The organism is Vibrio sp. 779(2023), from assembly GCF_033344285.1.
In the GTDB taxonomy this organism is placed as follows: domain Bacteria; phylum Pseudomonadota; class Gammaproteobacteria; order Enterobacterales; family Vibrionaceae; genus Vibrio; species Vibrio alginolyticus.
Genome location: NZ_JAWPOM010000008.1, coordinates 1 through 115,343, shown reverse-complemented (window position 1 = coordinate 115,343; position 115,343 = coordinate 1). Strand labels below are relative to the sequence as shown.

Sequence of the window (115,343 nt, the reverse complement as noted above, 5' to 3'; positions counted from 1 at the left end):
ATTTTGTGCTGCAATCAGTGCAGTATTGGCAATGAATTCGCTAGAGATTTCTCCAATTATTAGGAACTGCATACCTGAAGAAGCGTACTGTGAGAGTAAACTATTGATATCACCTGAAAGGTTTGTGTGAACAAGATCTGTTAAGTAGATAGGAAATGAATCTTCATACGCTAGAAATGTATCTCCATTTTCTTCATTCAAATGCTCTCGTACGCTATTGATCATTCCACCAAGTGGATCTTGTTTAATACTCCCGAAGCTTAACTGAACAATTCCCTCTTGAATTTCAGGAGTGCTTGTCTGATTTGTCTCTATCTCAAACTCAGATGTGTACATCATGTCCAAAATTAGGGTATAGCCGCCAGGGATAGGGATTGAGTTTATTTTAATGCCGCATTCAAAGCTTTCATCAGTATGTTCTGATGTAAGCATTTCTATAACCGTGAAACCTGAATACGGGGTTTCATTTAAAGCTTTGGTAGGTATGCCGGATTCTTGCAAAAATAGCTTTAACCCCTGATACATACCTAGAGAAGTCCAATCAAAAGATTCAGTAACCATTTGATTTAGACAGACGACTCTATTGATAGAGTTATCTATAATATTGAAGTGGATCTTGTGTATCAGGTGCTTTTCCGCAAAAGAAAGAAATTCAATACACCCTTCGGCCTGATGTGGTAATTGGTCTTCATATAGCTTTTCATTAACTTTCGAGAATACACTGGAGTCTATCCTAGAAAGGTTACGAACAATCTCACTTTCAGGTGCTATGGCTATATAGTAGTTATTTGCCATGACTTGTTCTTGTATGGCGATCCCTGTACCGGGAGCCGATGATTCGGTGTCTGTTGTAGGTAATAAGCCAGCGCAATCAAGCCAAAAAACGATTTCGTTAGAGTGGTTTTTGCTACTAATATCGAGCTGTAGTTGATAGTAATCATTTTCGCTAGGCAAAAATATTATGGGTTTATTGTTTAGGTTTAGAACAATTGATTTACCATCAGTGCAATAGTCATAGAGGTCCTTATACTTGTAGGCTTCTTTGTTTATTTCTAGTTGATACAAGCCATTGAAGTAAGGTACTCCTGATTTCAAGATAGATAACTTTTCTTTACTCATATTTAGGTGAGGAAACTGAATGCATAGTTCTTCAAGCGTCATATTGTTAAGCAAACCTAAGTCAACGCTATCTTCAATGTATTGATCTAGTAAACCAATGTGCTTTGCGATTCCGAAGTGCGAAAGCTTGCTGGTCTCTTGATGGAATCCTAGAAGAAATTTAAAGTTTGTTGGTACGTTTTCACTTTCCATTAACTCAATAAAATTGCTCATCGTTAACCTCTTCCTAACCCAAGCATGTTGATGGTTGTGTTAATTGTATTTGTAATGTTTTCAACAGTTTTGTGCATGTTTTCCGCAGCTTTCTGGACAATCTTGCTAGTCTGCATACCTACTTCCTGAACGTTTTCTCCAGAAAGTAATTTAGTTGCAGTTTCAAGTGATTTTTTACATTGGGATAGCTTGTCTTGGCCTACGGCTTTGCCTAGTTGGTCAATCGCATTAGGACCAAGGTTGTCCAATCCCTTTTGAACTTTTGAAACACTTTTATTTAGGTCACTAGCTATCTTCTCGAAGTTTTTCTCAGCTTTTTTAAGTGTTGAAGCTGGTGCTCCTTCTGCAATCAGTCCTTTTAGGTCCAGGTAGGACTGTTGAAGATCTCTTGACCTATCAATGACACTGTTGATTTGTTTCAACCCTGGCTGTTCTCCTTTTAATTTGTTGTAGGAGTTTGTTAAGAAAGAAGGCCCACCTTGAGCTTTGGAGCCGTTATGGTTGAGGTTAAATAGGCCATAAGAGTTCCTATTTGTATTTATGTTTTGGTTGTACTGGTCGACCTTCTTGTTTTCTTTATTTTGTACACTATCCTGCTCCCTTCCGTTTTCCTTACTTGGTGGGGTAGTTTTTTTTCTATTATTTGGTTTCTCTTCATCCTGTTTAGGAACGTTTTCATTCTCAACATTACGTTCAATAGTTGCTGGTTGGTCTGGGGATGCAGTTTTTTGTTCTGGGGGTTCTTCTTTTGTTTTTATATGCTTTTCCTCAGCAGGTTCAGTATGCTTCAATACATGCTCTTCAGTTGAAGGTGATCCTTTTCCTACGGAGTGCTCAATAGCTGAATTTTTTAAGCTCGCAGCTACATTTGTAATACCACCAGCATCGATACCAGTACTTTCAATGTTAACGGTAGGTGAAAATGAATACCGTTTTATTGGTGTGTCAGGTGTTATTTCTGATATTGGAGTGAAGTTGATAGTTTCTGGTAAATTGGGAGCTACAGAAGAAGTGCTTAAGCTCTGTCCTTGGCTTGCGAATTCAAAGTCAGGTGTTTCAAGCCTAATAGACTCTAGCGGGATGCTGTTAATAAGGTCTGTTATTGAGTGTTTGTTATAGTCCATTTTCTGCTAACTCCGCTAAAATTTGAGTCTTAAGAGCAAGGTTGGCTTCTCTTGTAAGTAGTGATTCGTAGTAGGCCAAAAGGTATCTTGCTAATCGTGCTGATTGAATTGCATTCATCCGAGCAACACTTTCGCTGGTCGGCCTAGGAGACAGCCCATTAACTGTCTCTACAGGCATTCCTAAGGATTTCATATCGCTAAGCTCTTCCGTTCTGCCTTGCCATATATCTGACTGAATAGAGTTCATATCGCTCAATTGGGAGCGTTTTATATAACTCGATTTCATAGTGGCAATCGCTAAGTCACTTCGAAGGTATCTATTCAGTTTTCTAGTTAATCTGAGTTCATCGTCAGAACCTTTCATGTCTTTTGGGTGAGGGATCGTAGATTGATTTTGAGTTGTTAACAGACCAACTAACTGATCCATAGCTAAACGGTCTTCGTGCGATAACTCACTCAATACTGCTTGCCCAAAGGTGTCATTTAGAAGGATTGTGTATTCTTCGTGAAGGTTAGGTGCGCCAATAGGAGTTCTATGAGATATGCTGGACTTAAGTTTATCAAAAGTTTCTTCAGCTAGTTTTCCAGGAAGTACCTTCTCCCCCTCAATTACTAGTGAACTAGTTAGGCCATCATCATCAAAGAATAGACAGCCTTGTTCATCAAAATTAGCTACATACGCCCTCTCAACAAATTCACAAAGGCCTGGTGTAACTTCCATCTTTGATTGCATTAGCAAATTGTGTGTTTCAGAGTGACTACCTGATACAGTAGCTGTATGGAAAGCTTTGAGGTTGTCGTCGTTTTGGAATGATTTAATCGCGTTATTGATCTCGTTTGCCATTTCTTGAGACTTAGTCAGCGCTCTTTCAGCTGCTGTCATACCATCAGTGGCTGTTTGACTAGCTTTTTGACCTGTTTTGGCTGGATCTACAATCGTCCAAGCTAAGAATGCATGGCTTGTGTACGGAATGAATGCAACAATAGCCACCCCAATTGTAAAGAATTTCTTCATCTTTCCACCCCAATAGCATTGTCTAACGCTGGGTTAACCACTATTTCGTTATCTGGAATTAGATTGTGCTTGTAGGTTGTCTGGTTGATTATCTGGTTTTCAACACGATTACTTAGCATTGATTGCGTGTTAGGTACGGCCAATCCTGACGAAGGTTCGAAGAGATAGTCTGTTCTATCTAATAACAACGGAATCTGATGGGCATTCGGTGCATTGCTACTACGATGGTGTTCAACGGATCGCTTAATAACACTATGTAGTTCATTCAGCTGTGCAACTCTTAGCCATGTTTTAAAGTTTTCACTAGGTTCACTTTTATCAAGACGAATACCGTGCATCTCTATTATGGATAGAAGGGACTGTTGCTTTGGCTTGCTCCAATCAATTTCATGGGGGAGTTCGAGCGATGTTATATCCCCATCTTCATCAATAGAAACAATAGGAAGCTGGCAGTTAAACGTAGATGTTCCGTTAAGAGCATTAGCAGCCATGTAAGACGAAAGCATCAACTCATTCGTGTTCCAGTTAACTGCAAATTGAAGGTGTTGCTTTTCATTGATAGTTAGACCTAATGACCTACTAATTGAATCAAAAACATGGTCTTGTAGGCTATCTTCGAACCTCATGTTTGCCTCGTTGCGCGGGGGGTAATAGTTGTATAATATAGGACATTCATCAATTAAAAACAATGGTGTAAAATGGGTGACTATGAGGGAAATGCAGCCTGGATTGCTGCAGTTAGTGGGCGAGCAGACATAGAGCTATACTCTATCTTCAGCCTAGAAATTAAAGAAGTGTCGGAAGGTAGAATAGGACTTTCAAGGAGTATGTCTTCTATGATTGCTTATTCTATTGATTCAAAACACAACCACTATTTAGGTTGGCCACTAGGTGAAGTTTGGGATGCTGTAAAGAAAATTGAGTTTACCGGGTTCAAAGTAGAACCAACACCACTCTCTTTATCAAGTAGTCACGAATTGCAATTGCATTATGAAGTCGAAACGGAGGTGATTGTTTCTGAACGATCTCGCAGAGGGGTTCATAACATGACAAAGAGTGAGAATCGTCAACTTCATATGTGCCTACCTGTTACAGCAAGCGTTGGTAACAAGTTAGAATCTGCCTCTCTAATTACTCTAGTGCCATATGACGGTAATCATGAATCTGATGATGCGGATGCAATAGTAGTAACTCCCATAGATTAGACTTTTATTATATTGAATAAAAATTTGGCCCAAGATGGGCCAAATAAAGTTTCAGGGTTTGGGATGATATCTAAAGTTATTATCTAGTTACTAACTTTCCTTTCGTTTTAGTAGATCGAAAATTGTTCTATCACTTCTCATAACTCCGCGAATATAACCCCTTTCACTTGCTGGAGTGTCTTCGTCTCCCCAAACTAGGTAGGGAGTTCCACCTGCGAACATTAAATCGCCCAAAATCTTGAATTCCCTCATTTTAGTTTCACAACTCTTCGAAATGTTACTTGGAAAGTCTCTTAAGCTCTTAGTTGAAAAGAGTTCATTGTAAGCGGCTTTATTATCATCAGAGCAGTATCCATTAAGCACTAACTCACCAAAGCTATTAAGGGGCTCTTGGTGAGTACGATATATATACTGATCGACTGTAAAGTTATTCTCGAATGGGTAATCAATAATCCGTTTTCTAGGATAAGGCATGTAACGTACCTTTACACCCTCAGCATTTAAAGAAGGAATTAGAGTATGTAGCTGTTTACATACTGGACAACTAAAATCGGTAGCAACTGTCAAAGTTCCCTTATAAGGGACATCTGCATCATTTTCATAAACAATAAAGCTATCATCATCTATTGCTGGAAGAAGCATCGGAGCGTATGTAGGTCCTAACTTTTGACGCATATGAGGCTCGATGTTCTTTAATTCATCCATGATTGTGTTAGATGTTTTTTCGGAGCTTACGCTTGGAATAGATGACTGGGTTACGGGTTGTTGTTTGCTAGAATCAGAACTTTCTTGATGCTCAAGCTGTTCTTGTTTCGCCTCCATGGCCAACTTTCTTTTGATTAACGCCTGAACTCCTGGAGATTTACGTAAAATCTCGTTAATCTTTTCTTCATGAGAGCTGTTTAAGTTGGTGTTATGTTCAGAAGGTTCAGCTGGAATTGGTTGAGGCTTGGGCTTGGTGTCGCTCAATTTGACTGAAGCTTTATGACTGCTATCGGTGAAAGCAACTATTGCCTTCTCTTTGGTGATTATTGACTGTATCTCATCCTTATGTGCGCCGAATATACGACCAAGGATGTTATCGCCATTGGACAGATCAATCATTTTCCCCTTAATTGCAAAGTTAACATCGCTATCAACAATGAATGTCCCTTTATTTGTGAAGGCGGCATAAAGGTTAGTGTCTTCCATGATTTTAATTATTTTGTATGTGGTTACACTCATTTTTTCTTCAACGAGGTGTTCAATTGGCAAAGTACTCGATCCACTAACATAAACCTCACTTGTCGGATTACTTTTTATAGGTGCTTTATCAGTTTTATACTCAGCAAAAGCGTAGAAACTGGCTAAGGCCATTAATGATAGTGCTAAACCTTTCTTTTTATGGAATTTGATCATGATTACCTACTCATCGTTAAATTATCAAACAAGGTGTTGGCCATGTTGTTAGTGATAGTTAGTTCCGTCCCATCTACTTTATGGTTTACTTGTTGGGTGATTGGATTTTGACGCATCTCTATATGTTCTAAGAGAGAAGGGAAAAGACGCTTAGTGATAGAAAACTGAAACTTTAGAGCTTCTTTGTTCAGTTGTGAGTTAATGTAAAAAGCTGAGCTAAGGGAACTACAAAGAGTTGGGCTGGTAGAAGGCTTATATAGGCCAAGTTCATTTAAGCTTTGTAAGATCTGGATATCTGGGGAGCTGCGTTTTAAACCAGGCTGAACTAGTTCTTCAGTTGACAAAATAGGTCCACCAGCATCAGCTAGATACGTCTTTTTATCGCTCAAGCCCAAAGCACTTTTTGTAAATTCAGTTACCATTTCTACTTCTGAATGTTTGCTGTACACGGAACGATGATCAACGACATAAATAGCTGAGTGGGCTTGGTTTCTTTCTGTTAATGCCGCAAATCTTTCCATGTCTATAGCTACACAAAGCTCGCTTAGGGTATCTTCTACGGAGTTCTCTGCACTTGGATACCAATAATTCTCGGTCACACGCCCGTATGAAAGCTTTCCAGATTGATATAAGTCTTGAAGATTATTTGCGATATCACAGACAGGCGTATCGTAGTGTATTGCTACGTTCTGGTAGATGTTTAAGGTTGATGGCGGTTTCGTTGGAACTTCAACTAATTCAGACTCGGCTGACTTTAGAGAAGTGTTGTAAGTTAGGGCTTTAACGGAACTTTCATCATCTAAGAATGTAGCTACATTAAGAGTAGGTGTATCCATTAAATGGCTTGCAACCATTAACTTATGAATACTCGTTGGTCCAATACCCTGATTGATACCATAATTGGCTACTTTAAGATTTAATAGTCGTTCTGTATGTGCTTGTGCTACAACGTCTAGGTTTATTGGCCTAACCTTACTCAGTGCTGTTTTTATGCCTAAAGGTGATAACTCACTCAGATCGGCTTTCACAAGTGAACGACCATATTGATTTGCTATGGTTTGCAATTGGTAGGCGATGTACTCTCCTTGTTCGTCAGCATCTGTCATAGCGATAACATTGTCTGAGCGTTGAATTTGAGTAGACATATACTGGTATACGTCAGAGTTCCTTGGGGACCACTTTAGAGAAGGGTCTCCGACCTTAAAATCGAAAACTCTCCCCATAGTAAATCCGCAAGTAAACTCTTCTTGAATACCTAGTGCACCTAGAGCCAAGTTAACTTGCTTCGATTTAAGGCTGCTTTCAACAAGTATTAAATTCACATTACCACCCTTTTTTCACATCCCATTTTGGTTTGGTAGATTGGTTGGTATCTCTTGATGAACTAGGAAGGTTTTGTTCAGATTGAGGGTAAACGGCTTGTCTGCTTGTACCGTTTCTACAAGGTATTAAGTTACCTTCAGAGTCAAAGAAACTGTCTAACTCTGAGCATATTGGCAAAGTTGGGTCTTTCTCAGGGTCATAAGGTTCTGGGTCTGGTTCAGTTACCTCTCCTTCATCATCCTTACAGTATGTAATTCCATTTTGTGTATAACATTCTCTGTCTCCATGATCAGGGTCTTCTATGTCTATAATGTCACCGCCACCATTCCCATCAGACGCACATTCGTACGAAACCAGTTTTCCCTTGTCGTCATAGACAGGGCAAAACTTACTTTGCATCTCAATTTGATCATCGAAGATGCCTTCCATCAAATTATCTAGGTCGAGGTCTACACTATCTGGAATCGCATCAAGTACAGGGCCAAGTGCGTCGTCAATGCCTTGCTGCCCAATATCCTGAATGGTATCGCATAGAGCTCCTTGTAAACCATCGAGGCTAAACGAAGGTAGACCTGGCAAACTAAAAGAGAAATCACACCCTTGTGTCGGGTCTATATAAGCAAATGGGTTTCCCATCTTAGGATTGCTAGTATCTACGTCACATATACCAGCTGAAGGTGCTGGCAATGAGACTTTTTGTCGACATACCCTTGCTGCTTCACTCTTAAAGGGAGTGACAGTTGCAATGACTGAAGCTAGAAGTGCAAAACGAATAATTTTATTATTATCCATCCTTAGTATTCTCCTGAATTAATCTTTTGTGAGTTGCCAGTGCCAATCGAGTTGCATCGTCACTCAAATATTGCTTGTCGAATTCGATTAGAAAATTGAAGAGGTTTAATCTTGTGTGAAGAATTTTGGCAAACTTATACCGGTTTCGGTTTTCTATCCTTTGACTCGATAGAGTTTGGTTCGCGTGGATAGAGACGATGTAATTCCATTTGTGATCGTTTTGACTGAAAGCCCCCAGCCAACCAAAAGCAGCTAAAGACGTTTTTAGCGGTAAGCACCCCAAGATTACGAGTAATCGATCGGCTTGCTCTTGCACATCCTGATTCAATGGGAAATTTGCTAATTGAGGTAGGTTTTCAGCAATGCGATTAAGTTCTCTTAATGATGGAGACTGATCCTCAACAACCCAGCTTTCTCTGGCCTCAAAGGATGAAATGCTGCTCATTACTTTTGGCTCAACCTCTTGCCAGTATTCATCTATCCATTTTTTATCGAACGTTAGTCTAATCATAGGTGACTTTTGGGTTTTGCTGATGTTGTTTTTTATTGTAATATGACATTAGTTTCGAGTCTATTAGAGGTTGAAATGAAATTCAATAACTCAATTATCGGCCCATTGGTCGACCCACAAATGCATATCTTAAGAAACCACCCTGCCTCGAATCGCGAGGTTGGACTAAACGATGCAAAGTTTGAACATATGTGTCTGCAAATTGGTGTTTCAGAATACGCATTGAATACGGATAGGGCGTTGAAGACTGGTCATTCTATTGAACATACACAAGTGCCTGAACTCGACTTCTCCGAACTATTCAACGAAGCAACTCCATCTAAACCATCAAATGATGGAAACTCACCGTCTCAACCAACTCAAGACCTATCATTTGATATTGGTGGGTTTGATTTATAGAGAGCACGCTAATGTTTAAGAAAACGTTATTAAGTTTATCCCTCGCGGTCTTATTGCCAGGGAAAGCAAACGCCGTAATCTGTACAGACCCAACAGGCTTAGGTCAGATAATCAGCCAAAGTGCTCAAGATGCGATGTTATGGGCTGAAGAAAAGGGGTTAAAGATTTCTGAAATGACAATGACAGAACTAATGGAGGAATGGAAAGCATCTCAAGATACGATGCGCGAACTCGCATCAACACAGGCCATTTCTAACAGTGTTTCGGAAACTTCTAACCTTGAGCTTCAAGCAAAGATGGAACCCTCACCATTGATGTGTGATGGCATAGCAGCGGTGTCTGCACTTTATGAAGCTACAGATGACTTTTATTGCGAAGCCCAGACAAATAGCCTTGATTTTGCTGTGCAGCTTTCAGATGAAATTGAATGTGAAGGAGATAGATGTGAAACAGGGCTGCAATCATTAGCAGATGAGTCTGTATCACTTTTAGAGGGCGTTACGCATGGAGATACTGTTGAACTCGATTTATTAAATATAAAAGGTGTTTTACCCGGCATGGGTGAAGGTGGCTACTCCAAATCGACTGATGAGAAAGAGCGCACTGACACTATGCTTAAAGTACTTTTTAGCTCCGGTGAAATAAATAAAATGCCCCGCGGTGAGAATAACCAAGTTATCAATGAAAGCTCGGGTGCAGATGCAAAGATGGCTTACAACCGATGGCTTAAACGTCATCTAAGAACAACAGCTGGATTTAATACAGCTCTTAGAGTTAACGGGCTCACCAACCCTCGTGATGAAAATGGGCGCCCTATTCAATCTATTCTTGAGCAAATAAAGGCTGATATTGATTTCTATAACTCTCCTGAGCAAATAAAGCTCTACGGAAATGGTGGTGACAAGTCTTGTTATTCACGTAAAGCCGCAATGGTAAATACCCAGCGTGAAATGGATGATTGGTTAAACACGCCAGCTGGTCAAGCTTGCAAGGCTAATTTTACCACTGTGGAACAAGTCCAAAGAATGAACGCTCAAATTGATGCAAGGGTCCTTGCTCTGCTGGGTCATATACTGGATTCCCAGCTATCAAGCGAATTCAATTTAGGCTTACAAACTCAACTGCTAAATGAAATAGCTGGAAATGCAAGGAAATACTAATTATGGCTGTAGAGGTCACTGACGTTCTAGAGCGGTTTCTGACGCATGAATTTGTCATTTTAGTTGATGGAATAATCTTAGTAGCTCAGGGGCTGGGTTTATATCTATTTGTCCATGGTGTCTTTTTATGGCTTTCCCTCATGAGGATAAGAACGTCGTCCCCCATGGTGAGTCAAATGTATGGAAGCCCTCCCTCACCTAAATTGATAATGGCAGTTTTTATCGCTTCAGCATTTATGTGGAAATTTGGAGAAGGAATAGCTGCTTGGGGGAGTCTATTTTGGCATGGTTCAGGATTAGACTTTAGCACTCCCTATTCAGCGGCAATGTTTGATGACATAAGTCAGCGAGCTACTAACCTAGTCAATGTTTCTACCGTAGGAACGGGGATGCAAACTCGTTCTATTGCTATACGAGCTTGTTTTGCGGTCATGTCTATTTACGGAGTTATATCTTACTTCAGAGGTGTGATGGGAATAACTCTCTTAGCCAATCCACAGATGTCAGGACAAATTAAGTTTAGTCATATTGTTGTTCATATGGGGTTCGGAATTTTCCTTGTGTACATCGATTTCTTCTATCAATCACTGAGCAACACTATCACAGCTGCAACCATGAACTGAGGTCCCCTATGGCAACTTGTGCAGATTTTACTCTTACTTGTATAGAGGCTCATGTTCAGACAGGGTCGACAACAAACTTTTTAGCAATTTTATTCGGTGGTTGGGTACATCACCTTTTTGGTAATCAGAGTGTAGAAGCGACATTGACGCCTTTAATGGTCATGTTGGGGGGGCTCAATTTCTTAGCCCTACTCTATGGATCAATAAATGTCATATATAACTCTGGTCACATCATGATGAATGCTGCTGCTACAGGTCATGTCTTTGGGAAAATGTCACCATACGTTCCATTAAGAATTGCAATAGCGTTGGGGTCATTGGCACCTATGATTCATGCTGCTGGTTCTTTTGTATCGGTAGGACAAGCTTCTGGGATGTATGTAATCGTCCATGGTGCGGGAGCAGCTGATGTATCCTGGAAAGCTGGAGTAAATGATTATGTGAATCATACTGGAGCGCAAATAGCGTCTACGAATGTAGGAGAAGTGTTCTCAGTTGGAGAAACTATGGTTTCTATGCTTTCTTGTGCTGAGTTGTTTGAAAGCTCAAATGATAGAAAATTCACTTTAAAATCGATTAATTCAAATGGGACATCTAGCATATTCCCAACCGACTCATTTCCATCATTTTCACGAATCAGCTCAATGTACCCTAATTCAAGCGGGTCTTCTTCTCTTAATTATGTCGATGAGCCTATAGGAAAGAATGGGGCTGAAAATACTGGCGCTATTTTAGAATTTCGTGGAGGAGCCTGTGGTTCAATCAGGTTTGATTTCGCCCGTAAACCTACTGCTAGCTCATCAGTGGAGCAAAAGCTTGCATATTACTCGAACTACTATGGTACAGAGGCTACGTTCACTTTCATGTCAGAATTACACACGCTTGTATCGAGTATGTTATCGCGGCTGAAGAACGCAGATTTATCAAAATATGTAACGGCAATGCGAAGAAGTGATGACTCTTATTATCGTGAATATTTACTCAATGAATTAGGCTCTAAAGAGTTAGCTGAAAACCTATTCAAAGCGCACGTTGATTTAGCAATGTGTAAGTCTAAAGTTGTAGAGCGCGGTTATATGGGGGAGTTATCTCAGTCTTGGCAGGGTCAATATGAAGCAAGTCGCTGCGGTAGTTCTAAAGCGAATATCAGCATATCAGGCTCATCCTCGCTGGTCGAAGAGTTAACAGAAGGGGGCTGGATGATGGCTCCTCTAGCGTTTAGCCGTATGAATGGAATGATGCAATTAGCTTCATCTGGAGTAGGTTTTTCATTAGACAATGTAATGAGTACAAATATACCTGAAAGAACTAGTTTCTGCCGTTCTGTATTCTCATGGATTCCAAGTATAAACCTTTTCGATTCCTCTCTTGATGATGAAATAGATGAAGCAAACGAATGTAAGACGTATTGGCTGGCAAGCAATTTTCCAAAGTTCACTTGGAACTTAACTGAACAACTTGCAATGAGTGGAGACATAAAATCAGATTGGCCTGAGGCGCAGAAGTTGAATAACTGGTCCGCACTAATGGCCGTTCACTCGACAAATGAAAACGCAAAAGCAGCGGCGACTGGCAACGAGTCTGCAATAGTATCTGTTGCTTCCGGAATATTAAGCTCAGCTCTAAGCCTTGGTAATTATAATGGTAATCTGGCATCTGCAATAGAAACGCCAGGGATGAGCGGCATTGACTATGATGGAGCTCTATTCGACGTTACAGGGTCTACAAATGCTTTGGCGTTATTATCTACGTTAGGTGAAGCGCTTAAGAACATTTGGTACATCGTTGTATTGGCAACTGAAGGCGCAGATGTAATCAAAGGTGCCCTCGAGAGTTCTGCTTTGTCAGCTCCATTCGCTATACCTTTGGCCTTCTTCGTTAAAACAGTAGCCCCATTGGTTGTATCAAGCCTTCTAGGTGCTTTTATATTAGGAAATGTATTGCCCATGGTGCCAATAATTACATTCCTATTTGTTGTTACCGCTTTTTTCATCATTTGTGCCGAAGCTCTGGCAGGCATTGCCCTGGGCAGTGCTTTATTAGCTTCTGCTGCAGGTGAAGGGCTAATGGCTGTTCATGGTCTAAGAATGGCCGCTCTCTACGGAGCAATATTCCTGAGGCCGACTCTTCATGTAATTGGACTAATGCTGGGGTTTGCAATGTGTAACCTCAGCTTAGCTTTCCTTAATAGCGTTTGGTGGAAGTCAATTGGAGTTAATCTACCTTCCTCTTGGGACCTTTTTGATTTAGTTATGCTTACAGGAGGATATCCTATCGTTCTATTTGGTTTACTTACTTATTGTCTGAAAGCTCCGAACTTATTAGCCAACAATTTAATGTCTTGGGTTGCTACGGATGCTATTGGTCAATTTGGTGATTCTGAACAGTACCTATCAGCAACCAATGGTACCTTCAACAAAATGTCTGATGCTTTTAATGGTTCACTTCAGAAACAACAACCTCAACAGGATCAGCAAGGCAATGAAAATAATGGCAGTGGTAATAACGGAAATGGCACCAAAGGAAATGGTGAAAAGTCTGAACGACCACCAAGTGCAAGCAAATAGGACTATGTAATCTATGATACTTTCAACTGTTTTTAAAAGCGCTACAAGCAAAAAACCTAATGATTGGACATGGAATATGTTTAGACTGAGGTTTTGGACTGAGTGGGTTCATATAACCCCTATAGATAGAGCACTGGAGAGTATTCATAATGAATACAGGCTCCCTGGAGGCCTACTTAATGAAATAAAGTCTGCAAGAGATTATCAGCAATCTTTTGACCCTTTAACGTCCCTGCCTTATCTAGACTCATACACCGAAGTCAATAGAGAGTATCTACTGAAACATGGTTATAGCTTGGTTGAATCGAGTGTGCTTTCAGAGGCTAATGGAGGTATTCCTGATTTGCAGAAAGACAGAAATCGTTTGTTGGTTCTAAAACACGAGGAGCGTCCCAGTGATTCCAATGAGCAGCTAGCAAACGATATGCTTGAAATTAACCCTCATCTACCTCAGTTGACTGCCTCTGAATCAGCGAACCGTTTGATTTTAAAAAAAGGGGAAGATGGACGGTATGATTTAACCATTCAGCGTACCGAAGAGAAGCCAACTACGTACATGGAACTTGTTAGAGCTGTCCCGGCCCATATGAAAATGGTTCCGTTCATGGAGACCCCCGTACACTTCAATCTTGTACCTTTTGATGAGGTTGTTAAAGCTGGTTTCGACATGAATGATGAACAGGTTGAAGGCAAAGCCAGAAACCTACAGCTGTCTATTTGGCTAACGCTATTTTTTGTATTGGCTTTTTGCTTCTTTGCTGTAAACAGTGTTGCCAAATTCATTATTGTAACGATAGTAACCTCGGAGGTTCAATTTAGTTACCTAATGACATCCATGTATTTGACCTTGCTAAGTGCATTTACTTCCTTTATCTATTTTCATTACCTGCATTTATATTGGCAATATGACACCAATCGCTTTGGTTCTGTGTATTCATTTTTAGTTGCCATCAAAAAAGATCCTATGCGGTTACTGCCACTTTCCAATAAAGCCGAGGTAAATAATGTTTAAAACCTTTGTGATTTACAAGTTACCTGAAGACTTCAACTTGGAGCCAAATCTGCACTCTGAAATGTTTGAAAGGTTGAAGGCTAAACCTTTGACTGGTGCGATTAAGACTAAATATGGCTGGGCTGAGTTACTGCAATCAAATAAACCTTACATTAAGCTGGAAAACGATTATATTTTTCGTATAGAAAAGCGCTTTAGGTCTGTTGCATCTAGTACATTGGATGAAGCTGTCAGGCAGAAAATGATTCAGCTTGCACAAGATTCCCCCAGGACATGGGGAGTAAATGCCAAGGTTTCTTCACAAGATGTCAAGAATTTACGTGAAATGTGTGAAAACCTTCTTATACCGAAATCGCTTACACGTTTCAAAGATATCATTGTTTGGTTTAATACTGAGCTAAAGTTTCTTTTTATCGGTTCAAGTGGAAAAAAAGAAGTTGAAGCGATTATTGATTTATTCAGGCTTACATTCAAAACATTTCCTGCGAGCCCGCTAACAGTTAATAATGATGTTTCGAGTGTATTTACTAGTTGGCTTAGCAGCCTGGAGTTACCGCCTACGTTGGCAATTAAAAATGGTGATATTGCATTTGAGAATAGAGCGAACGGTGCGAACAAGGTGAGATACAGTAACCAGGATATTGAGTCAGATGAAATCAATGCTAATTTACTAGCGCAAAAGCGCCCACTTCAACTATCTTGCGAATGGAACGCCACTTTAGGGTTTACTGTTAATAACGAATTAAAGTTTTCTAAGATCAAGCAACTAGGGCTGTTAAAAGAGAAAATAAAAACGGCCAATAAGGAAATGGAGATCAATAATCCCGCCCAGGAGATGGAAGCAAAAAGAGTTAAAGATATGACCTCCTACACTTTAACTCGACTGTCAATATTGAACCTTATAAAAGAAATCTTACCTTCATTAAATAGCTCAACTGGATTCGCTGGTGGTGCGCAATCGAATACATCCGAGCTAATAGAGGGATTTGTTGAAAGCATTGATTGATGTATAAGGGCCATGATCTCGTGTTTATCGTGAAGAACGCCACGTAGATGAGCTGAAAACATTAAAGGGAAATGATGAAATTGAAAAGCATATTAACATTAGCTATCGCACTGCCTCTTTTGAGTGCTTGTGACCTTGTAGATGATTATAACGAAATGGTCAGTGAGCAAATGGCTGATATTACTATCTACATCTCACCTGTAGCTGAGCTACAGATTGATGATAGTGAAATTGGTTATGTTCATGGATTCGAAGAGTGCCCCTACGAGTCCGTAAATTGGTTGTTTGGGTACTCTCAATCAGTGGGAGGCAATAATTGCATCAAAATAGGTCCTGAAACAGAAAACATCCAAGTGCGAGTTATAAACGACCAAGTTAACTTAATTGAAACATGGAATGTATCTAGGGTTGGTGATGCCGTTTCACTAACTAGACCAAACGGCTTCAAAGTCCGTGAACCATCTAACCAGTCGTAGGGGGAGAAGGATGCCTAAGCCTCGCGGTAGGTTTATCGGCCACAAGCAGTTTGCAGTCGATCCCAATTGGGTTAAAAGCCAACAAGAGATTCGAGCTCTCAAAGAGCGAAAGCGTTTTGTTGAGTGGTCGAAAAACTGGATTACGGTAACTCGACTAAAAACAGAACGATTGTGGACTGATTCAGCTATCAAGAAGTGGCTTGGCGAGCCAAAAAAACAAGCAAAATACAAAGTATTTGCTGTGGAAGATGTTAGAAAAGCTGAACGGAAAAAAGCGTTTAAAGAGTGGTTAGCACCTCGACTAGATAAAAAGCTGGCAACTAATCCACACTTTAAAATCAAGAAGATTGGAACTGTATAACAACCAAGGGGAAAATATGGTTATGTATAGCACTCAAGCTATAGAGAACATTAGAAATGCTGTTTGCAGACTAAGTTCGCATAAGCTCAATCAGAGTATCAATGGCCTACGCGAAAAATTGCAGGATAAGTCAGCATAGTTTTGCAAGATAAGTTGACAAAAAAACCATTGAAACACTAGATGTTGTACGCACTGGTAATAGAATTAGCACATATAGGTTTTATGTCGTTAATTCTGCAATTTATGCAAACTATTACTGCAAAAATTAAGAAAGTCATTACTATCGGAGGACAATAGACTTTGATCGGAAATGTGCCTTTTCAAGCGATTCTTAGACTGTAAAAAGCAAAGGTTTGATCATTTTTGAGGCGTATTGGTACCAGAAACACTGTGGAAATGACAATAAAGATTGATCAATCTCTAGCAAACTATTGGAAAGAACTGATTAAGGGCAACCTGTCAGACCTAGTCACATCGAGATAAAGAAACTCACAGATTGCATTCAGACTAATTCAGATAATGGCTCTTTTTTCATTGTCTTAATCGAGGTTCATTGTCTTCAAAAGCCTGTTTACTGCATAGTAGATGTAAAGCCCTAGTTGACTCCCTAAAAAGAACCACCACCAGACCAAGTACAAATCAATTACATCGAATTTACCAAACAATACCTGCTCGAAATCTAACATTGATTCTGTAAGTGGTCTTTGTGCACCCGGCAAGCCTAGCCTATCAAATGGTACATCACTAAACTCAAGATAACTTAGTAACCAAACGGGCATATATAGAAACACTTCTGTATCAGCAATTGAAACTGCTATAGCACGTAGATACTCATATCCTTTGTATAGTATTAGAAGGCCACCAAGGCCGATTAGATAGTGATTGGGTTTAAGGAGTTTCTCTGTTACGTATGATAAAGGGATTAGGACCGTCCTTACGAGCTTGCCCATTACGTAGTGAACGACTCCTGTAGTTACATAAAAAAGTAGAGCCGGAGTACGAAGAATTCCAAAGAAGATAGCAAGAAGTAGGTTCATAGGGCATACCTTAAGCTTAGTCTATAATATATTATAGTTTGGTATGCCCTGGAAGGGAAGATATTTAAGGGTAATAGCAATAGATAGTTGCTAGTGCTCGGTTTTCTCTAGGTGTTTCCCAAAGTTTAGTTTTGAAATTATACGAGTAAAGGCGGACAAGAAATTGTGAGCCAGATGCATTTTTTGTAACACCGATTCGGTTTAATGAATAGTCAGATACGACTACACCGTTCGCTGAGTGGTAACGCTTACTATCTTGCCAGTCTACAACAATTCTATTTGCCGCATAACCTGCACCATCACCACAATTTACACCTTTAATTGCACCAACTCCGTTTATTGTAGCGGAACCTTGGTGAACATATTTACTTGTTAGGTTTGAGAGAGCTACACCCCCTCTCGATGTCAAACGAATGTCTCTTGTTCGAGAAACGCCATTTGGGTCAAAAAACATTGAGGGGTCATTGAAATCAACAACGGCTCCAGGGACATAAAGAGAGCCATTCTCGAGAGTTGATATGTTTGAACCAGTACCGATTGCCAAGCCCCCTGCGAAATTATTCATTTGCGATGAATTGGTTTGGTTGATTCTATTCCGTACTGTAGCTTGGTCTATTGTTGCTGAGCCTATACTAGCTGTATTTATATCGCCGTTATTGATGTCAGCTCTATTAATATCAGCACGATCAATGTCAGCGTTATCGTAATCAAGGTCAGTGCCGCGAACACTAGTTAAGTTTGCCGAATTGGAGCGTAACGTGTCAATAGTTCCGGAGTTCGCGTCTATGGAATTGACGTTGATGTTGTTGAGGTTGCTGGTTCCATTCAAATCGAGTCTAAATACAGGGTTTTCTCGGTCCACAATGCTAGATACTTCAAGGCGGTCCATATTATCGACATCCTGTCCATTCCAGTCGATTGTAGCTAACGGTGAGTTTGTACCATGGATACTCAGGTCATCAGAGAAGCTTGTGCCCCAAGTGATATCCATAGTAATGATACCTGTATCAAAGTCGCAATCCACTTGCGAGATAGAGGTGCCTGAATTTAGGTTTGCCAAACCTCCACCAGCAATCCGGGCTATAGTACATGAACGTTTGACTCCGTTTTCACCAGAGAAGTCAAATCCCCGAGTTTCAGCAGTATTTGAGACAGTTAATTTGAGTTCGACCTGGGTTCCATCATTTGTAACTTCAGTTTTGTATTGCATGTTATCCCCAATTCTAGGGGAATCTTCGAAGTCACAGAATAGGAACTCAGATGTTTGGGTACCACCACAGGTGTTTGGCTTCAACCACATTGTTCCAATGTGCTCAGCACCGTTTTGGAAGGGTTGGCCCGGCTGATTCCATTGGGCTAATGCGCCACTTTGTCTTGAGGCATTCTTGATAGCATGAAGCAGCGTTGCTATACGCTGCCCTTGAAGTTGGTCTACTTGAGATTCGTATTGATCACTTTTCATCATGAGGTAAGTGGACATGATGATACTTAAAGCGACAGTAGAGGCCAATATGCCAAGTTGAAGGAAAAAGCCTCTTTGTCTTTTGATTGAGGTTCTAGGCAGCATATTGGCCACTCTTAGTAATAATGATTAACGGTTGATGAATGTGATTGCTACTTCATCGCCAGATGCACACTGTGTTTTAAGAGTGTCATTGCCATCAATTCGCGTACCTTCAACCTGGATCTCAACGAAATTTTGGAATACACGGCCAACCAGGAGGTTGCACTGATCTGTTTCTACGTTAGAGAATGTGAAAGTGTAGAACTTCCCTGTACCTGTGGACGTAATGCCATCACGGTTAGTAGCAGTATCAACGCTTCCACAGGTCAAACCGTTGTCAGAGAATGGAGTTGTAAATTCATCTTGAGTTGCACTTAACCAACTGGATGGCCAGATGTTCTTGTCGTAACAATCTGTATTGTCAACAGATGCGTAAGAACCGAAACCACCGACTGTTCGTCTAAGTTCGTCTGAAGCTTGTAGTAAAGCTTTCTCTGCATCATCGACAAGTTTTTCAGCCCCGGAGTCTCCCATGGTAGTTGCATAACCAACAACCATTACCCCCAAGAATGCCAAAACAAGCTGGAGTTCTGTAGATAGAAATACACCACGTCGCTTTGCGTGAATACGGTTAAGTTTATTTGGATTATTACGTTTAGGTTTGAATAACATAGCTATTTTTCCTTGTTAAAAGCTATTGGATTTTATACATGATTGATATATATCAATCAAGTGGAATATCAGTGTTACAACTTGTTAATAGAACTATCAAGGTTAATTAAGGTTTTGGCCAATTGTAGAAATGGAGAGACCTACTATCGCGTTTACACTTAACACAGCCATCATGCAGCCTAGCATGATCCCTGTCGTAAGCTTTTTCACGAGCGTTTCAGTGTTAGCAAATACTTCTTCGGTGATATCGTCTAGTTTATTTGTAAAGTCTGAGGTTGTAGCATATGACTCAATCTCAATTCTTGGTTCTCTACTAAAGAAATCACAAGCGAGAGCTTGCCCCTCACTCTTTCCTCCAATCATGCTTAGACGCATTTTTTGACACCAATGTTTTACATATGGCGTTGAGTGGGAACCTACCAGCTTTAGTGCCTCTGAAGAAGGCATCCCCACTTTCAAAAGGGCGTTGAATGTTTGCAGAGTTATAGCAGAGTTAATCGCGTCAACAACATTCCAAGGTGGTAATTTAGTTAATCTCCGATGTATTTGATTGGGTAAACTCCAAACTACCCATACTCCGTAAATTACAAGAAATGCAGTAACAAATGGGCTTATCTCGTATACAGTTTTTGTAAACTCTCTTGCAAAACTCATCATTGGAGTTGGTTTTATATTTAGTCCTTTGAACAACACTGCATAGATGTATAAATGAGCAAGGCTACAAATAAGCATGATTAAACCAACACCTATGATAGGACCGACTATCCCTAAAAAACCAGCCCCCCTCATCTGTTGTTTACGCTGCAGCTGACTGACACAAATACGTATTACCTTATAGGCAGCTGTTTTTTTCTCAATTGCGTAGGCAACACCAATCGTAGTTTTATCAAAGAATGGAGCGAGCATATAAGAGATAACTGGTTTGTACCTATACCGGTCAGCCAGGTATTTCACAAATTTTGTTTCTGGAGATTTTGGTTGTTGGGATTTATAGGCCTCATAGAGGGAGTCCAATACATTTAAGATGGAATCACCATCTGCTAAACGTGATGCAATTTTCTCTAGAAGTTGAGACTTTCTCTTTGAGCCCACACGATAGTTTGTAGACTTTAGCTTTAAGGTATCAATGAAGTCATCACTAAGGTATTGACTCTTTATTTTGAGCAATTTTTGGTTAATATCGTTTTCCATTAATTAAACCTCTGGGTGGTAGAGAGAAACATTTAGCTCTTCACGAACCAATCGAGAGACCGCAAGTTGATCGATTTCACGTTCTATCATCTCAGGGTCCAATATCCCTTTGCACATTTTATAAATCGCGTGCTCTAACTTAGTAAAACCACCAGTGTTTAGCCAATGAGCTTTAGCCAAATCATCTTCGTTTTTAGCCCATAGGTTTCTGATTGTTTGATCTGGCGCCAAGACTTCAGCTACAGGTGTTCGTCCAACACGGCCATCTACAGAATAATTACACTCTTTACACCCACCTTGCTTTGCGAAACGTATGTTCGGCAGGTACTCAAGTAACTCTAGGGAAGATAAGCTTTGTATTAATGAATAAACTAATGGAGAGTTATTCGGAAGCTCATCATAACTTCGACTACAGGACGGGCACACGGTTCGTACTAAAGACTGAGCAATGATGACAGTTAGGGTGTTTGATGATTGATAGACTGATCTAGCTACACCGAAACCGTCCAAGCGACCTGGTACATCACAAGAAGATGCGGCATGTATTGTTGAGAAACATACATGGCCAGTTCGGGCAGATTCAATTGCAAATTTTGCTGAATTGTAGCAACGTATTTCTCCTGTACCCATGATATCTGGGTCTAGTCGCATGAAGCTTTCGGAAATTCGTTCAAACTGCTTGGTTAATGTGTTCATTTCATTATCAGAAGCGCTAGAGTTATCTTCTAAGTTAACTTGTGAAACGCCCTCTAAGTTCATCTCGATAGGGTTTTCGGCAGTAACAAACTTCCGAGTAGATTTGTACAGGTCTTGTAAGTAATCGATAACTGAATACATGGACTGGGTCTTACCAGAACCTGTAACACCAGCAAACAGTATATTTCCTTGTTTTTTACTGGAGTGTTTTTTAATCAACAGCGTTTGAACTGGGTGATATCCAGCTTTATCTAGCTTTCTTATAGAGGATTTCTCCCCTTTACTGGTAATCCTGCATACTAGATCTCCACCGCCCTCAGTTTCTCTTGGTGCAAATTCAACACGCATTTCAATTTGAGTATCGTTATACGTGTAGATAAATTTACCAGATTGAGGTTCTTTCCAGCTTAGGTTATTACCTTGGATGCTAGAGCCGGATGCTTCATCCCCACCGATGATGTTGTAAGCAACATCAACAGTCTCGTAAAGCCTATCGTATGTATATTCTTTGAAATCAATTAAATCGCCATCTACACGTATACGTACTAACGTGTTGCCAGGTATATTAGATACTTCAAAGTGAATGTCTGACGTTGCAGGGTGTGATTCTAAAACAGACGCAGTGATCGCTTTAAAACTTCTGCCCTCATCATCTTTAGATTGGTTTTCTTCAGAGCCCATGAAGATGACATCAGCAAGTAATAGGATTAGGTCTTCTGAGCACTTAAGATTAATGACTTTTGTATGAGTATGATCGGTATATCCCAAATCATCTCTGATAGTCGCTCGAACTTGTGTGATTGACTTTGAAAAGTCTTCTGTCATTAATACGGTAAGGTAGTTGTATCCTTCTTCCACACCTTGAATATGGCCATCCGAAATAAGGAATTTTTTACCATAAGCTGGATGTAACACTTTGTGCTTGTCAATGATACCACCTAAGGCCCAAGGAAGTTGTTCTCTAGTGTCGTATGTTAAGTCGTTAAAGAAGTGTGAACTAGAGCTACTACGACTACCAAAGTACTTTATTAAATCACCAGAAATTGAATCTGACAAAATGTCGTATTCGTTTGCGCTGGATTCTACAATGCTGGTTGCAGGTCTATACTCTGCTAAGTTAGTACTAGTCATGAAATTCTCACTTGAACATTAAACCTTGAGAGGGAGAGTCATTAATTAATGTAGGCGCCGGGGCTCCAAACATACTTGATTCTGAAAGCTCCCCAATCTTCTGCTCGATAATACGGTCTCGGAATGTTTGCGCTTTCTTAAAGCGGTCAATTGCTTCGTCAGAGGTTTTAACCGTGATATGTCGTGCTCTTGATTTGTCCATTTTGTGAGTTGAATAATCGAAAGGCATGACTACAGCGCCTTGAAATGACAGTGAATCTACATACCAGTCCCCAAAGCTCTCCCCTTCTTTTAAAGTTTGGATAGCCCCCTTATGCCAAAACTCACCTTTCAACTGACCAGCTATCTCATAAATATCTGTAACGAAGATTTGTTTTTCCATTTCGTTTAGCAGAGCATTAACTTCAGCTTCTCGTTGAGCTCTACGTTTTGTCCTAGTCTCCTCCTGGAATTTTGCTAAACGCTCTTCATCCGATGCCTTCTCTTTTTTCGGTTCAGACCCACCGTTTAGTAATTTGTTATTTTCTATCAAAAGCTGCTGATACTGATTGTCAAGCATTAACATCTTATTAGCATGCTCTTTTTGGGCTCGTATCAACTCATTTTGCGAGAGTGATTTGTTTTCCTCTATAGAGAGGCTTCGTTGTTTTTGGATGTCTTGGTAAGTCTGCCCGGATTGATCATTTGCAAAAGTTGTAAAGCTCAACAATTGGGTCGCGATGCATAGGGTAATAGTATTAATTTTCACGTAATGAAACCTCTTTGTCTTGTTGATTAAGAATGCTACTTTCGTGTATGTACTGCATCTTAAGAACGATCTCTTCTGTTTCCAGATTTATCGAAATGCTCTGTATAATCATGCTTTTAAATTTGTCGATATCGTTAGCTAGTTGGTCCAAATAGTTAAATGCCCAACCAAACCCACTTAACGAAAGTTGTACATTCACAACGGTGTAATCTATTTGTGGGTTTCTTACTTCAGTGGAATATGTTTCGTTTTTAAAAGGGATCTCCCTTTCTGTTTTGCGGTTTGCTGAAATCGCTCCGTACAGTCTTCCATGTGTCTTCTCTGCTTGTTGCTGAATGAAGGTTAGTAAGTCTAGGTAGTGGCCGTGAGTTTCCTTTATGAAGATAAAAGCGTCACTTTCATCAAAATAATGGTCTGGTTTAGGAAGCGGTACTATTTGAGACGTAGTAATCTCTTCTCCAGAGAGTGAATAAGTGATAGTTCCATCGAATTCGATGTTGTCTCTAAAATTGGCAACCGTTGTCCCTCCGTTTTTCCACAAAACGGTCGTCTCATGAAAAAACTCTTGGTCTGCTGGTTTGTCTACTGTTGATGAGTCTCTAGTAATGATTCCTTTGGTAACGAGATCGACAGTCATTGGGAACCATCCACCAACATCAACAGGAAGAGAGTTAATATAGGCTTTAAGGTTCAAAATGACCTTTTTAGGATCTGATGCGGTTAAACGTTGAGTAAGCCATTTTGCTTCCTCTTTAGTTGCATTTGCCTTGTCTATTCTCTCGATTTTTTTATGATTCAAATCGTTTTCAGCTTGCTTAGCTAGAGTACTGCTTGATGCTTTCTTCACCATTGAATCTATGTCAGGAATTACATACTCTTGCTTGGAGTTAGATTTAAATATCTGCACACCTATCAAAAATATAATTCCAAGAGCCACAAATACGATGTGGGATGGTTTTATCTTTGATAGAGGGTTTGTGTTGAGTAGCTGCTCAATTGTTTGAATTTGAGCGAACTTTTCATTAGGTACAGCTTCACATATGACGTCATATGAGTGCTGTTGGTACTCTGAACGTGACTCTTCAAATAGTTCTGAGATATTTTCTGTTATCTCATTAGGGACTACATAGCGTAATTTTACGTGATGAAGATCGTACATTTGATAATGGTCGAAGATCTGTTGGATAACTTCTTCCACCGTTTCAAATACCAAATCATTCTCACCACCAGCTGGGCACTTATCAATTACCAAAAGATACCAATATTTACCGGATGGTAGCTTTTGTATGAAGAAAGCATTCGGGTGATCGACACAAATAGCGCGAGCGACGATTGCCGCCGCGCTGTAGTATTTTGTCGTTATGCTTTGAGCGAAACCGATTGTTGATTTTGGTGCATCATCAATTGTTGACCCTTCAACAATTACTGCATTTGTAGCGTCGTATTTGTTAACCAGATTTTTGATATGGATGGTCTTATCGGATTCTGAAACCTCGTACCAATCTAAACCGATGTAGTGCCTATCAAATCCAAGTTCTTCTAGTGACTGCATAAAAGGACCTAATTGGGTTAAACTTTTTCGATATGAGGCGTGATAATTACTAGCATCACTGAGCGTGTTTTAGCATTAGAGTCATTGCCACCAAACATCCATAGCAAATCGCCTAGAACTGACTGGTTTTGGCCATTGTCAATCACTTGCTCGAACCCAGTCATAACCATTGTTTCGCCTGAACGGATATTTCTAGCGCTAACCATGGCAGTAACAGTTCTGTCTGTTAGTTGAAGTTGTGTATTACCAACTTCTAGTGGGTCAATTGCATTTAAGGTACTTACATCAGTTACGATACGGACAGCAATTGTTCCATCTGAGTTAACACGTGGTGAAGCTAAGAAAACAATACCGTTTGTTGTTGTATCTGTGCTTGCAGATTGTGTTACAACATCACCAGATACACTTTGGTCGATTTTATCCGCATATTTCTTTTCATTTACGAACTGGACTGGAATAACATCATTGTTTGGTACAGTTGTCGTAATTGACTTTTTAAGCGAAAGAGATTTAGTCCCCTGAAGAGCCTTCAATGCCATTTCAGTGCCTTTGAAGCTACCATCACCGATACTCAGCCCTAAACCACCTAACTTAGCTGCATCACCAACTGGAACTCCATCGATTTTAAGTTCGAAGTCATTCTTAGCGTATTTAATAGATTGCTCAATGCCGTAATTTGATTCGTCTGTAGTGATCAGTTCCCATAGCTCTATATCGAGCCTGATCATCTTTCCAGCAGTAGAATTTGACTCATCAATAAAGTTCTCAACAATTCGCAGCTTTCGAGGTGTGTCAGTTACAGCAACCATACTTAGTGCAGGTAACACTTCTACTTTTGCATCTTCAGAAGCAATGGATTTAATCCCCTTGAGGAGTTGGTCCATTGGTTTCCCTAGGTCACGGTCAAATGAATATGAGTGAGAACTCGAAGTTTGAGAGCTTGTCCCCTCGCCTTGCTGACCACCGCTAGTAGACGAATTGATACTTGATTTTAAAGTTGTACTACCAGCATATTGGTCGATCCGAAAGTGTCTAGTTTCTTGTCGGTAAAAGGATACACGACCATCAGATTGGTATTTCCACCATAGGTTGGTTTTTGCTGCGATAGCATCCAACACTTGCTTTAAAGCAACGTGCTTTTCAAAGTTCAGGGAAATAGACACTTTTGCGCCATCTAATAGTGACCCTTTGTTCGTATCTGTATAAAGTGCCGAAACGTCTAAATCATCACCAGTAGAATCACTTGTACCACCGCTTGCTTTGGAACTTCCAGAGTCTTGGTTAAGATACTTGATAGCGTCGCTAGTAAAGCTAATGTAAACCCCATACGAGGCATACTTATTGTTCAAATAGTCAATCGTGTCGCTAAGGGGTTTAGAGCGATATGACATGAATTTACTCGGGGTAAGAAAAATCTCTGGAAGGTCTTGCCTTTCTTTTAACTTGAAAGGTTCCCCAAGAATAACGTAATTATTGTCTTCGCTGTAGACGCTCTGATCTATACCGGGTTTAAGTCTGTGTTTTTGAATCGTCTCAGTGGCAGCGTCTGCCTGTGCTGTCGCAACTCTATTGGCATCTTTACCAGGAGTACTACAACCACTGACAAGCGCGATAATGGTTAGTGTGAGAGCTTTAAGTTTCAATGTGTTGTTCATTACTGGTAAGTCCCTTTTTCAGTAGAACCGCCTTTTAGGATATGAGCAGCACCAATTTCAGGGCTGTAACTAATCCACAATGGTTCTTTTGTTTTTAACGTCTCCTTAAGCACTCTATCTAAGACTCCGTCTCTTCCTGTTAGGTCACCAATCAATACCGAACGTGATTTAACAGGGAAGTCGTATTTAGAGCCCCAAATAATGTCGATATTGGACTTTGTATTCCAAACCTCAAAGTTCTCTTTAAGTGACAGTTTAGGGTCTAATGTCCAGAGTTTTGGTGTTCGTGTCTGAAGGTACGTAAGGTGTTCACGATTTTTGGATGCAGCCAACACTCGTTCTTGTTCATTTAGAACAATATAAATACCGGAATTTAGTTCCTGTATCTTAGCAACAGCACTGCGCCAATTAGGTGAAGGTACCCAGGCTAATTGGTGGGAAGAGATGCCTGGTCCAATATTTACCCGCCAACCAGCTGGTGCTAAAGCATTCAGTATTTCGTGAGCAGGTAATTTATTTTGGTAACCGACTTTAGATTGGATGTCGTTTAAACCATAAGCTGTATCTGACTCGTATTCAGTAAATACAACCCCCGCTTGCGCGCTACTCATCACGAGTAAAGGTAAAATTAATCTTAATTTCATCATAGTAACCCCTATTATTTTGATAAATATACGTCATTTTCGGATAACAAACAATAAACGAAGCTGTAAGGTAACCTACGAATAAGAACAATTTCTTATCGGTTATCTGGCTTCCAAATTTCGTTTTTTCGATATGGCAAGTTGTTGCCTTGGTTGTATTTTGACAGGAGGTGTATAAAAAACTCTAATGGTGTCCTTTTGGTAAGAGAGATTAAAGACATTAATACATAGAAAACACACATGGCTTTAAGGTAGTTCCAGCTGAACATTATTGGCAATGTCAAAACCGGGACGATTGTAGACCCGTCCATAAGTAGGAAAAGTGGTCTTTTCATCGCATTTTGTACCGCTTTTCTATCCAGCTTCGGTTTATATTCCATTATTCTGATTCCATAAGGAGATATTCTGGCCCAATTTCACTGTTGTGATATAGGTTTGCGATTTGTTGAGAAAAGGTAAGCTCTTGTTCCTTTAGGTGCCTTCTTACTACTACAGATATCTCTGTGTCAGATTTACACTTCAGCATTTCTTCTCTGATTTCTTCAGTTAGATATAGGGTTTCTCTAACAGCAATCCTTTCACCGTCGAGAGTTCTAACTAGTATCTGAGCGACAATGCCAGAGAGTTGACTAATAAAACCAGCTAATACAGCCAGCTTATTTTCTCCATCTATCATATTGTAGATGCGGCTCATCGCTGTCTCGCAAGAGTTTGCATGTATTGTAGCCATCAAGAAGTTGCCAGTGTTAGAAGCGTTAAATGCGTTTTCGATTGATTCTTTACTTCGTATTTCGCCCTGAACGATGATATCTGGACGAAGACGAAGAGCAGCTTCAAGGCCTTGATTAAAACTTTGAACATCGGAGTCTGTTTCAACTGAACCTACTTCATGAACTGAAATACTGTTACCAGGAGCAATCTTTACTCCCTCATAATTAATTTCAGGTGGGTCCTCAAAAACTAAGATATGCTTACCAAGGCTGGGAGTTTTTAGCACTGAAGTTACAATTCCGGCCATAGTAGTTGTTTTGCCTGTGCCTACCCCTCCCACAAACATAAGAATACCTTTACGGTTATGCTTTACAAGATTGACTAGCTCCGGCTCTATACCCAAAGATTCTGCGTCCTTTGGTGTTTTAGGGTTCAACCTACCAACCATCTTATAGGTCTTTCCATATTCAAGTGACCTTGAGGTAATAGCTGCAATGCGGAAACTCCTAATCTGAGATTGATCATTGGGGTTTTTGGTAACGAATGCAAAAAACGTAGGAGTAGCTGCATTAACATTGTTAATCAGCGATTTTTTGGTGCCGAGCATATATTCAAGAATATTACGGCATGCGTTAGGTTGCATTTGTTTATCAGTGATTTCCCTGATTTGCCCGTTTACATCGATTCTGATTCGATAGTTACAGTCTATTAAAATGTCTGAAGCACCGTACTCAATTGCTTTCCATATGACAGTTTCGATATCTACTTGTGTCATTTCGCTTGAAACAGGTATTAATGGAATATCATTCATGGTAGGTGTCACTCTTCAACGAGAATGGATTTAATTTGGTCGTGAGTAAGGCCTTCAGTTTCTACTTTAGAAACAGCATCCCTACGTACAGAGCCCCTAGGGTCTTTTATTACTGGTGAAGAATAGAGATCAGAGTTTGTCTGCCAAACTGCCTCACCACTCAAAGATATGAACTGAGTGCCTAAACCTAATTGGTCTCCTTGTACCGTAATTCCTACATTTTCAATAATCATATCTGGCTTTTCTATATATCCGGACTCAACTAAATTCACGTAACGGATCATGGCTGTTGCGTCAATAAAAGCATTAATTACACGAGTTCTCATCTCAGCAATTGCTTGTTCTGAGCCCATGGCCCATCCCTCATCAAGAGCTGAGTTGAAGATCTCCAATTCTTCTGAATTTCTAGGTAAAAGTTCGTCAATTAATGTGGTCGGCGTAAGTGAATTTTTGTCGTAGAGATAGTCAGACCAATGCGGTTTCCTCAACACAGGCTTAGGTTGTTCTCTCAATCGATAGACAAGATTATCGGTCCTGATAATCGTAGCTTTTGTGTCTCGCGTTATCGCGGCATGAGCTTCTACTTTGTCTACCATACCTGGACGAAGGTACTTGGCTTCACCTGAACTTAGATTTGCAGAAGCGTTAATGAGATGCTCGAAAGGTAGCAAGCGGTCAAAGAGGTGAGACTTGCTATCCACTACATCTGTTAAGCGCTCCATCGTAGCTATATAACCATTCGCACTGCCAACTTCTTCAGCTCTTTCGCGGATCGACTCAATTCTGAGTGCCTCTTCACCATCGCTTACTAGTTGTTGTCTAACCTTTACATCTTTTAGTTCACTTAAGCTGTAATAGGTGCGCTTAGATTCATCTGCCAAAGTGGTAACACTGAAAAATAGACTAGCAATTAAACAAATAGCAGTATTGGTTCTCACGCTTTTGTCTCCAAGTATTTAACGACAATCGTCTTAAGTCGGTTATCGACCATGATGTCTACCTGGGCACCCTTTTCAGAGTCAATAATCTTTATTGCGTCGTTTATTGGTTGATCCTTCAGTTTAATACTTACAAACACGCCACCAGGTGGTTTTTGGCCATAAGTAAATACTCGATCAGAACCATAACCTACTGTCTCAGCAATACCTTTTACGGCAGTTTCGACTTCACAATCACAATTCCAGTCAACAACCTTTTCAAAACCAGGTAACACCATTGTAGAGAGCATGCGCTCCTGCCTTCTCTGCTCAGGGCCTTTAAGTGCTTGTGCATGTGCACTTCTCGTTTTTGCTAACAATCGGAGCTCGTCAAGCATTTCAACTGCATATGGCTCAAGATCGCCAAAAGCCCTTTCTTCAGGGCTCTTTTCTAAGTGCCTTAAATCTTTGACTTCATTAGTTGCGCACCCAAGAAGTAGAGTAGAAGCGAATGCTATGCTAGAAAGCTTAAAGACGTTCATTTTGTTTCCTCTTCGTTGCATTGATGCAAAGTGTTTTAGCTGTATTCAGATTTGAAACAGTGATGATTGATTCATCCGTACTGATGTTTTGGTTAATGTCTGGGTGGTAATACCTAACTTTTTGATGGAAGGCTTTCTTGATTTCAGAAATATTGAGGGACGTAATAGGTAGCCCTAATAATTTGAAAGCCTGAACTTCTTCTTCAGAGAAGTTAAATGGGTTTTGTTCATTCAGAGTCGGAGAACTGTGAGATCTACTGGCATTAGAGGGTCTTTCTATCTGAGAGGAAATTGAGTTTGTATAACCAAACCCACGTATCTTCGCTTGTGCTTCCTTTCTTCTAACCGATTGTTGTTGTTGCCGTTGCATAAAGTACAAATATGCGATGCCAAATAAGGCACTCGTGAAAACACCGAATGTATAACTCGCGGACAAATAATATGTAGCAGCGAAAGAAGTGATGAGTATGGAAGCCAAACCCAATATTTTTTCTTTAATTAGTTCGAACACAATAAGATGTCTAATAGCAAATAATAGCATAAATCTATGCCATTTTTGTCTAAAATACAATAGCGAAAGCTGCTAGCATAGGCTTATTATTGAGTCAAATGTTAGTTTAAATTTGCTAGTCTCAGAAGTGATATCGGTTCAATAGACTAATTACTCAACAAATTGTAGAAATATTTGCGTAATGCGACCTACAAATAGGGATATAGCTCACACATATGCAACAAATGATGAAAATTTATTTAAGTTTCACTCTTCATGGGTGAAAATTAGACATAACGGCAGTTAATGTTTAGATACAAGTCACATGATTATTTGCGTCTATTCTCAAAAATAAGAAAGTATTAATGGATAAGAATCATTACAGCGAACTGTTCTCCGACATATTCGCTACAAAACAGAATGAAGGTGGTGCGGCATATTTAATCAATCGTGAGGCTAATCTTGAATTAGTTTCACGGTTAGGTATTAATCATCGTGACGTTAGGCTTAATTCAAAAGAAAGCTATGTTTCAGACCCTAGCGCTAGGCTTTTAGAGAAAAAGTTAAAGGTAGCTCGAGGTTGGCTAGACGCAGAACATGAAATTATTAGCCAAACTCAACTTCTAACAATTAGAGCCAACAATGTTTCGGCGCTTATTGTTTCTCCTGGCTTTACTAAACAGTCAAAGCACTTTCTCTCTAAGATAGTTTCATCTACACCTATGAGCGGATATCAATTTTTGTTTGATGAAATCACTTTCGAAGAGCAGTCCTATTACTTACGTAAAATGGAAGAGTTCTTGGAAATTGAAAGAGCATGTCTTGATGATGAGGCATTTATGGAAGGGCTCTACTAGCGAGAAAAGTCGAAGTCATTATCAGGACGCTGTTGTTTGATACCAATGGCGTCCTTTTCATTTACTGGTCCAGTTATACAAGATTCTAGCCTCTGATTTATTGTTTGTTGACTAGGTTCAAGTACATTAGCTTTCTCAACACTCTTCAAGCTAATATGGTCAAATCTCCTGCCAAACTTTGTCTCAAATTCATTCAGAAAGAAATTGATATCTTGTACAGCATTTGGATTAACTTGCCATTTTGTTAGCAAACTTGGCAAATTTGTAAAACTGGTATTATCGAATTCACTTCTTCGAGCTGGTGGTATTGCACTTAGTCTGATTTGTAGAATGGTGCCGATCATTCTATTTTGTAGTTGGAGAATATCTTGTTGTTTTTGAAAGTTCTGACTTGAGAACTTTTCAACTGACACTTTGAGTTTTTCTAAATCCATTTTTTAGCCTAACTCAAGCTGTGCAAAGGCAAGTGGTCTAACAGATGACTGAAGAATAGCCTTCTTGAACCAGGTCATTGTCATATGATAGTCATAGTTACAAGACACGATTTTTTCAGCGTAGTGGTCATGAGGATAATTCATAGCGATTGACTTAAGGATTTCATAGTCAAATATTTCTAACTTTAGATCTTCAAATCGTTGATCTAAAGAGTTTTTAATTTCAGGTAGAGGTAGCTCATCACCGCTTTGAATTTTCTTTATGATTTTCTTGTCATTTTCAAGAACATTTAAGAGCAAGTACTCTGAAATAGAAAGCACATAGCTTGTAAAATTTGGTAATGTCTTTAGAGAGATTGGGTTCATATATTTTTTGTTTTAAGCTTGTGCCCATCGGTTCTATTGATGGCAAAGGTAACTCCTCTTTGCTTCACCAGGAACCAATCCAGTCTTTATAAATCTTGCTTATGTATCAATATAAGATATACATAAACAAGGGTATTTGCCATTTTTTTGACAACTAACGTACTACTTTGGGGGCGATATGAGTGTAAATTCATGGGAATTTCAACCAGACAACGAGTTTTCTGACATAACAGATGATCTGAATCATCAGGATGTAGTATCAGAAAAAACCTCAGATCGAATTGTTAATGTACACGATAAACACCTAAGCCCACAAAGTACAACTTTGCAAAGCAATGATGTCTGTTTGAACGCCTTTAATCAACAAAAGCAGGACGTTCGTCTATCTGAAGTTGGCGGCAAGTCACAATCAGTGCAACCTTCTGCCACAAAATCAAACGCTTACTTCCACCCAAATAGTCAAATTAATCTCTATAACAAGTCATTAAATTGTGCAGCGGTGATTCGATTAGGAAACATAGCTAACAACCTAATTTCAATTGTTGTAGACATTTGCCCAGAACATAACGGTCGCTCAAGTGATTGGAACAACAAAATCTCAGTTGCCTTTTCTCACACTGAACTTATTCAAGCTTATTCCCTATTTCTTCAAAACCTTAAATGCCTTGATTTCAAGTTAAAGTTTCACCAACAACAAACTGGGCCATTGTCTATAGGATTTAAAGAGAGCTCGATTTATGTAAGCACAATCATCTCCGGTAAAACAATAAGCCTTACAGGAAACATCGCCCAAAAGATAAAGTTTATGGCCCAATTAGAAGTGGCTACAAAACACTACTTCGCTACTGCGTTTCCAGATTTGGACCAAGAACGAATTCTGCGTCAGGTAGCTTTGATTTAGTGTTTTTGTAGTTCGATATTAGAAGCTTCTAGGTGACCAGTAGCTCTCAGATATCTTTTAACAGTACCCATATTTGTCCAATCACCAATAGACATAAGGTCGACTGCATTCATCTTATGAACGACATGCCCATCAACTACCGCTCCACAACGTGCCGAATGCCCTGACCAACAACGACCATTAAATACACTTTGTCGTTCATATGCTTTTCGGAACAATCTAAGTACGGATACACCATTCATAGGTTTTAATGGGTCCTTAAGCTGTCCATTCTTCAGAATCCAACCAAAAATATAATATTCCTGATCTTCGACTGGTCTTGAAGGGGTTACATGGTTGTAAAGCTCTACTCCATTTTCTACAAGTTCAATATATTTCTTTACGATCCCTGCATACCTGCCAATGATAGACTTTTTGGGTGGCGCTGCAGATGTCTTAGATTTTGTCCTCACTATAGTGACAGTGTCACTAGAAATGATGACGTTTTTACGTTTTAAAGTAAAGATCTCTTCTTCACGAAGAGCAGTAGAGTATGCAATGGTCATGTATGCTAGGTCTTTGAAAAGCTTTGGCCCAGCTTGTTCAAGTGTCCCAACTATTTCGATCTGCCTGTTCAAATCGCTTGCTCTGAATGGTGAAGCAACTTTTTGCTCTACCTTTGATAAATCAGATTCTGCCATATCCTTTTTTACACCCCTGAAAAAGTCTTTTATAAGCTTGTCTTCAGTAACGTTGGCGAATCCTAGTTGATTCAAAAATATGGCTATGAGGTTCTTTCGGCTCATTAGTGTCGCATAAGACACTTTCTGTTCATTTTTAAGGTGTAGTATCCAGTAGTAAAACATTCTTGGATGTATAGGAAATGCGTAGGCTAATTCAATATACTCAGTAAATCTTATCCAAGAGCGAACAGCGGAAAACATGTTTTTTTGTGTTGCCTTCGAAAAACCACCACGTGTAGCCTCGAATATGGCCATGTTATCTAGAATTGTCTTTAGGTTTGGGTGATCAGGGTCAATTGCACCGTCAAGTTCAGGCAAAGGGATTTTAAATCGTGAAAGATTTTCTTTTTCTTTGTTATTGCCTAGTTCTAATGCCTTAATCTTTTCTAATCCGGATGCAGGAATTGGTAAATTTTGCTTAGTAATCTCCACGTTCACCTCCAAAAATAAAGTGTTACGCTGTCACCTGTAACGCTAACCTTAACGGCCAAAAAGTGTAATATAACTCAAATTATACTACACTTTATAATCATGTCTATTTATACAGTGCTATTTGTTTGTTGAGTTTATATGAATTATTCGAAGATTAGCTTAACGAAAACAAAGCGAGGTACTAAAGTAAAACCCACATAATAACCCATGGTTCTACATAGTCTGCTAGACTGCGTAAGGGAATATTACTTGAATATAGATAAAAAAAAGGCAACATTTAAAGTTGCCTTGTGCTGTTAGGTTTGAAATCAGTTGCTTACTGAAGTCAATTGACCATTGGATAAGTCTTCCAGTGGTGGATAATCAGGAAGTCCATAGTCAGATCGTAACCAAGTTAATTTCTGGTAGGTTTGTTCAATCCACTCTGGCTTTAGCTGTTGAACTTCTATGATCTTCTTCTTGTAACTCGGATCTGTTTTAGCTGGTAGGTATTCTAAATAGAAACTGTCGCATTTTTCCATTAAGCTAGAACGCTCTAAATCTACCACCGTCAGGCAGTCAACAAAGTCTTTGTACGCTTCGTTGTCGGAAATGCCTTGAACAACTGCTGGCCCGGTAGTTTTGAGATATTCTTTGTATAGTTTTGCACCGACGACTCCAGAGCCAGATACAGCAACGATAGCTATAATAGACCAGGGAAAGGTGCTTTTAAGTGAGTCGAACATATTATATCCGTTTTATTGTTAGTATTAGTATTAAGGTGGGGATTGTTTTGGAATATTCAATGCATGAAATACAATAATTGTATTTCATGACTAGTTATATCTAGTTTTAAATATTTATTGTTCATCAAAAAGGCTGGTTATAAAACACCCACCAGCCCTTTCAATTTGATATTTAACCTGGGTATGCTAGAACAATGTCTATGTTAAACTTAATATCTGAAAGATTTAAACGGGTCAAAATATACTCAGTCATACTCGCAAAGTCGGCTTAAAATATTTGATTTACCAAATATACAAGGCTCTTTACGGAGGTGGTAAAATTTGGGTCTCCCAGATATTTCATCATATATTTCTTCTACATTTAAAGTCTCAATTATATCAATAGAGTCTGGATTTAACACTAAATGAGAACGGCCATGATACCCACCGTCTACAAATTGGCCACTCTCAAAATCCTTTAAGATATCGATACCGTTTTCACGCAAAATATGACAACGTTTCCGTTCATTCAAATCAATTAGGTCATTGTGTATTCGATTTTCAGGTGGTTTTGCAAGTTCTGAGTACCATTCTTTACCCCTCTTAGTTGATATCCACACTGGTAATTTATCCCAATGTTGCTGTAGATATTTGGGGTGCATAGAAATGGATTTACCAATAGTTACTACTTTAGCTTGTTCCTTTATTGCGCACACATATACGGTAGGTTTACCTACCTGCCTCGCTTTATAGTCAGCGTGATAGCATGCTCCTTTCAGATTAGAAACGAAGTAAAATCCATTAGCATCATTACAGCCTTCGCCTGTACCTAGCATGCCTAACTCAAATTTATCAAACTCCTTAGCTCGTGTACCATGAAAGATGAGCTCTCTTTCCATTGTTCTTTCTAACATGCCGCTTCTCATCAGGTTATAAGTCTTAAATTGTATTATCTAAAAACTAAACAAAATTGAGCTATTACTTTTGTTGACCTCTAAACAGATCAACTAGTCCTCTCAACACAACGCCACTAATGATCAATCCTAATAGTAAACTAATTACTATTCCGTAGGGGTTTGTTGCGAAAAATGAAAAAAACTCAGGTAGTTGAGGGAAAGGTAATGCTGCAACAGTGGCCATAAATTAATCCTTCTTTAAACAGTTAGGTTATGATTTAAGGAAGCTCGAGATCTTCTTCGGTAACCCAATCCAAGTGAGTATCTTTAGATATCAATAGTGTGCCTTCAAGCCAATTTACACCTAATATCTTTTCATCATGTGAAGCGTAAAACTCCGAAAGTTTATCGACTATGTTTGTAACATTCGATATTTCTACATTTTGTAAAGGTAGCCAAAACCAGCGATTTTTTGACTCAAGTAGTGCTCTTTTCGAGTTCCAATCCAGCCCCCATAATAAATGCTCTTGATTACCATTCACGAGCCGACAGTGCATCGCTGCCTTGATCCCCAATTTTTCAAGAAAGAACAACATACTTCCTACTTTGCGTAAAAAAAAACCATATTGACACATACTAAGATGTTACCAAGTATGTATCAATTATCTTTTGTTTTTATATGGTTATGATCAAGCTTGTATCTATATGTGGCTGGCCAGCCAGGTCTTGGTAGGCACAAATTGGTCTGACACCACATTGCCATTATTTATACAGATGGGCAATACGAAGTCAGTACCACTTCCTTTTGCAAACTCCCGTACTTCTCTTAAGGTATCTTTGCTATTGCTAACTGGTACTAGTAAAGAGTGGCTAAGTTCCCTTGTTCCACGCAACTTAATATTGGGTATTGAAAAACCTCGATGTAACAGCTCCTTTGTTTTAATGATTTGCACAGAACTGAATGACTTTACGTATTGGAGTTGTGCGGTTACTAGTTCGTTATATACTGTTTTTAACTTAAACTTTGCTAGCAAATAGTCGTCTGTCAAGTTACTGAGCTGATACAAAGCCTTTTTAATAATTAATGTAATTTCTGGGTTATTCAACGATGGCATCGCCAACTCTCGGTCATAGGCGTTTATTACAGCGATTTTTGGATAATGGTCCATTTCACCGACATCTGTTTCAAACTTATCCCTATCGCTTAAAATCATGTTTGTGAGTTTATCGTGTCGCTCTGTCATACCTTTAGAGCATAAAATTAAGAATCTGTTTGATGGCTTAGTTTCGCAGCTAACTAATATTGGGAGTTCATTTTTGTGGTTTGGCACAGGGATATACACCTTTCTAATATCAGAATCCTCTAATATTTCATGTGTACCACTGCCTTCCAGAAAGCTGGCTATCTTCTTCAACATCTGGCTCACGATATCATTCCTTTGTTCAATTATTATTCTACGTTTTGACATTCGTTCATCATACTCTTCTTGTTTAGACTCGATATGCCTAGTCAATTGGTCCCTGTTTAAATATGGTAGAAAATCATTGAAAGTACATTTCACGCTCATGGTGCCAGGGCGTAGCCCTAGTTTAGTTTCAATTCTGGTTGCTAACTTTTTTCCTAGCATACGGGATTTATTGGGCCCTAAATGATTGTTCAAATGACAACCTAGCTCTGAGTTCAATTTGCTAATATTGCCATTCCCTATAAGGGTCAATAGGATCTCTAAATTCCTAGATCTGGCAAGCTTGTCAATTGGGAGGTTATCATCAATTGTTGGGTCTACATTTATGGTAGAAATGGCCTCATCAAGTTGTCCAATAGGCATACCGAGCTTTGTTTCTATGTTTCTAGCTAGTCTGTGACTGATGTTCTTCTGAGGCTTGGATCTGTGGCTGAGATAACTGGCCAAGTGAGGCATATCTAAATGTCTACATAAGTTCTGAATCTTACGGTTGTAGTCTTGGTTGACTATACGCATAAGGTTTTGGTGTCGATTCTCGTGATAGATTTCAGTAGTGTCGAATTTGATATCCATTCAATCACCAATCAATAACGTATTGTGGAAATGGTGTCTTCTATCAAATCTCGTTCTATATCGCTTTCAGCTTGATTTAAATACTTCTCGAGAATATCAATATTAAGTGTACTCAAGTGTCTTCTGTAAAGCTTGCGTCTCAATTCTTTGCGTTCAGCATAAATTGGGTATAGCCCCTGGATAAGGATACCAAGAAGAAGAATTACTATATAAAGCAGATTAAAAGACTCTAATTGAGAGAATCGCCATGCAGCTAAACCTACAATTGTTAGAGAAAATGCCAATATAACTATTCTTCTGGTGAACTGCCCCCATTCTGGTGAAAATACAGAGTCTTTGTAATGCATCATATTATTACCTCCTAGATGTATAAGAAATTGTCCATTGTCCATGTGTCTGGATGTGTTGAAGGGAGTGATTGAGATTCGAATATTGCATCAATGGTTGACCAACCTAGCTCAACTCCGTCCTCAAAATGGGTAGAAAATGCAATGTACATCCAACTTGCGACAGTAAATCGTGCTGCTGCTGTAAATTCAATCTTCAACAAATCGAGTTCGCTTGAGGTACTTACCATGTAAGTATTGGTACTTCTAACGCGATAACACCCTGATAACCTGTCAAGTAGTGGTGTTAGGTTAGGTTCTTTCTTGGCGAGCTTAATCATATCTTTCAAAGACAAAATACAATTGAGCTCTTTTAAACCAACCCTAGTCCATTCTTTAACTTTGCAAATTTGTTCAATTCTGTTTCTTTCGAAAGAGATCCAGAGAGGATCATACCTTCCCATACTTTCAATTAATTTATAGGTTGAAAGTAATTCTTCTAAACTAGCAGAGCATGCCCTTTCGATGTTCGTTGATGTATTGCGCTTAGCAGTACATCTTGTTTTAGTTACTGCGCTTTCCAATCTTGAGTCTCCTAGTTCAAATATTCTCAGTTACAACACTTTTATCGCGAGGATTTGTCTTACGCCGTTATCTGATCGCGATGTCAGTTCAATATTTTCGAATGTCGGTACTGGAAGTCTGTGTATAGCCGCCTCTATTAGTTTCAAGCCGAAAAGGTACTTACCACTAGTAATTGAGTTAATATGATGGTTTGTCATTTTTTCTAAATGACTGACTATCAAATGTTCTAGTTGATATAGAGTATCAAGCACCTGCAGATCTAGGTTTATCAGGTCGTCATAGTTCTGGAGTGTCATCAACGTGTGTCGATATGGATCTAGAGCACACCTGTACGCATGCTTTTTAAGTAGATATGGATGTATAGGTTTTGGCCACATGACGACTATCTGTTATATCTGCTTTGTACGTTCTAGCCAGCTAGCTAGTGATAGTAGACCACATACCTTGGCCACCACCTCGAAATTGTCTTTGTATGCTCCGCTATTAAAGAAAATCAGGCAAATCAAAGCAGTACAAGATAGTGCTATCAGTAAATACTTTGTTCTAAACATTAGCTTTTCCTCAACCATTCTTAGGCAGTCTAGACTAAACATTGAATAATAGATGTCATTCGCGTATAAAAAACAATACTAATGTTACCATATATTTTTATACGTATGTTAGGAAAACCTCATGCTGAGCTAGTTGATAATTTGATCAACTTAGTTTCCATATGAGCTTTGGTACAAATATTAACGAAGAGTATGATTGATATGATAAAAATTGATAAAGATGAAGTTTTGACAGTCTCCATTGTCTCGCAAAGGCTTAAAGGCATCATTCCTGAGGATTATAAATGGCCAAATGTACCGGAGGGATATCAATTGGAGTTTATTGTCCATCCCGATGGCACTTTAATCATGGATCTTTTAAATCCTGATAGAGGAATGTTTATTTCAGAAGCCGAAAATGTTCACTTTGAAACACCCCGTACAGTGAAGAACGCCCCCCTTACATGGCAAGACCTAGAAAAGGCTGGTGTTCCTTTTATGTCATGACCTAACTACAACTTGATAGAGCTTTCACAAACAACCTCGTTAAGCACCAAATCAGAATAAATCCCCCTCTATAATAGGAATACTGCATGAAATCTGCGATCCGTCTTAGTCTAAAAGTAATATTGTTTTCGATTACTGTCATAGTGTCGATAATTGGAGGACAAATTAGTCAGCACCTCGCTCATATCAAAGATTCCAGAATGCATACGATCGATACCTGGAACAGGCAACATCCTGAGAACTTACATGTCTCTAGAACATTTATTAATGAATGCCTTAATCGAAAAATGGTAAAGGATACTAGTTCGGACGAACCTTTCTTTGTAAAAGAGGTTTATGGACTGTATGAATGTGGTATTGAAGTCGGAGCGGATGACCTTGTGGAGAAAATCAAAGAGTCAGACAACTCCTTGAGTACATTTGCTTGGCCATTATCAGCTTTGACTTAATACTTCGTTTTCAAATATTGAGGTCTAAATCGGACCTCATTTGAACCACTATCGAACAAAAATTAGTCAACTATACACGGTATCCACCACACTTTAAGGTACTCATTGGTGCCTCTCCCCCACCGCTTCGCTCCATCCGCACGTGCTGTAACTATAAGGTCGGCTTCGCCGCCTCTTGAGCATTCTCCCCCCTGGGAGAACCAGCGGCTTCGCCGCTTCTTAGATTGGTAAATACTATTCATATCGATTTATTTCTATCTTTATCTATCCATATCTATGTTTGGCTACGCCAAACTTTTTTCCAGGGGGTCTTAGCAGTGGCGAAGCCACCAAGGAGTAGAAATATTTAGGGCGAAGCCCTTATTCGTTAGCGTCGAAGACGCGAAAGGGAGCTTGATTCTTTGCGAGCGAAGCTCGCTTCATTCGAGTTAAAGCGAGTGAGGTAGTTAAGGTTATTGGTGTCGTAACAGCGGCTTGTGGTGTAGTTTAGGTGGTGGATACCGTGTATATTTATGGTTTGAAGTCCCCGTAGATTTGGGAGAGAAATAAAGTTTCATACTAAATGTTCAAGTAAGCCTGTCAGTACCGTTCTAAATGTCACGCTGACATAAATAAAGATTCATACCAATTGGTACTACCATGTTTCAATCTCACAACAATTGACTATAAAAGTATCATACTGGTTGTCTGACCATCCGCTGGAACACGTATCTGGACAAAAATGTTTTAGAGCTGTGTATTAAAACGTTTTTGTCAGATTAGAAAAAGCATCTTGAAACCTTAAACGCTTGCTATTATTGCATGTGTTCGCAAGATGGTTGTGATATGCTAAGAGATGCATCATGTAGGATTAGAACATAGCTAAAAATTAGTTATTGACGCCATAGTCGTTTGTTAAAGGTCGGTTTTCGCATCTTCCAGAGCCTGTTTTTGAATATTTGCAATAACTTCCTCGGTTAACCCATACTTTGCTGCGACAGTCATTGTGATTGGGTTTAGGATGTCCTCAACCTCATTGAACAACTCTATTGATTTTTCCAACCCTGTAATCATCTTATTACGCCCAGACGCGTTCATAAAATCCATAGCTTTAGCTTGGAAATAACTATGAGCCAAGAAGTTACGTTCCTTGAGTGCCTTAGCTAGCAACGATTCTGTAGTCGCTTGAAGTACGTTTAAAGATTTTAGATGTCCTATTAGTCTACCCATCGTCTTATCACTAACTTCCTGATCAAAGCTATCAAACTTAGCCTCCCACTCCTCTTGGGTGTGCTTAGACTTTGCCTCTCTTTCGTATAAATCACAAAAGATGAGCAACTGAATAATCGATTGCTCCACACATTGAGCACGATACATCGCTAAACCGTAATATGCGTAAACTTCTTTACAATGTTCTGATTTGTCCATAATAATTTTTTTTCGTTTGGGTCATATTTTCTCCACCTAACAAGGGGTTTTGCGCCCATCCCCCCGAAAATGACCTTAGCCTTTAACTTTGGTTGATGGGGTTCTAGGGATTTTCCGTCCAAAAACGACAAAGTGCTCTGGAGGCCCCGCCGTCTGTGGCCTCCAGAGGGGTATTACTTTTTTCGAGATCCCTATTTGGGCTCTGTTTGAGTAAGATTTAGTCTTTTTGGGCTAAATCCATGGCATTCGAAGAACGTGTCCAAATCTTGTCCGAGGCAGAACAAGATGAGTTATATGGACCCCCCGCTTTCACCTCCGCCGACCAACGCTTCTTTTTCTCGCTGAACGATAAGGAACTGGCGATCGCTAAAAGCCTCCGTCATCGGGGCCAGCGTTACATGCTGGTGGTACTGCTGGGCTATTTCAAAGCCAAGCCGGTGGTGCTGAATCCCGGCTTTCATCAGATCAAGCAGGACCTCAAATACGTTTATCAAACCGTTCTACCAGGCCCAGGCTGTAGACCCTTTAATCTCACGCCAAAAGAGAAAGAACGGATTTACCAACGTGTTTTCCAGCTCTGCAACTACCAGCGCTGGAATGTCAAAGACCATGGAGCGGCGTTGAGAGATTACTTATCCCAGCAAGCCAGAGCCTGGACAGCGCCTAGGCACCTCTTCGATGCGGCCATTGAATATTGTTCGGGGCAGAAGATCGCAATCCCTGCCTACAGCACGCTGCAAAAGATCATCAGTCAGGTGGTGGGAGACGAACAGGAACACATGGCCGCGCACCTTGAGCGTGCAATGTCACGCGGTCTTAAGCAAGCACTGGCGGAGCTCGTGAACGGCACAGGTCCACTGCCGTTCCGACAGTTGCGACAATCGGCTCGTAACTTCACCGGAACCGAGTTGGAGAAAGAACTGATTGTCTATCGCCATATCCAGCATTGGATGCCGGAAGTGGATCTGCTGTTGAGCACGCTATCACTGTCGCAGAAAAATCTGCAACACCTGGCAGAGAAAGTCGACTACTACGGTGCCAAACTGAAACGTCAAACCGTAGGCAGCCAATGGCTGTATTTATTGTGCTATCTTCAAACGCGATGGCAGCAAGCGCTGGAACGTATTGCCGATGGCTTTGTGCATCATGTCAGACAGACCAAACAGAAGGCAAAGGATTATGCGCAGGAAGCGGTGTTTAAGGATTGGCAAAAAGCAGCTAAAAATGTCAGCAAGGCAGCTGAAGTACTGCACCTGTTCATTGATGACAGCATTGATCTGCAACTACCGTTTGCAACAGTAAGACAGCAAGCACTGAGCCTGCTGACCAAAAGGGATCTGGAATCTGTATGTCTCTTCCTGAACGAGCAGCGACGATCGGTCGATGAAGCCATGTGGCAGTACTGCGACGAGAAAGAAAGTCTGCGGAAAGGTTTGCTGCGAGAGTTGTTCCTATGTCTGCGCTTCGAAGGCTGCGACGGCACCCAGCACTTAGCGGCCGCCTTGGCGAAAACACAAAACGAACTCAACGGCCAGGACGCTCAGTTGCAAACTGCCGACACCAGACTCCTTTCCAAAAAATCACGTGAATTCCTGCTGGATGGTGAAGGGAATATCCTGATCGATCGTTATGAGTGGTTCCTCTATCAACAGATTCCTGATCGCCTGAATGGCCAGCTGACGCTGCCTGATATCACTAAATACCGGGCACTCGACGCCGACCTGATCGACGGGGAACATTGGCGAAAAAACAAATATACGCTGCTTCAACAGAGCCATTTTACAAAATTAGCGGAGGAGCCTGAAAAGCTGATCAAACAGATGGCCATGGAATTGGATACCCGTTTGTACGAAGTCGGCGAATATCTTGAACAGGAAGACAACCGGAATATCATCTTGCGTAATCCGCAGGGTAAACGCTTCTGGCGCCTGCCTTCGGCCAGCAAACATCATCTGGTCAACAATCCCTTCTTCCAGCAAATTCCCACAACGGGGATTGCGGATGTACTGCGCATGGTTGATCGTGACACCGGTTTCATTGACTGCTTCGCTCATGTGCTGGGTTCCCAATCCAGAAGCCGTTCCCATGAATATGACCTGTTGGCAATTCTGGTCGGCAATGCAACCAATCAAGGCATTTACGGCATGGCACAGATCTCTGATCGTACCTATGATCAGCTCAGCACTATCCAGGCGAACTATCTTCGCCTGGAAACATTGAATGCTGCTAACGACAACATCAATAACGCGACAGCCAAGCTACCCATCTTCCGGTACTACAACATCCAGGAAGATGTGATCCACGCCAGTGCCGATGGTCAAAAGTTCGAAGCCCGGCGCGAGACCTTCAAAACCCGTTATTCGTCGAAGTACTTTGGCACTCAAAAAGGTGTTTCTGCCATGACCTTGATCGCCAATCACGCTGCGATCAACGCCAGAGTGATCGGCGCCAACGAACATGAATCGCACTACATCTTTGATTTGTTGATGAGCAATACGTCAGACATCATTCCGGATGTGCTCTCAACCGATACCCATGGGGTGAACCATGTGAACTTCGCGTTACTGGATCTGTTCGGATACCAGTTTGCCCCACGCTATGCCCAGGTTGGCAAAGTGATCAATGACATGTTTGATGTCAAGGAAGACAAAGAACACCGAATTCAGCTGTGCTTAAAAAAGCCAATCAATACCCATCGTATTGCGCAGCACTGGGATACCATCCAACGGATTGCAGTATCACTTAAGCAGCGGAAAACAACGCAAGCCACCTTGGTGAGAAAGCTCTCGGAGTACAAGCGCAATCACCCGCTGCTGGAAGCCCTGACGGAATACAATCGCCTGGTGAAAGCGAATTATCTACTGTGCTACATCGATGATGCCAGTTTAAGAAACTATGTTCAGCGCGCGCTGAACCGGGGAGAGGCCTATCACCAACTGCGTCGGGCCGTGAGCAGCGTCAATGGGGATCAGTTCCGGGGCAGTTCAGACGAAGAAATCCAGCTATGGAATGAGTGCGCTCGCCTGGTCACCAATGCCATCGTTTACTTCAACTCCAGGATACTCAGCCAGCTGTTGACCAGCTTCGAATACCAAGGAGATACCAAGAGAATAGATATCGTCAAACAGGCATCCCCTGTGGCCTGGCACAACATTAACCTCAAGGGGACTTACCACTTCGAATTGAGCGAAAAATTGCCAGATCTGGAGGAGCTTATGCGCTCAATCGAGGGATATTTACCCGTCAGCGAAAAGTAATACCCCTCTGGAGGCCACGGACGGCGCGGCCTCCAGAGCACTTTGTCGTTTTTGGACGGAAAATCCCTAGAACCCCGGTATGGCTGGCCAGCTCCTTTTGGGTGATTTGGTTCGGCTGCATGAACTGCGTTTCCAGGACTTCGCCTGGCGCCTTCGGCTTGCGCTTCATGTTCATGGTTCACCTCCTGGCTGTCGCCTATCAATGCGTGTAAGTGTAACCGACTTGGTTAACCTGTCAAGATGGGGTGTTTTGATTCGCGCCGCCTTCCGGGTGCGAACTAGCGAAGTCTGTTCGTTTCTGGAAGGTGGTGTCATTTTCAGAAGACGACTGCACCAGTTGATTGGGCGTAATGGCTGTTGTGCAGCCAGCTCCTGACAGTTCAATATCAGAAGTGATCTGCACCAATCTCGACTATGCTCAATACTCGTGTGCACCAAAGCGAGGTGAGCATGGCGACGGACACCCCACGGATTCCAGAACAAGGCGTGGCCACTCTGCCTGATGAGGCTTGGGAGCGTGCGCGCCGTCGTGCGGAGATCATCAGTCCGTTGGCGCAGTCGGAGACGGTCGGGCACGAAGCGGCCGATATGGCGGCTCAGGCGCTGGGCTTGTCTCGGCGCCAGGTATACGTTCTGATCCGGCGTGCCCGGCAAGGCAGCGGCCTCGTGACGGATCTGGTGCCCGGCCAGTCCGGTGGAGGTAAAGGTAAGGGGCGCTTGCCGGAACCGGTCGAGCGCGTCATCCACGAGCTACTGCAAAAGCGGTTCCTGACCAAGCAGAAGCGCAGCCTAGCGGCCTTTCACCGCGAAGTCACTCAGGTGTGCAAGGCTCAAAAACTGCGAGTGCCGGCGCGCAATACCGTGGCCTTACGGATCGCTAGCCTTGACCCGCGCTATATCCATAGTTGGATATAGTAAATGACAAACCTCATGAGCCAACTGAAAAATCAGCTGAATATCGTCATTCTTTACTCGTTCACTTAATGAAATAGCAACTTCGTTAGTATCTGGGTAGTACGCCAAATGTGGAGAGTGGTCATTAATTTCTATACCACAATAACTCCATTGATTAACCATCTCTCCAAATAACTCTTCAGCGAGACTTATTAGCTCTTTAGCTACAGAATCTAGTTCTAGAATAATTTAACCCTCACCATAATAGATTAATTGTAATACTCTTTACTGCTAACGCCCGCTTAAGTGGTGAGCAACGCTACCACAACACTCAATTATTACACCGTAAATACAAAAGCCAATTCAAACTAAAACCGCCAAACGTTGCGAATCCGTCTTAAAGCGTTTGTTATGTGCGTAGCCGAATCTTGCGCTTAGTCAGGAACAATGATTACCCCTAATTGCTCCAGTAACTGTTCCTGTTGCCACGAGCATATTTTTACACCCGTAAGATCAATCTTTCGAGGATCTAAACCATAAAGCTCTGAATGGCTTAAATCACAGCCTTGTACTCTAAACTGTTCCCAGCAGTCTTCCGAAAAAACACCACGGCTTAAATCTGATTCTTTAAATGAAGCGCCTCGAAGATTTGCACCAATCCATCTATTTTCGAACAGGTCACATTTTTCAATAAGCTGCTGCTCAAAATTGGCATAGGATAAGTTACAACCTGTTATGTATGCAGAACAAAAGTACATTTTATTCGAAACCTGATTTACAAAACTAACTTGACTAAAATTTGCTCCTTTAAGATCACAATCTCTCAGTTCAATACCAAAGCAATTTGCCCCCTTAAAATGGGACATTGAAAGCTGACAGTTTTTAAATGAAGCATCTCGAAGATCAGCATAAGAAAAATCGCACCCTTCCAATGCCCCCTGCTCTATGAAAGTACAGTTAATGAACTGTGTATCTCGGAGGTTTGAGCGCTTAAAATTACAATGTATAAAAGTACAATTGCTAAAGATATGTTCTTGCAAGTCCTGATGTGAGAAGTTCACTTGATTATATAATTGCTTTGATTTTTCCATGCTGTGGCTCCAAAAAACATTTGATTTGAAGACTATCATTTACCTGAAAGTTCTCAACAAAAACAAAACCAATAAAAACAGAAACTTAAAACACCCCGTTTTAGCCAAAATAAGGCATCAAAACGGCATTTTAAAGGGGGCTAATTCGAAACGACCGATGCGGCCAGCCAGAAGAAAGTTTTAGTGAATCTGGCTTGCTTTAGAGAAAGCACATAACAGCGTATTAGTAGGCATGCTCGTTTTGTCGCTTTGGCTTGCTTACTAAAAATTAATGTATGACTCTGAATACTAAAGATTTAATCAAAAAAAACAAGCTAACCTTTAGGTCATCCGCCGGCGGGAAGGCCAGGATGCCGCTCGTGACCTACAAGGTGTGGGCGGCGAGCCTCCTGCCGTGACCGCGCCGCTGGAGCAGGTGCAGATAGACCATACGGTCATCGACCTGATCGTGGTCGATGACCGCGACCGGCAACCTATTGGCCGCCCGTACCTGACCCTCGCCATCGACGTGTTCACCCGCTGCGTGCTCGGCATGGTCGTCACGCTGGAAGCGCCGTCTGCCGTTTCGGTTGGCCTGTGCCTCGTGCATGTCGCCTGCGACAAGCGCCCTTGGCTGGAAGGACTGAACGTGGAAATGGATTGGCAGATGAGCGGCAAGCCCTTGCTGCTCTACCTAGACAACGCGGCCGAGTTCAAGAGCGAGGCCCTGCGCCGGGGTTGCGAGCAGCATGGCATCCGGCTGGACTATCGCCCGCTGGGACAGCCGCACTATGGCGGCATCGTGGAACGGATCATCGGCACGGCGATGCAGATGATTCACGACGAACTGCCGGGAACGACCTTCTCCAACCCTGACCAGCGCGGCGACTACGATTCCGAAAACAAGGCCGCCCTGACGCTGCGCGAGCTAGAGCGCTGGCTCACATTGGCGGTCGGCACCTACCACGGTTCGGTGCACAACGGCCTGCTCCAACCGCCGGCCGCGCGCTGGGCCGAGGCCGTGGCGCGTGTCGGCGTACCGGCCGTCGTCACACGCGCTACTTCGTTCCTGGTCGATTTTCTGCCGATCCTCCGGCGCACGCTGACCCGCACCGGCTTTGTCATCGACCACATCCACTACTACGCCGATGCGCTCAAGCCGTGGATTGCGCGGCGTGAACGCTGGCCGTCCTTTCTGATCCGGCGCGATCCGCGCGACATCAGCCGTATCTGGGTCCTGGAACCGGAGGGACAGCATTACCTGGAAATTCCCTACCGTACCTTGTCGCATCCGGCTGTCACCCTCTGGGAACAACGGCAGGCGCTGGCGAAACTGCGGCAGCAAGGGCGCGAACAGGTGGATGAGTCGGCGCTGTTCCGCATGATCGGCCAGATGCGTGAGATTGTGACCAGCGCGCAGAAGGCCACACGCAAGGCGCGGCGTGACGCGGATCGCCGCCAGCACCTCAAGACATCAGCTCGGCCGGACAAGCCCGTTCCGCCGGATACGGATATTGCCGACCCGCAGGCAGACAACTTGCCACCCGCCAAACCGTTCGACCAGATTGAGGAGTGGTAGCCGTGGACGAATATCCCATCATCGACCTGTCCCACCTGCTGCCGGCGGCCCAGGGCTTGGCCCGTCTTCCGGCGGACGAGCGCATCCAGCGCCTTCGCGCCGACCGCTGGATCGGCTATCCGCGCGCAGTCGAGGCGCTGAACCGGCTGGAAGCCCTTTATGCGTGGCCAAACAAGCAACGCATGCCCAACCTGCTGCTGGTTGGCCCGACCAACAATGGCAAGTCGATGATCGTCGAGAAGTTCCGCCGCACCCACCCGGCCAGCTCCGACGCCGACCAGGAGCACATCCCGGTGTTGGTCGTGCAGATGCCGTCCGAGCCGTCCGTGATCCGCTTCTACGTCGCGCTGCTCGCCGCGATGGGCGCGCCGCTGCGCCCACGCCCACGGTTGCCGGAAATGGAGCAACTGGCTCTGGCACTGCTGCGCAAGGTCGGCGTGCGCATGCTGGTGATCGACGAGCTGCACAACGTGCTGGCCGGCAACAGCGTCAACCGCCGGGAATTCCTCAACCTGCTGCGCTTCCTCGGCAACGAACTGCGCATCCCGTTGGTTGGGGTAGGCACGCGCGACGCCTACCTAGCCATCCGCTCCGATGACCAGTTGGAAAATCGCTTCGAGCCGATGATGCTGCCGGTATGGGAGGCCAACGACGATTGCTGCTCACTGCTGGCCAGCTTCGCCGCTTCGCTCCCGCTGCGCCGGCCTTCCCCAATTGCCACGCTGGACATGGCTCGCTACCTGCTCACACGCAGCGAGGGCACCATAGGGGAACTGGCGCACTTGCTGATGGCGGCGGCCATCGTCGCCGTGGAGAGCGGCGAGGAAGCGATCAACCATCGCACACTCAGCATGGCCTGTCGACAACCTCTCGCGCAACCAAGACATCGCGGTCGGACTGCAAGTGATCTTGAAGCCACGGGCCCGTCCCACCCCGACATGGACCTCGATGCCCGAACGGACGTTAGATTTCGAGTTCTAGGCGTTCTGCGATGAAGGTTGGATCCCAGCCGGGATTGAAAGTGTCGACGTGGGTGAATCCGAGCCGCTCGTATAGGCCACGCAGGTTCGGGTGGCAGTCGAGCCGCAGCTTGGCGCACCCCTGCGTTCGCGCGGCATGGCGGCAAGCCTCGATCAGCGCGGAGCTGACACCCCGGCCCGCATGTGTCCGTCGCACCGCGAGCTTGTGCAGATATGCGGCCTCCCCCTTGAGGGCGTCGGGCCAGAACTCGGGATCCTCGGCCGACAAGGTGCAACAGCCGACGATGCCGTCGCTGCAACTCGCGACTAGGAGCTCGGATCTCAGGACGAAGGTCTCCGCGAATGTCCGGTCGATCCGCGCGACGTCCCAGGCGGGCGTTCCCTTGGCGGACATCCACGCCGCAGCGTCGTGCATCAGCCGCACAACCTCGTCGATATCACCCGAGCAGGCGACCCGAACGTTCGGAGGCTCCTCGCTGTCCATTCGCTCCCCTGGCGCGGTATGAACCGCCGCCTCATAGTGCAGTTTGATCCTGACGAGCCCAGCATGTCTGCGCCCACCTTCGCGGAACCTGACCAGGGTCCGCTAGCGGGCGGCCGGAAGGTGAATGCTAGGCATGATCTAACCCTCGGTCTCTGGCGTCGCGACTGCGAAATTTCGCGAGGGTTTCCGAGAAGGTGATTGCGCTTCGCAGATCTCCAGGCGCGTGGGTGCGGACGTAGTCAGCGCCATTGCCGATCGCGTGAAGTTCCGCCGCAAGGCTCGCTGGACCCAGATCCTTTACAGGAAGGCCAACGGTGGCGCCCAAGAAGGATTTCCGCGACACCGAGACCAATAGCGGAAGCCCCAACGCCGACTTCAGCTTTTGAAGGTTCGACAGCACGTGCAGCGATGTTTCCGGTGCGGGGCTCAAGAAAAATCCCATCCCCGGATCGAGGATGAGCCGGTCGGCAGCGACCCCGCTCCGTCGCAAGGCGGAAACCCGCGCCTCGAAGAACCGCACAATCTCGTCGAGCGCGTCTTCGGGTCGAAGGTGACCGGTGCGGGTGGCGATGCCATCCCGCTGCGCTGAGTGCATAACCACCAGCCTGCAGTCCGCCTCAGCAATATCGGGATAGAGCGCAGGGTCAGGAAATCCTTGGATATCGTTCAGGTAGCTCACGCCGCGCTTGAGCGCATAGCGCTGGGTTTCCGGTTGGAAGCTGTCGATTGAAACACGGTGCATCTGATCGGACAGGGCGTCTAAGAGCGGCGCAATACGTCTGATCTCATCGGCCGGCGATACAGGCCTCGCGTCCGGATGGCTGGCGGCCGGTCCGACATCCACGACGTCTGATCCGACTCGCAGCATTTCGATCGCCGCGGTGACAGCGCCGGCGGGGTCTAGCCGCCGGCTCTCATCGAAGAAGGAGTCCTCGGTGAGATTCAGAATGCCGAACACCGTCACCATGGCGTCGGCCTCCGCAGCGACTTCCACGATGGGGATCGGGCGAGCAAAAAGGCAGCAATTATGAGCCCCATACCTACAAAGCCCCACGCATCAAGCTTTTGCCCATGAAGCAACCAGGCAATGGCTGTAATTATGACGACGCCGAGTCCCGACCAGACTGCATAAGCAACACCGACAGGGATGGATTTCAGAACCAGAGAAAGAAAATAAAATGCGATGCCATAACCGATTATGACAACGGCGGAAGGGGCAAGCTTAGTAAAGCCCTCGCTAGATTTTAATGCGGATGTTGCGATTACTTCGCCAACTATTGCGATAACAAGAAAAAGCCAGCCTTTCATGATATATCTCCCAATTTGTGTAGGGCTTATTATGCACGCTTAAAAATAATAAAAGCAGACTTGACCTGATAGTTTGGCTGTGAGCAATTATGTGCTTAGTGCATCTAACGCCTGAATTAAGCTGCGCCGCGAAGCGGCGTCGGCTTGAACGAATTGTTAGACATTATTTGCCGACTACCTTGGTGATCTCGCCTTTCACGTAGTGAACAAATTCTTCCAACTGATCTGCGCGGGAGGCCAAGCGATCTTCTTCTTGTCCAAGATAAGCCTGTCTAGCTTCAAGTATGACGGGCTGATACTGGGCCGGCAGGCGCTCCATTGCCCAGTCGGCAGCGACATCCTTCGGCGCGATTTTGCCGGTTACTGCGCTGTACCAAATGCGGGACAACGTAAGCACTACATTTCGCTCATCGCCAGCCCAGTCGGGCGGCGAGTTCCATAGCGTTAAGGTTTCATTTAGCGCCTCAAATAGATCCTGTTCAGGAACCGGATCAAAGAGTTCCTCCGCCGCTGGACCTACCAAGGCAACGCTATGTTCTCTTGCTTTTGTCAGCAAGATAGCCAGATCAATGTCGATCGTGGCTGGCTCGAAGATACCTGCAAGAATGTCATTGCGCTGCCATTCTCCAAATTGCAGTTCGCGCTTAGCTGGATAACGCCACGGAATGATGTCGTCGTGCACAACAATGGTGACTTCTACAGCGCGGAGAATCTCGCTCTCTCCAGGGGAAGCCGAAGTTTCCAAAAGGTCGTTGATCAAAGCTCGCCGCGTTGTTTCATCAAGCCTTACGGTCACCGTAACCAGCAAATCAATATCACTGTGTGGCTTCAGGCCGCCATCCACTGCGGAGCCGTACAAATGTACGGCCAGCAACGTCGGTTCGAGATGGCGCTCGATGACGCCAACTACCTCTGATAGTTGAGTCGATACTTCGGCGATCACCACTTCCCTCATGATGTTTAACTTTGTTTTAGCCACCAATGATGCCCTCACTTTCCATGATTTTGGTGGGAATGGATTTTCTTAGCGGCAACTTACTTTCGTTGTCTATATCCATGTTAAAGGCGAAAAAGTAAACCTCTGTCTCCTTCTCAACCCACCCAACCCACCATGCGACACCAGGATTTGACTCAGTTCCCACACCAGAAAAACCAGTTTTTGAATGCACTAGATATTCAGGTGCCGCCTCCGTTACCAAAGCCTCTTTTACTATTAGCTGGTTTTCTTTAGATGCTGACAATTTATTTAAATATAGAGACTCTAGAAACTCCACTTGATTAACTGCGGAAATTCTAAGCTGGCCTTCCAACCAGAATTTGTCAATGCCACCACTGATATTCTGGTTGCCATAGGAAAATTTTTTAAGGTATTTCTGCATTCTTACTTCGCCAACTTCTCTGGCGATTTGTTGAAATACGGGAACAGCTGAAACTTGTATTGCCCCTCTTAAGGTCAAGTCTCTTTCCCATTGCTTCATGGCTCTTGGCTTTCCGTCCCATTTGAAAACCTGATGCTCATTCTTTATGACACCAGTTTCTAGGCCGATAATTGCGTTGGGGATCTTAAATGTTGATGCTGGAAGATATTCCTTTGATGCACGAGCTAAGTCATTGGTAGCGCAGGATTTACTGCTACTTTTACAAAGCACGAAGACACCATTGACGGCTTCGGCAGAGAACTCTTTGTTCCAAGACGTATTTTCTGTAATTGAACCAGCTAATGCCGTACTCGAAAGACACGCGATAATTACATATGCGGCAAATGTTTTCATGGCACCTTCTTGGTGGCTAACGTTAATTCGACCTCAGAGGCGTTTAAGTCAAAATACCTCTGACGTCTAACATGATTAATCAAAGTCTGATTTTTTAACAAAATCAGAAAGATAGACGCGAAACTTTAAAACAAAGGCGTCAACACTTCAAGTAGCGATCTTTCGCTTCGGCGAGGCCTAACGCCTGAGCTCAGCCGACCGAAACCGCGTAGCGGTTTTGGGTCGGCTGCAGCGATTTGTTGGGCGATAGCTTGCCACATTCTCTCAACGATTGGGATTTGATGTACTTTCCGCACTTTGTAGCGCGACCACATCATGCTCCCCCTGGCCGCGAGAGCCCTTCACTCGGGAAACACAAGACAGACCGAGCACGACTGTTGCAAGGGTCAAACAGTACACGACAACCGGCCAAGCCGTGTTGCGCGGCAACAGCGAAATGATCAACGTTCCGATGCTTCCTAGCAGTACACCGCCCAAGCAGAAGTAGACTGCCGTGACCGTTCCAGCAACATGGTCGAATCCTCGAAGAGCGCCATTGGGCGACACAGATACCGCTGTGGCGACACCAATACCCACTAGCCACATTGGAGCAATAAAGCCTAACACGGACTGCGAAGCCCATATTTCGGTGATGGCAAGCAATACTGCTCCAGCTATCAGGCATCCCATTCCCATTCGCAAGACACTTGGGCTGCCCCACTTGGGTATCACACGCCCCATAAAACGAGCCGTAAACACCATGGCAATTGCCACTGTGGCGAACAGCAGGCTGAAGCCAAGCTGAGACACACCTTGCCTGCCCATCATTAGTCCGGGCGCAATGGAGAAAAAGACGAAGAAGCTACCCATTCCAGCGGCGTAACACAACGTGTACAACCAGAAGTTCAGGCACTTAACGGGGAGTAGCAGCTGCGACCATTGCAAGCCCGCAACTCGTTGCACCCGGGTTTCAGGCCAGAATCGCCACGCTGCTGCAGATGCAGCGATCATGCCCAAACCTAGAAACGCAAAGATAGCCCGCCACCCAAGCCACATGTCGACGAGCGCTCCGAGCAATGGGCCTACCGCCGGGACCATGGCCAGCATGGATCCGAGTATGCCGTAAATGACATTACTTTCCTCGCGACCTGCGTAAATGTCACGTACTGTTGCAAATGTGGAAACAAGGCACGCCGAGGCACCACAAGCCTGAAGAATCCGAAGCCCCAGAAAGACTTCAGCCGATGACGTAAGAGCGAGGCCCATTGACGCCACAACGTAGGCGAGGCCACCTCCCAGTAGAACGGGGCGGCGCCCCAGTCGGTCCGATAGCGGTCCAAACAAGAGCTGACCGGCACCAATCATGACCAAGTACGTTGTCAGCGTAAGCTGAATTGTGCTCGCTGTCGTACCAAGCGCGTTTGGCATAAACGGCACTGCTGGCAAGTACATGTCCATGCCGAGTGATGCCAATAAATCGAACGGTGATAACAACAACACCGTGGCGGCAAGGGAGTACCGCCAACTAAAGTTTTTTGAGCGCACGAAACCATCTCCTTGAACAAAGGATTTGGCGGCGCTCCCGTAGAGCAAAAGGATTCATGAGAACGCCGCAACAACCGAAAAATGAAGGTTGCTGCGGCTTACTTGTCTGCGTTCTTGGAAGTGCTCATCTGCTGACTATCTCATGATTGAATTTGAATCGTAACAACTTTCAAGCAACTCTGCGAGGAGCCTTATTGTGCGGGCGACAGGGTGGCGCGCCTATTGCGCATAAAATGGCGAAGCCATGCGCAACAGGCGCGGAATCTCTGGCGTCCGGTTTGATGGCTTTGTTATGCAAAGGACTAGTCTTCAATGACGTGTAAACCACGGCGCTTTAAGTCCTCTAACGAATCCAACATTCCCCTTATTAATTCAACAGGATGCCCCTCCCAGTCTTCAACAACGCCAACAATTCTCAAGGGTTCGCAGGTTCTATAGGACTGTGTTGGATTACCGGGAAATTTTTTGTTCGTAAGATTCGGATCGTCTTCGAACGGTCCTGTTGGCTCAACTATGTATATGTAGCCGCGACCCTCGAGGCCAGACAGTGACATAGCAAGTTCAGCTCCCCAAACTGCTGGCTCCATCAAGGCTGAAAAGTAGATGTGCTTAAGAATACGACCGTCCTCGAAATGAGAGATGAACCCTGTGGTTAGCAAGTCACCAATCGCCAAATTGGCTTTGGTTCCATGATAGAACGGTCCTTGCACCTGCTTGTAATTATCATGAGAGATGGGAATCCAATCTTTTACCATTTTAAGACCCTTAATTGTTGGGATTTGGCTGCATAACACCTGAGTTAAGCCGCGCCGCGAAGCGGCGTCGGCTTGGACGAATTGTTAGGCCGCATATCGCGACCTGAAAGCGGCACGCAAGACCTCAACCTTTTCCGCCCCGAGTGAGGTGCATGCGAGCCTGTAGGACTCTATGTGCTTTGTAGGCCAGTCCACTGGTGGTACTTCATCGGCATAGTAAAAGTAATCCCAGATGATCGCCTCCCAGCTGTTACAACGGACTGGCCGCCCGGCGATGACGCCCTCAGCCGCCTCTGGGCACGAGCCCTGCGGAGCCTCCGCGATTTCATACGCTTCGTCTGCCCACCAAGCAGGTTCGCAGTCAAGTAACTCATCCCCGATCTCCGCTAAGAATCCATAGTCCAACTCCTCCATGACGCGCCCGCCGAGCATTTCAACTATTGCCTCGAGCTCGCCGCGCCTCTCGCCGGGAAACGTCAGATCAATATCATCGTGCTTGCGTGTTACACGCCCTAGCCGTGCATCGATCGCCCAGCCCCCACCGATCCAGAGCGGCAGATTTCGCTCATCTGCCGCAGCTAGAATTTTGTGTATCAATGTGACCTGCGTTGTGTCCATGCGGCCTAACGGTTTGGGCTATGGGCAGTGGCGGTTTGCGTGAGCCTTTCCTGTCAAACCGAGAAAACGCTCGGGCGGGCTACCGACTTTGCAAATTGCACTTCAACCCGCCATTGCCTATGAGCCAGTGTTAGCGGTAGTTTTTTATTTATTCAAATAGTAATTCCACGTTATTTTTGCAATGTCTGAAATAATCTTTTCATTAATTTCCGAAGTTTCTTTGGACTCTGCAACAAATACGCTTATAAAAATTAATTGTCCATTCGGTAAAGTAATTACCCCAACATCATTAGTGGCTGCTGCAATTCCATTATTTATTCCGGAAGTCCCTGTTTTATGAGCAACAATTGTATTCTTTGGTAATTGTCCTTTTAATCGGTTACTTCCTGTTGTTGTTTCTCTCATAATTTTCCAAATAAAATCATAACTTTTTTTAGAAAGTAATTGGTTCTTATTATTATAAGTATCTATTAACAGTTTGTTCATCGCTGTTGGGGTTGCCCAATTTTGATATTGGGTATTCCAATCCTTGTGCATTTGTTCTTCGTTTGCTTTGATTGAAATATCAGTGAAATGATTAGCATTCAAGAATTTTTGAACAGAATCAGTTCCTCCGATTAATTTTAGCAAAATATCACAACCAATATTGTCGCTCTCTGATACTGTATAATTTAGTATTTGTTCAATCGTCAAAGTTGTTCCATTAGGGAATTCCTCTTTAATCGGACTCCACGTTTTAGGCAAAAGGTCTTGAGGGGTAATCTCTATTTTTTGTTCAAAAGAAAGATTCCCTTTATCTATCTCAGACAAAACGGCTAAAGCAATCGGAAATTTCATAACGCTTTGCATCGGGAAATGGAAGTCGTTATTAATCTTCAAAGTATCCTTCTCATTGCTGTTGAATATTGCTACTCCTATTCTGGCATTTTTTGCCTTTAAAACATTCTCAATTTTCAAAGTTAAGTTGTCAGTTTGAGCATTTGAATACACAATTGTAAAAAATAAACTTAACAATACTAATAATATCCTTTTTACGATTTTCATATGTCTGTACTCCTATCTGGTTAAATTACCGCTAACACCTGAATTAAGCCGCGCCGCGAAGCGGCGTCGGCTTGAATGAGTTGTTAGGCAACACCGCGCTTTCTCTCGAAGGCTTGTCGTGTTTGAACCATGTAAACCGCCGGCCCGTCAGGCGTGGTGATGATCTTCTCCCGCACGAATCCTGCCTTCTCATAGCAGCGTATGGCTCGATGGTTGTTCGGAGTCGGGTCGGTCTGAATCTTCGTCACGGTGGGGTCCGAGAACAGTAGTTCAACGAGAGCGCGGACAAGCCTTGTTCCTAGGCCTTTGTTCAACTGTGTCGGGTCAGCCAGAGACTGGTCTATTCCTCGCACTCCTGGATCAGTTTCATCTTCCCACCAGCCATCACCGCTTCCGAGCGCGACGTACGACTGAGCATAGCCGATCGGTTCCTCGCCCAGCATTGCGATGTACGGTGTTACGGACTCTTCCGCCATCGCTCTGGGCAGGTAGTGTTCCAGCACTTCATCAAGAGTCGGTCGCTCTTCGTCACCACCCCACCACTCAACGATGTGCGGCCGGTTGAGCCAATCATGGAGCATCGGCAGGTCGCGCTCGGTCATGAGGCGAAGAGTTATGGGGGGGGTGCTCGCGGCCTTGCGGCCCATGGCTCGCTGCTGTTCGGCAAAGCGGGCCTGTCGTATAGCGTTAGGGGTGGCCAGCAGGTTGCCGGTACGCTTGTCGTGTTGGTCTTTCATCTCAAACCCTCCATTAGAGCTAACAGTATACCACCAGTTAGCGCTAACGCAAGCATTACATACTTAAATCTGGCCCCCGACTGCGCTGCTTCTGGGTCTGCTTCGCCAGCTCGGCGCGGGCCTCCTGCACCTGCGGCAGCTCCATCACTTTCTGTACCGTGCGCTTGATGTAATCGGCCTCATGGCCTGCCTTGCGCTCCATGATCGCGGGGCTGGCCTCGGCCATGGCCTTGGCGATCTCGTCCGGCTCCCGGCCCTTGCTGGCCAGCTTCATAGCCGCAATGAAGTCGCACTTGCTGAGGTCGTCACCGAAGCGTTTGACCAACCCGGCCATTTCGCTGCGGTAGTCGTCCACGGCGCTGCGGCGATACCGGCGCACACTCCGCGGGGCGGTGATCTCGGCCAGTCGTGCCGTCCGTTCCTGTTGGCGCTTAATGCTGTCCAGCACCTGCCCGGCCTGCTGCATCAGCTCCGGCCCTGCGGTGGCGGTCTTGCCCTTGGATTCACGCAGCAGCACCCACGGCTGATAACCGGTGCGGGTGGTGTGCTTGTCCTTGCGGTTGGTGAAGCCCGCCAAGCGACCATAGTGGCGGCTGTCGGCGCTGGCCGGGTCGGCGTCGTACTCGCGGGCCAGCTTCCGGGCGATTACGCCCCTGTGACCTGCTGGGGCGTCCTGAGCCACTTTTACCCATGCCTGATAGTTCTTGGGGCTGGTCTCCACGATCAGCGCCGGCTCCCGGCCCTCGGCTTTCATGTCATCCAAGTCGAACTCACTGAGATCGTCCACCAGCACCAAACCATGCCGCTCCTGCTCGGCGGGCCTGATATACACGTCATTGCCCTGGGCATTCATCCGCTTGAGCCATGGCGTGTTCTGGAGCACTTCGGCGGCTGACCATTCCCGGTTCATCATCTTGCCGCTGGCGGCATCCCGTATGCCGATGTCGTACCGGTCGCAGCCCATGGCCTTGAGCTGCCGGGCGATGGCTTGCGCGGTGCGGTCACCCTTTACTTGAGCTTGAAAACCAGCCATATACCCCCCTGTTGTTCGATGATTTGCGGCTCCAGCCAAAGCCATGATGCGATCAGCAGCGCCAGAATAGGCGTCACGGAAGCGATCAAGACCCCGGCCCACAACTTCCATGTCCAGCCACGGGCGGCGCTCCGGGCGCTCTGCGCGGCGCTGCTCACCTCGGCGGCTACCTCCCGCAACTCCTTGGCCAGCTCCACCCATGCCGCCCCTGTCTGGCGTTGGGCTTTCAGCCACTCCGCTGCCTGCGCCTCGCTGGCCTGCTGAGTCTGGCTCATGACCTGCCGGGCCTCGTCGGCCAGTGTCGCCATGCTCTGGGCCAGCGGTTCGATCTGCTCCGCTAACTCGTTGATGCCTCTGGACTTCTTCACTCTGTCTATCGCGCTCATGCTCGATAACCTCCCGGTATTCTTGTAAGTCGATGATCTGGCCGTTGGCCGTGTCGATGGCTAGGGCGGTGTCGGCCCGCTCGGTGCGGATGCCCCGGCCCTCCATCTCCACCACGTTGGGGCCAAGATGGATGCCCGGCAGGCGCTCGATGCCCTGCGCCTCAAGTGTTCTATGGTCAATGCGGGCGTCGTGACCAGCCCGCTCTAATGCCCGGTTGGCATGGTCGGCCCATGCCTCGCGGGTCTGCTCAAGCCATGCCTTGGGCTTCAGGCTCTCGGACTTCTGCGCCCCGCCCCGCTCTGGCTGTTTGGCGTTGTACCGCTTGAACCACTGGTCAGCCGGGCGCTCGATACCGTCGTTCTTCCGCTCAGAGATCATCAAGTGGCAATGGGGGTTCTCACCTTTACCGGCATGAATGGCCAGCGTATACGGCAGGCGCTCGCCCTCGGTCAGATGCCGGGCGAATTCGTCCACCAGCTCCCGCTGCTGATCTAGGGTCAGTTCGACCGGCAGGGCAAACTCAACCTCTTTGAACAGCCGCCCATTGGCGCGTTCATACAGGTCGGCAGCATCCCAGTAGTCGGCGGGGCGCTCGGCCCACTCGGGCAGGTGGCCGGACTGAGTGTGCAGCACCTCGTCACGGTCGCGGGAGTAACGGCCCTCCCGCTGGATGTAATCGGCTTTCGCCTTGGCCGACTGGCCGCCGTTCCGGCTGCCGGTCTTGGCCGTAAGGTGATAGATGGCCATAGGGGTTTAGCTCCATGCAATGGCCCTCGGAGAGCGCACAGCCCCAAAGGGGTGCCCGCAGGGCAGTTTCTCGAAGAGAAACCGGTAAGTGCGCCCTCCCGTTAGAATGACGGTCGGGGTTTGCGGTGTCTGTGCTCCGATGATAGCATGATGGCAAGCACATAACCAAGGGGAATGTCAACATGGCAAAAGCAGCGGAACGGCTCGCCAAGCTGGAAGAGCAACGGGCACGGATCAACGCCAAGATCCAGCGGGTCAGGGCACGGGAGCAGCAGCAAAAGCGCAAGGAGGACACCCGGCGCAAGGTGCTGGTAGGCGCGTGGATACTCGGCAAAGTCGAAAGCGGCGAGTGGCCAGAACAGCGCTTGCTCGATGGGCTGGACAGCTACCTAGAGCGCGACCATGACCGGGCGCTGTTCGGACTGCCACCCAAGCAGGAATAGCAGCCACAGGAGCATGGCCAGCCGGAGCCGCAAGAGGGGCAAGGGTGAGCTTCTACCGGCTGACACCTGCCGAGATCGAAGCCCTGCAGCAAGAGATGCGAGAGGCGGGCGCGACCATCAAGGCGGAGATAGCCAAGCGCAAGGTGGCCAGCATGGCCCCTGCGGGGCTTCACACGCGCCCCCGCCCTGCGGGCAGGGGTAAAGGCCGCTAAAGCGGCTAAAGGCGTCTGCGGCTTCCTGTGGCGTCTGTGCATGGGGTTTGGGTTTGCGGGCCTTGGCCCGCCTTTTCCCTACCGCGGAGCGGTGGGGGCGGTGTGTAGCCTAGCGCAGCGGATAGATCAGTTATCCGGCCTCTGGCCGGGCATTTTGGGCAAGGGCAAACAGCGCCCCACTAGGGCGCTGTTAACCGCGCCTAGTGGATTATTCTTAGATAATCATGGATGGATTTTTTCAGCACCCCGCCAGCCCCCGCCCCTGCTGGGTTTGCAGGTTTGGGGGCGTGACAGTTAACGGGGGGGTTCGTGACAGTTAACGGGGGGGGGCGTGACAGTTAACGGGGGGGGCGTGACAGTTAACGGGGGGGGCGTGACAGTTATTGCAGGGGTCAGCCTGCCGCCTTGGGCCGTGCGATGTCGTACTTACCCGCCGCATACTCGTTCACCGTCCAGCCCAGCGCGATCAGCTCCGGCAGCGCCTCGCGCACCCGCTGGCGTCTCTTGCGCATGGCGGCCCCACTGGCCTCTGACGGCCAGACGTAGCCGCACAGGGTATCTATGGCCGCCTTGCCGGTCTTGCCGGGGTCGATCCAGCCACACAGCCGCTGGTGCAGCAGGCGGGCGGTTTCGCTGTCCAGCGCCCGCACCTCGTCCATGCTGATGCGCACATGCTGGCCGCCACCCATGACGGCCTGCGCGATCAAGGGGTTCAGGGCCACATACAGGCGCCCGTCTGCCTCGTCGCTGGCGTACTCGGCAAGCAGCCGGAAGCCCTGCCGCTTGCGGCCATTCTGGGCGATGATGGACACCTTCCAAAGCCGTTCAATGCAGTCCCTGATGGGCTTTGAGTCCTCGATATTGGCATAGCCTATTTCACGAGCCAGCGCCCGATAGCTACCCTTGACCACCATGGCGTCAGCGGTAACGGCTTCCCATTTGGGTTCCAGGAACAGCCGGAGCTGCTGCCCGCCGGGGGTCTCCGGTTCTGGCTCTAGCACCAGACCACTAGGCCCGGCCATGGCCACCAGCCCCTGCAGGATGCGCAAATCATCAGCGCCCAGCGGCTCCGGGCCGCTGAACTCGATCCGCTTGCCGTCGCCGTAGTCATACGTCACGTCCAGCTTGCCGCGCTTGCGCTCGCCCCGCTTGAGGGCACGGAACAGGCCGGGGGCCAGACAGTGCGCCGGGTCGTGCCGGACGTGGCTGAGGCTGTGTTTGTTCTTAGGCTTTGCCACGAGGCACCCCCTTGCTCTTGTGCTGCTTTTCCAGCACGGCGGGCTTGAGTACCCCGCCGTCATGCCGCCTGAACCAGCGGTCTTTGAACGGTGCCCCATAGTTGGCCTTGCTGACTCCAAAGCGGACGAAATAGGGCCGCTGCGTGTCGTCTACGCCCCATTCCTCGGCCTCACCGGTGGTCATGCCGGACAGGTACGATTGCCAGCGGATGTTATCCACCAGCACGGACGATCCCCGGCTGGCCTGCTGCTGGTCGCCTGCGCCCATCATGGCCGCGCCCTTGCTGGCATGGTGCAGGAACACGATAGAGCACCCGGTATCGGCGGCGATGGCCTCCATGCGGCCAATCACTTGCGCCATGGGGCCGCTGGCGTTCTCTTCCTCGATGTGGAACCGGCGCAAGGTATCCAGCACCATCAAGCGGCGTCCCTCAGCGGCTCGCTTGAGGCCGTCGAACCACTCCGGGGCCATGATGTTGGGTAGGCTGCCGATCAGCGGCTGGATTAGCAGACCGTCAGCCACGGCTTGCCGTTGCTCGTCGGTCAGGCGTTCCCCCAATGCGTGCAGGCGGTGATGTATGGCGGTGGGCGGGTCTTCGGCGGGCAGGTAGATCACCGGGCCGGTGCGCAACTCGCCCACGTCCAGCAGGTCGGGGCCGCCTGCGATCTGTGCGGCCAGTTGCAGGGCCAGCATGGACTTGCCGGCCCCACCGGGGGACACCAGCGCCCCCACGGTGCCGGCCACCATGTTGGGCAGTACGTAGTCAATCGGTGGCGGTAGCTCTGTGAAGCTCGCCAGAATGTCGATAGGCTTATGGGTAGCCATTGATTTGCCTCCTGTGTAGGCGGTTGGTGGTTAGGCGCTGGCGGGGTCACTACCCCCGCCCTGCGCCGCCCTGAGTTCTTCCAGATACAGCCGCAGCGCCTCGGCCTCTGCGTCTGTGGCCCATATCTTCCGGGCCTTGCGGCCCATGGCTCGCTGCTGCTCGGCAAAGCGGGCCTGTCGTATAGCGTTGGGGGTGGCCAGCAGGTTGCCGGTACGCTTGTCGTGTTGGTCTTTCATATTTCCTCCGCATTAGAGCTAACACCATAACAGGCATTAGCTCTAATGCAAGTGTTTTATCCTAATGTCGGCCCTCGGTACTGCTGTTTCTCGGCCTGCTTCGCCAGCTCGGCGCGGGCCTCCTGCACCTGCGGCAGCTCCATCACCTTCTGCACCGTACGCTTGATGTAATCGGCCTCATGGCCCGTCTTGCGCTCCATGATGGCGGGGCTGGCCTCGGCCATGGCCTTGCCGATCTCGTCCGGCTCCCGGCCCTTGCTGGCCAGCTTCATGGCCGCGATAAAGTCGCACTTGCTGAGGTCGTCACCGTACCGCTTGACCAGCCCGGCCATTTCGCTGCGGTAACACCTGAGTTAAGCCGCGCCGCGAAGCGGCGTCGGCTTGGACGAATTGTTAGGCCGCATATCGCGACCTGAAAGCGGCACGCAAGACCTCAACCTTTTCCGCCCCGAGTGAGGTGCATGCGAGCCTGTAGGACTCTATGTGCTTTGTAGGCCAGTCCACTGGTGGTACTTCATCGGCATAGTAAAAGTAATCCCAGATGATCGCCTCCCAGCTGTTACAACGGACTGGCCGCCCGGCGATGACGCCCTCAGCCGCCTCTGGGCACGAGCCCTGCGGAGCCTCCGCGATTTCATACGCTTCGTCTGCCCACCAAGCAGGTTCGCAGTCAAGTAACTCATCCCCGATCTCCGCTAAGAATCCATAGTCCAACTCCTCCATGACGCGCCCGCCGAGCATTTCAACTATTGCCTCGAGCTCGCCGCGCCTCTCGCCGGGAAACGTCAGATCAATATCATCGTGCTTGCGTGTTACACGCCCTAGCCGTGCATCGATCGCCCAGCCCCCACCGATCCAGAGCGGCAGATTTCGCTCATCTGCCGCAGCTAGAATTTTGTGTATCAATGTGACCTGCGTTGTGTCCATGCGGCCTAACGGTTTGGGCTATGGGCAGTGGCGGTTTGCGTGAGCCTTTCCTGTCAAACCGAGAAAACGCTCGGGCGGGCTACCGACTTTGCAAATTGCACTTCAACCCGCCATTGCCTATGAGCCAGTGTTAGCGGTAGTTTTTTATTTATTCAAATAGTAATTCCACGTTATTTTTGCAATGTCTGAAATAATCTTTTCATTAATTTCCGAAGTTTCTTTGGACTCTGCAACAAATACGCTTATAAAAATTAATTGTCCATTCGGTAAAGTAATTACCCCAACATCATTAGTGGCTGCTGCAATTCCATTATTTATTCCGGAAGTCCCTGTTTTATGAGCAACAATTGTATTCTTTGGTAATTGTCCTTTTAATCGGTTACTTCCTGTTGTTGTTTCTCTCATAATTTTCCAAATAAAATCATAACTTTTTTTAGAAAGTAATTGGTTCTTATTATTATAAGTATCTATTAACAGTTTGTTCATCGCTGTTGGGGTTGCCCAATTTTGATATTGGGTATTCCAATCCTTGTGCATTTGTTCTTCGTTTGCTTTGATTGAAATATCAGTGAAATGATTAGCATTCAAGAATTTTTGAACAGAATCAGTTCCTCCGATTAATTTTAGCAAAATATCACAACCAATATTGTCGCTCTCTGATACTGTATAATTTAGTATTTGTTCAATCGTCAAAGTTGTTCCATTAGGGAATTCCTCTTTAATCGGACTCCACGTTTTAGGCAAAAGGTCTTGAGGGGTAATCTCTATTTTTTGTTCAAAAGAAAGATTCCCTTTATCTATCTCAGACAAAACGGCTAAAGCAATCGGAAATTTCATAACGCTTTGCATCGGGAAATGGAAGTCGTTATTAATCTTCAAAGTATCCTTCTCATTGCTGTTGAATATTGCTACTCCTATTCTGGCATTTTTTGCCTTTAAAACATTCTCAATTTTCAAAGTTAAGTTGTCAGTTTGAGCATTTGAATACACAATTGTAAAAAATAAACTTAACAATACTAATAATATCCTTTTTACGATTTTCATATGTCTGTACTCCTATCTGGTTAAATTACCGCTAACTTTGTTTTAGGGCGACTGCCCTGCTGCGTAACATCGTTGCTGCTCCATAACATCAAACATCGACCCACGGCGTAACGCGCTTGCTGCTTGGATGCCCGAGGCATAGACTGTACAAAAAAACAGTCATAACAAGCCATGAAAACCGCCACTGCGCCGTTACCACCGCTGCGTTCGGTCAAGGTTCTGGACCAGTTGCGTGAGCGCATACGCTACTTGCATTACAGTTTACGAACCGAACAGGCTTATGTCCACTGGGTTCGTGCCTTCATCCGTTTCCACGGTGTGCGTCACCCGGCAACCTTGGGCAGCAGCGAAGTCGAGGCATTTCTGTCCTGGCTGGCGAACGAGCGCAAGGTTTCGGTCTCCACGCATCGTCAGGCATTGGCGGCCTTGCTGTTCTTCTACGGCAAGGTGCTGTGCACGGATCTGCCCTGGCTTCAGGAGATCGGAAGACCTCGGCCGTCGCGGCGCTTGCCGGTGGTGCTGACCCCGGATGAAGTGGTTCGCATCCTCGGTTTTCTGGAAGGCGAGCATCGTTTGTTCGCCCAGCTTCTGTATGGAACGGGCATGCGGATCAGTGAGGGTTTGCAACTGCGGGTCAAGGATCTGGATTTCGATCACGGCACGATCATCGTGCGGGAGGGCAAGGGCTCCAAGGATCGGGCCTTGATGTTACCCGAGAGCTTGGCACCCAGCCTGCGCGAGCAGCTGTCGCGTGCACGGGCATGGTGGCTGAAGGACCAGGCCGAGGGCCGCAGCGGCGTTGCGCTTCCCGACGCCCTTGAGCGGAAGTATCCGCGCGCCGGGCATTCCTGGCCGTGGTTCTGGGTTTTTGCGCAGCACACGCATTCGACCGATCCACGGAGCGGTGTCGTGCGTCGCCATCACATGTATGACCAGACCTTTCAGCGCGCCTTCAAACGTGCCGTAGAACAAGCAGGCATCACGAAGCCCGCCACACCGCACACCCTCCGCCACTCGTTCGCGACGGCCTTGCTCCGCAGCGGTTACGACATTCGAACCGTGCAGGATCTGCTCGGCCATTCCGACGTCTCTACGACGATGATTTACACGCATGTGCTGAAAGTTGGCGGTGCCGGAGTGCGCTCACCGCTTGATGCGCTGCCGCCCCTCACTAGTGAGAGGTAGGGCAGCGCAAGTCAATCCTGGCGGATTCACTACCCCTGCGCGAAGGCCATCGGTGCCGCATCGAACGGCCGGTTGCGGAAAGTCCTCCCTGCGTCCGCTGATGGCCGGCAGCAGCCCGTCGTTGCCTGATGGATCCAACCCCTCCGCTGCTATAGGGGTCGTTTGCGGGAGGGGGCGAAATCCTACGCTAAGGCTTTGGCCAACGATATTCTCCGGTAAGATTGATGTGTTCCCAGGGGATAGGAGAAGTCGCTTGATATCTAGTATGACGTCTGTCGCACGTGCTTGATTGCGGCCGCGATAGCTAGATCGCGTTGCTCCTCTTCTCCATCCGCGTTCCAAGCCGCGGAAAGACACCCGTAAGCGTACGCCTGGTCGAGCAGCCGACGCGGATCGACGTCCAGCGCACGAGAGAATGCGTCCGCCATCTGTGCAATGCGTCTAGGATCGAGACAAAGGTCGTCTCTGTCAGCCGGATCGTAGAACATATTGGCGGCGCCAAAGCCCACTTCACCGACCAGACCGACTGGATCTATCACCAGCCAGCCGCGACTGGAGAACATGATATTTTCATGATGCAGATCGCCATGTAGCCCACGCAGTTCCGAGGCATTGCTCATCATTTGATCGGCTATAATCGCCGCGTGGACGTAGTCAGTTTGACGACCTGCGTTTTGATCGTCACGCGCCCGCTGAAACAAAGCTGCAAAGCGCTCCCGGATCGGGAGAAGAGCAGAAGGCAGGGGTTCCTCAGATGCGGCATACAGCTTCGCCATCAGTTCCGCTGCAATTTCGGTCGCCTGGTAGTCGCCGTGCTCGGCAACGATGTGAGAGAGCATTCGCTCCCCGGCATATTCGAGCAACATCAGATTGTTCTCACGACCGAGCAACCGGACTGCTCCCCTCCCACTGCGCCATACCAGATAGTCGGCCCCGCGCAGTTCATCAGCAATGTCTTCTATAGGTTTCAATCCTTTGACGATTGCAGGAGTCCCGTCTGGCAAAAAAACTTTCCAAACGAGGCTGGAAAAGGTGTCCGCAATGAGAACAGGTTGGGAAACGTGCCAATGAGCAGGAAAAACAGGCGGCATGAACATCAACCCCAAGTAAGAGGGTCCAATCGCAGATAGAAGGCAAGGCGTTCGCGGTCGGGGGCTTCGATCCCCAATACATTGAATAGGACAGCGAAGGCGCGCTCTGCTTCATCTGGCGCTGCCCAGTTCTCTTCGGCGTTAGCAATCATGAGTGCCAAATCGGCATAGCGATCTGCTGTTCCGAGCCGCCCAAGGTCGATCAGACCCGTACATTGAAGAGTTCTAGGGTCTACCATGAAGTTCGGCATGCAGGGATCACCATGGCAAACAACCATATCGGTGCGCTCTTGGTCGAGCCGCACCGGTAGCTCTCGTTCGACACGAGCCAAAAGATCGAGCTGCGGCGTACTCTTGTCCTCGTCAGGTAAGAAGTCGGGATTGACGGCATTGCGGGACACCACATCAACGGCGCGTCCGATCATTCGCGACAGCCTGCGCTCAAACGGACATTGATCAACCGATAGGCTGTGAACAGCCCCAAGTTGCTGCCCCATTGACGGCCACGCTTTGAGCAAATCTGCTCCAGACAGATCCGCCGCCGGTACTCCCGGAATTGCCGTTATCACTAGGCATGCGCCCTCCTGTTCCTCCTGCCAGTTGATTACCTCGGGGCAAGCCACACCTCGACCTTTGAGCCAAATGAGGCGGTCACGCTCTCCAGCGAGCTCACCGCGACGGGAAGCAGGTGCGATTTTCGCGAAGGCATGCCCGTCACCACGTCGAAAAACAAAATCACCGGATTCTCCGCCTCTGACAGGCAACCAGTCAGAATGCGATTCACCCAAAAAAATATAAGTCCGATTCAATGGAGGTTCCTTCAGTTTGCTGATGAGGCGCGGAGGTGGCTCAACCTGCGAAAAGAAAAGAGTTGCTATGCAAGGCCAAGAACATGCTTTCCATGGTCTCTGAGCTCGCCTTTGGGGCCGACGTACCGGTAGAGAGTGACGCGCTCGATGCCAAGTTCCTTGCAGAGATCGGAAACTGAAGTATCGCGCTGGGCCATGGCGGCTTGCGCGAGACGCACCTGAGCTTTGGTGAGCGCGAATTTTCGTCCGCCCTTGCGACCGCGCGCTCTCGCGGAGGCGAGACCCGCCATGGTGCGCTCTCGGATCAGATCCCGCTCGAACTCAGCCAAGGTGGCGAAGATTCCGAACACCATGCGACCGGACGCAGTCGTGGTGTCGATCTGAGCGCCCTTTTCAGTCAGAACCCGCAGGCCGATCTTGCGGTCTGACAGCTCCTTCACCGTGTTGACCAGATGGGCAAGCGATCGTCCGAGGCGATCGAGCTTCCAGACCACCAGCACATCGCCGTCACGCAATGACTTGAGGCAAGCGGTCAAACCAGGGCGATCATCACGACCGCCGGAAGCAAGATCATCATAGATATTGTCCCGTTCGACACCTGCGGCGCGCAAGGCGTCGTGCTGCAGGTCGAGAGACTGCGAGCCATCGGCTTTGGAGACGCGGGCATATCCGATCAGCATGTATCACAAACGTTCGATTATGTGACAGTGTGAGCCAGAACGTGCCGGTCGTCAAAAATTGTCACTTAACCCGTAATTCTGTCTAAGGCATACAAAGGGTGTTTATGGTTAGTAAAGTGACGGCGCAAGACAGCATCGTGCAGGGGACTTGTCGTTTTCAGAAGACGGCTGCACTGAACGTCAGAAGCCGACTGCACTATAGCAGCGGAGGGGTTGGATCCATCAGGCAACGACGGGCTGCTGCCGGCCATCAGCGGACGCAGGGAGGACTTTCCGCAACCGGCCGTTCGATGCGGCACCGATGGCCTTCGCGCAGGGGTAGTGAATCCGCCAGGATTGACTTGCGCTGCCCTACCTCTCACTAGTGAGGGGCGGCAGCGCATCAAGCGGTGAGCGCACTCCGGCACCGCCAACTTTCAGCACATGCGTGTAAATCATCGTCGTAGAGACGTCGGAATGGCCGAGCAGATCCTGCACGGTTCGAATGTCGTAACCGCTGCGGAGCAAGGCCGTCGCGAACGAGTGGCGGACCAGCGCCGCGAGCATCATATCGAACAGGGCGACGCCGCCCGAGCGCGGGACGGCCGCATCTTCTATCGGCGTAGTCTTCTCGCCACGTTGCGCGAACGCGAGGTTGCCCGCGTCGGCGCCGAGATGGCCGAGAGCAAAGGTCTGCCGTTCCGCGCAGCAGCGGATGGCGAGAGCGTCAGCGGCAAGTTCACCGGCACCGTGCAGCTATCGAGCGGCAAGTTCGCCGTGGTCGAGAAATCCCATGAGTTCACCCTTGTCCCATGGCGGCCGATCATCGACCGTCAGCTCGGCCGCGAGGTCATGGGCGTCGTGCAGGGCGGATCGGTGTCTTGGCAGTTGGGCCGGCAGAGAGGGATTGGACTCTAGGTGGTCCAACCCCGGATTGGCAGCTCGACGCATTGCGATGGAAGGGATGATCGGATAGAATCGCCATCCATCTTTTCAATGTGAGGTCAACGGCATGGGAGCCAGTATTACAGCAGACAAGTAAGCCGCAACAACAAGCATTGTTGTTGCGGCGTTCTGTAAGACCAATCCTGTTTGATTGCTGACGAGCAGACGCCGCCCGGAATCCTTATTCGAGAGGTTGATTCGTCATGACCACCACACGCCCCGCGTGGGCTTATACGTTGCCGGCAGCTCTGCTGCTGATGGCTCCCTTCGACATCCTCGCGTCACTGGCGATGGATATTTACCTTCCCGTCGTTCCGGCGATGCCCGGCATCCTGAATACGACGCCATCTACTATCCAACTCACGTTGAGCCTCTACATGGTGATGCTCGGCGTGGGCCAAGTGATCTTCGGGCCGCTTTCGGATCGCATCGGGCGACGGCCAGTCCTGCTTGCTGGCGGGGTGATTTTCGTCGTTGCGTCTCTCGGAGCAGCATGGTCGTCAACGGCCGCAGCCTTGGTCGCCTTCCGCCTGCTTCAAGCGGTCGGCGCATCGGCTGCGCTGGTGGCGACGTTCGCGACGGTTCGCGACGTGTATGCCAGCCAGCCCGAGGGCGTCGTCATCTACGGCCTTTTCAGTTCGATGCTGGCCTTCGTACCTGCTCTTGGCCCAATCGCTGGAGCACTCATCGGCGAGTTTTTCGGATGGCGGGCGATATTCGTCACGCTGGCTGCGCTTGCGTTACCCGCACTCTTGAATGCCGGTTTCAGATGGCACGAAACCCGCCCGTTGGACGGAGCAGGAACGCGCCGATCCGTTTTGCCGATCTTCGCGAGTCCGGCCTTTTGGGTTTACACGGTCGGCTTTAGCGCCGGCATGGGCACTTTCTTTGTCTTCTTCTCGACGGCCCCCCGCGTGCTCATAGGCCAAGCGGACTATTCGGAGATCGGATTCAGCTTAGCCTTCGCCACTGTCGCATTCGTCATGATCGTGACAACCCGCTTCGCGAAGTCCTTTGTCGCCAGATGGGGCATCGCGGGATGCGTGGCGCGTGGGATGGCGCTGCTCGTTTGCGGAGCGGTCCTGTTGGGGATAGGCGAACTCTACGGCTCGCCGTCATTCCTCACCTTCGTCCTACCAATGTGGGTTATGGCGGTCGGCATTGTCGTCACGGTGTCTGTTACCGCCAACGGCGCGCTTGCACAGTTCGATGACATCGCAGGATCGGCAGTCGCGTTCTACTTCTGCATTCAAAGTCTGATCGTCAGCATCGTCGGGACATTGGCGGTGACGCTGTTAAATGGCGACACCGCATGGCCCGTGATCGTCTACGCGACGACGATGGCGGTGCTGGTATCGGTGGGTCTGGCGCTACTTCGATCCCGCGACGTTCCTTCCGAGAGGTCGCCAGTCGTCTAACCGGCGATTGGTAGGACGGCTGGCACCCATGCGGCGCACCCGCCATCGCAGCCTCGTGAATGGCGGTATCCTGTCCGGCAGGATACCGCTCATTTCCCTTGTTCAGTTCGTTGCCGTCGCTGAGCATCTGAACTTTCGGCACGCGGCCAACGCGCTCGGCGTCAGTCAGTCGAGCGTCAGCGCGCGCGTTAAGGCGCTGGAAGAAAATCTTGGTGTCCTGCTGTTCGAGCGCCATGCGCGAGGCGTCCGGCTGACGGATGCAGGCAGACACTTCATGGAGCGGGTCGTGGCAGGCGTCGATCAACTCGATCACGCCGTCAAGACCGCCGGCATGACAGCGCAAGGCGAATGCGGCCGGCTACGCATCGGTGTCTATGCCCTGATTCCGGGCAGCTTCCTTGCAGAGCTGATTGGTCAGTATCGAAAGGACCATCCCAATCTCGACATCGAAATCACGGAGGGCACAGCACGCGATACTCTCACGCAGCTTCGAGCCGACCGGCTGGATATTGCGTTCGTTGCCGGCACGTCCAAACCGCCCGACTGTCATTCCCGGCGAATATGGACCGAACCCCTTTTAGCCGCTGTGTCGGCGCGGCACGCTCTTGTTGGACGCTCGGCCGCCACATGGGCTGATCTGGCAGCGGACACGTTCATCGTCAGACATGGTGGCACCGGCCCACAAGTGCATGACCATATCGTTTTACGCCTTGCCGGAACCTGGCCCGCGCCTTCGATCCTTAGATTTGATGTTGGGCGCGGCACCTTGCTGTCGATGGTGGGACAGGATTTCGGTATCACTGTCATAGGTGCGGCTTCGTCCCTCTTGCCAACATCCGGGGTGGTCTTCCTGCCGATCACCGACGAACCCGAGCCGGTCGCTTTCTCGGCGGTCTGGTCGCCTCACAATCGCAGTGTTGCGCTCCGAAATTTGCTTGGACTCGCCGACAAGATGAGCCGATCTAATTGATTCATTTGGATGTGCTCGAAATTGCGAGCACCCATCCTATTTGCCGCCGATAGTATCCGGCAGCCCTCCTGCATCATCTTTGCTATTGCCTCCCGCGCAAACGCTTATTCTCTAATCGGCTCAATCTCTCTTGCCAACTGGAGCCTGCATTGCGCGGAGGCCGAATCCTTTGGGGTCAGATCGCTGTCGTTTTCACCATCGTTCTGGTGATGACGTGGGCGGCGACGCAATGGATAGCATTCCGCCTCGGCTTCCAGCCGCAGCTTGGCAATCCGTGGTTCGAGCTGGTGGGCCTGCCGGTCTATTATCCACCGGCCTTCTTCTGGTGGTGGTTTTCGTTCGACGCCTATGCGCCCGCGATCTTCGTCGAGGGCGGCATCATCGCCGTATCGGGCGGCTTCCTCGCCATCGCTGCCGCCATCTTCATGTCGATCATCCGCGCGCGCGAAGCCCGGAACGTCGCCACCTACGGTTCGGCGCGATGGGCCGAGGACAGAGAAATCCGCGCGGCCGGATTGCTCGGCCCCGATGGCGTCCTGCTCGGCCGATACGACCGGGACTATCTGCGCCATGATGGTCCCGAGCATGTTCTATGCTTCGCCCCGACGCGCAGCGGCAAAGGCGTCGGGCTGGTGGTGCCGACGCTGCTGACATGGCCGGCATCCGCCATCGTTCACGACATAAAAGGCGAGAACTGGACGCTGACAGCGGGCTTCCGCGCGAAGCATGGCCGCGTGCTGCTGTTCGATCCGACCAACGCCAGATCGTCGGCCTACAACCCGCTGCTGGAGGTGCGGCAGGGCGAATGGGAAGTCCGCGACGTGCAGAATATCGCGGATATTCTGGTCGATCCCGAAGGCAGTCTCGACAAGCGCAATCATTGGGAAAAGACCAGCCATAGCTTGCTGGTCGGCGCGATCCTGCATGTTCTCTACGCGGAGAAGGATAAGACCTTGGCGGGCGTCGCCAACTTCCTGTCCGATCCCCGCCGCCCGGTCGAGGCGACCTTGCGCGCCATGATGGACACGCCGCATCTCGGCGAGGCGGGCCTTCATCCCGTCATCGCGTCGTCCGCCCGCGAACTGTTGAACAAATCCGAGAACGAGCGGTCGGGCGTGCTCTCCACCGCCATGTCGTTTCTCGGCCTCTACCGCGATCCCGTGGTGGCGCGGGTGACGGCGCATTGCGACTGGCGCATTGCCGATCTGGTCGGCAGCCGCCAGCCCGTCACGCTCTATCTGGTCGTGCCGCCATCCGACATTAACCGCACAAAGCCGCTAATCCGCCTGATCCTCAACCAGATTGGGAGGCGGTTGACCGAGGAATTGACCACCTCCGGCAAGCGCCATCGCCTGCTGTTGATGCTCGACGAGTTTCCGGCATTGGGCAGGTTGGATTTTTTCGAGTCCGCCTTGGCCTTCATGGCAGGCTACGGAATCAAAGGCTTCCTGATCGCGCAGAGCCTCAACCAGATCGAGCGGGCCTATGGGCCGAACAACGCGATCCTCGACAACTGCCATGTGCGCGTCAGCTTTGCCACGAATGACGAAAGGACCGCCAAAAGGGTGAGCGACGCGCTCGGCACCGCGACCGAGATGCGCGATTCCACCAACTATGCCGGCCACAGGCTCGCGCCGTGGCTCGGGCATCTCATGGTTTCACGGCAGGAGACAGCCCGGCCGCTGCTCACGCCGGGCGAAATCATGCAGCTTCCGCCTACCGATGAAATCGTCATGGTCGCGGGCACGCCGCCGATCCGCGCGACCAAGGCCCGCTATTTCGAGGACGCGCGGTTGCAGGAACGCATCCTGACCCCGCCCGATCTGGTCGCCGCTCCGCTGGCGCCCAGCCCATCCGCCGATGATTGGTCCGGCCGCGTGGTCGCGGCGGAAAGCCGTTCCGCGACGAGGGGAAACGAGGCCGAGGGCGACCCGGCCAATGCCGGCATCCGCCGCGAGCCGGAATTGCCCGAGCATGAGGAAATCGTCACGCCGACGCCATCGCCCGAACAGGAGTTCGAGTTTCTGGACGACGAGCCGGACGTTGACGCCGCCAAGGCCCGCGCCATGCGCCAGCGGGCTCTGTTGCAAAAATCGTGAAGCTTGAGCATGCTTGGCGGAGATTGGACGGACGGAACGATGACGGATTTCAAGTGGCGCCATTTCCAGGGTGATGTGATCCTGTGGGCGGTGCGCTGGTATTGTCGCTATCCGATCAGCTATCGCGACCTTGAGGAAATGCTGGCGGAACGCGGCATTTCGGTCGACCATACGACGATCTATCGCTGGGTCCAGTGCTACGCCCCGGAGATGGAGAAGCGGCTGCGCTGGTTCTGGCGGCGTGGCTTTGATCCGAGCTGGCGCCTGGATGAAACCTACGTCAAGGTGCGGGGCAAGTGGACCTACCTGTACCGGGCAGTCGACAAGCGGGGCGACACGATCGATTTCTACCTGTCGCCGACCCGCAGCGCCAAGGCAGCGAAGCGGTTCCTGGGCAAGGCCCTGCGAGGCCTGAAGCACTGGGAAAAGCCTGCCACGCTCAATACCGACAAAGCGCCGAGCTATGGTGCAGCGATCACCGAATTGAAGCGCGAAGGAAAGCTGGACCGGGAGACGGCCCACCGGCAGGTGAAGTATCTCAATAACGTGATCGAGGCCGATCACGGAAAGCTCAAGATACTGATCAAGCCGGTGCGCGGTTTCAAATCGATCCCCACGGCCTATGCCACGATCAAGGGATTCGAAGTCATGCGAGCCCTGCGCAAAGGACAGGCTCGCCCCTGGTGCCTGCAGCCCGGCATCAGGGGCGAGGTGCGCCTTGTGGAGAGAGCTTTTGGCATTGGGCCCTCGGCGCTGACGGAGGCCATGGGCATGCTCAACCACCATTTCGCAGCAGCCGCCTGATCGGCGCAGAGCGACAGCCTACCTCTGACTGCCGCCAATCTTTGCAACAGAGCCCGCCGTGCTAGTCTGCTCGGTGATGGTGGAGTGAAGCCAACCCGCAATCGGGTTATGAATCTGCATCGCGATTCGCAATCAGCTGTCTCTTGAGCATGTCGAACTCCTGCGATGTTATCTCGCCGTGCTCGTGCTGCTACACCAACTTGTCCAACTCATCCGCCACACCGCTCCCCACCACCTGCGATGGCCAGGTTGTTTGCTGGGCGCATTGGCGGAGTATCGTCTCGACCCGGGACACCCACACCGGCACAACCTTACGGGAGTGATTCACTGTCAAAGAATCGGCCCGGTGCTCTGACGCAAGTATCGGGATGGTCACCATTTGTAAGCCGTAGACCTGAGTGGTGATCAAGACTTCGATACCACCGACCGTACCGGTACTAATCGACGACGGTCGTGTTCGTCGCCTGCCGCAGGGACTCTGCACACCTCCGTTTACGCATGTGCCTGGAGGAGTTGGAAATCGTCGTGTTCGGGAAACATTAAACACAGGATGGCAGCGATCTGAGCCAGCACATGATCAGCTAGCTCACCATCCGGATCGACGGCCCACTGCATCGTCGCGCCAGCGATGACCGAGTGCAGGAGCAACTCAGCTGCCGCAGGAGCACCTGGGGGCAGTCGCTTGCGGATCCCCTCCACCACCGCGCGGTTCCGCTGGATCGCAAGCGTGCGTAGCTCCGGCACCTGGAGCTCGTACCAGGAGATGAGATAGTTCACCGAGAAGTCGTTGCGAGTGTTCATGCTCCGAACGAGCACCTGCAAAAATTCCCAGAGCCCTTGCGGCCCTGCGCCTATCGGTATCGCATTCAGGTAATGCCGCACCTGCTCGACGCCGCGCTCCATCATCCTCACCAGCAGCGTATCGCGGTTGGTGAAGCGCTGGATTAACGCTGCGCGGGAGAGCCCCACCTCCTTTGCTACTCCGCTGAGCGTGAACTCTATGGGACCGCAACGCTTCAGCACTACGGTGGCGGCCTCGAGTACCTCGTCATCGGACTTGAGCTTGGGGCGGGGCATCAGTGTTCACCTTCTGTATGGGTTGGGGCGGAGGCTGTGGCTGCCGCCGCCATTGTAGCAAATTGAAGACGGAGCGAGAGTAGAGCCACGAGCCCCGCAAACACGGCCGATACAACGAGGCCAGGGAGCGGACCAGCAAGGTCGACAAACGCGCCGGCCGCAAGCATAACCATGGGCGAGGCTGACAGCATCACCGCCGAGACCGTGCCGAGTACCCGGCCGAGAAGTTCTGGCGGCGTGCGGTTGTAGATGGCAGCGTTGAGAATGGGAGAGACTGAGCCGGTCAGCAGTCCCACGAGCGCGCCCAACAACATCAGCACCGGCACGCCTGGCAACTGTGAAAGCAGAAGCGAGCCCACCGCAGAGCCACAAAATGCCACCGCCAGCCAGTTCTGCGCTGATATCCGGGCGCCGACCGACGCATGAATGGCAATGCCAAGGAGACCACCAGCCCCCATCATTGAGGAGAACAGCCCGAGCTCTGCTACTTGGCGTCCTGCATCTACAAACAGCGCAGGCATGATGACGCTGCCGTTGGCGCCAACGATGCCCACGAAGATCATCACTATACCAAAGAGAGGGCGCAGCAGGGGTTCGCTCCAGAGAAAAGCGACGCCGGCGCGCATGGAGAGAGTCGCCGTCGTGGTCATCGTCCGAGCGGCACGCGCGGGAAGCACCCACGCGCCGAGCAGACCTGCAAGGACGGAGCAGAACGCCGTCAGCCCGAGCGTTGGCGCAGCGCCAAGCAGGCCGATTGCGGCCCCCCCAAGGGCCGGGCCACCTAGAATCGCGACGTTCCCGATCACCGCTTTCAGTGACGAGACGCGCTCAACGGAGAGCCCGGCGACGTGGCCGAGTTTGGGCAGCTCACTGTCCTGCGCGGCCATACCGGGTGCGTCGAACGCGGCACCGAGCACCACGCAAGCGATCAGCCCAGTGTTCGAGAGGGCGCCAACGGCATCGAGCAGTGGGATGCTCGCCATGGCCACGCCGCCCACCACACCCGAGATCAATGCGACGGGCGCGCGCCCGAACCGATCGACGAGGCCACCACCAACCCACGCGCCGATGATGGTCGCGATGACGCTGCTAGCGGCCGTGGCGCCCGCCCAGGCCGCGCTCTTTGTATGAGACAGGACGAACCATGGAAGCGCGAGGGCCGCCACCGCGTTGCCGATCCGGAAGAGAAAGGTCGCCGCGAACAGCGTCGCGAGCGGGCTATATCGACGTTCGCTCATTCCGCTGCGGCGAGCTGCGCCTTCGCCGCAGCGAGGTACTCTTCGTTACCCGAGTCGAGGGCGAAGAGTGCGTAGGTGACCGCCCCGAACGCAAGGCGCTCCGCGATGTGGTGGGCGAGCCGCGGCCACACCCGGCCACCGGCCGCTTCATACGTGAGGAGGAGCTTCGCGAGCCCCTCTTCACCAAAGACCATAAGGTGCGCGGCCATGTCGATGGCAGGGTCATCAACGCGGGCCTCGCTCCAGTCGATCATCCCGCTGACGCGCTCCGTGTTGTCGATGAGCACATGGCCCACGTAGAGATCGCCATGCACCACCACGGAGAAATCTGGCCACGACGAATCGTCGTCGAGCCAGCGCTGCCACCGGTGGAGGCGCTTGTCGTTCACCACGAACTCGCGTCGGACGCGGTCAACGTCGTCGGCCACCTTCTGACGGGCCTGCGTCGGTGTACGGATGAGCATCCCCGCATCCACGGCGGCGGAAATGGGGACGGCATGCAGGGCGGCGAGCGCGGTCGCGAAGCTCTCCGCGAAGACCTCCGAGTCCTGCGGCACGACCCAGTCGGGCGTGGACGAACCAGGCTGGATGACCATCGCAGTCGAGTCTTCGAGCATGGGATAGGCAACGAGCTCGGCGTTGGCCACGCGCCAGTCCGGCACCGCGAACGGCAGGCGATTCTTGAGCATTGCCAGCACCCGCGCCTCTGGTTCGACCTTCGCGCTTACCTCGGCTCGGCGCGGGATGCGCAGCACCCACCGACGTCCATCGTCGACGGTGGCGATCACGATCCTATAGTCGAGCCCAAGCTCATTGACAGTCAGCGGGCCATGGAGCTTGAGCCCATGTCGGGCTGCAAGTGCGTACAGTTGGAAGGTATCGGCGGTCGTGACTACGGTCATGATTCACTCCTGAGGGCTTGACGGGTTTAGCCACCTAAATATAACAGTCACGTCGGTTATATTCAATCCTCATGCGAATCGGGGTACGACCCACAGCCCCCTCAGTACAGGTCCATCGTCACACCCGAGATCGTTGGGGTCCAGCTCCCAGTGGTTCGGAGCAACGGGCGGCAGGGCAATGATCCGAAAATTACCCCTTCCTTTGCGTCACCACAGCTTGCACCAACTGACCCTGAATTAAAAAATTGAAAAACTAACTTTTGGGTGTTGACTTAAAGCAAACCAAGCATATGCTAACCAATAGTTAGCAAATTGGGGTTCTAGGGATTTTCCGTCCAAATGCGACATTCAGACTGCTAAGTGATTGATTTATTGTGACTGGCTATGTGAAGCGCCAAAAAAGTAATACCCCTCTGGAGGCCGCGGACGGCGTGGCCTCCAGAGCACTTTGTCGTTTTTGGACGGAAAATCCCTAGAACCCCGTATTGGGGCCGATGGCGTCATCTCAATCCTGTAACCACAAGCTGAGCAATACCGCCATAGCCAGAACTGCGAATCGCTTGCAGTACAAGGGCTTGGCATACTAAGGGGCATGACTCAGCGCCCCGACATCAACCAACTCTCTGCCGGTCAGCTCCGTGCTCTCGCTACGGAACTGTTTGATCGTGTTGATAACAAAGAGCGGGCTCTGGTGCACCGTGATGCGGTCATCGAGAAGCTGACCCACGAAGTGGCCATTCTCAAGCGCCATAAGTACGCCCGGCGTAGCGAGCAGCTGGACGCGGTTCAGGGAAAACTGCTGGACGAACTGATCGACAGCGACCTGGCCTCCATCGAGGTCGAACTGGAACAGGCGATGACCGAGGAGCAGAAAGCCGCTCGGCCAAAGCAGCAACCCAAACGCACACCGCTGCCACCGGAACTGCCCCGCACCCTGATCCACCACGAGCCAGAAAATACTCAATGCCAGTGTGGCTGCCAGCTCAAGCGCATTGGCGAAGACGTCAGCGAGAAGCTGGATTATGTCCCGGGTGAGTTCACCGTTGAACGTCACATCCGGGGCAAATGGGCCTGCGACAGCTGCGAGACGTTGATCCAGGCACCGGTGCCACCGCAGGTGATCGACAAAGGCATCCCCACCGCTGGCCTGCTGGCCCAGGTGCTGGTGGCCAAGTATGCCGACCATCTGCCGCTGTACCGTCAGGAACGCATGTTCGGCCGTGCCGGCCTGGAAATCCCGCGCTCCACCCTGGCCGAATGGGTGGGTGCCTGTGGTGTGCAGTTGCAGCCGCTGGTGGATGCGTTGAGAAATACTCTGCTGGAACACAGTGTTCTGCATGCCGATGAAACCCCGGTCAGCATGCTGGCCCCGGGCAAGAAGAAAACCCACAAGGCCTACGTCTGGGCCTACTGCACCACACCGTTTGCCGACCTGAAGGCAGCTATTTACGACTTCGCACCCAGCCGTGCAGGCGAACACGCCCGAACCTTCCTGGGTGACTGGCGGGGCAAGCTGGTCTGTGATGATTACGCTGGCTACAAGGCCGGGTTCGGCAACGGCATTACCGAAATCGGCTGTATGGCCCACGCCCGGCGCAAGTTCTATGACCTGCACGAGGCCAACAAGAGCGAATTGGCGGCCAAGGCCTTGGAATACATCGGTGGACTCTACGAGATCGAGCGGGAAACCAAAGATCTGCCACCGGATATGCGGCGGGAAATCCGGCAAACCAAAGCCAAACCCCTTGCCGATGCGCTGCATCAGTGGATGCTGGCCCATCGCCAGAAAGTGCCGGATGGCTCCGGCACGGCCAAAGCCCTGGATTACAGCCTCAAACGTTGGGAAGCGCTGACGCGCTACCTGGACGATGGCGCTGTGCCCATCGACAACAACTGGGTGGAAAACCAGATCCGACCCTGGGCGCTGGGGCGCAGCAATTGGCTGTTTGCGGGTTCACTGCGCAGTGGTCAACGTGCGGCTGCGGTCATGACCCTAATACAGTCAGCGAAGCTGAATCGGCATGATCCCTATGCCTACCTGAAGGATGTGCTGACTCGCCTGCCGACACAGAAGAACAACGCCATCGACGAGCTATTGCCCCACAACTGGAAACCGGCCATACCTAACAAGGTGTAGGCCGGACGTGTATGGAGAGCCTTCTTCGAAAGCTGGACAAGGTGCCAACTCTAGACGGCAGGATATGCCCTGGGAGATCGATGAGAGAAAGAGGAGGCCATAAGTAGAAAATTTCCCAAGCGACTGGTGGCTCGCTAGGCATACGTGTCGTGTTACTCCTAAGTTATTAGACACACTAGATTTTCCGGGCTTTGCTGGGCTGCGGGTGTCGCAGGTGTATGCCGCACGGAGATCGCAGTTAAACCTGATACTAGGCCGGCTCATGCACTAGCCGGATGTCGATTTCTCTGTCGACATACTTCCACTCCACCGAGGCCCGGAGTTCGGCCAAAAGCCTGTTAAAGCCCGGCTCATCAGACGGGGAATATTCGAACCACGTCAAGAAGTCGAAGGGTTCGCTCTCGCCCAGGTCCCGACAATGGTGGAGACGACGGGCCACAGCAGGGAGATATTGGAGCCCAATGTGAATGTGACGGGACTGCTCCTCAAAAATCTTCCGGCGTTCGTCTTGAGCCAGTCCCCACCATGAGGGGTTTTTCCGGATAGGGATCAGGGCGGCACAGGTGGCCTCTGCTCGACCCAAACTTGGCTGCTTCGCCACGAGACGATCCTTCTCTTCACGCACGACATAACGCTCGTTACTCGTTATCCCGCGAAGAAGCCATTTGGTGCCCAAAGGCTGCGGCGAAACAGAGCCAGCGGCTACGTCGAGCCGGGGGATTCCAGGGAGAGGGGCTCCCGCCACGGCATCCATCCGAACAACGCGCCAAACACCCGTTTCTCCACCAGCGAACGTAAATAATCGTGTATTCATCAGTTTCCTCTCAGGCCTTTCGCCTATTTCTCAGCCAACGCAAAACCGGCATTGCCCGGCGCAACCACTGAAACAAATATAAAAGGTTCGGGGCCAGAGTTCATTGCACCATGTACCTGCCCAGGTTTTGCGATCGCAATATCTCCAGCTTTAAGATGAGTGACTATGCCGTTACCTTGATGATATTCGGCTTCACCTGAGATAACCGTCCAAGTATCTTGGCCGTGAGGATGTACATGGGAAGCTATTTCCTGCCCAGGGTGGGCGTGCCAAACAACGACGACAGAGTCATTGGTTTCCAGAACAACCGAACGAATCGGTTCGCCGTTAGACGGACGAACATATTCATCCACCGAAAAAATCCGCGATTCAGTTTCTGCTCTCATGTTCACACCCATTTAAAACTGATTGGACACGTACTCTAAACGCAACTGCGCCTGGACAGCACATGAAGATATGTACCTAAGCGCCCTTCGGGAAAACTATGCTCTGGCGCACAGAGACCGTCAATACTCCGTCGTGGGTAGGCATGACATAACGGGAGGAGACGGGCGACGCTTTGGTCATATGTACATGAGAAGGTGGCTCGCCCGCTCGGCAGGGTTGTTGTCGATGGGCAGGTGTCCCCCTTTCGATGTAGCGGATCAGCTTTAACCAGTTGCTCGCAAGGCAATTGATTGCTTGCCCAAGGCACTTTGACGACGTGACCTGGGGAGGGGTTTTGTCCAGCCTAGCTTTCAGTTGCTCCAGGAAAGCCTGGCTTTGCGACTGGCGCGTCTGGTATCGCTGGGCATCGCCCGCCTCTTCCATGTCGCGCTCGATGCCGTAGAGCTTGTTGATAAGAGTCAGTGCCATCTCCGCTCGGCCGATCTTGCCCTTGGATTGAGTTTTCTGATGAACTTGCGCCGCGCATGCCCAGCAACCTATACGCTCGACGCCTTTCTGCCTCCAGGAGGCGCTGCGGCACCTCCTGGGTACGGCTAGCGGTGTAATTGAACAGGATGACCGGAAGATTTGGTGGGCCACCGCGATCTCCTCAGTAGCTATAGCCAAACAGGTTGGGTATGAGAAGTTCAAGGGGGGGCGAGCAAAGCCCCCGTTCCAATTGATTCTCTATTCCACACAAATGGCGATATAAGCCGGCGGGTGATGACGACCCTGGAAGCTCTGGCATCGAGAGTGGATGTCTACTCCATCGACGAGGCGTTTCTGGATCTGACCGGAATCGACCGGGTGGTAAGCTTCGAGCCTTTTGGTCGGCAGGCGATTTGGCTCAAGGTGGAATCACCGGACGGTTACGCTACTATCGTTCTTTGTTGGCTTTATCGGTAACCGAACGTCGATGTGTTCAGTGATGGCTGTTGAAGAGCTGATCATTCAGAAGCGTTATGAGATCTTTAAGAGCTTCGTGAAAATCGTTATTTGGGTGTTTGGCGTAACGGTTTTATTTGAGTTGTTCGGTTTTATCTCACCTGCCCGTAACGAGAACTATGCCTTCCGACCAGAAGCAATGATAGGTGGAATCATTTTTGGTATGGGGGCGGTAATCAATGGAGGCTGCTCCATGAACACGCTGATCCAATTTTGCCGTGGTCGTTTTGCTTTGATCTTTTCGTTTTTAGGTTTTTCCCTAGGCGTCGTTGCTGCTGGCTATGCCTCTTCATTTCAGCCCAATCTTCAAGCTGTGAAAATAAAACCCTTTGATGGTTTTTCAATACTTCAACTATGGATCTTTGCCGTGTTATTCGTGGCTTGGGGAATCTATGAATTTTATTCCTTGTGTAAAGGAGCTTCCGCCAGCACATGGAAGAGGCGTTTTAAGAGTGAGCATTATGACAAGAGTTTATCAGCCGCAATTCTAGGCATTTGCAACGGCATATTGGTTGTGCTCGTTGGTATATGGGTCTATTCCAACCTTATTATCATGGGCCTACTCTACCTAATGTTCGATCAAGAAGGCATGAGCCTTGGTATCTACTACAAACTAAGTGTGTTTTTATTCGTCGCCATGCTCTTGGGCATCCTTATTTCTGCGAAAACAAGTCATACCTTTAACTTAGATTTTGAAGTAAAAGCTAATTACCTATTCGGTGGTTTTCTGATGGGCGTTGGCGCGGTGTTTGTTCCCGGAGGCAATGACGTAGTATTGCTAAATAGTATTCCCACTTTGTCCCTTCAAGCGGTGCCCAGTTACGTTTCAATGCTCTTAGGTATGGCTTTGCTTATTATTCTCAAACGCAATTTTCAGAAGACCTAAATCTCAATTAAACCGAACCGATTGGAAATGAGGATTATCGACTTTCGCTTCCATTATCTTGACTTCATCCAGTACCACTAAACGCTCGGCATCACCTACCTCGACTTTTATGCACTCTTCCCTCTCGTTATTCAGTGAGGTATCTTTCGCGCTGCAATGAATTATCTCACCAGATTTGAGTGTCAATATAATCGGATATTGATAGGTACAGGCTATTTCAATATAGTCATAGTCGTTACATGAAATCATCAGTTTTTCCTCACTAGAAACGGCTATTGCTTACGGTACTGTTTCGGCGTCATACCGACGTATTTTCCAAACGTTTTAGTAAATGCTCGCTCTGATTCATACCCGATACTTAGCGCGATATCATCGACCATCAGGCTCGTATTCTTGAGCATTTCCTTCGCTCGTTGAATTCTCAACTGCGATAAATAAGTAAAAACCGTTTGGCCGACCAGATCTCTGAATTGTTTTGCAAAGGCGGCTCTAGACATACCAATCTGGCTTGCTAGATCCTCGATAGTCCAAGGCTCACTCGGTGATTCATGCATGAGTTTTAGTGCTTTGGATATACGCTTGTCATTCAGTGCCATTAGGAAAGAGTTTTGTTCTTGGCGACCAAAATTAATTCTTATCAGCTCAACCAGTACAACTTCAGTTAGTTTGTTGACGATAATCTCCGTGCCCGGATTCTGTGCCATATATTCTGCACTAAGTTGGTCAAAGGTGCTTTTTAACCAAGGGTGTTGATGCAGCTCCTCCTCTCTAACAATGGTCGTTTGAGGGAAGATTGTTTTGAGTGGCGTTAATGTCTCGTCCTCAAAACTGCAATATCCACATAGCAAAAGAGTATTCTCACCTGCAGTAGATATGTCACCGTAGGGCGACTCGCTCGTTAATATATGATCGAGTCCAGGCCCTAAAAATATCAAGTCACCAGGACCAAGCTGCTCTACTTTGTCACCAATAATCGCCCAGCAATACCCACGTCGAACCATATGAAAGCCAGCCGTCTCGGTCTCTTTAAATTCCTTAGTCCAAGGTGCCTCCACTTGGCTACAAAAGTAGACACTACCGCTGACGCGTAATGATTTAAGAATATCACTGAGAATTTCCATTCATACCTTCCTATCACCATTAACCTATACCTGAATCCGTGACTTCAACGAGCTGAACTCACGCCCAAAGCCTGCAATAACAAGGCTTAGAGCGATATAATAGCATCTGACACCCATTCACCCAGTTAGTGCTTTCGGCTCATGCGTACCTTCACTCTCCAGCAATCCCGAACCGAAGTCTATACACCCAATGGCGGGCTGGCCTTGGTCGGTCATTGCCTGAACCGGCATACATCGCTCACCAAAACCGCCCGCACCGTCGTCAAGCGGCACGGTATTCCGAACATTGAACTGATCCGGACCTATCTTGGCCTGATCACGCTGGGCAAGAGTGACTTCGAGGCGGCCGAGCCGGTTCGAACGGACCCATTTTTCAAGTCTGCCCTGGGCATCAAGCAATCGCCATCGTCGGCCCGGTTGCGCCAGCGATTTGATGAAGACGCTCAAGGCCTGACACCCCTGCTGGACGATGCCAGCGTCGAGTTTCTTCAGTCCGTCGAAGCTCCGGTGTCACCTCTGGCGATGGGCCACGTTGCGCTGGATATGGATGTCTTTCCCATGGACAACAGCCAGACCCGCAAAGAGGGTGTCAGCTACACCTACAAGGGTTATGACGGCTATGCGCCGATGGCCGCCTACCTGGGGCAGGAAGGCTGGTGCCTGGGTTGCGAGCTGCGCCCTGGCAGCCAGCACGCCAACAAGGGATTTCTCGACACCCTCAAACGAGTGTTACCCCGGGCTCGATCACTGACGGATAAGCCCATTTTGTTGCGCCTGGACAGCGCACACGATGCCCGTGCCAATAGCGATTTCCTGCGCGAGCAGGACCAGGTCGACTTCCTGATCAAGTGGAACCCTCGTAAAGAGGATCCGCTCGTCTGGGCGGACAAGGCCCAGGCCCGGAAAGCCTGGTCACTGGAGCGCGACGGCAAAATGGAAGCGGTTCTGTCGGAAGCGATTCCGGACGAGCCCGGTCTGCGTCGCATCGTGAAGGTCACCGTTCGTACCAGCGATGCCGAAGGCCAGCTGTATCTCGAACCGGAAGTCAGCCTCGAAGGCTGGGTGACCTCGTTGCCGGCCGAAGTAGCCGACGAGCAACACATCATGGCGCTGTACAGCGATCACGCCACCAGTGAGCAGTTCCACAGCGAGTTCAAGACCGACCTGGACCTGGAACGACTTCCGTCCGGGAAATTCGACACCAACAACCTGGTCATGGCCTTCGCGACGATGGGTTACAACGTGTTGCGCTGGATGGGTCTGCGACTGACCGGCCCGGATGCACCGGTTCGCCACCCGGCCAAGCGTCGCCGCCTGAGAACCGTGATGCAGGAAATCATGACCATGGCCTGCCGCCTGGTGCACAGTGGCCGGCAGTGGATCCTGCGATTTGGCCGGCACTGCCCAGGCTTTGCGGTTTACCTCGATCTTTATCGGGGCCTTGCTTCCGCCGGATAGGCCAACTCAACCACTGGCAAAAAGCAATCCTCCCGGAATCCTCTGCCGGGACAGCCCGCTATTGCCTAAACACTGCATGCTGGTTATTTATCAACCAATCTCGGGCCATCGGTTGCTCCCGCTCTTTGCTTCCAGACCTCAAAGTCAGAATCTCACCCAGTTATCGCCTCTTGTTGGCGCAGAGGTGGGCTTGACGAGTATATTGGCGAGCGAAGTCACTGATTCAGGCTATACACTAAAATAATAATAGACGATCAGTGCAATATTTAAAGACTTTTGCACATTGTTAGTTTTTATTGAAAGCCCATAATGATCACATCAACGCAAGACAAACGAAACACAAAAAGTGAAACAGAAGGAGCATAGCGATGGCGACAAAACAGACTGCGAAAGTAACCGTATACAGCAAAGGCTACTGCCCTTACTGCAAGATGACTAAGGCAACGCTTAAAAAACTGGGGCTGAAGTTTGAAGAAATCGACATTACCTTCAGCAGAAAGCATGGCAAGGAAATGCGCGAACGTAGTAACCGTCATACGGTTCCACAGATCTTTATCGACGATCACCACATTGGTGGCAACGATGATCTACAGGCAGCGCTTCGAAACGGAGAGCTGGAAAAGATTCTTGAGGTAAATGCAGCGGTAGTATAGCGCTACCCAAAATGACACGAACTCAAAACAAAATTTAAATCAAAGTAGAAGGAAAAACATCATGACAACTTCAACAGCAAGACAACTCACAGACACCGCTTTGACTCAAAACACTCGTCCCTTGGACGTCACAATTACACGTATAGGCGACCAAGCCTTACGTTACTCAGTGGTCGTAGTACTGGCCTGGATTGGAGCAATGAAATTCTCGGCCTATGAAGCGGGTGCAATTCAAGGCCTTGTTGCTTCAAGTCCTCTAACATCATGGCTTTATAATGTATTTAGCCTACAAGGGGCTTCAAATCTTATCGGCACTGTTGAAATAGCGACTGCGGCAGCGATTCTACTAGCACCTTTGCATCGACACATTGCTGTCGTGGGTAGCCTAGCAGCCATTGCGACCTTTGCTGTGACATCAAGTTTCTTGCTGACAGCACCCGTTTGGGAAGCAAGCTTGGGTGGTTTTCCAGCATTGAATGTTGTACCTGGCCAGTTCCTTTTGAAAGATATTGTACTACTCGCAGCAGCAATATCTTTATTAGGAAAAGCTCTTAGCTCAAGCAAATAGGTCAACAAGTTTTAAGCTAAAAGGCACTAACGACAGTGCCTTTTTTTACTAACCTTAAGACTATTACTATTTAACCAATTAACAGAACAGGTACTGCGAGAACACTATGACTGAGCAATATGATTATGATTTGTTTGTAATAGGAGCTGGCTCCGGTGGCGTACGTGCAGCAAGAATGTCTGCCGCAACTGGCGCGAGAGTCGCTATTGCAGAAGAAAAATACCTAGGGGGCACATGCGTCAACGTAGGTTGTGTTCCTAAAAAGCTATTTGTTTACGCTTCACATTGCTCAGAGGAGTTTGAAGGTGCTTCGGGATTTGGCTGGGAAGTCGGTGAAAGCCGTTTCAACTGGCCGGCGCTGCTAGAAAACAAGAACAAAGAGATTGAGCGCCTTAACGGCATTTACAAAAAACTCTTAGAAAATGCAGGCGTCAATATCGTTTGGGGACGCGCTCGACTGACTTCCCCCAATAGCGTTGAAGTTGATGGTAAGACCATCACAGCTGAGAAGATTCTTGTAACAGTTGGCGCAACACCAAGCGTACCAGCGTTTCCAGGTTCGGAACATGTGATTAGCTCGGATCAGGTTTTCTATTTACCAGAGCTTCCTGAAAAAATTGTGATTGTCGGTGGTGGTTATATTGCGGTTGAATTTGCCGGCATTATGAATGGATTGGGTGTCGAGACTCATTTGGTTTATCGCGGCGATAAACTACTTAAGAACTTCGACCAGCCTACTGCACAATTTGCAGCCAATGAAATGCAGAAAAAAGGCGTGAATATCCATTATTCGACCAACATTACCCAGATTGAAAAACAATCGGATAACACCCTTGTTTGCCAACTGGATAATGGCGAGATTTTAAGTGCTGGCCAGGTGATGTATGCAACAGGCAGAAAGTCTTTGACGAGCGATTTAGGCATAGAACAAGTCGGTCTAACGACTCGTAATAATGCAACGATTGAAGTCAATGACCAATTCCAAACATCCGTCCCATCGATTTATGCCTTGGGTGATGTGATTGGCACGCCGGAATTGACGCCCGTCGCAACAGCTCAGGCGATGGTGTTCGTAAGCCAGCAATATGGTGATGGCAGCAAAAGCATCAGTTATGACAATATTCCCACCGCAATCTTTTGCCAACCGAATATTGGAACAGTGGGGCTATCTGAAGACGCGCTTAAGGCCAAAGGTGTGCCGGTAGAGGTATACCAGTCAGAATTCAAACACCTTAAGCACACCTTATCAGGAAGTGAAGAGCGAGTATTGATGCGTATGCTGGTTGAGAAGGGCACTCAAAAAGTCGTCGGTATGCACATGGTTGGCCCTGACGCTGGTGAAGCGATTCAAGGCTTTGCCGTAGCAGTCAAAGCAGGGCTCACTAAAGATCAATTCGACGGCACGATTGGTATTCACCCGACAATGGCCGAAGAATTTGTCACCTTAAGAGACCTTAGTTACTCGGTTTAAGTCAACGCTGTTCAAACCCATCAAGAAGCAGAGGCTTAAGGTATAAGCTACGAGGTATAAGCTATGAAGAATAAAGTCGAATTTGTCAGCAATGGCATTACCCTTAGAGGAATGTTGGAATCGCCCGACCAGAGAGTTTCCAGCTACGCCTTATTTGCACACTGCTTTACCTGTGGGAAAGATATTGCAGCTGCTTCTAGAATTGCTAGAGCCTTGACCGCAAAAGGTATCGCGGTATTAAGGTTCGACTTTACGGGCTTAGGAAATAGCGATGGGGACTTCTCTAACACCAATTACTCCTCCAATGTGGATGACTTAAAAGCAGCCGCAGATTTTCTAAGAGAGAATTATCAGGCACCGAGTTTATTGATCGGCCATAGTTTGGGAGGGGCTGCCGTACTGTCAGTAGCTCACCGCTTACCCGAAGTGAAAGCCGTTGCAACCATTGGAGCACCTCACGAGGCGCAGCATGTTGTACATAACTTTGCGGCCAATCTAGACACGATCAATCAAGAAGGCAAAGCTGAAGTCACATTGGGTTTTCGAAAGTTTGTTATTAAGAAACAGTTTGTTGAAGACCTTAAACAAATCGAATCCGAGATTGGAAACTTACGAAAAGCATTATTGGTCATGCACTCGCCGATGGACAGCACAGTAAAAATCGCCGAGGCCGAAAAAATTTATAAAGATGCCAAGCATCCAAAGAGCTTTGTAAGCCTGGATAATGCTGACCACCTTGTTTCCAACAAGGATGATGCCGAATACATTGCTACAACGATTGCAGCTTGGGCAAGCCGATATATCGAACCCTCAATCGTAGAGAAATCCGGGCAAACGGTAGCCAAAGGCCATGTCTACGTCGAAGAAAAGGACCATAAATTCGCGCAGAACGTTTATAGCAATAGTCATCACTGGCTAGCCGATGAGCCTGTCGCGGTGGGTGGAATAAATGCAGGCCCCGATCCATACGAACACTTGCTCGCCGCATTAGGCACTTGTACCTCCATGACGATCCGTATGTACGCTGATAGAAAGAAATGGCCGCTAAGCAATATCGGCATTAACTTGCATCATGAGCGTAGTTACAGCAAGGATTGTGAACACTGTGATGAAGCCCCTCAGCAAATTGATCACCTCAATCGTGAAATCACATTGGAAGGTGAGTTAAATGATGAGCAGCGGGAAAGTCTGCTTGAGATTGCAGATAAATGCCCAGTCCATAAAACCTTACACAGTCACCTAGTAGTAAACACAAAACTAAACGCGAATTAGAAAAAGCACTTTAAACTCTTCAGGAGATAAACAAATATGGCCATCCCTATTCCTCATCGCCCAAGTGGTTTTCTACTAGGCGACCCAGCTGCTCTTGTCACACTTGATGCCTTTATCGACATACAGTGCCCACACTCTCGTGCTGCTTGGCCAACACTAATGGCCGTAATGAAATACTATCAGGATGATCCGGTCAGCTTAAAGGTACACATGATTACCTTGAGTAATCATCGACAAGCCTGGGATATCAGTTTAGGTTTATTCGCCCTTGCTGAAGGTGATGCTAGCAGGTTTTACGATTTCGCCACGTTTGTATACGAGCGCCAGGATCAGTTTTATAACGCGCCGTTTCTACACAAAACGCATGAAGACTTGCGTCAATTTGTAGCTGACTTAGCGCAAGCGCATTCAAATATAGATCGGGAAGCCTTTCTGAAGAGAATGGGCGACAATGATATCTACGTTAATGCTAGAACCCCAATTCGCTATGCCGCTACAAAAAGTGTCTGGGCTACACCAACATTCTTCGTTAACAATGGGAACAATGTACCTGTTGATCACAAATCTAGCTTGGATGATTGGATAAAGCTGATTGATTCTTTGTTAGCAAGCTAATTTTTACTTTCACTTATTTATGGCTTCTGCTTAGAAGTATGAAGTAGCCTATTTTCTTGAGTTGCTAAGGATTTGCTTTATGAAGTTCGCAGAAGAGATCCTCTCCTCTGTTTTTTATCGGTTATGTCTATTAAGTGAATAACGACAAATGTCCGCTTTCCTCTTTTTCCTGACTTGATTACCTACAAGCAACAATCTTTGAAAACACCGTTGACTCAGATTCCTGATACTTCAGCATCATAAATATACGGCCAGGCAAAATCAAAGACTCAAACATCTAGGCTGCAATCAGCTCGTGAGATCCTGAGAATGGTTCAATATCACTCAGTAAGCCGTCTAGATCGATTTCGGTTCTACCTTGGTCAAAGGAATATTCACCATTCAAATTAATGTGTTGCCAGGCAACGGGTGATAAATTGACAATGTAATCTGCTATATCATCTCTTCCCCGATCTTCATTTATTTTAAGGTAGGCAGATAGTAGCGCGGAGTTATAGTAAATAATGCAGTTTGAGATTAACCGGGAGCAATCATTCCACTGTGAAACCTGGTAATCGTTTCCGCCTCTAAATCGATTCCCATTAACGGAGGCAATGGCTCTTTTCAACTGGTGGTAGGCTTCGCCACGATTCAATGCTTGCTGGACATATCGCCGTAGTGTTGCATTATCAACATAATCCAGGAGGTAAAGGCATTTTATCAGCCGATCATATTCTTGGAGAGCTCGGAGTGTTTTACTTTGACCGTTACTGAGCTTACGAATTACAGTGCTTTGCGTCGTTGTTTTACGGCTCAGTGAGCAGATTATGTGCTGTATCTCATCCCACTCCTCTTGGATCAGCTTGCAATTTATGTCTTTCTTCAAGCGAATCGAGCAACCATCTTCCTCTGTAACTTCAAACAATTTGAAGAAGGTGTTTTTGACTTTTGCATACCGGGGTGCAAAGCGGTAACCAAATAGATCCAATATCGCAAAGTTGACGTTATTCGTGCCGTGATTATCCGTGGATAAAGTAAATGGCTGTATGTCTGACGTATTATTGTAGAGAAGGTCAAAGGCAAAATGCCCTTCGTATTCGTTCGCGCCAATAATTTTGGTATTGACCGGAACGTGGTTGGAGACGAGCGTCAGCGATGATACGCCTTTTCCTTTAAAGAAGTCTTTGGACGAGTAACGCGCTTTAAAGGTATTGATTCGACACTCAAACTTTTGGCCGTCGATACTGGAGTACAACTTGTTATCGTCAAAGTGATAATGAACAAAAATAGGCAGTGCTGCAATCGCATTGGATACCAGGTCATTCGACTCATTTAGCGTATCCATTCTGACGTAGCTTTCTTCTACACTTCGAAGTTTGCCTACCGAACGGTCAGAAATATTAGCCATCTTGTACAGGCCATAGTTGGTGCCATTCGCCAGAACACAAGCAATCAGATCATCATGATTGATCGACAAAACATCATGGTTCGCCGATATGTGAGAGAAAGCATCCAGAAAGCCGGTCTTCTGCTGTACAAATTTAAGCAAATCAACAATGCCCATGTGCTTTATTTGGCTATAGATAGGATTATCGACTGACTCTTTCCAGCGTCGATTTGGTATTGACCACTTTAATTCATGACGATCTTGGCTAAATTCGACATATTGGTTGTCACCGCTAAAGATATGGTCGCTGACGGACGCTAGCTTCTCTTCTAAGTCACTTAGCTTTTTAGCAAGCATCGTATCGACATGTTTTAGAGGGTGGGTAAGGCCAGATTTCTCGATGATCTGCTCCTTCTTCTCATTCCATTCTTCTGTGGCAATGAGATCACTCTCGAGACTACGATTCCGCTCGCTTTCTACAATATAAATTTGGTTAGATTCGAATAACTGGGCGGCCTTTCGATAAAGGTAAAACTCAAAACGGAGAGTTCTTTTCGTTTCATCAACGTCATAGACGTGTTGGCGCTCAGATTTCCGGATCAGTTTTTTATTAATGGTTGAAATAGATCCATTTTCGGCTATCTCCGAGATCGAAGATGCGAACTGTTCAATCAATTCGGGTTTGATTGCTCCGAATTCGACATCAACGGCTTGGAAAATCGACCGCAGCAACCTTTTAATTTTATTTGTTTGCCGACTTATATACTCCCATTCATATTGGGCCGTATCAAAATCAGTATCATCTAAATGGGCGCTGAGAAGTTTCAGATTCTTCTTCGGCAAGAGTTTGAACGCACGCTTCCGAACATCTCCGAACGTTCTGCTGTCACTGATATCTGGATCTACAAAAAAGCTCAGGATATTTCCGGCAACTTTGAGGCTGTCTTTTACAACATCGACATCTTCAGCGACTTTTTGTTTCGCGAATATTTTGCCAGATTCGGTGATTTTCCGGACTAGATACAAAAATGCCGATACTAGGTTGTCATTCGTTTCACGATACCTGAAATACAGATAACAGCACAGATAAAGCAGTGACTGGTCATCAGAGTGGCGTCGAAGCTTATAAACCGATTTATGCTTTACAAGCGAGGCATAGTATTCAAGGTTTTTCGGGGAAAGTGATAATTCGGCAATAATCTGTTTGAGCTCTGGATAAAGCTCTTTTATTGCCTGATGAGTAGTAAGTTCTCTATTGATTTGGCTCGACGAGAAATCCTTCGCCATTTGTTTTAGCCTGGATAGGTCGGTGAACGTCTCATCCGAACCCAAAAGCTTTAGTAGTGATTTTCTTGTTTTAGGTGTCATGCTTTTTTCAAGAACTTTTTTGATTCGAGCTCTTTCAGAAATGAGCACTTCAGATACATGATCCTGGAGTGTCGTATACCCGGCAAGTGCAATTTGGTTTTGATTAAAGAATGCGATGCATTCATCAAATACATACCGTGGATCGACGCTGATCGTAACGACATCCCGGAGTCGTTCTAGTATTTCAAGTTTGTGCGTTTTACGGCGATAGTACTGGTAACCTGTGTAGTTAAGCAAACGACTGACTAGTTTTGTCTTGGTTGAGGCAGAAAGATCCTTAGCTTTAATACTTTTACCCTTAAAGTATTTCGATATGATGAAATCTAGATCTGCCTTAACAGCGTTAAAATCAAAGTTTGGAATAATCGGCTTGCTTCTGAAGTAACCCAGCAGCAATATGAAATAGCACTTGGTGTCGATACGGCGGCATTCGTCGACAAGTTTCTGAGTCTCATCATCAAGCGAGAAATACTCCTCTCGCTCAGCATGACTAAACGTCGGTAGGGAATACAGCTCTGCGATTTCGGACTTATTGAGTATTTTGATGCGCTTATTGTTTGACTGCTTCATGATTGACCCCAGTGATTCTTATTTTTCGGTCATCATATCGGAATTTGGTTATATTTTGACCCTAAGGTCATTTTCGGGGGGATGGGCGCAAAACCCCAACAAGGTGGCTAGCTCAAGATCTACATTTATAGGTCCCAATTGCACAACATCTCTACAAAGATGTATTCATTTAGCAACTAATTGACGTAAATTATTCTTCAACTGTCTAACTGTATCTGATTGAGACACTTCCCATTCTTTAGAAAGATACTGAATTACGGTATCAACATCTGAGGGGAACAGTATTTTTCCCGAAACTTTCGCAAAAGGTCCATCTGTTTCTAGAAGAATTTTATCTTTAGGTAACCAAGATATAAGTCGCTTTCCACGTGCTGAGAAAAGCATTGCTGGTCCAACTGAAAAATAACAACCTATATCGACAGCTTCTAATAACTGTTTTTTTGTCCCCAAAAACCAGTGGAGAACAGGGATGCCTGCTTTCGGGTGTTTTTTCAGACACATTAAGGTTTCGTCTACTGCATTCAGGCTATGTATTGTTAGAACTTTATCATTGAATGACTCACATTTTTTCAGAATGTGATTAAAAACCAATAATTGGTCATCAAAATGCTCTCTCCAGCCTTTTGATCCATCTAGTCCAATCTCACCTATATATTTAGTTTTCTCTATAAGTCGATCGAAAATTGGTAGTTCATTTTTCCTTAAATGAGCTAGCTGAGGGTGCAATCCCAAAGCGGTTTTGCAATGCTTAAGCCCTTTTGTGAGATTAACAGTGCCTTCGAAGGCTGAAGGCACTGTTGTTACAGATAATACGTAATAGTTTGAGCGTTCAATGTCATCCAATACCTTCTGATGTTCGGGGTATAGATCAACATGGCAATGCATATCCATCATGATGTTTTGTTAGCCTGTATAAACACTTCAACTTCCATCAAACCACGCTTAAGCGTTGATTCCAAGGCATTACGTATAGACTTATCTAGTGGGATTGGACCAGATTTACGTAGCCAAGATTTGTAATTATTGGTTTGCTTCAACCGGATAATGGCTGTTTGAACTGCTTGCAGGTCGTCTCTTGTATCCTTCTCTTTAATTAGCGTTTTCAATCGCTTTGTTTTATATGGTGCGTCATCATCAAAGCCAGCATGATGAACAGATGCTCTTCTAATTAGACAGGGCAAGCAGTGCCCACATTGTATGTGTTCTCTGTGCCAGTGGCTGCATGAAACGCTTAGCGGTACGGCTTTTTTAATAGCGTTTTGGTCAACGCACTCAGCCAACATCTCCCCCTTTGTTTTAAACTGATAAGGGTTTACGAATTTGACGTCAAAACCTATGCGTGTCAGCAATTCTTCCAACCTCTGCAAGAAGTTGGGGTGTGTGGTTCTCGTACTGTGACTACCTATTCGCCTTCTAGTTAGTGGTGGATTGATTGAGATATAGCCATTCTCAGGAACGATAATGGTTTTAATACTGGCATCACAGTTAGCACTTCTCAGTGCGGAAATGCCCAATACGGCCATCGCCAAGAAGTTAAAGCTTCTCCCACGCATACTTATGTCCGTTCTGCCTTCATATGTTTTAATTATATGAGGAGAAATTGAATAGGAGAGCTCAGCAAATGGAGAAGACAACAAAGTCTTAATTTCTTCCTGTTTTGCACCATCTCCACGATAGGCGTGACTTACTAAGAGAGGCTTATATTCTGACTCTCCATTAAGGATATCAATAGCACCCACTGCACTATCAAGACCGCCAGAAAATAGGCAAACAGCATTTTTTCCTAGAAGAGTTTTGGCTTTATATTTAGCCTGCTTACTTATCTTAGGTTTAGGCAGTTCCATTGATGTCTGCTCAAAAGTGAACATCCATTGATCGCCAGTAAGAAAGTTCAAAATTGAACTCAACTCAGCGCTTTCTGCATTCCATATATTCGGTTCACTTACAGGGATGTGAAGGTGCATTTGCCTTGACCAAGCATTCTCAGCCTTCTCTCTTAACTCAAAAGTATCTGCTGCGGTAACAGCGGAAGCAATTGTAATTAAATCGATTGCCTTAGGCTCAACAGCAACTCCCAAGTCTCTTACTGTTTGCAGTAGCCCTCTGGAAGCTAAGCTGTGTTTTTTTTGATCATATTCGTGAGTGTGGAATAGTTGTACAGGGTGGCATGACTCTGAATATTCAGGTAGTTGGTTTGGATTATCATTGAAGTAAAACTTAGTCATCGAAACTCTCCCATTCTTCAACGGTCATTGCGATGGTATCAGCTTGAATCTTGGTAATGTTATTTCTGGTGATATTGCTAGGGTTGCCATTAGTGACCTTGTCTAGCTGCTCCTGAGCTATTACCTTGATAAGCTCCCTTAGCTCAACTTCCATGCTATGGTGCTTGCTAGCAGGTTCTACGTGGAACCAAGCCCTGCCCATGCCTTCAACCACATCTTGGAAAATCAAGTCAGTTAAATAGCAGCCGATGGCTTGTTGGATTACTTCTTCAGTAAAACTATTTGGATCGAAATCTTCTGTATCTGGTAGCGCTTCTTCCAGCGCGTAATCTAAGGCAATTCTCACAGAGTCTGAGTCAGCATTATCAGGAGCCAAATGTGAAGCAATTCTATCAATAGCTTGGTCAGTGGATAGGCCTTTCAAGTCATTTAAGGAAAGGCTTTGGTTGTTGACAGTAACAGTGTCTCCACGCATTACTCCAAGTAAACCAGTACCAGCCGTTATCCCACTAGCCAACCTTCGGCTTGTGGTTTTTCCACCACCAGAGCCTTTTTTAGAATAACTCTTTAGTGCTCGCCTTAGATCAGAGCTTGAACCTCCGGCCTTGGCATAATTCCCGAATTCTCTTCTAGCTCCTGCAAAACGGTTTGCAGGATTGGCAGTACCAGATGGTTTGCCGATTTCCTGCTGAACTTTTTCATTGTCGATTTCCTTGTCACCTTGATTTTCCCCGTCCGGGCCACCAGTATCTTGAGCTGGCTCAATTGTTACAGGCGGACTTTGTTCAGCCCATGACGGAATGAGTGGGCTCTGGTTATTAGGGCCAGTTGATGATGCTGAAGTACCCATTAATACCTACTTTTCTAATTCCTTGATAATTACATTCAACCACCTTTGCTTTGGCAGTCCCTTCACGTAAGTTAGTAGCGCCTTTTTACATTTAGGCTCTTCAACTGCTAGTAGTCTCGCGCCATATATGCCTGGGGGAGCTTTTGACCAATCACTTACAGTCCTGAAGTTTTCAATTAGTCCATCCATCACAGCTAAATAGTCTTCTCTTGGGGTCGCTGCTATGGCATTTTGGTTTGTATGGCTTAGTCTTTCCGTTTGTTTCATTAAATCCTTCACAAGCTTTTGAGCAGCGCCGGACATAACTGCATTCACTAGGCCCATGGGGATACTCTCTCTACTTAAGTATGCCGCTGGGGTCAGGTTCACATTTGCAAACATCGGTGGTAGCTTCGACCACTTGTCAAGAAAGGCTAAATCTAGCTTCCACTCTTCTGGTAAATCCATATCATCGAATTCAGCTTCTGGATCTTCCAATTGAGCCAGAATCTTTGGAGAACCACTCTCTGTATCAATCAACTGATACAGTTTGTTTGTTGCTTGAGTCCCCAAACAACGCTCAAATATCACCAATTTGGTAATGGTTTTCTCATCCAGCTGCATACCACGACGGAGTGCTGTTTTTCTTCTCATTTTCACCTGATTTAAGAGGCGTTTAACAATTCGAGGGTTCCCATTTATATTGGAGGACTCTGCGAGCAATGGAGCAAGTTGTTCGGCCACGATGAACTTACTTCTGAGTTCGTCCTTACCCTGAACATCTTGAACTTTATCAACGTCCAAAAGCTCATCGACTGATATGGGTGACTGCTTCCAAGATAGCTGAAGAGACTGCTCTAGGCTTTCCCTAAGCCCCTCAAGCTGGTCACTCGTAACGCCATGATCTTGAGCTGTCAACATCATCAGGTAAGCTCTGATTTCTAGAGTACCAGGTCTTGGAACGTGTACTGGGATTTGAATTAATTTATCTAGGTAGTCTGTTTGGTGGCGCTGCGAAGCTCCCTTGTGATATTCCGGCACAGCTAAGCGGATCATATCTTCGTCTGCCGCAATCACGAATGCTGTATTTGGTAAAAACAAAAATAGTCGTATCGCTTCCAGCGTCGAAATTGCATTAAATGGCGAGCAACGGTCCAAGTTATCGACATAGACTATGAGTGGTTTATCAAATTCACTCAACAAGTCTGAGTACGCATTGCGGAACTCTTTAATTTCTTTTGGGGGTGAAAAAGCCTTTTTAGGCTTTAAAATTTCTTTGTTATCTTTAGCTATCTGCTTCGCACCATCTACTGCATCCTTGGCATCACCAAAGTCTAGTTCGCGATCCTCTCCACCACTGAATAGCCCCATCAACTTCTGAAAACCACCCATGGTGGGAACGCCAGCTAAAGCTGCACCACCATCCATCAATAATCCCAAAGATCTAATGATGTCAACACGTCCTGCAAACTCTTTAGCCTTCTTGCTCAAGCTGGCGTTGTCTTTCGCTTGGTTTACCAAGGTAGATGCAATTGTCTCTAATAGAGCCGCTTTAGCATCGTCATAGCCTTGATACATCCATGCATCGAAATGGACTTGAATGTAGTCTTGCTTCTCTTCAGATATTGATTTTTTGGTTAGCTCTAAGATTGTTGATTTTCCTGCCCCCCAATCCCCAAAAACGCCAACAGATATTGGCATCAATTCCTTTTCGGTGATTAGATCCTTAATCGATTCGGCAGTTTCACTAAAATTTAAAAAGTCTAGTGAGGACTCTTTATCAGACCACATTTAAACCCCATTTTGTCTACAAAATAGCTGTTTTCAACACGCACTATTTTCTGACTTTTAAGTCAAGCCCCAAAACTAGAGCGTTGGAACCATCTTTATTTGTTAAGACTTCTATTTTATTTGCCCGTACACTGACTTCTTCAGGTAACTCATCTTTAGAACAATGGATTACAAACTGAGTTTTGGTATTCTTGTAGCGGCTAATTAGCCCTTCATCTATGTACTTTTCAACATCTAATGGCGTTGAAAAAATATCCATATTCCTTTGAAGCTCTTCGATTTCCTTAGTGTTCATATCTTCCTCATTTCTGCCAAAGCTATAACAGTCTATATCAAACTAAATATTCTGTTATTAGGAAAAATAGGTCAAATGATGACAAAAGAAGTGTGTCCCAAATCAGAGTCTGGCAAACTTCGGGGCATTTTCGATTTAGGAATGGCAGCGTATCGATTGCGATCGCGGCTATTTTAGCATGAGACTTTATTACTCTCTCACAGTAGAGTTAAAATAAAGCTAATCTGGTAAATAAAACGTCGGAACTGATTGCCAGGACTTTAAGTGACTATTAGACAGGAATCGAACTACCTGCCAGTTGCATTTGATACTTATTATCCCTGCTGGCAAGCGAGGTGACGAGCTGGTAGCTATTGCAATAGCTCAGAACAAGTGCTAGCCACTGGACGATAAACCTAACTTTGAAAGACTCTCTTCTCCTGTCAACACTGGGTGATAATGAAAGTGCGGTTTTAGACTTTCAGCAAACTGACTGACAACTTTTGGAAAGCCACTGTCTCCAGCTTGACTCTCGTAAGCTGAAATAAACGTAAAATCTAGTATCTCCATAGAAGGCAACGTCAACCATGCGTGAATATTGGCCATATTGGTAGGTGAACAGTCTAAAATTGATGACTTGATATCATCCTCAGTTAACTCAAAATATTTATTTCCATCAAATGTAATAGATCCAATAGTGAATATTGGTGGCGCTCCGTAAAAATGTTCTACCGCTTTCATTAGTTGAGAATGAATGTTTAGACACTGTCCTACGAGATCGGTGCCTTTTAGTGGGTTATATAGATAATTTAGAAAATCCAAGCAATTTTGAAGGTTTTCATCACTACAAAATTTCGCATCTAAAGCCTTAAAGCGTGTATCAGACAATTTAAGGTACCTTGAGCGCTCAATCGCCAATTCGAACTCTTCCAAATATCTCAACTTCTGCTCCTAAGCATAAACGCCCTATTAAGGTTTGAGCAACGCAATACTGATGCCGCCGCATACCACCTTCATCACCTAAACCAACGCATAGTCAAAATGCCACACGTGCCGAATCACTCTTGAACAATTTGTTATGTTCATAGCTACTCTAAATCAACACTAAGGTTACTATCATTTTGGCCAACGATTGTAGATCCAATACAGACATCTTGAAACACCACCAGCAATTCCTCCAAGTAGGATCAATGCCAGACCTTTAAACCCGGAAGATAGAGCATAGCCTAACTGTATTGATGTACTTCCCCAGCCGTTGGATAAGCCAGTTGATATAGCTAGTCCGAAGAGAATGATCAAGATAAAGCTAGTAATACTAATTTTCCACATTTTCATTATCAGAGAGAAAGCGAATGCAATGTAGATTAAGATCCTCAGCAATTCGATGAAGCCATAGTTAGCCATCCCAGCAAGAACATAGTTAATCGATTCGGTTAAGCTTAAAACCGCACTAAACAGAGCAAATATGGCCGCCCCCATGAAGATTACTTGTGGTAAATTGCTAACTGAAAGGTATACAAACAATCGGTTAAACAGCTTAGTAAAGAGTTTCGTCAATTTGTGTAATGAACTGCGTACAGGGAATCCTATTTTGATCATTACTTATTTTCCATTGCTCTTAGCGCCTCACCCAGTAGCTCTTCTGTACTTAGATTTTTGTTATTAGCTAGGCTCTTATCAACTGTTCTCAGTGCCTTATATTCTGTACTTGTACTTTCGCCATCGATGTCTTCTTGTCGACGTCCATATGCAATGTAAATGTTATGAAAGACTCGATTGCGCTCCTCTCCAGTACAATCTAAATTTGCCAATTGCTTTTCAGCACCTTCAAACATGATGTCTAAGCTATCATCTGTTTTGGCTTTACAGAAATGCCGATAGGCTGTATCAATGCTTGTCTCTGTAGAAACGACAAATTTTTTCGTATTCATTTTAATAATTTTCTCATTCACTTAGCTAGAGTAATACTAAATCTATCCATGTAAGATAATATTTCAATTTCATTTTTATAAACTTCGGTAAGTTTACGTTTAGCTTTATTATACGCCCCTAACTTTCCATACTTCTCCACGGACACAACTGTAGTCTTTGTCGATAATGATCCGTCATCACCATATACATACCACTTGGCCAAATAATGGAGTTTTTTTCTTCGAGGGTCTGATTTGATAGGTGCGTTCTTTTCTATTAGTTTCGGCTCTAGACTATGGGGTAATCGGGTAAACAGTTCAGGCTCATTCAAGACTCTTTTCCAAAGCTTTTTCCCCCACAACTTTATGCCGATTTCGTTCCTTAACCTAATAGCTTTCTTTAAACCTTTCTTCTCTCCAATACGGATATAACCAACCGATCTATGAAGAATTTTATCTTCGGGTGTATGGATGTGAATCTTAAATGCAGTCTCAGCTTTTGAGATAAACCTAAGACCAGTGTTTGTCTCGAAATTGGATTTCATGTTCTAAGCTAATTATCCGTATAATTAATTGATATTTAATCTTCGTATTTACTGAGTTTGGTCTCCAAACTAGTGATCAATTCCGGTAGTTTAGATACATACTCTTTAAGCATAGTTATTTGATGTTTAGCTAGGCTTCGCGCTTGTTCAAGCTCCCTAGTTGTCACTAACTTTGAAGCATCTCCTCCAATATTTTTCCAAAGTCCTGCATCAAGTCTCTGGTTTTTATACTGTAGATCACCACCTTGAGTGCGAAAGCCGGTATCGGTTTCTTTGATTGCGATACGCTCTTTGATTTCCCCAGCTCCAACGGTGTAAATTTTAAAGGGAGCTTCGACCTCGGGTTTTCTTCTCGAAGACATGGGAATTCCTGCAATCTTACGACAGGTCTTGCAAATAGGTTTTCCGCTTAGTTTTGCATTTTCTATACTTTTGTGGGGGTCATTACTAAACCAAAGGTGTTTACCACATAGTGAGACCCATTGGCTTTCTTTGTTCTTACTCACATCGTGGTTAATATCAATAATACAAGGCATGTATATTCCTCAAACCTATCATGGCATTACTCAATATCAGAAAGTGTGAAGGGACTTCTTTGAAGTATCGCGTTTAAGGGGTAATTCAATCATCAAATTTACTCGGATAATTTAGCACATCACACACGTGCTGTCGATTAATTTCTATCCAATCACGATTTACTGCACCCCAATCTATTATCTTAAACTCACCACCTTTAGTGTGTTCAATTTTAATCTCCAATTCATGAATAGCTTTGATAGTATCCTGTGCGGTTCTACGAGGCATATTCGTTGCTTCCACTATTGCTGGGACAGTGTTAAAACCTCTATCAATTAGATATGCAACTAACAAACGTCTCAGAAATGAGGTTTGAGTTTTACTCGGCTTATTATCGTTCATGCTATCCTTCTTCGTTAAACAAGTTTTTTTTGAACAGTATTCATCATCTTCGGTAGGAAGTAATTCCCATTACACTGTAATATCTTACGTCATGACCTAGTTAACAAATGGTTTTCATTTAACCTAGCCTAGGCTTAGTAAACCATCTATACAACTAGACCACGACACAAGTGACAACGTCACGCAAAACTCAACCAAATTACTTTATGTTCCCGAACATATGCTTTAAGCAATGTGAAGTTCCAATATGCTGGTACAGTCTGTGTGAACGTAGTTTGTTTAATAGATTCGGACTCTTTAAATGCTTTATGCACTCTTCGACTTCTCCCCGAGTAAAGAAACTACTTGGCATATTAAAATTAGTCGGGTGTACTGCCAAGCACCTCTCATTATTTGAGTCGGTATAAGTCATTTCAAACTCTAATTCCGGGTATATTTTCTGTAGCATGTTGATCTCATATACATAGCCCATATACTCATGATCAATGAACCTTTCGTGAATGTTTACGTTAGAAAGAGGGGAGGTATTTCTAAAAACTTCCTGGTTGTGGTGATAGAGGAACCGCGCAGTTATGGTCCTATGTTTTCCCTCTTCAATGAAGTAAGCATCCTCAACTTTTGTAAAAGAAATACCTGGTTTTACATGATGATCTAAATAGTAATTTGGATTTTCTTTGAGTTCCATTAGGGCTCGCTCAATACGTTTTAAGTGACGCCCACCTAAACAGTCCCCCCACTTCATCGCATCATAGCCTTGGCTATGACCAACAACGCGCTCTAAAGGAATACTGCCAAATCTCTTCTCAATATGTGGAAATAGATAAATTCCTCTACCCGTCAGATAATCGTCGAGAGGGAGTAATTCCGTATTGGTGAAATAAGCCGGATTTAGTCCATTTAGCTCCAGTATATTTGTTTTGATTGCCATACTCAGTTCCTCGTTAGTTTTTAAAGGTTTTAGCCACCGATTCGCTGGTGGGCTAATGAGCATATCAAGCAAAATGTCATCTCTACTACCTGAAGTCCCGCTTTTTGGAAGTCCACCTATCGTATTGATAGAGTCGATTTATTCACATACAACCCCATCACCATCTCTATCGTTCATATAAGAGTATGCAGGATGTGATCTTCTTACTGGTGCAATACCATTGCTGATAGCTTCCTTGCATGTAATCCTACCGTTATTATCTTCGTCATACATAAGTAACGGTGCGGACTTTGAAACGTTTCTCGTGGTTTTTATACTTTCCTCAGCAGGTTCATATACGATCATATCAGTGCTTGTGCAGTTTCTTAGTACCGAATCTAACGTTTCCACTTCTCTGCGGTCTACACTTAGAGCGTATTTCAACTTTACCTCGACCACTCTATTAGCAAACCAGCATCTGTTTTTTTGGGGTAACCACTCTCCAGCGTCCTTTCCACACTTACCGTTGTCACCACAACGGTTTACAGTAGGTGAAGCTAATGTAAGATTCAGGAGATCACTGGCAAATTGAATGCGCATTTCACTGGATTGTGAGCACATTCCGCTATCATGTGCTTCACTTGTTGACACTATATGCTCAATGTCTGTGTATCGGTCAGATTCAAAGTAACTGCCAGTGTAAGGGCCATATATCAATCCCCCCATACTACTTACTATGTGATCTTCTACTCGTTGAGAATAGTTGTATTGTTGAGATTTATCGTATGGAGAACATCTATTCTCAGGTTTGACTATTAAACCCCGCCATATCTCTGTTGAATAAGCATCAAAAGAAACCAATAAGATGCTTGTAAGAACAGCTTTAGAAATTGTTTTCATAAACTTCCATTGATTATTATGGTACAGCAATATACTTGAATGCACTAAGCCCAAGCCTTTTGGCATTCGCTCTTGCTGCGGCCTTATTCTTGAATGGATAGATCCCATAACTAGCCAATGTATCTAGTGCCACATCTACCGAATCAATTAACCAAATATCACGAACACACGGAGGACTTCCAGATACTTTAACGTGAAATAAATCTCCATTTTCATCTAATGAAGAAATAGTTTTGGAATCCACATAATTTAGATCAATGTGAACTATCTCACCGTCACTTTTGTAAAACCTGGGATAATTATGAACTGTAACTAGAAGATATCTCATACTATATATTTGCCTTTTGTAGTTAATTTGTCATCGTTTAATGATTTACAGGCGGTATTGCCTCATAGCTAATGTGGTATATTTTTGCATTCTATTAATAGGTGTTCGCATGCACATAACTGTATCTAGTTCTGATAAAAATTTGGACTCTGAACATCACACTTTTGAACAACCTTCCTTGCTGCTTAAAAATCGTATTAAAAGCCCAGAAGCCCAATCCAAATTAAAAATTCTCCGTCTTTCTGATTCAGTACTCAATTGCCACTGTGTATCACCACCAGCCACAATGTATCTACGTAAAAGGGGGGATTACATATTCATGGTGAATCATTATGAGCATGGCCAACATCTGCAAAATTGTCCCTTGTACTCAGACATAAAAGGTTGCAGAGAAGCGGTAAATAGAGATATTTCGCCTGAGTCCGAAGAATCAGATTTTAATACCTTTATTTATCACAGAGCGCTCCCTTCTACTGGAACTGATTCAACTAATCCAAAGTCAACTTCAACACGAACGCCCAGTGTACGGCATGGAGAGAGTAAGTTAGAAAGGCTGTATTATCATTTATTAACCGACACACTATCAAATTGGCATTTCTCCGGAAAATCTATGTCGGCTGAACAGCACTTATTCAAACTTAAGAGGTCTGCCAATAAAATCCTCTTTGGAAGTAGTACTCTTGATAAATACATATTTATCGGACCAACAGGTTTGAGATACGCTTTTTCAAAACTCTATCGTAAAACCGGGGCTGGGTGGAAAGGCCCTGGACGCCCACAAGCATTTTGCATGTTCATCACCAATACTATTGAGTTAAAAGAACATTCTTTAGTAATTGATGACACGTGTCTGTCGTTTACCCGTTTGGTGAGCCCTTTAGCCAAATCGGCACTTAAAGAAGTGGAAGGACCTTATTTCGTCTTAGCAACCTTATGCCAAATGCACTCAGAAAGAATTAAGCTACACACCGTTTACATCCAACCAATCGTTTCATTGACAAATCAGGTACCTATTACTTCATCATTTGAACGCAAGGTTTTTACCGCACTAATATCTAAAATCGATAATGGCTCAAAACGTTACAGTATTCAGAAAATACTAACCACTCAGATGCAAAGAAACACTTCGGACTACTCCACGCCGAGCTTTATCTTGCAACTGAAGAATAATCATGGAAAAGTGATTTACCGGAGTATGGTTCAAATTGACGATTCGATTTATAACTTAGATAGATTTAGTCGCTCACCCATTTCTCTATGGCGTGTTAACCACTCAATGACAATATCCCCTGATGAGCCAATAGATATTGCCACAGAAAAGATTCTTTAAACTATACGAGTTTTGACGTTACTCGAGCTCATCCGGTCAGACAGAGATCGACGTTTAGGGAAAACAACTATCAAGAACAAAATCGGCACCGTTAAGCAAATTAGAGTACCGAACAAACGATACACATAAGTAGAAACCTCAACGTTCTCACCTTCTTTTCCTTGCACCTGAAGTTTGAATATTTTTTCCCCTAACGTCCTCTTCAAAAGTATGTATTGGCCCATCATCGTAAAGAAAAAGAACACATAGAAATAACCTATGCTTTGGATAGTCAACGCATTTAGTTCAAAGACGTAAAACTCTAAAATACCGAATAATAAGCTAATCAAACAATAGTCGGTTACAAATGCCAAAAATCTCTTTATCACGTACCAACTCCGTTTAATAAAATATGTTCTTTAACCCTATTGATACAATCAATGTAAACATCTTTGTCAGTCATATCATCGACTTCACCCTTCTTCTTGATGAGTGCTTTCATATCTGGGAACGACAAAACCTGTCCTAATGCAATATTCAATTCATCATAAGGTACTGAGTCACCTAATGCCTCTTTTACTTTTCTTCTGACATGAACATCTTCGGCATCACTTGCTAATGACCATACTAAGCCAGGAGGTAACACCGATACGATAGGTTGAATAATTGGCGCTTGTATTTTCTTCAGCTTACCTATGTACAAGATTCCGCGCCCCATGCCATTTAAAATTCCAGCTTTACCGACATACGATTCTATAGATTCAAACTCATCATCTGTTAGCTTAAACTGTTCCTTAATCACCCGTTCTGTACCTACACCTGGGATGTTGCAAATGAAGGTATTAGTAGCCAAGTCGCGAATAGATGGAGGGAAAGCTTCGTACATCTGTGTCAATAAAGTGATGATCTCACGATACTTACGCGCTGTTTTTACTTCTTTATCAAAGTTTTCATCTAACTCAGGACATTGAGCCTGTTCGTATTCGTCTTGGAAGTAATACTTGGGTAAAGGCTTTTTCGCTCGAGCAATTCGAAGTGCACGCTTATAAAACACAGGATCTGCATCATTTTTTACATCATCTTCATGTACCCAGAAATGCCTTTGAGCTAGACCTTTTGCAAGAATAAACCATGCATTTTTCATCGCTGCTGGGGCGGAATCTACAACTGGTTTAGCGTTTACAAACAGCATTGAAAGGTCAGAGTAATCTACCATCGGATATGAGCCTAAAATTGCGCTATATCGATCTGTCATCAGCTGCACTGAAGCACCAATTAGGTCCAGTAGTTTTTCTCCTCCAACTTTGAAAGAACCCATAGCGCTTTGCTGTTCAGCCGACTTTACCTCTTTGGGTAAGTCAGAGATCAGCGGCCAAATATACCTATGAGCTATTTTTGACAATCTTAGGAAATATTGTCGTTGAGCGTTAGATATACCTTCTTCATTCGATGCTTTGTATAGGGCATTACGGGCGTTTAGGTAGCTGTACGACGACTCGCTCTTTAAATGTTTTTGTACAAGATGGTGAGCAAGCTCTTTCTGTATTTTATCGACGCCGGGTTGCGAAGGGTCAATTTTCCTAGGCTGTGAAATAGCCTTTGCTACCATACTGTCAATTATTGCTGAAACACAGTTATCAAGTTGTACGTGGATTGGCTGTTTCGAGCCACCATTGACTATCTTAGTAACAAAAGCAGTCGCAGTGTTGTTCTCCGGCTTAGCCAATTTATTGTAACCATATTGTGGCTCAAGCATGTTGTAAGCGCTTGTCTTTTCATTGGCAAGACTGATTGCCCCTACTTTAGCTCTATCCTCTTTCTTCAGGTTTGCCCTAACAGTTTCGGCAGTGAATAATATTGACTCACCATAGTCGACCCCCGCAATAAGAGGCAACGATGTCGTTCCAGCTAAGAAATGCATTGCCCTGGTTAATACACCAGCTTGAACTGACTTACCAGAACCCATAGATCCACTAACTAAATTCAAGTGATGTGACTGTGTTGAATCAAAGTCAATAGGCCATGGCTTGCCATCAGGTGTGATATAGAGTAATACGCCGGAGTCCCACGGCGAGGCAGGACGTATGATTGGAGCGGACGAGAAGGCTGTTTCAATACTGTCATTACTCGCTCTCCCAACAGGCCTTGAGCTATAGCCAGGTAAAGAGGATAAAAGGCCCTCTATAGGAAATGAGCACATACGTTGCCTTTCCCCTCCCCAACCTCTAAGTGCACTTTGTACGGCTTTGAAACGTGTATTAGTTTCCGTTTCGTTATCACCCCAAACAGTCACCGACATATAACACTCTACTGCACACCCTCCTTCTTGAATGAACTTTGTTGTCTTATTACAGGCTTTCAGAATTTCACTTGATATTGGGTTAGTTTTAGCAACGAATGTGGTGAGACTCGATTTAGTCATTTTAGAGGTTTGTATACTTTGGGAGCCAGAAACCAGAGTGTACGATATACGCATAGGAACATCTCTGTTAACTCGGTTTATAAAACTCCTCATTAACATAGGCTCATCCCCGACTAAGTAACGCTCAAGCGTGGTATAGCAGTGACCATTGAAAAACTTAAAGTCAGGTCTTTTAGCATCCTCAAAAGGCTGTTCTACTATCTGCGAATGTATGGAGCTATGCCCAATCTCATCAGTATCAACCTTGTAGGTATGATTGCTCATTATTTTAGGAGATGATTCTTGTCGTGTGGATGGTTTCCAACGGTCCTGGTTTTCAAAGTCTCGGTATAGAAGATCTCTGATTTCCTTTAATGCACGATGAGACTCTAGTTTTTCGAATAGAACGTACTCAGAAAAAATATTAGTCATTTCTGTAACAAAAGAACGATGCTGGTCGTAAATCTGCATCGTTTCTACCCAGTGATTCTGGGTCTTAGAGCTACTGCTTAAACTGTGACCATATTCATCTGCCAATTTTTTTCTATTTTCATTACCCTCTTTGATGTTTGGTCTATCAAGAGTTTGGGGTGTCGTAGTCAATACAATATAGGTCATCTCTGGCTTAATTAGCTGAGAAATGAGGCTCTTTTCAGTCTTGTTTAACTTCTCATTTTGGTAGCCCATCGTTTTTGATACAGAGTCCACTGTATTAAGACACTTGTTCACAAAGCTCTCAGAACGACTTGAATCAATATCGATAACAAAATCTATTCTGTTTCCACTGTCTGTAAAATTTTGTCGAGCTCTACTTGCCATAAAGTCAAGTATGGCAAGCTCCTGCTTATTTGAGTAGAACCTGTAAGCCCCGTTCAACTTTAGTAGGGTAACCATTGAACCATCGTGAGTTAGCAGTGAGTGAGGGTCAATGCTTGATGTTGTTTCTAATTGACAAATCTCATAGGGTTTATAGGAGATTAGATTCGCTAAAAATGAAAGAGCTCCCATTAGATAGTTAACCTCTTTACTTTCTTCGCAATAACTGGTTGAGTATCCACTCTTCTTGTAGATAGGGCTGTGATTAATTCACTCATTTGAGCTTTCTTATCCGCATCATCTAGCTGTTCAATTTGATCTAGTTTAATGACATCCTGTACCCCAAACGAGTTATGAAACTGTGAGTTAAGCTTTCCGAACACATTCAAATCTTGAAGCTTTTTGTATGTCTCGGGCATTTGACCATCTGAGAAAATTTCTAGCGGTTCAATTTCCATTTTCTACACTCCGATATCTGGCATTGCGCCAAATTTTTCTGCAATAATATTGGCTTTTTTTACATCTTGGCTACTTAACCAAACCCTTGCCGCACCGACACCAAACCCACCGCCGACGAAACCTGCTTTCATAAACGCTTCCGCAAGTTTGGAGCAAATAATCCTGTCATATGCTCTGAGGTACACTCCCAGGCCAGTAGCTTGTTTTTGACTTCCTAAGTGGACTTTATCGGCTAAGGCACACCAAATATTTTCACTGACCACACCTTTAGAGTAACTATATCTATTTTTTGATAGGTCTATTTCAGGCCTTACATCCAACTTACCAGCATTAGTTTTCAGGCCTCCCAAAATTTCAACCTCACAGTAACGTAAAATATCAATAACCTCTGGAAGAGCAGCCCATATTCTCGTTGTAGATTTCACACCTTCGATTCCAAAGGTAAAACTTTGAGCTCGCTTTGGGTCGATAGACTTTACTTTGATATTTAGAATTGCAGCAGTATTTTTATGGAGGTTCTTTAAACCTATTATGACTTTTTCTGTATCAGGGAGTAGTACTTTGTTTTTATATCCAGCAACAATTGGCCCATCGCTACTAAACGTAAATTCTTCCCAATTGTTATCCAAAGGAAAGTTTTGATTCATTAAGTATTCGAAATGCGCAACCCTTGGTAAGGTATAATGATAGATCTTTCCGTTTGCAGACTTTACAGTACCTTGGAATGACTGATACGCATCATTTAATGCCGCTTTAGCTGAAGCGTCTGCGAGTTCACTTATATTTAGTAGTTCAGAAGGTAGGAACCCTTGTGATTCCAGGTATTGTGGGATTTCACCACCAAGGCGATATCGAAGGTAGTCCGGATTAAGTTCGAATTTACCCTGTAGATCTGCAGCAATTGACTGAACTAGCTTTGCTAAATGTTGAATACCTTCAATATCTTTTTTAACATTCAACTCCCTCATTATCTGTTGTAAAGACAACCTTAAATATTGCGACGAACGTAGGTTAGGTACTTTGTAGAGGGCTTCTTTTTGAAATATAGAGTGTTGAATGTTAGTTACCCAAATTGTAGACATCTCCAAATCAGAATAGGAACTAAACTCCTTCACCTTGCCATCGACACAAGAGAATCCACTCCTAGGTTTTTTTTCATCGTTGAATATCGCTACGCCATATGTGTTCATTAATATCCTATCCTTCTAAACTAGAGATATGGTTGTTCACTATTTCTGGCCAATTGTTTGGGTCATAGAAATCTGAAAAGAAGTCTTGGTTCCTACTCCACTCCTCTATCTCTCGAGAAAAGGGATCTGGAGTAAACAGCAACCTTAAATGAGGGTACTTTAACTGACGTTCGGAATACTCTTTGTCATCCATAGCACGAAAGTCTTCAGCTAGTGCCCTAATGTTGGTTATTTTGTACACTTGACTTACTTGCTGCGCCGTAGCAGAAAGGAGCTCGATCCAGAGCCCTGTATCGCGTGCAATACGCAGAAGCGTAGTACCGCATTTTTCTGGACCTTGGATTTTTGCTAAGTAATTTGCAACCCAAGATATTCGAACGTAAGCATTGAGCTCCTCCTGGGTCAAAGAGGGACAAAAAACTAAAGTGGCAAGTTTATTATCTGCAACAAAACCCAGATGTTCACACATATGACATAGAGGGCATTTACACTCAAAGTTAATGATTTCGTTATGTTTGTGATTCCCATCCTTGTGATGAACATGTTGATACTTTTCTGAACGAAAATGGCAATCAGTACATCGATAGTCAACATCTGATAAAAACTCCACCCTTTTTAGTTGAAAGTCTTTATCATCAGATGGTTCTGGTGGTTCTGATAAACGCCATTGATGGCTTCTACTAACACCTATGAACATTACTCACCTATATATGTCATTTGTGGATATTTTACAATACCCCAATTATCATAATAATTGGGATGATTAACAAGGAATAATTTGGAGAGGCGTTAAGTAAGCGCTTATACCAAGATCGAACTGAGTACTTTTCCGATTGATATCTTTATAACGTGGGCAGGTGAACAGTAGAGGATGGCGAGCGATTATGAGTAAAGATGTGGCTTCTTTCTTTTTCTGTTGCTTATAAATACTGATGTTTCGGGTTATCGATTTATGCTACGCCATAGCTGTTTAATAGTGGCATTTGTATGATGCTTGCGGTTAGTAAACCATTTCCGATACAAAACGCCATCGGTCGCACCGATATTACCTTGATTACCTGCTAACCAAGCTCTGTGCAACTCACTTCTAGCAACCAGCCGCCTAAAACTTCTTGGCAAGAAAAGCTGCTCATACCCAACAAAATAGGCTCGCTCGCATATCAGTTTATATACACTTGTCATACAGTTTTCCTTATCCAGTTAATGTTTCTTTTTAGGTTTCAGCAGCGTCTTAACTAGCTTATCTATCTTACGCTTCTGCTTGTACATGGGCGGTTGTATAGGGCAACATCTAAGAGATCACTTAGCTCTCCAACAGCATCACCAGTTTTAGTCGGGTTTACTGACCTTTAAGCACCACCCCCAGTTCTTCTAGTGGCCATACGAGTGTCTAGTTCTTATGTTGAACATGGCTCCCTCTTTGTTATCAAGTTGTTCTGATGGCATTAATCCATTTGAATCGCCTATTTTGACAGTTGTCATAAGCATGTAGGTGTAATTCAATACCTTTTACACAATCTAGTTGTTTACAATGTCATTTTTTGCCGTTTTTTCCGTAGATAAAACCATACACTACAGTAATAAAAGCGAAAATGAAGAACCACATTAAATTTTCATTCTCGATTAGAGTTTCTAGAGAAAAATCTAGGACAAATCGGACTAAGAAATAGGCACTAGCAAGGGCTGAAACGTTAGTAATAAAGTCCGCGAACTTCCGGTGGTTAGGTTTTGGTTCTGGCATGTTTTTTCCAATGTTGATTACAGCCCATGTCTAGGGCTGTATTTGTACTGTTTCTCTGCTCGCTTTCTTAAGCAAACAGCCTCAAAAAAGTCACTTGTGCTACTAAGGTACTTTTGCTTATTACCCACTCCGATGTAGGCGACAAAGTAGCCATTGATCTGTTTCACTCCAGTCACACCAGTTTTGTTGCGGCGACTTCTAGCTAAATTTCTCTGAGCAACGCAGTTGTCCCCCTACGTAAATTGCTCCATTTATCATTTAGAGAATCACCATCTTTATGATCGATGATGAAATCAGGAAAATGACCAGTCATTATTGACCAAGCGATTTGACCAGATGTGTACTCTTTACCGTCAATGACAATTCTGCGCCACACGTTGCCTTTCTTCCGCTTGACGCATCCCGCAACTAGATTAGCTCGGCGGCCTCTGCCCAACTTTTTCCACTGGATGATGCCACTATCAGGGTCATAGGTGAGTTGGTTTCTAATCTAAGTTACTAATTCCAATACTATCTTCCAACGTTAAATTCGCTCTAAAACTGGCAACTGAAATGAGCCAGTTGCGCTTTGTAACCAAGCACGATGTATCTGAGTGCGAGCAAGTAGCTTCCTAACCAATTTGGGGACTTCTTTTTTGGCTTTATCGGCTTGGTTATATGACCAGATCTGCAATGGCTCGTAACTATCTCTATCCAGCAGGAACTACTCTTTATATCCAACTTTATTGGGATTTCTATTACCAAATCTCTTTCTAGCCAACCACATCCCTAAGAACTGGAGTACGACAATCAAGATCATCACTGAAAAAGCCATTTCACGATTAATAACGCCAACGAAAAGTAACACTAGACTTAATACAAAACCGATGACAATTGCTTGTAAATGGTGCTTATGTAAAGAGGTTCCTTTAGGTTGCCAATATCTAGCTAATATATTGTCTAACATAAGGTGTTACCTACATCTTGATGAGAGCGTTAAAGAATAGTTCTCCATCAGTGAAAGCATCTTGCAACGTCAAACCGTATGCTCTGTGCATCCATGCGGATTTCAGGACTGATAGCCTACACTTAACTTGAAATTCTGCTTCTTCTTTATCTAAATTTGGATACCCAGCAACCCCCAATAATAGGTCATGTATGCGCTGATTAGATTGGCTCAACTTGATTATAATTGAAGGAGTAGTGATATAGTTTAGTTTCTCTTTAGATACCTCAGTTAGCTCCAACTCTGTAGCAATCACATCAAACCATAAGGTAACTTGTTGTACGCAGATGGAGCTATCGGCATTTGTATATTCACTCAGGCTATCACTAATTTCTTTAGCTAATACTATTTTCATTTCTTGTTAGTCCTTGGTCGTTGTCTTAACTTTTTCTTTAAGGTCTGCGTTCTTATTTTTGAAGCATTTTTACGGTTCTAAAAGGTAAATCTAAGGTTTTTATGAGCTAATATGTTCCCTATCCTAATTAACCTACTTTTTTAGCTAAAGACTTTGCCAGTCCCTCGTTAACAAATGATTTCCAATTTTCTTTAGTTAGTTCTGCCTCGACAACTTCTTCTTCGACTAGCGAAATGATGATTTCTCGATTAATTAGGTTTGTAGCCATGTCTAAATCATGTAAACGAAGGAACGATGTTACACCCCACAGCTTATCTGAATGAAGTTCCAAGCTATCAGGTAGACCCATAAGAGCAGCGAAAGCAAAATCACCTTGTCTTAATCCCCTGCAATGCAAAACCATCATATCTTCAAATCCAAGATAGATTGCTTCTAATGGTTTATCCTCATCATCGTTTGGCTTTAGATGAACTAACCATTTATCCTGATGGACATCAACTAAGTGATTCATCCCTTCATAGTTTTGTAAACCTCGAAGGTTATTGGACATGAGCACACCGTAAACCAACTTTAGTTTTAAATGATCATCATTTAATGGTGTGTCAGGGTTTAGCACACCCTCCTCTCCACGATCTAGAATAGGTAACTCAGCAGCATCTACCAAAACAGCTAAATCTTTTTCGGTATGGGGCATCTGCCATACTGCATATTGCATTTCATTCTTTGACAAAGTTTGCACTCCAAGTTGTTATTACTACTTCTATCAAAGGCACTCAAATCAACCTGTTAAATGCCTTTTGCACAAGTTCGATTTTTCCAATACTCTCAAGTTACTTAGTGAGTGGGATAGAATTTGAATCCATAAAAGAATCAACCTGTTTAACCAAGTCTACTGCTGTCGGCTCTGTCTCTAACGTTGACCGAAGTTTGTTGATTGTTGAAACGCACTCCTGATTAACTTTGAGAGTAATTTCACCTAGGTTGTTAATGTTGGAGTCACAAGCCAATTCCAACTTTGCATCAAGTAAACTTAGCGCAATAGAATGACCTAATTCGATTACCATTTCTTCTTGAGTCGTTGCTTGAGCTTGCAAGGAAAGAGCAGCTAAGATCGTAGCTACTAACTGTATTTTCATATTTTCGATTTTCCCATTACTTCAGCGACAAAAAATCGCCTGTGTATTCATAGTTGACAAGCGCATGTAAATCTCGCCTATGAGAAGGCGTTGCTTCTTCTTTAGCTTGCTCATAAAACCACTTTCCCGCACCATAAAGATCATTGTTGATGTCTAGCCACGATACATCATATTAATTACCATCTTTTTTGTTGATGGAATCAACACGCTCGTTCCAAGTTCAACCATCTACATGCTTCACCAAAGAACGCATGTTTTCCTTAGATTTTTCAGTTAATTCAAAAGCGAATGGGTTAGAGGTGTTTGATAGTTTATCTAATTCAAGGTCATCTCTAGTTTCAGTCTTACTCCTGTTTTAGTCTCCTATTTTTAAAAGTTCAGCGTTCACATACTGCCATGTTGTTGAGTTAAACCAGTTAATCGGATCTATTTCCCTGTCTGGAACCAACCAATGAAAACCATCTTTTAATGCTTCTTTGTCTAGGCAATACTTATTATTATCTAAGAACCTATCCCAAAAGGAATTGTCAGATAATACATAATGATAATTTATGAGGGCAACGTATGGCAGGTAATAAGTG

General features: G+C 46.2%; 115 protein-coding genes and 8 pseudogenes (1 of these 123 running past the window's edge). 35 read left to right on the top strand and 88 right to left on the bottom strand.

The annotated features are described in order from the left end of the window. The 4 genes in view from R8O70_RS12325 to R8O70_RS12310 are tightly spaced (at most 2 nt apart) and all read right to left on the bottom strand, a layout consistent with a single transcriptional unit that may run on beyond the window. A protein-coding gene (locus R8O70_RS12325) for a hypothetical protein (RefSeq protein WP_025767006.1) crosses the window boundary here: on the bottom strand, positions 1-1,332 show its 5' portion. Its footprint begins 153 nt before the window's first position; 1,332 of the gene's 1,485 nt are visible here — the first part of the coding sequence; the start codon lies at positions 1,330-1,332; its stop codon lies off the left edge, out of view. A 2-nt stretch (positions 1,333-1,334) separates the two neighbouring features. Further along, positions 1,335-2,456: a hypothetical protein gene (locus R8O70_RS12320; RefSeq protein WP_025634156.1), complete on the bottom strand. Its 1,122-nt coding sequence runs from the start codon at positions 2,454-2,456 to the stop codon at positions 1,335-1,337. Then, entirely contained in the window at positions 2,446-3,471 is a 1,026-nt protein-coding gene (locus tag R8O70_RS12315; RefSeq protein ID WP_025767007.1) for a hypothetical protein, read from the bottom strand. Before R8O70_RS12315 ends, R8O70_RS12320 begins: the two co-directional genes overlap by 11 nt. Then, a complete protein-coding gene (locus R8O70_RS12310) occupies positions 3,468-4,097 on the bottom strand; it encodes a hypothetical protein (protein ID WP_025767008.1) in 630 nt (209 codons plus the stop codon). Before R8O70_RS12310 ends, R8O70_RS12315 begins: the two co-directional genes overlap by 4 nt. A gap of 72 nt (positions 4,098-4,169) precedes the next feature. Between R8O70_RS12310 and R8O70_RS12305 the strand changes: the two genes are divergently transcribed. Continuing rightward, the gene (locus R8O70_RS12305) at positions 4,170-4,676 is read left to right on the top strand and encodes a hypothetical protein (protein ID WP_025634152.1); all 507 of its coding nucleotides are present in this window, start codon (positions 4,170-4,172) and stop codon (positions 4,674-4,676) included. Positions 4,677-4,766: 90 nt separating this feature from the next. On the opposite strand, the gene R8O70_RS12300 is transcribed toward R8O70_RS12305, so the two are convergent. The 4 genes from R8O70_RS12300 to R8O70_RS12285 are packed head-to-tail and all read right to left on the bottom strand — an operon-like array spanning position 4,767 to position 8,700. Next, on the bottom strand, positions 4,767-6,074 hold the full coding sequence (locus tag R8O70_RS12300; protein ID WP_025767009.1) for a hypothetical protein: 1,308 nt from the start codon (positions 6,072-6,074) through the stop codon (positions 4,767-4,769). Between the two features lie 2 nt (positions 6,075-6,076). Beyond that, positions 6,077-7,396: a toprim domain-containing protein gene (locus R8O70_RS12295; protein ID WP_213899638.1), complete on the bottom strand. Its 1,320-nt coding sequence runs from the start codon at positions 7,394-7,396 to the stop codon at positions 6,077-6,079. 1 nt (position 7,397) lies between these two features. Next, entirely contained in the window at positions 7,398-8,189 is a 792-nt protein-coding gene (locus R8O70_RS12290; RefSeq protein WP_025634147.1) for a hypothetical protein, read from the bottom strand. Further along, the gene (locus R8O70_RS12285) at positions 8,182-8,700 is read right to left on the bottom strand and encodes a hypothetical protein (RefSeq protein WP_025767011.1); all 519 of its coding nucleotides are present in this window, start codon (positions 8,698-8,700) and stop codon (positions 8,182-8,184) included. Before R8O70_RS12285 ends, R8O70_RS12290 begins: the two co-directional genes overlap by 8 nt. Before the next feature lie 75 nt (positions 8,701-8,775). Between R8O70_RS12285 and R8O70_RS12280 the strand changes: the two genes are divergently transcribed. The 8 genes from R8O70_RS12280 (at position 8,776) to R8O70_RS12245 (ending at position 16,304) form a co-directional block, all read left to right on the top strand. After that, the gene (locus R8O70_RS12280) at positions 8,776-9,099 is read left to right on the top strand and encodes a hypothetical protein (RefSeq protein ID WP_025634145.1); all 324 of its coding nucleotides are present in this window, start codon (positions 8,776-8,778) and stop codon (positions 9,097-9,099) included. Positions 9,100-9,110: 11 nt separating this feature from the next. Next, the gene (locus R8O70_RS12275; protein ID WP_025767012.1) at positions 9,111-10,259 is read left to right on the top strand and encodes a hypothetical protein; all 1,149 of its coding nucleotides are present in this window, start codon (positions 9,111-9,113) and stop codon (positions 10,257-10,259) included. A 2-nt stretch (positions 10,260-10,261) separates the two neighbouring features. Beyond that, entirely contained in the window at positions 10,262-10,882 is a 621-nt protein-coding gene (locus R8O70_RS12270) for a hypothetical protein (protein ID WP_025767013.1), read from the top strand. Positions 10,883-10,890: 8 nt separating this feature from the next. After that, positions 10,891-13,449, top strand: a complete 2,559-nt coding sequence (locus R8O70_RS12265; RefSeq protein WP_086484014.1) for a DotA/TraY family protein — start codon at positions 10,891-10,893, stop codon at positions 13,447-13,449. A gap of 13 nt (positions 13,450-13,462) precedes the next feature. Then, positions 13,463-14,461, top strand: a complete 999-nt coding sequence (locus R8O70_RS12260; RefSeq protein ID WP_083123145.1) for a hypothetical protein — start codon at positions 13,463-13,465, stop codon at positions 14,459-14,461. Then, positions 14,454-15,467, top strand: coding sequence for a recombination-associated protein RdgC (gene rdgC, locus R8O70_RS12255; RefSeq protein WP_025767016.1), 1,014 nt, complete (start codon positions 14,454-14,456; stop codon positions 15,465-15,467). Before R8O70_RS12260 ends, rdgC begins: the two co-directional genes overlap by 8 nt. Positions 15,468-15,547: 80 nt before the next feature. Beyond that, positions 15,548-15,943, top strand: coding sequence for a hypothetical protein (locus tag R8O70_RS12250; protein ID WP_213899640.1), 396 nt, complete (start codon positions 15,548-15,550; stop codon positions 15,941-15,943). Positions 15,944-15,953: 10 nt separating this feature from the next. Further along, positions 15,954-16,304 (top strand): hypothetical protein, encoded by a 351-nt coding sequence (locus R8O70_RS12245; RefSeq protein ID WP_042776347.1) that lies wholly within the window; start codon positions 15,954-15,956, stop codon positions 16,302-16,304. Positions 16,305-16,843: 539 nt separating this feature from the next. On the opposite strand, the gene R8O70_RS12240 is transcribed toward R8O70_RS12245, so the two are convergent. The 13 genes from R8O70_RS12240 to R8O70_RS12180 all read right to left on the bottom strand — a co-directional run bounded on the left by R8O70_RS12240 (position 16,844) and on the right by R8O70_RS12180 (position 30,626). Continuing rightward, a complete protein-coding gene (locus R8O70_RS12240) occupies positions 16,844-17,341 on the bottom strand; it encodes a hypothetical protein (protein ID WP_025634132.1) in 498 nt (165 codons plus the stop codon). A gap of 64 nt (positions 17,342-17,405) precedes the next feature. After that, the gene (locus tag R8O70_RS12235) at positions 17,406-18,821 is read right to left on the bottom strand and encodes a hypothetical protein (RefSeq protein ID WP_148299813.1); all 1,416 of its coding nucleotides are present in this window, start codon (positions 18,819-18,821) and stop codon (positions 17,406-17,408) included. 111 nt (positions 18,822-18,932) lie between these two features. Beyond that, positions 18,933-19,517 (bottom strand): hypothetical protein, encoded by a 585-nt coding sequence (locus tag R8O70_RS12230; RefSeq protein WP_025767018.1) that lies wholly within the window; start codon positions 19,515-19,517, stop codon positions 18,933-18,935. 102 nt (positions 19,518-19,619) lie between these two features. After that, a complete protein-coding gene (locus R8O70_RS12225) occupies positions 19,620-20,708 on the bottom strand; it encodes a hypothetical protein (protein WP_025767019.1) in 1,089 nt (362 codons plus the stop codon). A gap of 3 nt (positions 20,709-20,711) precedes the next feature. Further along, entirely contained in the window at positions 20,712-22,535 is a 1,824-nt protein-coding gene (locus R8O70_RS12220; RefSeq protein WP_025767020.1) for a GspE/PulE family protein, read from the bottom strand. 7 nt (positions 22,536-22,542) lie between these two features. After that, positions 22,543-23,283: a hypothetical protein gene (locus R8O70_RS12215; RefSeq protein WP_069489435.1), complete on the bottom strand. Its 741-nt coding sequence runs from the start codon at positions 23,281-23,283 to the stop codon at positions 22,543-22,545. Further along, entirely contained in the window at positions 23,273-24,835 is a 1,563-nt protein-coding gene (locus tag R8O70_RS12210) for a hypothetical protein (protein WP_025767022.1), read from the bottom strand. Before R8O70_RS12210 ends, R8O70_RS12215 begins: the two co-directional genes overlap by 11 nt. Before the next feature lie 17 nt (positions 24,836-24,852). Next, positions 24,853-26,490 (bottom strand): hypothetical protein, encoded by a 1,638-nt coding sequence (locus R8O70_RS12205; protein ID WP_025634122.1) that lies wholly within the window; start codon positions 26,488-26,490, stop codon positions 24,853-24,855. Further along, the gene (locus tag R8O70_RS12200) at positions 26,490-27,137 is read right to left on the bottom strand and encodes a hypothetical protein (RefSeq protein WP_025634121.1); all 648 of its coding nucleotides are present in this window, start codon (positions 27,135-27,137) and stop codon (positions 26,490-26,492) included. The genes R8O70_RS12205 and R8O70_RS12200 overlap by 1 nt, the downstream gene beginning before the upstream one ends. A 376-nt stretch (positions 27,138-27,513) precedes the next feature. Further along, positions 27,514-28,656: an ATPase, T2SS/T4P/T4SS family gene (locus R8O70_RS12195; protein WP_025634117.1), complete on the bottom strand. Its 1,143-nt coding sequence runs from the start codon at positions 28,654-28,656 to the stop codon at positions 27,514-27,516. A gap of 8 nt (positions 28,657-28,664) precedes the next feature. Continuing rightward, positions 28,665-29,594: a type IV secretory system conjugative DNA transfer family protein gene (locus tag R8O70_RS12190; RefSeq protein WP_025634116.1), complete on the bottom strand. Its 930-nt coding sequence runs from the start codon at positions 29,592-29,594 to the stop codon at positions 28,665-28,667. Beyond that, entirely contained in the window at positions 29,591-30,115 is a 525-nt protein-coding gene (locus R8O70_RS12185; protein ID WP_025634114.1) for a DotD/TraH family lipoprotein, read from the bottom strand. Before R8O70_RS12185 ends, R8O70_RS12190 begins: the two co-directional genes overlap by 4 nt. After that, on the bottom strand, positions 30,102-30,626 hold the full coding sequence (locus tag R8O70_RS12180; protein WP_213899641.1) for a J domain-containing protein: 525 nt from the start codon (positions 30,624-30,626) through the stop codon (positions 30,102-30,104). Before R8O70_RS12180 ends, R8O70_RS12185 begins: the two co-directional genes overlap by 14 nt. A 344-nt stretch (positions 30,627-30,970) precedes the next feature. Between R8O70_RS12180 and R8O70_RS12175 the strand changes: the two genes are divergently transcribed. Beyond that, complete coding sequence (locus R8O70_RS12175) at positions 30,971-31,462, top strand: hypothetical protein (protein WP_213899642.1); 492 nt, start codon at positions 30,971-30,973, stop codon at positions 31,460-31,462. Here R8O70_RS12175 and R8O70_RS12170 read toward each other — a convergent pair. Next, the gene (locus tag R8O70_RS12170) at positions 31,459-31,896 is read right to left on the bottom strand and encodes a hypothetical protein (RefSeq protein ID WP_025634110.1); all 438 of its coding nucleotides are present in this window, start codon (positions 31,894-31,896) and stop codon (positions 31,459-31,461) included. The genes R8O70_RS12175 and R8O70_RS12170 overlap by 4 nt on opposite strands. 3 nt (positions 31,897-31,899) lie before the next feature. Further along, positions 31,900-32,262 carry a hypothetical protein gene (locus R8O70_RS12165; protein ID WP_025634109.1) on the bottom strand — a complete coding sequence of 121 codons (363 nt, stop codon included), beginning with the start codon at positions 32,260-32,262 and terminating at the stop codon, positions 31,900-31,902. 178 nt (positions 32,263-32,440) lie between these two features. On the opposite strand from R8O70_RS12165, the gene R8O70_RS12160 reads away from it, so the two are divergent. Next, positions 32,441-33,163 (top strand): hypothetical protein, encoded by a 723-nt coding sequence (locus R8O70_RS12160; RefSeq protein ID WP_213899643.1) that lies wholly within the window; start codon positions 32,441-32,443, stop codon positions 33,161-33,163. Here R8O70_RS12160 and R8O70_RS12155 read toward each other — a convergent pair. The 7 genes from R8O70_RS12155 to R8O70_RS12125 form a co-directional block, all read right to left on the bottom strand. Further along, positions 33,160-34,317: a tyrosine-type recombinase/integrase gene (locus tag R8O70_RS12155; RefSeq protein ID WP_213899644.1), complete on the bottom strand. Its 1,158-nt coding sequence runs from the start codon at positions 34,315-34,317 to the stop codon at positions 33,160-33,162. The genes R8O70_RS12160 and R8O70_RS12155 overlap by 4 nt on opposite strands. 308 nt (positions 34,318-34,625) lie before the next feature. Further along, a complete protein-coding gene (locus R8O70_RS12150) occupies positions 34,626-35,042 on the bottom strand; it encodes a hypothetical protein (protein ID WP_025634104.1) in 417 nt (138 codons plus the stop codon). Positions 35,043-35,287: 245 nt separating this feature from the next. After that, entirely contained in the window at positions 35,288-35,935 is a 648-nt protein-coding gene (locus R8O70_RS12145) for a hypothetical protein (protein WP_042776360.1), read from the bottom strand. A 260-nt stretch (positions 35,936-36,195) separates the two neighbouring features. Further along, positions 36,196-36,513, bottom strand: a complete 318-nt coding sequence (locus R8O70_RS12140) for a hypothetical protein (RefSeq protein ID WP_025634101.1) — start codon at positions 36,511-36,513, stop codon at positions 36,196-36,198. 105 nt (positions 36,514-36,618) lie between these two features. After that, a complete protein-coding gene (locus R8O70_RS12135; protein ID WP_025634099.1) occupies positions 36,619-37,956 on the bottom strand; it encodes a hypothetical protein in 1,338 nt (445 codons plus the stop codon). Positions 37,957-37,967: 11 nt separating this feature from the next. Further along, positions 37,968-38,306 carry a hypothetical protein gene (locus tag R8O70_RS12130; protein WP_025634098.1) on the bottom strand — a complete coding sequence of 113 codons (339 nt, stop codon included), beginning with the start codon at positions 38,304-38,306 and terminating at the stop codon, positions 37,968-37,970. A gap of 11 nt (positions 38,307-38,317) precedes the next feature. Continuing rightward, positions 38,318-38,866: a hypothetical protein gene (locus R8O70_RS12125; protein ID WP_025634097.1), complete on the bottom strand. Its 549-nt coding sequence runs from the start codon at positions 38,864-38,866 to the stop codon at positions 38,318-38,320. A 753-nt stretch (positions 38,867-39,619) separates the two neighbouring features. Between R8O70_RS12125 and R8O70_RS12120 the strand changes: the two genes are divergently transcribed. Together R8O70_RS12120 and R8O70_RS12115 are read left to right on the top strand one after the other, a co-directional pair. Continuing rightward, entirely contained in the window at positions 39,620-39,904 is a 285-nt protein-coding gene (locus R8O70_RS12120) for a hypothetical protein (RefSeq protein ID WP_138058896.1), read from the top strand. Between the two features lie 86 nt (positions 39,905-39,990). After that, complete coding sequence (locus tag R8O70_RS12115) at positions 39,991-40,353, top strand: hypothetical protein (RefSeq protein ID WP_025634091.1); 363 nt, start codon at positions 39,991-39,993, stop codon at positions 40,351-40,353. Between the two features lie 894 nt (positions 40,354-41,247). Here R8O70_RS12115 and R8O70_RS12110 read toward each other — a convergent pair. Beyond that, positions 41,248-41,760: a hypothetical protein gene (locus tag R8O70_RS12110; RefSeq protein WP_025634090.1), complete on the bottom strand. Its 513-nt coding sequence runs from the start codon at positions 41,758-41,760 to the stop codon at positions 41,248-41,250. A gap of 239 nt (positions 41,761-41,999) precedes the next feature. Between R8O70_RS12110 and R8O70_RS12105 the strand changes: the two genes are divergently transcribed. Continuing rightward, positions 42,000-45,017, top strand: a complete 3,018-nt coding sequence (locus R8O70_RS12105) for a Tn3-like element IS3000 family transposase (RefSeq protein WP_213899645.1) — start codon at positions 42,000-42,002, stop codon at positions 45,015-45,017. A gap of 450 nt (positions 45,018-45,467) precedes the next feature. Beyond that, positions 45,468-45,917, top strand: a pseudogene (locus R8O70_RS12095) (helix-turn-helix domain-containing protein); the annotation flags it as partial. A gap of 428 nt (positions 45,918-46,345) precedes the next feature. Here R8O70_RS12095 and R8O70_RS12090 read toward each other — a convergent pair. Further along, entirely contained in the window at positions 46,346-47,002 is a 657-nt protein-coding gene (locus tag R8O70_RS12090) for a quinolone resistance pentapeptide repeat protein QnrVC1 (RefSeq protein ID WP_000415714.1), read from the bottom strand. A 325-nt stretch (positions 47,003-47,327) separates the two neighbouring features. Between R8O70_RS12090 and R8O70_RS12085 the strand changes: the two are divergent. Together R8O70_RS12085 and R8O70_RS12080 are read left to right on the top strand one after the other, a co-directional pair. Then, positions 47,328-48,560, top strand: a pseudogene (locus R8O70_RS12085) (transposase); the annotation flags it as partial. Between the two features lie 2 nt (positions 48,561-48,562). Then, positions 48,563-49,555, top strand: coding sequence for a TniB family NTP-binding protein (locus R8O70_RS12080; protein WP_001381192.1), 993 nt, complete (start codon positions 48,563-48,565; stop codon positions 49,553-49,555). Here the strand turns inward: R8O70_RS12080 and R8O70_RS12075 are convergent. The 13 genes and pseudogenes from R8O70_RS12075 to R8O70_RS12015 form a co-directional block, all read right to left on the bottom strand. After that, positions 49,524-50,024 (bottom strand): GNAT family N-acetyltransferase, encoded by a 501-nt coding sequence (locus tag R8O70_RS12075; protein WP_000376623.1) that lies wholly within the window; start codon positions 50,022-50,024, stop codon positions 49,524-49,526. The two genes, R8O70_RS12080 and R8O70_RS12075, sit on opposite strands and share 32 nt — an antisense overlap. A 127-nt stretch (positions 50,025-50,151) precedes the next feature. After that, positions 50,152-50,991 (bottom strand): sulfonamide-resistant dihydropteroate synthase Sul1, encoded by an 840-nt coding sequence (gene sul1, locus R8O70_RS12070; protein ID WP_276441666.1) that lies wholly within the window; start codon positions 50,989-50,991, stop codon positions 50,152-50,154. After that, positions 50,985-51,332: a quaternary ammonium compound efflux SMR transporter QacE delta 1 gene (locus R8O70_RS12065; protein WP_000679427.1), complete on the bottom strand. Its 348-nt coding sequence runs from the start codon at positions 51,330-51,332 to the stop codon at positions 50,985-50,987. Before R8O70_RS12065 ends, sul1 begins: the two co-directional genes overlap by 7 nt. A gap of 116 nt (positions 51,333-51,448) precedes the next feature. After that, positions 51,449-52,287: pseudogene (gene aadA1 / locus R8O70_RS12060) on the bottom strand (ANT(3'')-Ia family aminoglycoside nucleotidyltransferase AadA1). Positions 52,288-52,303: 16 nt separating this feature from the next. After that, complete coding sequence (locus tag R8O70_RS12055) at positions 52,304-53,104, bottom strand: oxacillin-hydrolyzing class D beta-lactamase OXA-10 (protein WP_000846390.1); 801 nt, start codon at positions 53,102-53,104, stop codon at positions 52,304-52,306. 264 nt (positions 53,105-53,368) lie between these two features. Continuing rightward, positions 53,369-54,628, bottom strand: coding sequence for a chloramphenicol efflux MFS transporter CmlA5 (locus R8O70_RS12050; protein ID WP_012300772.1), 1,260 nt, complete (start codon positions 54,626-54,628; stop codon positions 53,369-53,371). A gap of 302 nt (positions 54,629-54,930) precedes the next feature. Continuing rightward, positions 54,931-55,383: an NAD(+)--rifampin ADP-ribosyltransferase Arr-2 gene (locus tag R8O70_RS12045; RefSeq protein ID WP_000237816.1), complete on the bottom strand. Its 453-nt coding sequence runs from the start codon at positions 55,381-55,383 to the stop codon at positions 54,931-54,933. Between the two features lie 84 nt (positions 55,384-55,467). Further along, positions 55,468-56,001, bottom strand: coding sequence for an aminoglycoside nucleotidyltransferase ANT(2'')-Ia (gene aadB, locus R8O70_RS12040; protein ID WP_000381802.1), 534 nt, complete (start codon positions 55,999-56,001; stop codon positions 55,468-55,470). Positions 56,002-56,145: 144 nt separating this feature from the next. After that, positions 56,146-57,045: an inhibitor-resistant extended-spectrum class A beta-lactamase VEB-1 gene (locus R8O70_RS12035; protein ID WP_000706731.1), complete on the bottom strand. Its 900-nt coding sequence runs from the start codon at positions 57,043-57,045 to the stop codon at positions 56,146-56,148. An 83-nt stretch (positions 57,046-57,128) separates the two neighbouring features. After that, positions 57,129-57,692, bottom strand: a complete 564-nt coding sequence (locus R8O70_RS12030; RefSeq protein WP_112928758.1) for an AacA4 family aminoglycoside N(6')-acetyltransferase — start codon at positions 57,690-57,692, stop codon at positions 57,129-57,131. A 145-nt stretch (positions 57,693-57,837) separates the two neighbouring features. After that, entirely contained in the window at positions 57,838-58,815 is a 978-nt protein-coding gene (locus R8O70_RS12025) for a DNA-primase RepB domain-containing protein (protein WP_011117301.1), read from the bottom strand. Beyond that, a complete protein-coding gene (locus R8O70_RS12020) occupies positions 58,791-59,201 on the bottom strand; it encodes an IncQ-type mobilization protein MobB (RefSeq protein WP_011117300.1) in 411 nt (136 codons plus the stop codon). Before R8O70_RS12020 ends, R8O70_RS12025 begins: the two co-directional genes overlap by 25 nt. Before the next feature lie 106 nt (positions 59,202-59,307). Then, positions 59,308-59,949 (bottom strand): annotated as a pseudogene (locus tag R8O70_RS12015) (MobA/MobL family protein); the annotation flags it as partial. Positions 59,950-60,131: 182 nt separating this feature from the next. Between R8O70_RS12015 and R8O70_RS12010 the strand changes: the two are divergent. After that, positions 60,132-60,392, top strand: coding sequence for a mobilization protein (locus tag R8O70_RS12010; RefSeq protein WP_169573164.1), 261 nt, complete (start codon positions 60,132-60,134; stop codon positions 60,390-60,392). Between the two features lie 604 nt (positions 60,393-60,996). On the opposite strand, the gene repC is transcribed toward R8O70_RS12010, so the two are convergent. The 6 genes from repC to R8O70_RS11980 form a co-directional block, all read right to left on the bottom strand. After that, positions 60,997-61,842 carry a replication protein C, IncQ-type gene (gene repC / locus R8O70_RS12005; protein ID WP_112928757.1) on the bottom strand — a complete coding sequence of 282 codons (846 nt, stop codon included), beginning with the start codon at positions 61,840-61,842 and terminating at the stop codon, positions 60,997-60,999. Next, positions 61,829-62,668, bottom strand: coding sequence for a helicase RepA family protein (locus tag R8O70_RS12000; protein ID WP_169573183.1), 840 nt, complete (start codon positions 62,666-62,668; stop codon positions 61,829-61,831). Before R8O70_RS12000 ends, repC begins: the two co-directional genes overlap by 14 nt. A 30-nt stretch (positions 62,669-62,698) precedes the next feature. Further along, positions 62,699-62,905 (bottom strand): plasmid repression protein F, encoded by a 207-nt coding sequence (urfF, locus tag R8O70_RS11995; protein WP_112928753.1) that lies wholly within the window; start codon positions 62,903-62,905, stop codon positions 62,699-62,701. A gap of 56 nt (positions 62,906-62,961) precedes the next feature. Beyond that, complete coding sequence (locus tag R8O70_RS11990) at positions 62,962-63,237, bottom strand: hypothetical protein (RefSeq protein ID WP_223847821.1); 276 nt, start codon at positions 63,235-63,237, stop codon at positions 62,962-62,964. A 61-nt stretch (positions 63,238-63,298) separates the two neighbouring features. After that, a complete protein-coding gene (gene aadB / locus R8O70_RS11985; RefSeq protein WP_000381802.1) occupies positions 63,299-63,832 on the bottom strand; it encodes an aminoglycoside nucleotidyltransferase ANT(2'')-Ia in 534 nt (177 codons plus the stop codon). A gap of 144 nt (positions 63,833-63,976) precedes the next feature. After that, the gene (locus R8O70_RS11980) at positions 63,977-64,876 is read right to left on the bottom strand and encodes an inhibitor-resistant extended-spectrum class A beta-lactamase VEB-1 (RefSeq protein WP_000706731.1); all 900 of its coding nucleotides are present in this window, start codon (positions 64,874-64,876) and stop codon (positions 63,977-63,979) included. Positions 64,877-65,047: 171 nt separating this feature from the next. On the opposite strand from R8O70_RS11980, the gene intI1 reads away from it, so the two are divergent. Next, entirely contained in the window at positions 65,048-66,061 is a 1,014-nt protein-coding gene (gene intI1, locus R8O70_RS11975; RefSeq protein ID WP_000845048.1) for a class 1 integron integrase IntI1, read from the top strand. A gap of 260 nt (positions 66,062-66,321) precedes the next feature. Here intI1 and R8O70_RS11970 read toward each other — a convergent pair whose 3' ends face one another. The 4 genes and pseudogenes from R8O70_RS11970 to R8O70_RS11955 all read right to left on the bottom strand — a co-directional run. Then, positions 66,322-67,158: an APH(6)-I family aminoglycoside O-phosphotransferase gene (locus tag R8O70_RS11970; protein ID WP_000480959.1), complete on the bottom strand. Its 837-nt coding sequence runs from the start codon at positions 67,156-67,158 to the stop codon at positions 66,322-66,324. Next, entirely contained in the window at positions 67,158-67,961 is an 804-nt protein-coding gene (gene aph(3'')-Ib / locus R8O70_RS11965) for an aminoglycoside O-phosphotransferase APH(3'')-Ib (protein WP_025464697.1), read from the bottom strand. The genes R8O70_RS11970 and aph(3'')-Ib overlap by 1 nt, the downstream gene beginning before the upstream one ends. A gap of 65 nt (positions 67,962-68,026) precedes the next feature. After that, positions 68,027-68,641, bottom strand: coding sequence for a recombinase family protein (locus tag R8O70_RS11960; RefSeq protein ID WP_099593669.1), 615 nt, complete (start codon positions 68,639-68,641; stop codon positions 68,027-68,029). Between the two features lie 351 nt (positions 68,642-68,992). After that, positions 68,993-69,172, bottom strand: a pseudogene (locus R8O70_RS11955) (tyrosine-type recombinase/integrase); the annotation flags it as partial. Here R8O70_RS11955 and R8O70_RS11950 point away from each other — a divergent pair. The 6 genes and pseudogenes from R8O70_RS11950 to R8O70_RS11925 all read left to right on the top strand — a co-directional run. Further along, positions 69,089-69,538: pseudogene (locus R8O70_RS11950) on the top strand (DUF3363 domain-containing protein); the annotation flags it as partial. The pseudogenes R8O70_RS11955 and R8O70_RS11950 overlap by 84 nt on opposite strands. Positions 69,539-69,768: 230 nt before the next feature. Further along, a complete protein-coding gene (gene floR / locus R8O70_RS11945; RefSeq protein ID WP_106761485.1) occupies positions 69,769-70,983 on the top strand; it encodes a chloramphenicol/florfenicol efflux MFS transporter FloR in 1,215 nt (404 codons plus the stop codon). Between the two features lie 28 nt (positions 70,984-71,011). Continuing rightward, a pseudogene (locus R8O70_RS11940) lies at positions 71,012-71,311 on the top strand (LysR family transcriptional regulator); the annotation flags it as partial. 3 nt (positions 71,312-71,314) lie between these two features. Next, complete coding sequence (locus tag R8O70_RS11935; RefSeq protein ID WP_258236883.1) at positions 71,315-71,953, top strand: LysR family substrate-binding domain-containing protein; 639 nt, start codon at positions 71,315-71,317, stop codon at positions 71,951-71,953. A gap of 149 nt (positions 71,954-72,102) precedes the next feature. Further along, positions 72,103-74,052, top strand: coding sequence for a conjugal transfer protein TraG (locus R8O70_RS11930; protein WP_106761483.1), 1,950 nt, complete (start codon positions 72,103-72,105; stop codon positions 74,050-74,052). A gap of 39 nt (positions 74,053-74,091) precedes the next feature. Next, entirely contained in the window at positions 74,092-74,856 is a 765-nt protein-coding gene (locus R8O70_RS11925; RefSeq protein ID WP_001389365.1) for an IS6-like element IS6100 family transposase, read from the top strand. Positions 74,857-75,348: 492 nt separating this feature from the next. Here R8O70_RS11925 and mphR(A) read toward each other — a convergent pair whose 3' ends face one another. From mphR(A) to R8O70_RS11910, 3 genes are read right to left on the bottom strand one after another with little or no spacing between them, the layout of a single operon-like run. After that, on the bottom strand, positions 75,349-75,933 hold the full coding sequence (mphR(A), locus tag R8O70_RS11920; RefSeq protein ID WP_001137892.1) for a macrolide-binding transcriptional repressor MphR(A): 585 nt from the start codon (positions 75,931-75,933) through the stop codon (positions 75,349-75,351). Beyond that, positions 75,933-77,171, bottom strand: coding sequence for a macrolide resistance MFS transporter Mrx(A) (gene mrx(A), locus R8O70_RS11915; protein ID WP_000004159.1), 1,239 nt, complete (start codon positions 77,169-77,171; stop codon positions 75,933-75,935). Before mrx(A) ends, mphR(A) begins: the two co-directional genes overlap by 1 nt. After that, positions 77,168-78,073: an Mph(A) family macrolide 2'-phosphotransferase gene (locus R8O70_RS11910; RefSeq protein WP_000219387.1), complete on the bottom strand. Its 906-nt coding sequence runs from the start codon at positions 78,071-78,073 to the stop codon at positions 77,168-77,170. Before R8O70_RS11910 ends, mrx(A) begins: the two co-directional genes overlap by 4 nt. Before the next feature lie 592 nt (positions 78,074-78,665). Between R8O70_RS11910 and tnpC the strand changes: the two genes are divergently transcribed. Further along, on the top strand, positions 78,666-80,210 hold the full coding sequence (tnpC, locus tag R8O70_RS11905) for an IS66 family transposase (RefSeq protein ID WP_008175578.1): 1,545 nt from the start codon (positions 78,666-78,668) through the stop codon (positions 80,208-80,210). A 250-nt stretch (positions 80,211-80,460) separates the two neighbouring features. On the opposite strand, the gene R8O70_RS11900 is transcribed toward tnpC, so the two are convergent. From R8O70_RS11900 to R8O70_RS11890, 3 genes and pseudogenes are all read right to left on the bottom strand, one after another. After that, positions 80,461-81,024, bottom strand: coding sequence for a chlorite dismutase family protein (locus R8O70_RS11900; RefSeq protein WP_001097412.1), 564 nt, complete (start codon positions 81,022-81,024; stop codon positions 80,461-80,463). Between the two features lie 23 nt (positions 81,025-81,047). Beyond that, positions 81,048-81,410 (bottom strand): cupin domain-containing protein, encoded by a 363-nt coding sequence (locus R8O70_RS11895; protein WP_001201003.1) that lies wholly within the window; start codon positions 81,408-81,410, stop codon positions 81,048-81,050. Positions 81,411-81,611: 201 nt separating this feature from the next. Further along, a pseudogene (locus R8O70_RS11890) lies at positions 81,612-82,048 on the bottom strand (IS66 family transposase); the annotation flags it as partial. Positions 82,049-82,128: 80 nt separating this feature from the next. On the opposite strand from R8O70_RS11890, the gene R8O70_RS11885 reads away from it, so the two are divergent. Next, positions 82,129-82,356 carry a hypothetical protein gene (locus R8O70_RS11885; protein WP_411912966.1) on the top strand — a complete coding sequence of 76 codons (228 nt, stop codon included), beginning with the start codon at positions 82,129-82,131 and terminating at the stop codon, positions 82,354-82,356. Between the two features lie 10 nt (positions 82,357-82,366). Further along, positions 82,367-83,281 carry a YeeE/YedE thiosulfate transporter family protein gene (locus R8O70_RS11880; protein ID WP_284143226.1) on the top strand — a complete coding sequence of 305 codons (915 nt, stop codon included), beginning with the start codon at positions 82,367-82,369 and terminating at the stop codon, positions 83,279-83,281. Positions 83,282-83,284: 3 nt separating this feature from the next. On the opposite strand, the gene R8O70_RS11875 is transcribed toward R8O70_RS11880, so the two are convergent. Together R8O70_RS11875 and R8O70_RS11870 are read right to left on the bottom strand one after the other, a co-directional pair. Then, on the bottom strand, positions 83,285-83,530 hold the full coding sequence (locus R8O70_RS11875) for a Rho-binding antiterminator (RefSeq protein ID WP_213899616.1): 246 nt from the start codon (positions 83,528-83,530) through the stop codon (positions 83,285-83,287). Between the two features lie 23 nt (positions 83,531-83,553). Beyond that, a complete protein-coding gene (locus R8O70_RS11870; protein WP_213899617.1) occupies positions 83,554-84,402 on the bottom strand; it encodes an AraC family transcriptional regulator in 849 nt (282 codons plus the stop codon). Positions 84,403-84,543: 141 nt separating this feature from the next. Between R8O70_RS11870 and R8O70_RS11865 the strand changes: the two genes are divergently transcribed. The 6 genes from R8O70_RS11865 (at position 84,544) to R8O70_RS11840 (ending at position 90,439) form a co-directional block, all read left to right on the top strand. Then, positions 84,544-85,860, top strand: a complete 1,317-nt coding sequence (locus R8O70_RS11865; RefSeq protein WP_213899618.1) for an IS1380 family transposase — start codon at positions 84,544-84,546, stop codon at positions 85,858-85,860. 368 nt (positions 85,861-86,228) lie between these two features. Next, the gene (grxC, locus tag R8O70_RS11860) at positions 86,229-86,513 is read left to right on the top strand and encodes a glutaredoxin 3 (protein ID WP_213899619.1); all 285 of its coding nucleotides are present in this window, start codon (positions 86,229-86,231) and stop codon (positions 86,511-86,513) included. Positions 86,514-86,574: 61 nt separating this feature from the next. After that, positions 86,575-87,081: a YkgB family protein gene (locus R8O70_RS11855; protein ID WP_213899620.1), complete on the top strand. Its 507-nt coding sequence runs from the start codon at positions 86,575-86,577 to the stop codon at positions 87,079-87,081. A gap of 106 nt (positions 87,082-87,187) precedes the next feature. Beyond that, positions 87,188-88,552: a glutathione-disulfide reductase gene (gene gorA, locus R8O70_RS11850; protein WP_213899621.1), complete on the top strand. Its 1,365-nt coding sequence runs from the start codon at positions 87,188-87,190 to the stop codon at positions 88,550-88,552. Between the two features lie 63 nt (positions 88,553-88,615). Further along, positions 88,616-89,824 (top strand): bifunctional alpha/beta hydrolase/OsmC family protein, encoded by a 1,209-nt coding sequence (locus R8O70_RS11845; protein ID WP_213899622.1) that lies wholly within the window; start codon positions 88,616-88,618, stop codon positions 89,822-89,824. Between the two features lie 36 nt (positions 89,825-89,860). Further along, complete coding sequence (locus R8O70_RS11840) at positions 89,861-90,439, top strand: DsbA family protein (RefSeq protein WP_213899623.1); 579 nt, start codon at positions 89,861-89,863, stop codon at positions 90,437-90,439. Between the two features lie 277 nt (positions 90,440-90,716). Here R8O70_RS11840 and R8O70_RS11835 read toward each other — a convergent pair whose 3' ends face one another. The 14 genes from R8O70_RS11835 to R8O70_RS11770 all read right to left on the bottom strand — a co-directional run bounded on the left by R8O70_RS11835 (position 90,717) and on the right by R8O70_RS11770 (position 104,042). Continuing rightward, positions 90,717-93,743 (bottom strand): Tn3 family transposase, encoded by a 3,027-nt coding sequence (locus R8O70_RS11835; protein ID WP_213899624.1) that lies wholly within the window; start codon positions 93,741-93,743, stop codon positions 90,717-90,719. Positions 93,744-93,908: 165 nt separating this feature from the next. Continuing rightward, the gene (gene qatD, locus R8O70_RS11830; protein WP_025634089.1) at positions 93,909-94,637 is read right to left on the bottom strand and encodes a Qat anti-phage system TatD family nuclease QatD; all 729 of its coding nucleotides are present in this window, start codon (positions 94,635-94,637) and stop codon (positions 93,909-93,911) included. Continuing rightward, complete coding sequence (gene qatC / locus R8O70_RS11825; RefSeq protein WP_025634087.1) at positions 94,634-95,968, bottom strand: Qat anti-phage system QueC-like protein QatC; 1,335 nt, start codon at positions 95,966-95,968, stop codon at positions 94,634-94,636. Before qatC ends, qatD begins: the two co-directional genes overlap by 4 nt. After that, positions 95,961-96,818, bottom strand: a complete 858-nt coding sequence (locus tag R8O70_RS11820) for a hypothetical protein (RefSeq protein ID WP_054574966.1) — start codon at positions 96,816-96,818, stop codon at positions 95,961-95,963. Before R8O70_RS11820 ends, qatC begins: the two co-directional genes overlap by 8 nt. 6 nt (positions 96,819-96,824) lie before the next feature. Next, positions 96,825-98,588 (bottom strand): P-loop NTPase fold protein, encoded by a 1,764-nt coding sequence (locus tag R8O70_RS11815; RefSeq protein WP_025634902.1) that lies wholly within the window; start codon positions 98,586-98,588, stop codon positions 96,825-96,827. A 43-nt stretch (positions 98,589-98,631) separates the two neighbouring features. Next, positions 98,632-98,883, bottom strand: coding sequence for a hypothetical protein (locus R8O70_RS11810; RefSeq protein ID WP_206937404.1), 252 nt, complete (start codon positions 98,881-98,883; stop codon positions 98,632-98,634). 375 nt (positions 98,884-99,258) lie between these two features. Further along, positions 99,259-99,804 carry a hypothetical protein gene (locus tag R8O70_RS11805; RefSeq protein WP_213899625.1) on the bottom strand — a complete coding sequence of 182 codons (546 nt, stop codon included), beginning with the start codon at positions 99,802-99,804 and terminating at the stop codon, positions 99,259-99,261. A gap of 174 nt (positions 99,805-99,978) precedes the next feature. Beyond that, complete coding sequence (locus R8O70_RS11800) at positions 99,979-100,461, bottom strand: hypothetical protein (RefSeq protein ID WP_206937402.1); 483 nt, start codon at positions 100,459-100,461, stop codon at positions 99,979-99,981. Further along, on the bottom strand, positions 100,461-100,793 hold the full coding sequence (locus tag R8O70_RS11795; RefSeq protein WP_029811850.1) for a hypothetical protein: 333 nt from the start codon (positions 100,791-100,793) through the stop codon (positions 100,461-100,463). Before R8O70_RS11795 ends, R8O70_RS11800 begins: the two co-directional genes overlap by 1 nt. A gap of 17 nt (positions 100,794-100,810) precedes the next feature. Next, positions 100,811-101,317, bottom strand: coding sequence for a hypothetical protein (locus tag R8O70_RS11790; protein WP_029811849.1), 507 nt, complete (start codon positions 101,315-101,317; stop codon positions 100,811-100,813). A gap of 35 nt (positions 101,318-101,352) precedes the next feature. Then, a complete protein-coding gene (locus tag R8O70_RS11785) occupies positions 101,353-101,853 on the bottom strand; it encodes a hypothetical protein (protein ID WP_025634894.1) in 501 nt (166 codons plus the stop codon). Positions 101,854-101,938: 85 nt separating this feature from the next. Then, positions 101,939-102,235, bottom strand: a complete 297-nt coding sequence (locus R8O70_RS11780; RefSeq protein ID WP_025634893.1) for a helix-turn-helix domain-containing protein — start codon at positions 102,233-102,235, stop codon at positions 101,939-101,941. Between the two features lie 199 nt (positions 102,236-102,434). Continuing rightward, positions 102,435-103,163, bottom strand: a complete 729-nt coding sequence (locus tag R8O70_RS11775) for a hypothetical protein (RefSeq protein ID WP_206937400.1) — start codon at positions 103,161-103,163, stop codon at positions 102,435-102,437. A gap of 138 nt (positions 103,164-103,301) precedes the next feature. Further along, positions 103,302-104,042 carry an excalibur calcium-binding domain-containing protein gene (locus R8O70_RS11770; RefSeq protein ID WP_025767055.1) on the bottom strand — a complete coding sequence of 247 codons (741 nt, stop codon included), beginning with the start codon at positions 104,040-104,042 and terminating at the stop codon, positions 103,302-103,304. Positions 104,043-104,479: 437 nt separating this feature from the next. On the opposite strand from R8O70_RS11770, the gene R8O70_RS11765 reads away from it, so the two are divergent. Next, positions 104,480-105,700, top strand: coding sequence for a hypothetical protein (locus tag R8O70_RS11765; RefSeq protein ID WP_206937398.1), 1,221 nt, complete (start codon positions 104,480-104,482; stop codon positions 105,698-105,700). Here R8O70_RS11765 and R8O70_RS26490 read toward each other — a convergent pair. The 11 genes from R8O70_RS26490 to R8O70_RS11715 all read right to left on the bottom strand — a co-directional run. Next, the gene (locus R8O70_RS26490; protein ID WP_025767057.1) at positions 105,697-106,068 is read right to left on the bottom strand and encodes an RDD family protein; all 372 of its coding nucleotides are present in this window, start codon (positions 106,066-106,068) and stop codon (positions 105,697-105,699) included. The two genes, R8O70_RS11765 and R8O70_RS26490, sit on opposite strands and share 4 nt — an antisense overlap. Continuing rightward, positions 106,065-109,088: a hypothetical protein gene (locus tag R8O70_RS11760; RefSeq protein ID WP_213899626.1), complete on the bottom strand. Its 3,024-nt coding sequence runs from the start codon at positions 109,086-109,088 to the stop codon at positions 106,065-106,067. The genes R8O70_RS26490 and R8O70_RS11760 overlap by 4 nt, the downstream gene beginning before the upstream one ends. After that, positions 109,088-109,354, bottom strand: coding sequence for a hypothetical protein (locus tag R8O70_RS11755; protein ID WP_025634882.1), 267 nt, complete (start codon positions 109,352-109,354; stop codon positions 109,088-109,090). Before R8O70_RS11755 ends, R8O70_RS11760 begins: the two co-directional genes overlap by 1 nt. Before the next feature lie 3 nt (positions 109,355-109,357). Beyond that, entirely contained in the window at positions 109,358-110,545 is a 1,188-nt protein-coding gene (locus tag R8O70_RS11750) for a hypothetical protein (protein WP_025634881.1), read from the bottom strand. A gap of 7 nt (positions 110,546-110,552) precedes the next feature. Further along, complete coding sequence (locus R8O70_RS11745; RefSeq protein ID WP_025634880.1) at positions 110,553-111,242, bottom strand: HNH endonuclease; 690 nt, start codon at positions 111,240-111,242, stop codon at positions 110,553-110,555. A 1,246-nt stretch (positions 111,243-112,488) separates the two neighbouring features. After that, positions 112,489-112,662, bottom strand: a complete 174-nt coding sequence (locus tag R8O70_RS11740) for an HNH endonuclease (protein ID WP_140050538.1) — start codon at positions 112,660-112,662, stop codon at positions 112,489-112,491. Positions 112,663-112,989: 327 nt separating this feature from the next. Next, the gene (locus R8O70_RS11735) at positions 112,990-113,232 is read right to left on the bottom strand and encodes a hypothetical protein (protein ID WP_025767062.1); all 243 of its coding nucleotides are present in this window, start codon (positions 113,230-113,232) and stop codon (positions 112,990-112,992) included. Between the two features lie 10 nt (positions 113,233-113,242). Beyond that, positions 113,243-113,626, bottom strand: coding sequence for a hypothetical protein (locus tag R8O70_RS11730; RefSeq protein WP_025767063.1), 384 nt, complete (start codon positions 113,624-113,626; stop codon positions 113,243-113,245). Between the two features lie 127 nt (positions 113,627-113,753). After that, positions 113,754-114,356 (bottom strand): hypothetical protein, encoded by a 603-nt coding sequence (locus tag R8O70_RS11725; RefSeq protein ID WP_140050539.1) that lies wholly within the window; start codon positions 114,354-114,356, stop codon positions 113,754-113,756. Positions 114,357-114,456: 100 nt separating this feature from the next. Beyond that, positions 114,457-114,762: a hypothetical protein gene (locus R8O70_RS11720; RefSeq protein ID WP_169567642.1), complete on the bottom strand. Its 306-nt coding sequence runs from the start codon at positions 114,760-114,762 to the stop codon at positions 114,457-114,459. A 355-nt stretch (positions 114,763-115,117) separates the two neighbouring features. Continuing rightward, the coding region (locus tag R8O70_RS11715) for a hypothetical protein (RefSeq protein ID WP_318184191.1) at positions 115,118-115,343 on the bottom strand (226 nt) is incomplete at its 5' end.

Excerpts from the sequence above, each read along its gene's own strand:
- R8O70_RS12320 (WP_025634156.1), bottom strand. The coding sequence starts at position 2,456 with ATGGACTATAACAAACACTCAATAACAGACCTTATTAACAGCATCCCG.
- R8O70_RS12315 (WP_025767007.1), bottom strand. The coding sequence starts at position 3,471 with ATGAAGAAATTCTTTACAATTGGGGTGGCTATTGTTGCATTCATTCCG.
- R8O70_RS12310 (WP_025767008.1), bottom strand. The coding sequence starts at position 4,097 with ATGAGGTTCGAAGATAGCCTACAAGACCATGTTTTTGATTCAATTAGT.
- R8O70_RS12305 (WP_025634152.1), top strand. The coding sequence starts at position 4,170 with ATGGGTGACTATGAGGGAAATGCAGCCTGGATTGCTGCAGTTAGTGGG.
- R8O70_RS12300 (WP_025767009.1), bottom strand. The coding sequence starts at position 6,074 with ATGATCAAATTCCATAAAAAGAAAGGTTTAGCACTATCATTAATGGCC.
- R8O70_RS12290 (WP_025634147.1), bottom strand. The coding sequence starts at position 8,189 with ATGGATAATAATAAAATTATTCGTTTTGCACTTCTAGCTTCAGTCATT.
- R8O70_RS12285 (WP_025767011.1), bottom strand. The coding sequence starts at position 8,700 with ATGATTAGACTAACGTTCGATAAAAAATGGATAGATGAATACTGGCAA.
- R8O70_RS12280 (WP_025634145.1), top strand. The coding sequence starts at position 8,776 with ATGAAATTCAATAACTCAATTATCGGCCCATTGGTCGACCCACAAATG.
- R8O70_RS12275 (WP_025767012.1), top strand. The coding sequence starts at position 9,111 with ATGTTTAAGAAAACGTTATTAAGTTTATCCCTCGCGGTCTTATTGCCA.
- R8O70_RS12270 (WP_025767013.1), top strand. The coding sequence starts at position 10,262 with ATGGCTGTAGAGGTCACTGACGTTCTAGAGCGGTTTCTGACGCATGAA.
- R8O70_RS12265 (WP_086484014.1), top strand. The coding sequence starts at position 10,891 with ATGGCAACTTGTGCAGATTTTACTCTTACTTGTATAGAGGCTCATGTT.
- R8O70_RS12260 (WP_083123145.1), top strand. The coding sequence starts at position 13,463 with ATGATACTTTCAACTGTTTTTAAAAGCGCTACAAGCAAAAAACCTAAT.
- rdgC (WP_025767016.1), top strand. The coding sequence starts at position 14,454 with ATGTTTAAAACCTTTGTGATTTACAAGTTACCTGAAGACTTCAACTTG.
- R8O70_RS12245 (WP_042776347.1), top strand. The coding sequence starts at position 15,954 with ATGCCTAAGCCTCGCGGTAGGTTTATCGGCCACAAGCAGTTTGCAGTC.
- R8O70_RS12240 (WP_025634132.1), bottom strand. The coding sequence starts at position 17,341 with ATGAACCTACTTCTTGCTATCTTCTTTGGAATTCTTCGTACTCCGGCT.
- R8O70_RS12235 (WP_148299813.1), bottom strand. The coding sequence starts at position 18,821 with ATGTCCACTTACCTCATGATGAAAAGTGATCAATACGAATCTCAAGTA.
- R8O70_RS12230 (WP_025767018.1), bottom strand. The coding sequence starts at position 19,517 with ATGTTATTCAAACCTAAACGTAATAATCCAAATAAACTTAACCGTATT.
- R8O70_RS12225 (WP_025767019.1), bottom strand. The coding sequence starts at position 20,708 with ATGGAAAACGATATTAACCAAAAATTGCTCAAAATAAAGAGTCAATAC.
- R8O70_RS12220 (WP_025767020.1), bottom strand. The coding sequence starts at position 22,535 with ATGACTAGTACTAACTTAGCAGAGTATAGACCTGCAACCAGCATTGTA.
- R8O70_RS12210 (WP_025767022.1), bottom strand. The coding sequence starts at position 24,835 with ATGCAGTCACTAGAAGAACTTGGATTTGATAGGCACTACATCGGTTTA.
- R8O70_RS12205 (WP_025634122.1), bottom strand. The coding sequence starts at position 26,490 with ATGAACAACACATTGAAACTTAAAGCTCTCACACTAACCATTATCGCG.
- R8O70_RS12200 (WP_025634121.1), bottom strand. The coding sequence starts at position 27,137 with ATGATGAAATTAAGATTAATTTTACCTTTACTCGTGATGAGTAGCGCG.
- R8O70_RS12195 (WP_025634117.1), bottom strand. The coding sequence starts at position 28,656 with ATGAATGATATTCCATTAATACCTGTTTCAAGCGAAATGACACAAGTA.
- R8O70_RS12185 (WP_025634114.1), bottom strand. The coding sequence starts at position 30,115 with ATGAACGTCTTTAAGCTTTCTAGCATAGCATTCGCTTCTACTCTACTT.
- R8O70_RS12175 (WP_213899642.1), top strand. The coding sequence starts at position 30,971 with ATGGATAAGAATCATTACAGCGAACTGTTCTCCGACATATTCGCTACA.
- R8O70_RS12170 (WP_025634110.1), bottom strand. The coding sequence starts at position 31,896 with ATGGATTTAGAAAAACTCAAAGTGTCAGTTGAAAAGTTCTCAAGTCAG.
- R8O70_RS12165 (WP_025634109.1), bottom strand. The coding sequence starts at position 32,262 with ATGAACCCAATCTCTCTAAAGACATTACCAAATTTTACAAGCTATGTG.
- R8O70_RS12160 (WP_213899643.1), top strand. The coding sequence starts at position 32,441 with ATGAGTGTAAATTCATGGGAATTTCAACCAGACAACGAGTTTTCTGAC.
- R8O70_RS12150 (WP_025634104.1), bottom strand. The coding sequence starts at position 35,042 with ATGTTCGACTCACTTAAAAGCACCTTTCCCTGGTCTATTATAGCTATC.
- R8O70_RS12145 (WP_042776360.1), bottom strand. The coding sequence starts at position 35,935 with ATGTTAGAAAGAACAATGGAAAGAGAGCTCATCTTTCATGGTACACGA.
- R8O70_RS12140 (WP_025634101.1), bottom strand. The coding sequence starts at position 36,513 with ATGTTGTTCTTTCTTGAAAAATTGGGGATCAAGGCAGCGATGCACTGT.
- R8O70_RS12135 (WP_025634099.1), bottom strand. The coding sequence starts at position 37,956 with ATGGATATCAAATTCGACACTACTGAAATCTATCACGAGAATCGACAC.
- R8O70_RS12130 (WP_025634098.1), bottom strand. The coding sequence starts at position 38,306 with ATGATGCATTACAAAGACTCTGTATTTTCACCAGAATGGGGGCAGTTC.
- R8O70_RS12120 (WP_138058896.1), top strand. The coding sequence starts at position 39,620 with ATGATAAAAATTGATAAAGATGAAGTTTTGACAGTCTCCATTGTCTCG.
- R8O70_RS12115 (WP_025634091.1), top strand. The coding sequence starts at position 39,991 with ATGAAATCTGCGATCCGTCTTAGTCTAAAAGTAATATTGTTTTCGATT.
- R8O70_RS12110 (WP_025634090.1), bottom strand. The coding sequence starts at position 41,760 with ATGGACAAATCAGAACATTGTAAAGAAGTTTACGCATATTACGGTTTA.
- R8O70_RS12105 (WP_213899645.1), top strand. The coding sequence starts at position 42,000 with ATGGCATTCGAAGAACGTGTCCAAATCTTGTCCGAGGCAGAACAAGAT.
- R8O70_RS12090 (WP_000415714.1), bottom strand. The coding sequence starts at position 47,002 with ATGGAAAAATCAAAGCAATTATATAATCAAGTGAACTTCTCACATCAG.
- R8O70_RS12075 (WP_000376623.1), bottom strand. The coding sequence starts at position 50,024 with ATGGACAGCGAGGAGCCTCCGAACGTTCGGGTCGCCTGCTCGGGTGAT.
- sul1 (WP_276441666.1), bottom strand. The coding sequence starts at position 50,991 with ATGGTGACGGTGTTCGGCATTCTGAATCTCACCGAGGACTCCTTCTTC.
- R8O70_RS12065 (WP_000679427.1), bottom strand. The coding sequence starts at position 51,332 with ATGAAAGGCTGGCTTTTTCTTGTTATCGCAATAGTTGGCGAAGTAATC.
- R8O70_RS12055 (WP_000846390.1), bottom strand. The coding sequence starts at position 53,104 with ATGAAAACATTTGCCGCATATGTAATTATCGCGTGTCTTTCGAGTACG.
- R8O70_RS12045 (WP_000237816.1), bottom strand. The coding sequence starts at position 55,383 with ATGGTAAAAGATTGGATTCCCATCTCTCATGATAATTACAAGCAGGTG.
- aadB (WP_000381802.1), bottom strand. The coding sequence starts at position 56,001 with ATGGACACAACGCAGGTCACATTGATACACAAAATTCTAGCTGCGGCA.
- R8O70_RS12035 (WP_000706731.1), bottom strand. The coding sequence starts at position 57,045 with ATGAAAATCGTAAAAAGGATATTATTAGTATTGTTAAGTTTATTTTTT.
- R8O70_RS12030 (WP_112928758.1), bottom strand. The coding sequence starts at position 57,692 with ATGGGCCGCAAGGCCGCGAGCACCCCCCCCATAACTCTTCGCCTCATG.
- R8O70_RS12025 (WP_011117301.1), bottom strand. The coding sequence starts at position 58,815 with ATGGCTGGTTTTCAAGCTCAAGTAAAGGGTGACCGCACCGCGCAAGCC.
- R8O70_RS12020 (WP_011117300.1), bottom strand. The coding sequence starts at position 59,201 with ATGAGCGCGATAGACAGAGTGAAGAAGTCCAGAGGCATCAACGAGTTA.
- R8O70_RS12010 (WP_169573164.1), top strand. The coding sequence starts at position 60,132 with ATGGCAAAAGCAGCGGAACGGCTCGCCAAGCTGGAAGAGCAACGGGCA.
- R8O70_RS12000 (WP_169573183.1), bottom strand. The coding sequence starts at position 62,668 with ATGGCTACCCATAAGCCTATCGACATTCTGGCGAGCTTCACAGAGCTA.
- urfF (WP_112928753.1), bottom strand. The coding sequence starts at position 62,905 with ATGAAAGACCAACACGACAAGCGTACCGGCAACCTGCTGGCCACCCCC.
- R8O70_RS11990 (WP_223847821.1), bottom strand. The coding sequence starts at position 63,237 with ATGGCCGGGCTGGTCAAGCGGTACGGTGACGACCTCAGCAAGTGCGAC.
- aadB (WP_000381802.1), bottom strand. The coding sequence starts at position 63,832 with ATGGACACAACGCAGGTCACATTGATACACAAAATTCTAGCTGCGGCA.
- R8O70_RS11980 (WP_000706731.1), bottom strand. The coding sequence starts at position 64,876 with ATGAAAATCGTAAAAAGGATATTATTAGTATTGTTAAGTTTATTTTTT.
- intI1 (WP_000845048.1), top strand. The coding sequence starts at position 65,048 with ATGAAAACCGCCACTGCGCCGTTACCACCGCTGCGTTCGGTCAAGGTT.
- R8O70_RS11970 (WP_000480959.1), bottom strand. The coding sequence starts at position 67,158 with ATGTTCATGCCGCCTGTTTTTCCTGCTCATTGGCACGTTTCCCAACCT.
- R8O70_RS11960 (WP_099593669.1), bottom strand. The coding sequence starts at position 68,641 with ATGCTGATCGGATATGCCCGCGTCTCCAAAGCCGATGGCTCGCAGTCT.
- floR (WP_106761485.1), top strand. The coding sequence starts at position 69,769 with ATGACCACCACACGCCCCGCGTGGGCTTATACGTTGCCGGCAGCTCTG.
- R8O70_RS11935 (WP_258236883.1), top strand. The coding sequence starts at position 71,315 with ATGACAGCGCAAGGCGAATGCGGCCGGCTACGCATCGGTGTCTATGCC.
- R8O70_RS11925 (WP_001389365.1), top strand. The coding sequence starts at position 74,092 with ATGACGGATTTCAAGTGGCGCCATTTCCAGGGTGATGTGATCCTGTGG.
- R8O70_RS11910 (WP_000219387.1), bottom strand. The coding sequence starts at position 78,073 with ATGACCGTAGTCACGACCGCCGATACCTTCCAACTGTACGCACTTGCA.
- tnpC (WP_008175578.1), top strand. The coding sequence starts at position 78,666 with ATGACTCAGCGCCCCGACATCAACCAACTCTCTGCCGGTCAGCTCCGT.
- R8O70_RS11900 (WP_001097412.1), bottom strand. The coding sequence starts at position 81,024 with ATGAATACACGATTATTTACGTTCGCTGGTGGAGAAACGGGTGTTTGG.
- R8O70_RS11895 (WP_001201003.1), bottom strand. The coding sequence starts at position 81,410 with ATGAGAGCAGAAACTGAATCGCGGATTTTTTCGGTGGATGAATATGTT.
- R8O70_RS11880 (WP_284143226.1), top strand. The coding sequence starts at position 82,367 with ATGTGTTCAGTGATGGCTGTTGAAGAGCTGATCATTCAGAAGCGTTAT.
- R8O70_RS11875 (WP_213899616.1), bottom strand. The coding sequence starts at position 83,530 with ATGATTTCATGTAACGACTATGACTATATTGAAATAGCCTGTACCTAT.
- R8O70_RS11870 (WP_213899617.1), bottom strand. The coding sequence starts at position 84,402 with ATGGAAATTCTCAGTGATATTCTTAAATCATTACGCGTCAGCGGTAGT.
- R8O70_RS11865 (WP_213899618.1), top strand. The coding sequence starts at position 84,544 with ATGCGTACCTTCACTCTCCAGCAATCCCGAACCGAAGTCTATACACCC.
- grxC (WP_213899619.1), top strand. The coding sequence starts at position 86,229 with ATGGCGACAAAACAGACTGCGAAAGTAACCGTATACAGCAAAGGCTAC.
- R8O70_RS11855 (WP_213899620.1), top strand. The coding sequence starts at position 86,575 with ATGACAACTTCAACAGCAAGACAACTCACAGACACCGCTTTGACTCAA.
- gorA (WP_213899621.1), top strand. The coding sequence starts at position 87,188 with ATGACTGAGCAATATGATTATGATTTGTTTGTAATAGGAGCTGGCTCC.
- R8O70_RS11845 (WP_213899622.1), top strand. The coding sequence starts at position 88,616 with ATGAAGAATAAAGTCGAATTTGTCAGCAATGGCATTACCCTTAGAGGA.
- R8O70_RS11840 (WP_213899623.1), top strand. The coding sequence starts at position 89,861 with ATGGCCATCCCTATTCCTCATCGCCCAAGTGGTTTTCTACTAGGCGAC.
- R8O70_RS11835 (WP_213899624.1), bottom strand. The coding sequence starts at position 93,743 with ATGAAGCAGTCAAACAATAAGCGCATCAAAATACTCAATAAGTCCGAA.
- qatD (WP_025634089.1), bottom strand. The coding sequence starts at position 94,637 with ATGATGGATATGCATTGCCATGTTGATCTATACCCCGAACATCAGAAG.
- qatC (WP_025634087.1), bottom strand. The coding sequence starts at position 95,968 with ATGACTAAGTTTTACTTCAATGATAATCCAAACCAACTACCTGAATAT.
- R8O70_RS11820 (WP_054574966.1), bottom strand. The coding sequence starts at position 96,818 with ATGGGTACTTCAGCATCATCAACTGGCCCTAATAACCAGAGCCCACTC.
- R8O70_RS11815 (WP_025634902.1), bottom strand. The coding sequence starts at position 98,588 with ATGTGGTCTGATAAAGAGTCCTCACTAGACTTTTTAAATTTTAGTGAA.
- R8O70_RS11810 (WP_206937404.1), bottom strand. The coding sequence starts at position 98,883 with ATGAACACTAAGGAAATCGAAGAGCTTCAAAGGAATATGGATATTTTT.
- R8O70_RS11800 (WP_206937402.1), bottom strand. The coding sequence starts at position 100,461 with ATGATCAAAATAGGATTCCCTGTACGCAGTTCATTACACAAATTGACG.
- R8O70_RS11795 (WP_029811850.1), bottom strand. The coding sequence starts at position 100,793 with ATGAATACGAAAAAATTTGTCGTTTCTACAGAGACAAGCATTGATACA.
- R8O70_RS11790 (WP_029811849.1), bottom strand. The coding sequence starts at position 101,317 with ATGAAATCCAATTTCGAGACAAACACTGGTCTTAGGTTTATCTCAAAA.
- R8O70_RS11785 (WP_025634894.1), bottom strand. The coding sequence starts at position 101,853 with ATGCCTTGTATTATTGATATTAACCACGATGTGAGTAAGAACAAAGAA.
- R8O70_RS11780 (WP_025634893.1), bottom strand. The coding sequence starts at position 102,235 with ATGAACGATAATAAGCCGAGTAAAACTCAAACCTCATTTCTGAGACGT.
- R8O70_RS11775 (WP_206937400.1), bottom strand. The coding sequence starts at position 103,163 with ATGGCAATCAAAACAAATATACTGGAGCTAAATGGACTAAATCCGGCT.
- R8O70_RS11770 (WP_025767055.1), bottom strand. The coding sequence starts at position 104,042 with ATGAAAACAATTTCTAAAGCTGTTCTTACAAGCATCTTATTGGTTTCT.
- R8O70_RS11765 (WP_206937398.1), top strand. The coding sequence starts at position 104,480 with ATGCACATAACTGTATCTAGTTCTGATAAAAATTTGGACTCTGAACAT.
- R8O70_RS11760 (WP_213899626.1), bottom strand. The coding sequence starts at position 109,088 with ATGGGAGCTCTTTCATTTTTAGCGAATCTAATCTCCTATAAACCCTAT.
- R8O70_RS11755 (WP_025634882.1), bottom strand. The coding sequence starts at position 109,354 with ATGGAAATTGAACCGCTAGAAATTTTCTCAGATGGTCAAATGCCCGAG.
- R8O70_RS11750 (WP_025634881.1), bottom strand. The coding sequence starts at position 110,545 with ATGAACACATATGGCGTAGCGATATTCAACGATGAAAAAAAACCTAGG.
- R8O70_RS11745 (WP_025634880.1), bottom strand. The coding sequence starts at position 111,242 with ATGTTCATAGGTGTTAGTAGAAGCCATCAATGGCGTTTATCAGAACCA.
- R8O70_RS11735 (WP_025767062.1), bottom strand. The coding sequence starts at position 113,232 with ATGTTAGACAATATATTAGCTAGATATTGGCAACCTAAAGGAACCTCT.
- R8O70_RS11730 (WP_025767063.1), bottom strand. The coding sequence starts at position 113,626 with ATGAAAATAGTATTAGCTAAAGAAATTAGTGATAGCCTGAGTGAATAT.
- R8O70_RS11720 (WP_169567642.1), bottom strand. The coding sequence starts at position 114,762 with ATGAAAATACAGTTAGTAGCTACGATCTTAGCTGCTCTTTCCTTGCAA.